Genomic DNA, 86,144 nt, shown 5'->3' on the forward strand with positions numbered 1-86,144 from the left:
GCCCTGGCCATTGATCAGCCACTTCGGGCTGTAGCCGTAGGCCTCTTGCAGCTTCACTGCATGGTGCAGGCCCAGCTTGGGGGAGTCGGGTTCGAGCAGAGACCGTACCACTGCCGGCTCAACGGCTAGAAGCTTTGCGAGGCCTGCGACGTCCAAGTGTTGTTCGGACATTACAGCCTGTAACCGGGCGGCCGGTGTCGTGCCCGCTTCGCTCCCTGGTTGCAAGCGAACAATGCCGCTGGCTTCCGCAGCGGGGAGATTTCGCTCGGCATCGAGTCGCGGACTAAAGGCCTTCAATTCGACGCCGAGGCCACGGGCGAAGCCGATCGCCGCCTCCATCGAAAGCGGTATCTGGCCGGCCAGGTATTGCGTGATCTTTGGTCCGATCTCGTACCTGCGGCCGAATTCGTCGACGCTGAGCCGGCCGCGGTGCTGCACAAACAGTGCGCTCAGGCGGCCCGCGTCCTCCTTCTGCCACGCCATCATGTTGCCGGCTCCAACCGCGGGCGCAGACGCGTCGTGACCTATCGGAAGTCCGCTGAGTTCTGCGATTGCCTCAAGCTGGCTGAAGCTGGCTTCGTGCCGGCCATTTTCCCAGGCCGAGATGTTCCCCTTCGTAAGGCCGAGTTTCTCCGCCAGCTGTTCCTGCGTGAGGCCAGCCTTCTTGCGGGCGAGACGGATCCAAGACTTCATTTCCATCGCGCGATAGTACAGAGAATCTAGACGCGAAAGGTCTATGTTTTCTTTACCTGAATGTCTAGATACTCTATACTTACTCGCAATTTCGGACTGATTTTCCATCATGAGCGATCACCCAGTTAAGCGTGCGGCCGATTTGGTAGGGGGCTATGCGGCCTTGGCCAAGCTTCTCGGCGTCACCAAAGGCGCGGTCCATCAATGGACTGACGAGGGGCGGCAGGTGCCGGCCGAACATTGTCCGGTGATCGAGCGCATCACCAATGGCTCGGTCACCTGCGAAGAGTTGAACGACAAGGTCGACTGGGCGTTTGTGAGGGCGTCGGGCGGTCATTAATAGCTGCGCGGCGTGTCCGCGCTTTATTGAACGGGCCCAGCGCGGCCCCACCGGGGGTATGACCATGCTGCGTCGTGCGCAGTCGCTTTTTGTTGTTCCGCGCCCGGGCCTGCGCCCGCGCCGATCTCGAGGCCGTGCCGCCCGGCATCAGGTAGTAGCACCCGTTTCCCATTTCATTCTGGCCGGCCGCCGTGGCGCCCGGCTTCGTTGTTTCGTTGGGGTCAATCCTATGGAATCGATCGAGCACATTGGAGCATCGCATGCCTAGCTTGGAATCGATGGTCTTGAACCGCGTTGCTCCGCTCACGCAGAAGAAGGTCGCCGAACGCATTGGCGTCGAAGCGACGAATTTCTCGCGCTTCCTGAACAACAGCGGGCACCGCCTGAGCTTCGCCGAGTTCTGCACGCTGTTCGAAGTGCTCGAGCTGGACGTTGTCGCCCCCGGCGACGACAGCATGGTTTGCCTGCCGCGCGACGAATACCAGGCGCTGCGCACGCTGGCGCGGAAGGGATTGGAGGTCGCGTAATGGACGAGGTGATCACCCTCAGCGTTGCCTTGTGGATGTTCCTGTTGGTGGTGGGCTCAGTGTTGTGGGGGTTGCTGAGATGAGTAAAAAGAACGACACCTGGATGCCGCTCTACATCGGCGACTACCTGGCCGACACGTCGCGGCTGACCACCGAGCAGCATGGCGCCTACCTGCTGATCCTGATGGACTACTGGCGCAACGGGCCGCCGCTGGACGACGATGAAGAACTGGCCACGATCGCCAAGCTTTCCGTGTCGCAGTGGCGCAAGCACGCGCCAAAGATCCGGGCGCTGTTCACCCCTGTCGACGGCCGCCTGGTGCAGAAGCGAGCCGAGCAGGAACGCGAGCGGGCCGGCCTGATCAGTAACAAACGCCGTGAGGCAGGGAAGCAAGGCGCTGCCAAGCGCTGGGGCAAAGAAGGTGGCAAACCGGATGACAAAGAGATGGCAAATGCTATGGCAAATGGCATAGCAAATGGGATGGCAGACCCATCGTCACAGCCATGGCAAAACGATAGACCGTCACAGTCACAGTCACATAACACCATACCTACTTCAAGCGGCGTAGGTACTTCACACGGTGTGGGCCCTGTGGATAACCCCGCGCCGCCGCCGCTTTCCGCTGACGCGGTGGGCGAACTGCTGGTGCAGCTCGAAGCCGAGAAGGGCAGGGCGTTGCGGCTGTCCTCGCGCGCGCACGAGGCGTTGCTCCGGATTGCAGATCGTTGCATCGGCGTGCCGGCGTTGCTCCGGGCTCATGCCCTCGCGTGCGCGCGAAGGGACGCCGACAGGGACACGTCGCCGGTGAACCCGGGGTTCCTCGAAATGTTCCTCGACGAGGCCATGGCCGAGCAGAAGGGGGACACGCCTCCCGCGACCGACTGGGATGCCACGGCGGAAGGCGTTCAGGCCAAGGCGGAAGAGCTGGGCGTCCAGCGAGACTCCGACGAGCACGCGATCTGGTTCCGGCTGCGCGTTATCGCCGCGTCGGGCGACCAGCGGCTCATGGAGCGCGAGGTCAGCAAGGCCGAGCGGATGAACCCCGCCGAGTTCGAGCGCGTGTACCGGCTCATGTACGGCGTGGCGCCCGGGCAGGTGGTGGCATGACGACGAATTCGCTCTTCGACGAATCGCGGCCGCTGCGCCGGGTGGTCTTCGCCATCCCCGGCCAGCCGGTGGCCAAGGGCCGGCCCAAGTTCGCGCGGCAGGGCAGCTTCGTCCGGACCTACACGCCCGAGAAGACCGCCACCTACGAGAACCTGGTGAAGCTCTTCGCCACACAGGCCATGGCGGGGCTGCCGCCCATAGAGGGCCCGGTCGAGCTGTGGCTGGACATCAACCTGCAGATCCCGGCCAGCTGGTCCAAGAAGCGCCAGCGCGACGCCGCAGCGGGTCTCGTGGCGGCAACGAAGAAGCCGGACGCCGACAACGTGCTCAAGGCCGTGAAGGACGGCATGAACGGCATCGTCTGGCTCGACGATGCCCAGGCAGTGGAATACCGCATCAGCAAGCGCTACAGCACGTCCCCATGCGTGCAGGTCAGCGTGGAACAGTTGCCGCTACAGGCGGCGTGAAGGAATGAATGTGACCGGGGAAAACACGATGGAAGAACGCCTTTTCGACAGCTCGCACGCGGCGCTGGTGTTCGCGTTCAACTACTCGGGCCAGCAGTACCAGGCATCGACCATGAACAAGGCCATGACGCCTGCCATCGGCTCGGGGAAGGGGTTGGTTGGCGTTGATGGCGCCGCGCAGGCCGGTATGATCCGCAGCGAACTGGGCATGCTGCCCGAGTTGCACCAGGCGGTGCTGACCGCTCGCTGTGCGCCGCGCGACGTCATCTGCGATTGCGGTCGGCCATGCTGCGCCGCGCGAAAACCCAACCCGGAATGGAACGCGGCCATCGTATGGCTGACCGAGCGGGCCATGCAGCAGCTGTCCGGCTCGTTCTCGCACTACCGCGTGCGGCGGTCGATCCTCGAGAGGATCTTCGGCGTCCGTGTCGACCTGCAGCAGATCGCCGAGGACTGCGGCGCGCACCGCAACACGGTCAGCGCGCAGAACGCCAAGCTGAAGCTGTGGATCGAAGGCGAACGGAAGAAGGGCCTGATGGCGGCACCTGGCGTCGAGTCTGTAGCTTGGCTGGCCATCGATGGCAGGCTCATGGCGGCGGGGATGGTCGCCCTCGAAGAGCAGGCCGAAGCGTAGCGGATTTCGGGTTTTTCTTGACATTGTGCATTTCATGCACAAAAATGCCCCTCATTCGATACACCTGCGAATTACGTCCAGAGCCCGCGCATGCGGGCTTTTTGCATTTTCCCGTATCAATGCTCTGCCGATCCGCGTATAGTCCGCCCCGCGGGGTGGAGCAGTTGGCAGCTCGTCGGGCTCATAACCCGAAGGTCGCAGGTTCAAGTCCTGCTCCCGCAACCAGATTCCAAAGCCCGCCGGCTCGCCGCGCGGGCTTTTTTCTTTTGCGCTGCCCCACAGTCGCCTGTTGGTCCGCCGCGCACCCGTTGTCTCCTCCGCCCTCCCAGGTGGCTTGCCCGGTAACCCGTTCCGGGCGTTTTTTATTCCCCGTCCGAGCATTTTTACCGCGTATGAAAAAGGCCGATCAGCTCACAATCCGCTACCGCGCGGCCGGCGAGCTGGTCCGCTATGAGCGCAACGCACGGACGCACAGCGCCGCCCAGGTTGAGCAGATCAAGGCGTCGCTGCGTAGATTCGGCTGGACCAATCCGGCGCTGACCGCCGGCGACGAGCTGCTGGCAGGCCATGGCCGGCTCGAAGCGGCCACGCAGATGTGGGCGAACTGCGAGACCATCGCCAACTGCCCGGTCCCGGGCCAGGTGCCCACGGTCGACCTGTCGCACTTGTCTGTGGACGAGCGCCGAGCGTACATTTTGGCCGACAACAAGCTTGCCGAGAATGCCGGCTGGGATGTCGACCTGTTGGCCGCCGAGCTGGTGGACCTGCGCGACGCCGAGTTCGACCTGACTGTGATCGGCTTCACGCCTGACGAGTTGGGCGACCTGCTAGACCCACCCGGCCCGGCGCCTAGCGCGCAGCGCCGGACGCTGGCCGAGCAGTTCATGGTGCCGCCCTTCAGCACGCTCAACGCGCGCGACGCGGCGTGGCAGGAACGCAAGGCGGCATGGCTGGGTCTGGGTATCCAGTCCGAACTGGGGCGCGACGCGCCGGCCTATGCGTCGGCGTCGGACCACCAGAAGGCTGAGCAGGGCGCCACGCCGCAGCACCGCACCAGCATCTTCGACCCAGTGCTGTGCGAGCTGGCCTATCGGTGGTTCTGCCCGCCGGGCGGCCTGGTGCTTGATCCGTTCGCCGGTGGCAGCGTGCGCGGCGTTGTAGCGGCGCGCCTCGGGCGCCCGTATGTGGGCATGGAGCTGCGCGCTGAGCAGGTCGAGGCCAACCGTGGCCAGCTGCACTTGGTGCAGACCGAAGATCCCGCGCCAGCCTGGCACGTGGGCGACAGCCGGCAGATCGCGCGGCGGCTGCCCGATGTCGAGGCCGACTTCCTGTTCTCGTGCCCGCCGTATGCGGACTTGGAACGGTATTCGGACGATCCAGCGGACCTGTCCACGATGGACTATCCGTCCTTCATGGAGGCCTACCGCGAGGTGATCGTCGGCGCCGTCAGCCTGCTGAAGCGTGACCGATTCGCCTGCTTCGTGGTCGGCGACGTGCGCGAGAAGCGCGGCACCGGCCCGTACCGGAACTTCGTGTCGGACACCATCGACGCGTTCATCGATGCCGGCATGCGGTTGTATAACGAAGCCATCCTGCTGACCGCGCTGGGCAGTGCCCCAATCCGCGCGGGCAAGCAGTTCGCGGCCAGCCGGAAGCTGGGCAAGGTGCACCAGAACGTACTGGTGTTCGTGAAGGGCGACTGGAAGCGTGCCGTGGCGGCGTGCGGTGACGTGGTGCTGGCGGATGATTTGTTCCCCGAACCTGACGAGTGATACCCATGGCGGGACGCAAACCTTTCGAGCCGACCGAGGAAGACCGCAGGCTGGTCAGCTCGCTGGCCGGGTTCGGTGCACCGCACGAGTACATCGCCAGCTGCATCGTGAACCCGCAGACGGGCAAGCCCATGACGCCCAAGACGCTGCGTGTGCATTTCCGCGCCGAGCTGGACACCGCTGTGGACCGGACGAACGCGCTGGTGGCCGAATCGCTGTTCAAGAAGGCGCGAGGCAACGGCAACGGCGCAGTGGCCGCCGCCATCTTCTGGATGAAGGTGCGGGCGGGATGGAAAGAGCCGGCCACAGGCATTGAGCTGACAGGCAAGGACGGCGGGCCGGTCGAGCAACGAACCACCGTCGTCGATGAAAAACAGGTCGCAGCCGCTGTCGCGAAACTCGAAGACGAGTATTGACCCGTCCGTCGAGCGCGCCGTCCTGAAGGCGAAGTGCGAGCGCGATCACCTGTTTTTCAGCCGGTACTTCTTCAAGCACCGGCAGGGCATCAAGTTCCGCGTCAACTGGCATCACGTGCTGATTGCGGACACGGTGCAGCGTGTCGTCGATGGCGAGCTGAAGAACGTCGTCATCAACGTCCCGCCGGGCTCGTCGAAAACCGAGCTAGTGGCGATCAACCTGATCGCCCGGGGCCTGGCGGTGAACCCGCGCGCGCGGTTCCTGCACATCTCGTACTCGGATGACCTGGCGCTGCTGAACAGCGAGACGGCGCGCGAGATTGTCCAGTCGGACGAGTTCCAGGCGCTGTGGCCGCTCTCGATAGCACCGGACGCGAAGTCGAAGAAGCGCTGGAACGTCCTCGCCGACGGCAAGAAGGCCGGTGGTGTGTACGCGGTGTCGCTGGGCGGCCAGATCACGGGCTTCCGCGCCGGGCACATGACCGATGGGTGGCAGGGCGCCATCATCATCGACGACCCGCTGAAGGTCGAGGACGCGTACAGCAAGCCGAATCGCGACAAGGCGAACCGCAAGCTGCTGTCCACGGTGAAGAGCCGGAAGGCCAACCCGGACACGCCGATCATCGTGATCATGCAGCGGCTGGCCGAGGAAGACCCGACGGGTTTCATCAAGGCCGGCAAGGTGCCGGGCGACTGGGAATTCATCGAGATCCCGGCGCTAATCACCGACGAGTACGTCGAACAGTTGCCCGAGCGTGTGCGCGCGCTGGTCGAGCTGGGTGAGAAGGACGAGGACGGTCGGTTCAGCTACTGGCCTTACAAGGAACCGCTCGACGACCTGCTGGCCAGCGAGAAGGCTGACCGGTATGTGTTCAGCGGGCAGTACATGCAGCGCCCCAGCCCGCTGGGCGGCGGCATCATCCGCAGCGCCAACTTCGGTCGGTACACGGTGGCGCCCGAGCTGCACAAGCGCGTCATCTATGCCGACACGGCACAGAAGACCGCCGAGCGGAACGATTACAGCGTCCTGCAGTGCTGGGGGCATGGGAAGAACGGTCGGATCTACCTGCTCGACCAGATCCGGGGGAAGTGGCCGGCGCCTGATCTGCGGCAGAAGGCCATCGACTTCTGGAACAAGCACCTGCCGTATGACTTCCACTTCGGCGCGGCGCTCGTGAAGATGCGTGTCGAGGACAAGGCCAGCGGCACCGGGCTGATCCAGGACATCCAGGCGTCGGGGACCATCCCCGTCGAGGGGATCGAGCGGCACCGCGACAAGCTGGTGCGCGTCATGGACGTGGTCAGCTACATCGATGCCGGTCTGGTGATGATTCCCGAGGCGGCCGAGTGGGTGAGCGATTTCACGCAGGAATGCGACGCCTTCACGCCTGACGACACGCACGCACACGATGACCAGATCGATCCGATGGTGGACGCGATCAATGACATGCTGGCCGGCGGCCGGTCGCTAGACATCTGGACCAAACTCGGACAGCAATGAACCGTAACCAACGCAAAGCGCAGATCCGTGCGCACCGGGCCGAGGTGGCTGCGTCCGCCAGTGCCAAGCGCTGGATGACCGGCGACAGCTTCCAGAACTTCGAGGCCCGCCTGGGCCTGGGCACCAACAACCAGGCGTCGCAGTTCAGCTACGGCTTCGACTTCATCTCGCGCAACCGCGTGCAGCTGGAGGCTATGTACCGGTCGAGCTGGATCGTTGGCCAGGCCGTCGACGTGGTGGCCGACGACATGACGCGCGCCGGCACCGAGATCGATGCGGAACTGGATCCAGCCGACCAGAACAAGCTGAACGCCGCTTTCGAGCGGATGGGCCTTTGGGACCGCCTGAACGACACGATCAAATGGGCGCGGCTCTACGGCGGTGCGCTGGCGGTGATGCTGATCGATGGGCAGGACCCGCGCACGCCATTGCGGCTGGACAGCATCGGCAAAGACCAGTTCAAGGGCCTGTACGTGCTGGACCGCTGGCTGGTGCAGCCGTCGCTCGAGGACCTGGTCACCGAGATGGGTCCGGACATGGGCCAGCCGCGCTACTACGATGTGGTGGCGGACAGCATGGCGCTGAAGCGCCAGCGGATCCACTACAGCCGGGTGCTGCGCATCGACGGCGTGGACCTGCCGTACTGGCAAAAAATCGCCGAGAACCTTTGGGGGCAGTCGGTCATCGAGCGGTTGATTGACCGGCTTGTGGCGTTCGATAGCACCACCATCGGCGCCGCCCAGCTGGTCTACAAAGCCCATCTCCGCACGTACAAGGTCGACAAGCTGCGCGAGATCATCGCCATGGGCGGCCCGGCGATGGAAGCGCTGGTGAAGAACGTCGACTTCATCCGCCGGTACCAGTCGAATGAGGGGCTGACCCTGATCGACGCGGCAGACGAGCTGCAGACGGATACCTACCAGTTCTCTGGGCTGGACAGCGTCCTGATGCAGTTCGGCCAGCAGTTGTCTGGCGCCCTGGGCATCCCGCTGGTGCGCCTGTTCGGCCAGTCGCCGGCCGGGCTGAACAGCACCGGCGAATCGGACCTGCGGACGTACTACGACAACACGAAGCAGCAGCAGGAACGGAAGCTGCGCGCGCCCGTCACGCGGCTGTATGACGTGGTGGTCCGGTCGGAGCTTGGGAAGCCGCCGCCGGAAGGCTTCGCTTACGGCTTCACGTCGCTGTGGCAGCTGTCCGACACCGAGAAGGCGCAGAACGCCAAGACGGTGACCGAGGCCGTGACGCAGGCCTACGACGCGGACCTGGTCGACAAGCCGACGGCCATGAAGGAACTGCGCCAGTCGAGCCACAGTACCGGGGTGTTCACCAGCATCACGGACGATGCGATCGAGGACGCGGAGAACGAGCCGCCCCCGGCGCCGGAAATGGAACTGCCTGATGTTGATGACCCGAACAACGGACCGGAAGCGCCGCCGCAATCCGGTAAGGACAAGCGGACCGGAAAGGGTGTATCGGACGCAGCTCCGACAGGTCGCGCAGCAGGTGGGCGTGTTGGTAAATGGCTTTCCGCCTGGCGATCCCCGCGTCCTGCCGACGATTGAGCAGCTGCTGCAGCGGTACGCCGAGGCGCTGACGCCGTGGGCCGAACGCGCCGCGGCCGAGATGCTGACCGAAGTGAACCTGCGGGACGAAAAGGCCTGGATCCAGTACTCGGCCGAGCTGTCCCGCGCGCTGCGGCAGGAGATCCGGACGGCGCCGACCGGCGCCACCATGCAGGCCCTGATGGGTGAGCAGGTGACGCTGATCAAGTCCATCCCGCTGGATGCGGCCAAGCGTGTGCACAAGCTGACCATCGAGGGCATCGAGGACAGCACCAGGGCGTCGGAGATCTCGAAGGCGATTCAGGCATCGGGCGACGTGGCCAAGAGCCGCGCCGACCTGATCGCCCGGACCGAGGTCGCGCGCACCGCGTCGACGCTGACAGAGGCGCGGGCGCTGCATGTCGGCTCGCCGGGGTACGTCTGGCGGACGTCCGGCGACGGTGACGTGCGCGACTCGCATCGCGAAATGGAAGGCAAGTTCGTCGCCTGGGATGACCCGCCCACGCTGGACGGGATGAAAGGCCACGCCGGCCAGTTCCCGAACTGCCGCTGCTACCCGGAACCTGTGATTCCCTAGGATTGATATGCGCTTCTACACCGTACAGAAGCTGGGCCCGAAGCGCTCGCTGACGCCCGAGGGCTTCCTGCTGTGCGAGGAAGTGCCCGTCGCGCGCACCGGCGAGATGCTGTACGGCCCGGGCGAGGTGCCGGTGGAGCCAGGCCCCGATGGCCTGATCCGTATCAGCCGGACGCCCGAAGAGGTGTTTCGCGATGCGACGCTGGCCAGCTGCGTTGGCAAGCCGGTGACGCTCGATCATCCCGACGACTTCGTCACGCCTGCCAACTTCTCGGCGCTGGGCAAGGGGGCGATGCTGAACCTGCGCCGCGGCACCGGCATTGCAGATGACCTGCTGATCGCCGACCTGCTGGTGACTGACCAAGCCGCAATCGATGCGATCCAGAAAGACAGAATTGAAGAGGTCAGCCTCGGCTATGAGGCGGACTACGAACAGGTATCACCCGGCCGCGGGGTACAGCGGAACATCGTTGTCAACCACGTAGCCCTCGTCGAGCGCGGCCGGTGTGGCCCGCGCTGCGCGATCGGCGATAAGGAACCCGAAGACATGAAGACTTTTGACAGCAAGCCCAAGGGCAAGCGCACCGTATGGGATCGCATCATGACGGCCTTCAAGGCCGGCGACGAAGCGGCCATGGCGGAGGCCCTGGAAGAGGCGAAGGCCAACGACGAGGAGTCCGAGGAAGAGCGCGAGGCGCGAGAGGCCAAGGAGAAGGAAGGCAAGACGGGCGACGCCACGTCCCAGCTGCTGACCAAGATCCTGAAGCGAATGGACGCTCAGGACTCCGCCATCGCCGCCTTGGGCACGCGCAAGGCCAGGGACTCGGACAAGGAAAAGACCGACGACGAGGACGAGGACGACCCGGACAAGAAGAGGACCGGAGACGACGGCGACCTGACCGACCCGAACACCGCTGGCACGCTCAGCCAGGCCGACGTCGTTCTGTACACCGGCGACTCGGCGGCCAGCATCCCCTCGCGCGCCGAGATCTTGGCCCCCGGTATCAAGCTGCCGACCTTCGACGCCAAGATCACCACCAAGGACCGCGCCGCGTCGCTCTGCAAGTGCCAGCGCAAGGCGCTCGACGTCGCGTACCAGACGGATGTCGGCAAGGCCGCTATCGCGCCGTTCCTGGGCGGCCTGACCGCTGACTTCGAGAAGCTGCCCGCCGCGCTGATCAATGCCGCATTCATGGGCGCCAGCGAGCTGATCAAGGCGCAGAACAACGGGCGCACGCACGACGGCGTCGCGAAGACCAAGGATTTCGGCAAGCCCCGCACGGCCGCCGACATCAACGCAGCCAACCGCAAGTACTGGGCCGACCGGTCCGCCAACTAAGGGAGTGCCACATGGGCAACGCAATCCTGTATCGCATGGCCTCGGGCATCCCCGGGGATATCTCGCGCCAGTCGCAGGCGACCGTTGAGTCGCAGATCCTGAACTCGGCGCTGCCGTTCCCCGGCTACGGTCTGTTCGGCAAGATCGCCGCGGGCAAGTTCGTGCCGATCGCTGGCGGTGACGCCGCCACGGCCGCGTATGGCCTGCTGGTCCGTCCGTACCCGACCACCGGCGGCGCCGGGTCGGAGCCGCTCGGCACGGCCACGCCTCCGACCACCGGCGTCGCGGACGTCATGCGCCGGGGCTACATGACCATCAAGAACAACGCCGGCACGCCGGCCATTGGTGGCCAGGTGTATGTGCGGGTTGCCGCAGCTGCCGCTGGCAAGCCGATCGGCGGCATCGAGGCGGCTGCGGACAGCACCAACACCATCGCGGTTGTTGGCGCCACGTTTATGAACGCCGGCGATGCCAACGGCAACGTCGAGATCGCCTACAACATCTAAGGGGTTTCCCAGAATGAGCAAAATCATCCTCCCGCGCATGGCCGCGGCGGCTGCCATCGCCATGGTCAACGCCCCGGCGATCATCCGCGCCCGCACGCGCGACAGCATGCTGACCTTCGACAGCCGCACGATCGACAGCACTGGCGCCTTCCTGATTGGCGAACTGGAACGCCTGGACCAGACGCTGCACGGCCCGCTGGCCTCGGTGACCTGGTCGCGCGATATCGACCTGCGCGAGGACGTGTCCATCGCCGACGAGACGTCGTCGTTCACGAACTCCAGCTTCGCCGCTGCGGGCGGCGCTTCCCCGAACGGCAAGTCGTGGATCGGCAAGGACGCTTCGGCCATCGCAGGCATCGCGCTGGACATCGGCAAGACGGCCAGCCCGCTGACGCTGTGGGGCATGCAGATCGGCTGGACCATCCCTGAGTTGGAATCCGCCCAGAAGCTGGGGCGCCCGGTGGACCAGCAAAAGTTCACCGGCATGCAGCTCAAGCACAACATGGACGTCGACGAGCAGGTGTACATCGGCGATACCGTGCTGGGAGTCACCGGCCTGGTGAATGCGGCGACGGTTACCAACGTGTCGAATGCCGCCACCGGCACCTGGGCGACGGCCACGCCAGATCAGATCGTCGCGGACGTCAATGAGCTTCTGACGAGCGTGTGGGCGGCGTCCGCCTATGCGGTATGCCCGTCCGAGCTGCGCCTGCCACCGGCCAAGTTCGGGCTGCTGGTCAGCCGCAAGGTCAGCGATGCGGGCAACATCAGCATCCTCGAGTACGTGAAGCAGAACACGATCTCGAACTCGATCAACGGCCGGCCGCTGAACATCCAGCCGCTGAAGTGGCTGTTCCAGCGCGGGGTCGCGAACGCGGACCGCATGATGGCGTACACCAAGGAGCAGGACAAGGTTCGGTTCCCGCTGGTGCCGCTTCAGCGCACGCCGCTGGAATATCGCGACATCCGTCAGCTCACCACCTACTTCGGCCGGCTGGGCGTGGTCGAGGTGGTGTACCCCGAGCTGATCGGCTACCGCGACGGCATCTAAGGAGCGCGCCATGCCGAAGATCTACGTTCGCAAGGCCTTCGTGCTCCAGCACGATGGCGGGAAGCACGAGTTCCCCGTGGGCAACCACACCGTGCCACCGGCGGTGGCCGAGCACTGGTTCGTGAAGGCCCATATCGGCGAGGAGCCGGCGGCGGGTGGGGAGGCCGGTGACCTGGCCGAGCAGCGGGCAGCCCTAGATTCCGCAGGGCAGTTCCTGGAAGGGAAGGCCAAGGAATTGAAGGAACGGCAGGACGCTCTGGACATGCGCGCCGGCACGGTCTCCGACCGCGAGAAGGCAGCCGACCAGCGCGAAGCCGACTTGAACGCCCGCGCCGAAGCGCTGGACACCCGCGAGGTGGCTATCGCCGAGCGCGAGAAGGCGGCGGACGCCGCGGCCAAGCAGACCGGCAAGAAGTAAGGGGGTATGATGCCTCGCGAGGGGCATCAGCCAACCACCTATGACACCAGAACAGTTCAGAGCCGACTTTCCGGAGTTTGCCGACGCGACGAAGTACTCGGACGCGTCCATCGACTTTCAGCTGATCATCGCGACGTCACTGGTGAACCCCTGCCGATGGGGCGTGCTGACCGATCAGGGCATTGAGCTTTGCGCGGCGCACTTCCTCGTACTCGCTCGACGGGACGAGGCGACAGCTGAAGTCGGTGGCATCCCGGGCCAGGTCACCGGCCCGCAATCTTCCAAGGCAGTCGACAAGGTCAGCGCCAGCTACGACACCGGCGCAGCGACCATTGACGACGCCGGTATGTGGAACCTGACGACCTACGGTGTCCGGTTTCTCACTCTCGCCAGAATGATGGGCGCAGGCGGCATGCAGTTGTAGCCGCGCCAGCCCATCGGGGATATCCCATGGGCTTCATGAAGGTGGACAGGCTGAAGCAGGTGCTTCAGTCCATCAACGGCTTGGTCGACCAGCAAGTCCTTGTCGGCGTGCCTGACAGCACCGCCGGGCGCAAGGACGATGGCGCACCGCTCAGCAATGCCGAAATCGGATACATCCAGGAGAACGGCGCGCCGGAGATCAATCTTCCGGCGCGTCCACACCTGGTGCCGGGCGTCGCCGCTGCGCAGCCGAAGACGTTGCCTCAGCTGCAGAAGGGCGTTGAAGCGGCGCTGGATGGCGACATTGACGGCGCAAAGGGGCGGTTGAGCATGGCCGGCCTGGCTGCGCAGTCCTCGGTTCGAGCGCTGATCAGCAGCGGCATCGGCCCGGCGCTGAGCGAGGCAACGCTGCGCAACCGCGCGCGGCGAGGCCGGAAGGGGGCGAAGGAAGAACTGGCGTCCCGCGCCGCCGGTCAGCAGCCCAGCACTGAGCTGGCCAAGCCGCTGATCGACACCGCCCAGTACCGCAACTCGATCACCTACGTGCTACGCAAAAGGAAGTGACCCATGGCACTACTCGACGTCGTCGACGTGCTGCTCGATCCGGATTTCATGGACACAGGGCTGGTGTGCAATCGGATGGTGCAGACGGTCGATGGGCACGGCCGCGCGCAGAACACGGCCACGGCGTCGCCGTTTGCCGCGGTGGTCACCAGCGACAAGGGCGACATCCTGCAGCGCGGCTCGGACGGCAGCCTGATCACCGGATCCATCACGCTGCATACCCCGTTCCGGCTGAAGGACGGCAGCCCGGGGCAGGGCGCCGACGAGGTGGTCTGGCAGGGCCGAACCTATACCGTGGTCAGCGTCAACGACTATAGCCATTTCGGGCGCGGCTTCGTGGCCGCCACCTGCGATCTGAAACCGCTCTCGGGGTAATTCATGCCAAATACCAGCGCTACCGGCGGCTACCTTGCGCCGACGGCGCCGGTTCCGCCAGACGACGATGATCTCGACAACCTGTTGCAGGAACTGGTCGCAGGGGTGACCGGCTTGCCCGGGGAGATGGTGCGGCCGCGCTGGCAGCCGACCGTCCCGACGCAGCCAGAGCCGACCGAGAGCTGGTGCGCGATGGGCGTCAGCGTGCAGACGAACGACTCAGGCCCCGCCATCCAGCATGACCCTGCCGGCGACGGCAGCGACACCTACACCAGGCACCAGCAGATCGACCTGATGTGTTCCTTCTACGGGCCGAGCGCCAAGGGGTACGCCCAGCGCCTGGCCGACAGCATGTCCATTCCGCAGAACAGCGAGCAGCTGGCGCTGAACGGGATGAAGTTCGTCCGCGCGAGCGACATCCAGCCAGTGCCGGCCCTCATCAACCAGCAGTGGAACCGGCGCTATGACCTGACGCTGGTGCTGCGCCGCAAGCTCACCCGGACCTATCCGGTCCTCAACCTGTTGTCCGCCGAAGTGCAGAGCACCACCAACTCGGTGCCGCCGGTGGCCGCGACGACCAACATTCACCAGTAGAGGAATGACTATGTCCAACGGACTGCCGGTATCGCGGCTGATCAACGTCTCCATCAACATGTCGCCGCTGGCGGCCCAGGGCGCCAACCTCAACAATGAGGTGATCCTGGGCGCCTCGCCGGTGATCGACACCAACGAACGCATGCGCTCGTACGGAACCATCGACGCCGTGGGCAGCGACTTCGGCAACACCGCGCCGGAATACCTGGCCGCGCTGCTGTACTTCCAACAGACGCCCCAGCCGTCGCAGCTCAACATCGGCCGGTGGGCGAAGACCGCCACGGCGGGCTCGCTGCGAGGCGCGGCGCTGTCCGCCGCCCAGAAGGACATCACCGTGTGGAAAGCCGTCACGGCCGGTTCGTTCAAGCTGACCGTCGACGCCACCGTGAAGACGGTCTCGGCGCTAGACTTCTCGAGCGTGACCAACCTGAACGGTGTGGCCACGATCATCCAGACGGCGCTGGCCGGCGCCGGATTTGTGTGGAACGGCACCCAGTTCGTGGCCACCTCGCCGACCACGGGGACCGCCTCGAAGATCAGCTACGCCACGCCGAGTGGCTCTGGCACCGATATCTCGGCCATGCTGGGCATGACCAGTGGCCTGGCCTCGGTTCCGGTCGACGGTATCGTGGCCGAGGCCCCGGACGCGTGCGTCAACATCTTCCTGGACCGCTTCGCGAACAAGTTCCTCGGTATCCAGTTCGCCGACACGTCGCTGACGAACGACCAGCACGTCGCAGTGGCCGACCTGATCGAGGCGGATCAGCGCCACATCTACGGCGCCACCACGCAGGAGCCACAGGCGCTGGACGGTACCGCGACGACGGACCTGCTGTCCCGGTTCAAGGCCAAGGGTTACAAGTACTCGTTCGCGCAGTACTCGAGCAACAGCCCGTACGCCGCAGCGTCGCTGTTCGGCCGGTTGCTGACGACCAATTTCAACGGCAACAACACGACGATCACCCTGATGTACAAGCAGGAGCCGGGCATCGTGCCGGAGACCCTGTCGAGCAGCCAGGCCAACGTGTTGCAGGACAAGCGGGGCAATGTGTTCGTCGAGTACGACAACGACACGGCCATCGTGCAGTACGGCGTGACGCCGAGCGGCATCTACATCGACTCGGTCTACAACTCGATCTGGTTCCGTAACCGCGTCCAGACCGATGTGTACAACCTGCTGTACCAGAGCCAGACGAAGGTACCGCAGACCGACGCCGGCAATGCGCTGATCGCCACGACGATCGAAGCGGCCTGCGCGGCCGCTGTGAACAACGGCTATCTGGCACCGGGCGTCTGGAACTCCGATGGCTTCGGCGCGCTGAAGCAGGGCGACACGCTGGCTAAGGGCTACTACGTCTACGCGCCGCCGATCGCGTTGCAGTCGCAGGCTGACCGCGAGGCCCGGAAGTCCGTGGCGTTCCAGGTTGCGGCAAAGGAAGCCGGCGCCATCCACACCGTTGACATCCTGGTCAACGTGAACCGCTGATAGGGGAAAGAGACCATGCAAGGCGGCACTTATTCGTTTCTCGATGTCCAGGCGTCCATCACCGGGCCCGGCGGGTCGTTCTCACTCGGCTATGGTGAGGCGACGGCTGAAGAAGGCATCACCGTGGCCATGGCCAACGACAAGAACACCATGACGGTCGGTTCGGACGGCAGCGTGCAGCACAGCCTGCGCGCGGACAGCTCCGGCCAGATCACCCTTCGCTACCTGAAGACGGCGCCGATCAACCGGACGCTGATGGCGCTGTACAACGCCCAGAAGCTCGACAGCCGGCTCTGGGGCAAGAACGTCATCACCGTGACCCAGTCCGTTGCGAGCGACGCAATCGCGGGCATCTTCTGTGCGTTCAAGAAGGTGCCTGATCTGACCTACGCCACTGAGGGCGGCACCGTCGAGTGGGTATTCGACGCTGGCCGAATCGAAGGCATGCTGGGGACCTACTGACCATGCGCCGTGAAATCCAACTCGGCGGCAACGCCTATTCGATCGGGCGTCTGACCGCCAAGCAGCAGTTCCACGTGTCGCGCCGCATTGCGCCGATCATCCCGCCGCTTATCCCGCTGTTCATGAAGCTGGCGAAGACGAGCGGCGGCGCGGCCGGCGCGATGGGCGCGCTGACCAAAGACCTGGACGGCTTCGGCCAGGTGCTGCAGCCGTTTGCCGACGCGCTGGCGGCCATGAACGATGCCGACGCCGACTATGTCATGGACAACTGCCTGACTGCCGTACAGCGGCAGCAACCCACCGGCTGGGCGTTCGTGGTTTCCCCCGGGCAGAAGGAGCTGATGTTCCAAGACATGGACATGGCTGTGATCCTGCCGCTGGTGGTGCAGGTCATCGTGGCCAACCTCGGCCCTTTTATTCAAGGGCTGCTTACCAGCCAAGCGAGCAGCCCGGAATCGGTGGCACAGGCTGGCTGAAGCACCTGCCAGACGGCGAGGACTGGCTGCTGGCACCGGTTGCCGAGGGCTGGTGCAATTATGAGTCCCTGATCGACGGCACCCTGGGGCTTGAAGACATCGCGCTGATGAACGACGCGCTGGCCGTCCGGGCCGACAACCAGGCGGCCGCGCGCCGCATATTGGAACAGCAGAGCAATGGCCCAAAGCACCGTCATCCGTGAATTTCTTGTCGCCCTGGGCTTCAAGGTCGACGAGAAGGGCCTGAGGAGGTTCAGCGACGGCGTCGAGCAGGCCACGAAGGGCGTCAAGCAGCTGGTGACGACCATCTCGGCATCAGCGCTGGCCGTCAGCGTGGGCGTCTCGGCGCTGGCGTCGAAGCTGGAGAACCTGTATTTCGTCTCAAAGCGCACCGGCGCGGCGGCCACCAGCCTGAAGGCGTTTGACTTCGCAGCGCGGAATCTGGGCATCTCGACCGAGACGGCCTTCGGTGCGGTGGAGAGCCTGGCCAAGTTCCTGCGGAACAACCCGGCCGGCGAGGGATACCTGGCGACCCTTGGCGTGCAGACGCGCAACGCCAACGGCGAGCTGCGCGACACGGTTGACATCCTGTCCGACCTCGGCGCGCAACTGGCGAAGCAGCCGACCTGGCTGGCCAGCCAGTATGGAAGCGTGCTCGGCATCGATGAGAACCTGCTGCTGGCTATGCGCGATGGCGATTTCGCCAAGTTCATGCAGCAGTACCGGGAGATGTCCCGGCGCAATGGCCTGGACAAGGCCGCCGAGGACGCGCACGCGTTCATGGTCGCTCTGCGCGGGCTGGGCACGACCTTCGAGAACTTCGCCATCAAGGTGGAGGGCGCGCTGCTGCGCAAGGTCGGTCCGCAGCTCGCACGATTCCAGAAGTGGTTCGAGGAACACTCTGGCGAGATCTCCGCGCGCGTGGCCGAGATCGCCAGCGCGATTCTGGCAGCCGCAGCCGCGCTCGGCCCGCCGCTGTCCTGGCTGGCCGACAAGTTCATCGAGCTGGACAAGGCCACGGACGGCTGGTCGACGAAGATCATGCTGCTGGTTGGCGCTTTCGGCGCTCTGGGCGGCTTCAAGATCGTCAGCGGCATCTGGAAGATGGTCGCGGCGGTGCGCGCGCTGGGTGCGGCCAATGCCGCAGCGGCGGCTGCCGGCGGCGCTTCTGCTGCTGGGGGTGCCGCTGGTGCCGGCGCAGCTGCTGGCGCGGGCGCTGGGTGGCTGGCGCGCTTCCTGCCGTGGGCAGCTCGGATCGGCGGCGCCGCCGCGTTGCTCTTCCACAGTGGCGGCCTGAACCACGGCGAGGATGCGGAGCTGGCGCGCCGGCGTGGCGCCGCAAGGCAGCCAGCGGGCTCGGGGATTGCCGGAGTCGATGCGGTCTCGTTCTTCCAGCGGATGGGGTGGTCTCCTGAACAAGCCGCCGGCATCGTGGCCAACCTGCAGCGTGAGAGCGGCAGCGGCCTGAACCACCAGGCCGTCGGCGACAGCGGGCGCGCCTATGGCGTCGCGCAATGGCACCCGGACCGTCAGGCGAACTTCAAGGCATGGGCCGGCAAGGACATCCGCGATTCGTCCCTGATGGAACAACTGCAGTTCGTGAACCATGAGCTGACGCAGGGCGCGGAGCAGCGCGCCGGTCAACTGCTGCGCGCCGCGCAGAATGCCCAACAGGCAGGCGAGATCGTGTCGCGCTACTACGAGCGGCCGGCGCAAGCCGACCTGGAGGCCGCGCGCCGCGGCTCGGCAGCCGTCGACCTGCAGCAGCAGACCAACATCAACTTGTACGGCGTGTCGGACCCCACTGCCGCCGGCCGGGCTGTCGCCAGCGAGCAACGCCAGGTGAACGACGACATGGTGCGCAACATGCAGGGGGCAATCTCGTGAGTTTCCTCGACATCATCACCCTGGTGCCGAAGACCATTGGCCCGGTGAAGATCGGCTGCACGTTTGAGGAAGCGCACCAGGACGAACTGCAGATCACCGAGCATCCGGTCGAGAAGGGCGCCCAGATCAACGACCATGCGTTCAAGCTACAGCCAGAGGTGACGATCCAATGCGGCTGGTCGAATGCCGACCTGGCCGCGCTGATCGGCACGCTGGAATCGCTCTTCACCGGGGGCGGCCTGCCGTCAGTCGATTACATCAGCTCGGTGTACTCGCAGCTCATCGCTCTGCAGGAAACGCGTCAGCCTTTCGACGTCGTCACGTCGACGCGCATGTACCACGACATGCTGTTCAAGTCGCTGCGCGTGGTCAAGGACCAGAAAACCGGCGAAGCGCTGAGCGTCACTGCGACGCTGAAGCAGATCCGGATCGTTCAGACGCAGGCGACCACGTTGCCAGCGAAGGAGAACCAAGCCTCCCCCCAGGCCACGGCCGAGACCCAGAACACCGGCACCAAGGCGCCCATGCCAGCGACGCCGGCGCCTGGAGGATCGGTTCCACCGACGAGTATGTGATGCCAACTTTCTACGAAATTCCACTGTCGCCAGATCCGCAGCGCTTTACGGTGACGCTGAGCGGCGTGGACTACCGTATGACGGTGCAGTACCGCGACGCAGGGGGCGCAGGATGGGTGTTGGACATTGCTGACGCTACCAAGCAGCCGATCGTGAGCGGCATTCCGCTGGCGACCGGCGTGAACCTGCTGGGCCAGTATGCGCATCTAGGCTTCGTCGGAAGGTTGTGGGTCCAGGGTGCGGACGAGCCAGACGATGTGCCCACGTTCGAAGACTTGGGCATTGGATCGCATGTTTTCTGGGTGACGGACTGATGGGTATCCAGCAATACGGCCGCAAGGTATCGGTGATCATCGGGCGCGATGCAGGCTCCGCCATTGACCTGTCTGATCTGAGGATCGTATTTGACGTGCGTCGTGGCGATACTCAGACGCCGAACTCGGCGAGACTTCGTGTCTACAACGTATCCGAGAACACCAAGCAGCGTATCGAGTATGAGTACACGCGTGTCGTTTTGCAGGCGGGGTACCAAGGCAACTACGGGATCATCTTCGACGGCACCATCAAACAGGTCCGCCGCGGTCGCGATAGCCAGACCGATACCTATCTGGACATCACTGCCGCCGATGGTGATTCGGCTTACAACTTCGCTGTGATCAACATGACGCTGGCGGCAGGATCTACCGTGTCGGATCACGTCGCTGCTGCATGCACGGCGATGAATCCGTACGGCGTCACTCAGGGATACACCCCGCCGCTGCCCACGAACCCGCTCCCGCGCGGCAAGGTGATGTTCGGGATGGTCCGCGATTTCCTCGCTAAGACCGCGAGGACGGCCCAGACGGTGTGGAGCATTCAGGACGGAAAGGTGGTCAATATCCCTGAGACGTCCTACATGCCTGGCGATATTCCCGTCATTACGTCAGAGACTGGCATGGTCGGGCTACCAGAGCAGACGCAGAACGGCATCACGATCAAGATGTTGCTCAATCCAAACGTCAAGATCGGTTCGCTGATCAAGATCGACAACCGCAGCGTTCAGCAGCGGGAGAGAAGCCTGACGGTTGGGCAGCAGCCTGCCGAGGGGTTTATCGCGGAGGGCAACGGGCTGCAGGATGACGGGTACTACTACGTGATGGTGGCCAGCCACAGCGGCGACACGCGCGGCAACGAGTTCTACACCGAAGTCATATGTCTCGCTGCCGACGCTACGGCCGGCGTGCAGAATTTCACGGACAAACAGGTCGTTCCTCCAGAGGACGTAATTAAACCTTGGGGGTGAGTCACATTCCCGGCCATCCGTCGATGATCACTCCATTCCCGTTCGGCTGTAGCTTCACCTTGGAGAAGCCAACCAGGTTCCCCTTGGAGATGTTCCCGTACGGCCCGATGATCACGTAGTCGCCCTTCGTGGCAGAAAGGATGGTGCCCCAACATCCAATTGCGGGCACGCCGGCGTTGTAGAGCTCAGCCTTGCGCATGTGCTTGGCGTTGGCGATGGGCAGGCTGCATGGCGCCGACTCATGCAAGACAAAGATGGACTTCGCTGTCTCGATCGTGTCGCCAACCTTACGCGTTCCCGGCGGCGTGACGTAGGCCGTCTGCGCGAATGCAGCATTGGCAATCAGTGCAAGCAGCAGGGGCAGTTTCTTCATTCCGGACCTCAATGAACAGACTCGAAAGAATCGGGGGCGCCGAGGTAGCGCTTCGTGCGGCGCTCGACGGCTATGGCGCGGGCATCTGGACGGCTCTGCCGGGAATCATACAGTCGTTCCAGAGCGGTCCCGGCCAGCCGCCAACCTGCTCGGTGCAGCCCTCGATAAAGATGAGGGTGCGGCAGCAGGATGGGACGGTGGCCAGCGTCGCGCTGCCGGTACTGGTGGATTGCCCGGTGCAGTTCCCTGCTGGCGGAAATTGTACGCTGACATTTCCGGTCGCTCCAGGAGACGAATGCCTGGTCGTGTTCGCCAGTCGGTGCATAGACGGCTGGTGGCAATCAGGCGGTGTGCAGGAACAGGCAGAACTGCGGATGCATGACCTGTCTGACGGCTTTGTTCTGCTCGGCTTCCGCTCGGTGCCGCGGGCGCTGGCGAACGTAAGCACCACCGCCACGCAGCTCCGCTCAGAGAACGGTGCGACGTACATTGAGATGAATCCGACCCTGCAGAAAGTCAAGATCGTCGCGCCCGGCGGATTCGATGTAGTCGCGCCGCTCTCGACATTCTCGGCGGCTGTGACCATCACCGGGCTGTTGACCTTCGTGGGTGGCATGGTAGGCAGCGCGCTCAGCGGAGCGGCTGCGGTATTCAACGGCGTGCTGAACGTCATCGGCCAGATTACTGCCAACGGAAAGCGGGTAGACGACACCCACACCCACAACGGCGTGCAGCCGGGCAGCGGCAATAGCGGCAACGTCAACTGAGGATTCCCATGCGGTACCGAAAGCTATCCGCCACTGGAGACTACGTCTTCGGTGGGCAGCAGGCCGACTTTTACAAGGACGTGCCCGAGGCGGTGGCGCAGGCAGTGCTCACGCGGCTGCGGTTGCTGCGAGGGGAGTGGTTCCTCGACAAGACGGAAGGCATGCCGTGGTCGACGGAGGTCCTTGGCAAGTACACCAACGGCAGCTACGACGCGGCCATCCGGCAGCGAATTCTGGGCACGCAGGGCGTGCAGCAGATCACGGCGTATGCCAGCTCGGTCGATACCGAGAAGCGGGCGCTGAGCGTTACCGCAACCATCAGCACTATCTATGGCACCACCACCGTTGAGGCGACTCTGTAATGGCAATCACCACGACCGCGCCGACGATCGATGAAAACGGCATCTCGGCGCCGACTTATGCGGAAGTCCTCGAATACCTGCAGGACCAGTACCGTGCGATATACGGGCCTGACGTCTACCTTGAGGCGGACAGCCAGGACGGGCAGTTGCTTGCCGTCTTCGCGTCGTCCATCAACGATGCCAACGCCACGTCTGTCGCCATCTACCGCTCGTTCAGCCCCGCTACGGCGTATGGTGACGCTCTTTCCAGCAACGTCAAGATCAACGGGATTGCACGCAAGGTTGCATCTTTCTCGACGGCTGATCTACTGATCGTCGGGCAGGCCGGAGTGACCATCACGAACGGCATCGCGAAAGACACGAACAACAATCAGTGGACGCTACCTACGAGCGTGGTCATCCCCCCCGGCGGTGACATCACCGTCACCGCGACTTGCACTTCGCTCGGCGCTGTCACGGCGGCGGCCGGCGAGATCAACCAGATCGGCACGCCCACGCGCGGATGGCAGACGGTGACCAACCCTGCTGCGGCGGCAGTCGGGGCGCCGGTCGAATCGGATGCCGCGTTGCGGCTGCGCCAGACTGTGTCCACCGCGCTGCCATCTCTGACGGTGCTAGACGGCATCATCGGCGCAGTGTCCGACGTGTCTGGGGTGACGCGCCTGCGTGCATACGAGAACGACACCGGTACGACCGATGCGAATGGGCTGCCGCCGCACTCTATCTCGTTGGTAGTGGAGGGCGGGGACGCCGACGCAATCGCCGCTGCTATCGCGCAAAAGAAGACGCCCGGCGCAGGAACATATGGAACGACCGCAATCGTCGTGCAGGACGTGTACGGGCGCCCGATTTCGATCCGCTTCTTTAGGCCTTCGACCGCCGCCTTGACTGTCGCAATCTCGCTGAAATCGTTGGCCGGCTACACGACAGCCACGGGCAATGCGATCAAGCAAGCGGTGTCCGACTACATCAACGGTGTGGAGATCGGTGGTGGCGTCTCTGGCAGCGTGGAGTGGGCGGACGCGATCACGGCGGCCAACAGCGTGGGCGGTGGCACGACGTTCAAGCTGACCGGCCTAACCCTGACCGGTCCCGGTGGCGCAGGCGTGCCTGACGTGGCGCTGCTGTTCAACCAGGTGGCGTCGTGCACGCCGGCCGATGTCGTGCTGACGGTGACCTGATATGGCGGACATCACCAAGTACACCGACCGGATCACCAGCGAGCACAACCAGCAGCCGAACTTTATGGCGGTGATTGAGGCGCTGGCCCAGCCGATGGTGGACCTGCAGAACTTGTTGGGCAGCATGCCGGGGAAGTTCGATCTGGACACTGCCGTCGATGCGCAACTAGACGACGTTGGGCATTGGGTCGGAATCTCGCGCAACGTGCCGGTTCCGCTGAGCGGCGTCTATTTCTCGTTCGACACGGACGGGCTCGGGTTCGATCAGGGAAGCTGGAAGGGGCCGTTCGATCCGGATACCGGGCTGACGCGCCTTGACGACGAGACCTACAGGCTGGTGATCCGTGCCAAGATCGGCGCAAACCACTGGGACGGAACGCTGGGGTCATCGAAAGCCATTTTGGACTCCATCTTCGGAGGCGGCACGTTCGTTTTCATCCAGGACAACCAGGACATGTCCATGACGATCGGCATTGCCGGTGTCATCCCCTCGGCTGTCTTCCTCGCGCTGCTGGCCAACGGCCTGATCCCGCTAAAGCCCGAAGGCGTGCGGATCAATATCGTCATCGTGACATCGGCAGACAGCGCGCCGATCTTCGGCTTCGACATGAGCAACGACCTTGTCTCCGGCTTCGACTCCGGCGCTTGGGGTACCCCTCTGTAAAAAGGCAAACATGGCAAACGACTTTCTAGTTTTCGGCGGTGGTGCTGGCGCCAACGTGCTTTCTCAGGCCGATTGGGCGGCGTTGACCGCTCGCACCTCTGGCTTCTCTTCAGGCGTCGCGCAATCGGCGCAGCTCAACAAGGCGTGGCGCCAATCGAGCATCATGGCGGCGGTGCTGGCGCAGTTCATTTCGGACCGGACGGGGCTGGACGTGCTCGACGATGGCACGACGGCGACCATTCTGGCGAACCTCAAGGCTTCCGCCGCAGCTGTGAATGGCGATGCCACCAAGACGTTCAGCGTAGCGGCGGCCACCGCTGCTGCGCACGCCACTCGCTACGACCAGGTATTCGGAGTGGGTCAGACGCTACAGAACGTCACTGCTTCGAGAGCACTCGGGACCGTGTACACGAACAGCACCGGAAAGCCGATTTTGATCTATGTGCAGGCCACGGTTGGAAGTGGTCAAGCGGCAGGGCTGTACATGAATGGAGCCATCATCGGAAACTACAGCAATACGACGGGTACCGCCCAGGCGTTTCTGACTACAGCCATTATCCCGGCCGGCTACACCTATGAGGTCAGAAACCTGAACACCGTGACGCTCACGTCGTGGTACGAATTGCGCACGTAACCAAGGAACGATATGCAATATTTCCGTGACACTGCCACCGGCGCGGTCTTTGCGTTCGAAGATGACGTGACGGCAGAACGTATTGAGGGGATTTGGGTTTTCGTGGATGCTGCCGGCGACAGGCTCGCTGCCGATTATCCAACTACGCTGGAGCCAACCGATGACCCAACGCCGCCGACCCACATCCCAACACCAGAGCAGAACGTATTCACCCGCGACACCTTGCTTGCACTGGCCGCGCTTCGCATCGCTCCACTTGAGGATGCTGTGGATCTAGAGATCGAGACTCCGGACGACGTCACGCGCCTAAAGGCGTGGAAGTCGTACCGCGTTGCGCTGGCGCGTCTCGATCTCACCGCATCGCCGGTTCAGTGGCCTGAGCAGCCCCTTACGTAAGCCGGGGCTACTGGGCTAGCAATTGGGCCATGAACGCCGCCGCCCGCTTGCCCATGATGGAGTAAACGTAGCTGTTGGGGTGAACGCAGTCCAGTTTGATGTAGTCACTCCAGTTTGGCAGCGCCTGCAAGTAGTCATACTGGGCGATCACTGGCACATTCTGGGTCGCTGCAACATCCCGAAGGATCAATAGGTACTCTGGCAGTCGGGTGCGCAGCGGATCGCAGGTCGGGCTCGGCTCGCTGAACACCGGGATTTTTCCTGCTTGGCGGGCATACTGTACGAACTTGGAGAGGTATTCCCGGTATTCGTCCGGCGATTCCCCGACGCTTGACAGAACATCATTCAGACCGAAGTTCATAATGACGTAACGGGCTCCGGACGATGCCAGTTGTTGTTGCCATGGAAGCTTCACGCCGTCCGTGCCTTCCACAAGCGTCTTGACGGTGGACGACCCCACTCCCATATTGACTACAGTGACGTTCAGTCCGTAGTCCGATTTCATGGTGGTCTCCATGACTATCGGGATAGTATTATCGGAGCGACGATTGATCTCAGGATCGAAGCCCCACATGGTGGAATCCCCATAGGCTTCGATCATGACCAGCGGCTTTGATGGCGCCGTCGGCTGAACATCTTCGGTATCGTCGCCGCCTCCGCCGCATCCGCTCACCATGACGGCGCTCATAATGGCGAATGCGGCTAGAGTTTTCCGTCCGGAAGTTCGATAAGGGCCCCCAAAGATCGCATGCGGTCCAGGACACGATTGATGTCCTCCGTGGCGAGTTCCAGTCGGGCCATGGCAAAGAACAACGTCTGAGCACTCATTTCGCGGTCCCCGCCCATGTATTTGCGCCATTGTCGCCCATCGGAAACTCCGAAGAGGTTCGCCATCTGAGCGCTCGACAGAGCGAGTTCCGCTTTTAGCTTGGCCAAGGATTCGGGTGATGGTGGAGAGTAGAGCATCGGCAATCATGGAGGTTCGTTCCTTTAGGAGTCGGGCCGCGAGGTTCGCTTCCCTAAAAATGAATATAGGGCCATTGGCCCTATGTGTCAACATTGGTTGCGGCGTGGAGGTAGAATGCGGCCGAACTGATAACGATGCAAAGTCACGTGTCTTCATATTTCGACGTAAGGCTAGAGAGCCTTCGTGGCGTCGCAGCCGCTGCGGTACTGTTTGCTCACGCCAGCGCAGTATTCAAGATTGACGGAAGCGCGGCGTTTTGGGCGATTCCTTTTTTCGATCAAACACCGGCGCAACAGGCTCTTAGCATATTCTCTGCCCTGTTCAATCCTGGTGCGGCGGTTGTGCTGTTTTTTGTACTGAGCGGATATGTCCTGACTTTGTCCCTGAGTCGAGAGCGAGTAAGCCTGGGCGTGGCAGCGAGCTATCTGGTGCGCCGAGCACTCCGGCTGCTACCTCCGATGTGGATGTCGATCGTTGCGATGTTCGTGTTGCTACGGCTAGTTGCGGTGCCTGACGGCGATTTCTCCGCTTGGTATCAGGCGGTCTTTCCTCGTGATTTGGCGTTCAAGGACGTGGTGTCCAACGCGTTGCTGCTTGATTTCCGGGCTAACGCTGTGACGTGGACTATGTTTGTTGAGGTAGTAGGCTCGCTCTTCGTGCTGGCCGCATCGGTGTTGCGCATCGGGAGGGTGGCTGACTGGATCGGAGTGGGGGCATTAGTGGGGGTAACGCTACTGGCTTATCCGAGTTTGGCGCTGTCCTATTTGTTGGCGTTTCATCTCGGAGGCTCCCTGGCGCGACTTGATCTGCGAATTGGATCAAAGCTGTTGTGCCTAGTGGCGATCGCAGTGTTCGCGGTCGAGCGCCTTTTCTACTCGTCACAACCGACTTCCGCTGTTCTCCTAGCGTTCGCATCTGCGGCGTTGATCGTTGGAGTGCGGAATGGCGCCTTCGAGGGACTACTTACCACCCCGCTCCTGCGGTTCGTAGGGAGAATTTCATACAGCCTTTACCTGCTGCATCTCCCCGTGCTGTTCATGGCTAGTATCGTCGCGGTCCATATTGGTGTGTCAGGTATCCCGGCATTCCTCGTGGTTCTCGCGTTATCTGTACCCGTTGCACTTGGAGTCGCATGGCTCGGATATGTGAGCGTCGAACGATGGTCAATCGACGCGGGGCGCCGGCTCTCGGGCGCGATAAACCCACGGCCCAGGGCCATACTCGATTGAACAAACAAGCCGCCTTCGGGCGGTTTTTTTATGCCCGCCTTGCGCGCGCTTTCTCATTTCCGGCGAAGACCTGGCCCCTGTCCCGAAACGCTAGAGCCCACCACCGACACGACACCCGCGCCGAATGCCCACGCTTGCCGAACTGCAAGCACAGCGTGATGTGCTCCTTGCCTTGGCGACGTTGCCCATCGACCCGTTGCAGGATGCAGTAGATCTGGAGGTCGCAACCGATGAGGAAGTCAACGCGCTGAAGACGTGGAAACCCATCGCGTGGCATTGAACCGGATTGATCTCAGTGCCTTGCCGGTAAGGTAGCCGGATCAGCCCCTGGGCACGTGATGTCTGCTGTATGCCTGCTGTATCTTCCCGGAGACACCCAGGCGTCTGCTGTAGCACTTTGTGATTCAAGCTGGTAATTTCTACGCGCTTCGTACCCAACTATTACAAGGCGGTGCTTGGAAATGAGAAAATATCCGCTTTCGAGCACGGGGAATACCCGAATGATCACAAACTTGCAACTGGTGAGAGCGCTTGCTGCACTCGCAGTGGTGTTCTACCACACCGGCTACGTCGTGCCGGGCCACACCCACACGGAACTTCAGGGCGTCGCCATCTTCTTTGCGTTGAGCGGCTTTCTGATGGCTTACCTTTCACAGACCGCCCCTTCGGCACGAGATTTTTTTGACCGACGCGTCGTGCGTATCGTGCCGCTTTACTGGGTGGTTACAGTATTTTCCGTTCTCTGGTTCAATTATGGGCTCGGTAACCCGGTTTATCAGTGGCCGTTGCTGTGGCAATGGGCAATTCATGACCAGCGCCAACTGTTTGTTTGGCTGACGTCGCCCCATGGATTAAACGATTTTGATTTGTGGGCGCGGCTGTTTAAGAGTCTATTTTTCGTGCCGTATAAAAATGATGCGGGCGATTTCCAGCCGTTATTGGGTGTTGGATGGACGTTGAATTTGGAGATGTTCTTCTACTTCGTCTTCTCCATTGCATTGATGTTCGGTAGGAAAAGTGCCCCGATAGTTGCTGCCACTTTGATTCTGGCGGTCAAGGTCATCGACGATAAAATGGGCGGTACGAATCCGATTATTCATTTTTACGCGCATGACTACACGTGGAATTTCGTGTATGGGATCGCTTCTTTCTATGTGTGGCGCTTGCTTCCATCGGTCATCGGAAGGTTGAGGTTAGGCGTGCTGCTGGGGGCGTTGGTCTTCACTGCATTCTTCGTGTGGGTCAATTTCGCCACCCATGAAACTCGTCTGCTCGTCAATGAGTTCATCCCCGTGCGATGGGCATTCATTTTCATGCCTGTGGTGGTAGTTTTCAGCGCGCTCATACTTCATTCTGCGGGGGCGCGTGTGTCTTCTCGTCTCGCAATTCTCTTGGGGGATGCTTCTTATGCGATCTATTTGTCCCACACTATCGTCATCGGAACGCTTTACCCCGTTGGCCAGCGCTGGGCATGGATGAATGCCAGCAAGAGCGTTATCGGAGTTACTGTAGCGATGATGCTTAGTACCATTCTTGGTGTGCTGGTGTACCTCTATGTCGAAAAACCACTGCTGAATTGGATCAGAGAGCGAAGACGCCGTCGGAAAGAAGAAGCTGATGCTTCTGTCGTGTCCGCGTGATTTTCTGTCCTTACCTATAACCGCCCTTCGGGCGGTTTTTTTGGGCCCGCCTTGAGCGGGCTTTTTCATTTCCGGGGAATTGTATGTCCGAACCAATCAGCGGCGGGGCCGCAGGCGTAGCAGGCTGGAAACTCATTGGCGGTCTGGCCGGTGCGGGGGCGATTGGCGCCGGGCTGGCCGCCATCGTCGTCATGTGCATCACGACGCCGCGCAGCCCGCGTGAGTGGGCGGTGGGGCTGATCAGCACTGTCATGGGCTCGATCGGTGGCGGAGCTGCGGTGATTCAGCACTTTGAACTGCAGGCCTGGGCGCAGACACCGATCGGGTTGGTGGCCATGCTCGGCTTGGTTTTCTCCTGCGGCCTGCCGGGTTGGGCCATCGTCCGCTGGCTGTTCAACTACATCGTCAGGCGGCAGAGCGCCGGCATCGACGACATCGCGGCAGACGTGCGCAAGGGGCTGGGACAATGATCACGCCAGCAATCCTCCGAGCCATCATGCCGGCGGCCGGGCTCCGCGCCGACGTGTTTGCGCTGCCGCTCGTAGACGCAGCCCAGCGCTTCGACATTTCCACGCCGGCTCGTCTTGCCGGTTGGCTCGCCCAACTCGCGCACGAGTCCGGCCAGTTGCTCTACACCCGAGAGATCTGGGGCCCGACGGCGGCGCAGCGGCGCTACGAAGGGCGCGCCGATCTCGGAAATACCGAGCCGGGAGACGGTAAGCGGTTCATGGGTCGCGGGCTGATTCAGATCACTGGGCGGAAGAATTATCTGCTGTGCGGGCTGGGGCTGAACCTCGACCTGGTGGCCATGCCGGCTCTGCTCGAGCTGCCAGACGCCGCAGCAGCCTCCGCTGGTTGGTACTGGAAGGCGAGGAACCTGAACCGCTTTGCCGATGCCGGCGACTTCGTTGGCCTGACGCGGGCCATCAACGGCGGCACGAACGGGCTCGCCGATCGACAGCAGTTCTGGGCGCGCGCCAAGGTGGCGCTGGGAGTGACAGCATGATCGCGATCCCCACGAGCGTGCCATGGCGCGCGGCCGGCGCCGTGCTGCTGGCCACCGGTATCTTCGCCGCCGGCTGGGCCGCCAACGGCTGGCGTAAGGACGCCGAGATCGACAGGATGAAGACCGCTAGCGCTCAGGCGGACCTGGCCAGCGCTAACGCCACGCTGGGAGACCTGCGCCAGGCCGGCGCCACCATCCGAGCCAAGGCCGACGAGTTTGCCGGCATCCAAACCACCCTCGGCGCCAAGCTCGACGCCATCCGGAAGGACCTCAAGAATGCTCCGAAGCTGCCTGCTGATTGCCGCCCTGACGCTGGCCGGGTGCGCCTCATGTCCGACGCCGTCGACGCGGCCAAGCAAGCCGCCGCCGCTCGATAGTGCGCTGGCCGCGCCGTGCACGATTCCGGATGCGCCGGCCGTCGCCGACTATGACGCCTGGCAGGAATGGGTGATGCGGGATCTGCTCGGCGCGCTGGGCGAATGCGCGGCCAAACACCGAAAGACGGTGGAGGCGTGGCCCAGCTAGCGAAGCAGCTTCTGCCACCACGACCCATATTGAGGGTCATATGGCGCCTTCCAGCCGCTATGAACATTTTCGATAGCGTCTTCCTGGCAAACGCCCTTTGCGATGAGGCGGTGTACCTCGGCATCTGCGGCGTCGCTCTGGAAGATGCGGGTGGTGATCGGCTCGACCTCGGGACAGGGCGGCGGTCCCTCGACGATAGTCTCCTCTGGGATGAGGTCACAGAACCAGGTCCTGCCGTCGCACTGCCGGCTAGGATCTGCCCTGGACCAGTAGGAAAGGAGGCCCAGGACGAGAAATCCCGCGAGGATCAATGCTGCCCGGGTGCTCACGAACCGCCAGAAGAATAAAGTAGCTCCCAACATCGCTATGACGCCCATCCAAATGCACCTCCTTTTCACATGCGGGTGAAAAAACGGTGGAAACACTCAAGAGTGGCATGAATGAGCGGTTATGCAATCATTCAAACGGGTGAATGAATTTGCTGACGGGCCGTAAGCGTTTGAACCCGCTCCGGTGGCGTCTCGCCGAGCCGCTCACCTTGAATCAGTCAGTGCAGGCGTCTCCGCGCGCAAGGTCACCTCGACGAGCACCATGCCGTCGATGTCAACTTCATACAGCGTGCGACCGCACATCGGGCACGGTGCCTTCGTTGGTACCGTCTCGCCTCGAAGTCCAAGGTGAAACTCTGAGATCTCCACGGTCGTCCCGCAGATGCACTCGACCTCTTCGATTACGTTCATGGGGTTCCCCTTGCAGCGTTGCGCTGCGTAGAGGATAGCCATTGCACGACATGCGCGAATCGCCCGAAAGGGCCAGAAGATATTGGACCGTCAGATGCTGAACTGAGGACATCCCCGTTTTCCGGCCGGGCTACTTCATGACCTGGCCAGCCTTGCGCGGGCCCACGCGCCGCACTTGCTGATCGGGAGCCCTCAGGATCGAGCCGCCACGCGGGCGGCGCCGGCCGGCAGAGTATCGGGCCAGGCCGCCGCCGAATCGTGCGGCATGGGCCTTAGCCCTTAACGTCGCGCGGGTCATGGCCGAAGGAATTCCGCTCGCGAATCTGACCGTCCCGGCCATGGATCAGCAGCTCGACCTTGTCGCGCTGGGCGCGCTCGGTGCCGGCCTTGATTGCTTCTTCCTGAGTTTCGTAGGTGGTGCGCTTGCCGCCGCCGGCCGCCTCGACTGCCCAGCCATCGCCTGCCGGCACCACGTGAATGTCCGCTGCCATGATCGTCTCCTGAGTTGGTCAGGACAGTCTGGCGCCGACGCGGACAGAGCGGGTATCCGGCGCGGTCCTACAGAAAGCTGGATCCGACGGGCGAACAGGGCACAATTACGGTCAGCCCACAATAGGGAGACCGCCATGCCCGACATGTCGCGGGACGAGAAGGATATTGCTCAGTCGGATCGGCGCCTTGCGGAAGGTCGAGTACTCATTCGGCGGCAAATAGGCATTGTTCGAGACCTGCGGGTGGCGTCGCAGCCGGACGATGCGGCGCTAAGGCTGCTGCGGGCACTTCGGGATGCTGTGGCGGCGGGGCGGGCGCACCGCTCACGCCTTCGCCAGGAAGCGACAGATTGACCAGCCTCGATCCTCGTCCGCACACTTTTTTCGCGCTCACCGAACAAAATTTATATCGGCGGATACTAACGCGCACTTTTTTGCTGCTAGTCGTCAAGGTGCGGCGAGGTTGCAAAGAGCATCCGCGCACCGTTCGCGATCTCAGAGACGGTAAGTTCCGCCACTGGCCCGCCCCAGGGGTCAACGTCGTAGAAGGCTTCAAAATCAAGGGGAAACATGTCGCACAACGGTAGCGGATAGCGGAACGCCGGCACAGCATGAAGTTCCCCGGAAGCGTCTACCCGAAAAACTTCGATGAGGCGCTCTCGCCCCGTGTTGTCGACGCCTTTGACCACGCAGTAGCGTTGGCCTTGCCAGACCAAGGAAATGCCTGTGTATGGGGTTGTCACACCAGGTATGCGTGTGAACTTCAGGCACCTCTCCACTGATTCGGCAATTAGGAACGGTGCCTCCCGCCAATTCCCGGGGTCGTTCGTAGCTGCGTCCATTTGTCTACCCCCCATCGATGGAAGCATTCTAATGCCGCCGGCACACACGTGACACACGTCAAGCCGGGTCGTCAGGCCTCACCGGCTCGGCTCGATAGGCGGACCAGAAATAGTGAGAATGCCGGTGGTGGCGAACGCGCTTCTTTTCGATGAAGAGTCGGACCGTGCCGGCGGCGCCGGCGTCAATCACCACCTCGTGGTGGGGCGGCGCGTCCGCTGTGGCGATCGGCAGCGTCGCTAGGCCAGAAGCGATGTAGTCGCCTGGGATACGCCCCAGAATACCGTGTGCTTGATTAGGCGGTTCTGAAGGCGCCGCTGCCCGGAGATGGCACTTGGCCGCAAGCTTGCTGTTGCCCATGATTGGTGTGGAAATACTGTATGAATATACAGTATCGCATCCCCTTCGCCTTGGGTCAAAATAGGCGGCTTAGGCCTCTCCGTTACACCGTTTGGGCTGTAAATCACATTTACAACGCATTCGTTGTAATCGCCGCCGACTGGCGTAAGAGGCACGCTTCGCTTTTCGTGGCACTGGACGTGGCACCGGAATTTTCCACAAGCAAAAAACCGCTTAGATAAAGCCGCAAACCAGCCTTTTTATGGTTCCTGTCGGCGGGACCATCATCAAGTCGGCAGTCGTTCTCAGAAGTTCACCTCAGCACTACGTCCAGAGCCCGCGCAAGCGGGCTTTTTGCATTCTTCTGTATCAATGCGCCGCCAATCCGCGTATAGTCCGGCCCGCGGGGTGGAGCAGTTGGCAGCTCGTCGGGCTCATAACCCGAAGGTCGCAGGTTCAAGTCCTGCTCCCGCAACCAGATTAGAAAGCCCGCCGGCTTGCCGCGCGGGCTTTTTGTTTTGGTCGGCGCATTCCCGCCCACCCAGACCCTTCCGAGGGTCAGCGCACCGTTCGATGTCATGGCGGCGCGGCAACCGGCTATGATGTCGCCTGCGCGCCTCTCGCGCGTCGTAGAAATCCTAAAAGAACCGGTTCGCCTTCTTTCGCAAATGCCCCCTGTCAGGTCGTATCACCGCTGGCTGCCGGCGCTGGCCATGTTCGGCGCCATTCACGCCCTGGCTGCCACGCCGGACCCGGCGCTGGCCGATACGTCTGGTTGCACCGCGCTGATCGACATCGTCCAGGAAAGCCTGCGGGGGGAGATCGACGTGGCCTGTCCGGCGTCCGACAAAGTGGTGTGCGAGGCCAAGAATGGCCAGATCCGGGCGTTGCTGGAGATCATCGACCAGCGCCGCAAGCGCAATGCCGACGAATGCGAGACGCTGGCGCAGGTCAACCGCCTGCTCCGCGCGCTGCCGCCGAAGTCCTGACCCCGGCGCGATTCAGTGACTCATCTTCGAGAACAGCTGGATCACCGCCACCCCTGCAATGATCAAGCCGATGCCGACCCAGGCCGCCAGGTCCGGCACCTGCCGGTACAGCACTGACGCGATCAGTGTCACCAGCACGATCCCCGCCCCGCACCAGATGGCATAGGCCACGCCCACCGGCACGGTCTTCATGACCTGCATCAGCAGCCAGAACGCGGCCACGTAGCCGGTGACCACCAGCACGCTGGGCCAGAGGCGCGTGAAGCTCTCGGCCGCCTTGAGGCTGCTGGTGGCGATGACCTCGGCCACGATGGCCAGCGCGAGCAATAGATATCCGTTCGACATGGCAGATGATTGACGTCAAGGGCAGGGCAAGGGCCGGCCGCAAAGCGGCGCCGGAGGCGCTATAGCGCGGTATTATGCGCCGCGCCGCCAGGCAGAATGTGCTGTGCCCTCCCTCGCGGTGGTTGTGCAAATGCACATTGCACGCTTGAATGGACGTATGCGTATGACGCAAGGGTCGCCCGGGCAGTGCAAAAGAGGCGGTCCAGACAGTCGCGGTGTTAACCCGACCATGCCGGCAACCATAACAAGGCCGGTGGCGGGTGTTGGCTGACGGGTAAAGGGGAGCAGTATGAAGCAGGATATTGACACCGCAACGGCATGGCCGAAGCCGCATTTCGCCGACATCGAAGGCGCGCCGGACGCCTTGCCACCGCATGACGCCACCGAAGGCGTCTGGCAGAACACCATCGCTGCCGCGGACCATGCGCTGGAAGAAGCGAACCGCATCCAGCGGGGCGTCCAGCAACATCTCAAGCTGATGCAGGAAGTGCGTGCACTCCGCGACGAACTCCACAAGGCCCATGCCGAGGTGGATCGCTACCGTGGCATGCACGCGCGCGTGGTGGTGGGCATGCGCCAGCTGGAAGACGACAACAACGCGGAGATCGCCCGGCTGCGTGCCGACAACGAGATCCTGCAAGTCCGCCACCGGGTCTACAAGCTGCTGGCCGAGCACTACGCGACGGCTGCGCTGCGCCTTGCGCCTCCCCGGTTTGCCGAACACCGCGACCGCGTGCTGGAACACGTGCTGTTCCAGCGCCGCAAGGGCGTGCCGGTGACGCAGATGGCTGCCGCGGACGTCGCCTTCCTGCTGATGTAAGCTGGCTCAGGCCGCCCGCTGGCGCGGGCGCAGCACGGCCAGCGCCAGCATGCCGCCCACCACGCCCCAGAAGGCGGAACCCACGCCGGCCAGCGTCATGCCCGATGCCGTGATCATGAACGTCAGCAGCGCTGACTCGCGCTCCGCCGGCGCCTGCATGGCCACGGTCAGGCCATTGGCGATGGAACCCAGCAGCGCGAAGGCCGCGACGGCCACCACCAGCGCCTTCGGGAAGGCCGCGAACAGCGCCGCGATGCTGGCCGCCATGATCCCCGCCACCAGATAGCCGATGCCGCAGACTACGGCGGCCATGTAGCGGCGGCGCGGGTCGGCGTCGGCCTCGGGGCCGGTGCAGATGGCCGCCGTGATCGCCGCCAGGTTGATCCCATGCGAGCCGAACGGCGCCAGGATGGCCGATGCCACCCCCGTCACCGTGATCAGCGGGCTGGCCGACACGTGGTAGCCATCCGCACGCAACACGGCCAGCCCCGGAATGTTCTGCGAGGCCAGCGCCACGATGAACAGCGGTACGCCGATGCTGATAAAGGCCGACAACGAGAACGCCGGCGTGGTCCACACCGGCAGCGTCACCGCAAATCGGATTTGTTCGAAATGGAGCTGCCCGAGCACCCCCGCCAGCGCCACGCCCACCAGCAGCACGCCCGGCACCGCGTAGCGCGGCCACAGGCGGCGTCCCACTAGATAAGTACCGAACATGGTCAGCAGCAACACCGTCTGGTGTTCCGCCTGCACGAAGACATCCACGCTGATCCGGAACAGGATGCCCGCCAGCAGGGCCGAGGCGATGCTCGCCGGCAGCGCGCGCATCAGCTTGTCGAACCAGCCGGTCAGCCCGGCGGCCGTCATCAGCAGCGCGGCGAGCAGGAAGGCGCCGATGGCCTCGGGGTAGGGCACGCCGGGCAGGCTGGCAATCAGCAGCGCCGCGCCGGGCGTGGACCAGGCCACCACGATCGGCACCCGGGTCATCAGCGACAGTCCCAGCGTAGTCACCCCCATGCCGATGGACAGCGCCCAGATCCACGAGGCGATCTGGGCATCGCTCAGATGCGCCGCCTGCCCGGCCTGGATCATCAGCACCAGCGAGCTGGTGTAGCCGGTGAGCATGGCGATCAGCCCGGCCACCGTCGTGGAAAGGGAGAGGTCGGACAGCTTGAGGGGGGCGGCGGCAGTCATGGTCGATGCGAAGGGGCGGACGGCCGACATCTTCGCATGGATGGGGGCGGCGGGGGCGCCAACGCGGCCCCCACGCGGCTCCCCGCCCGGGCTGGCAGGGAGGCCCTTAGTCGGCCACCTTGTCGCTCGGGAACTTGAACGAATCGCGCAGCAGGTAGCTCATCGGAATGTCCAGCGTGATGCCGTTGGGCGGGATCGGGCTAAGGAACCACTTCCGATACAGCTTCTGGGTGTCCTGGTCGTAGATCGACGTCACCATGGCCTTGTCCACCAGCTTCTTGAACTCGGCATCGTGCTTGGACAGCATGATCGCGTACGGCTCGATGGTCAGCAGGTCGCCCGTTACCGCCAGCGCGGTCGGGTTCTTGGCGTTGGCGCGCAGGCCGAACAGCAGCACGTCGTCCATCACGAAGGCGTCGGCGCGGCCCGCCTCGACCATGCCGAAGGCTTCGGCGTGATCCTTGGCCTCCACCACCTTCCAGCCCATGGCGCCCGCCTCATCCATCTTGCGGAGCATGGCCAGCGGCGTGGTGCCGGTGGTGGACACCACGGTCTTGCCGCGCAGGTCGCCCCACTTGCGGATGCCCGAATCGGCCTTCACCAGCATGCGGCTGCCGGCGATGTAGTGCGGGATGGTGAAGGCGACGAGGTCGCGGCGCTCGCGGTTGTTGGTGGTGGATCCGCATTCGAGGTCAGCCTTGCCGTCCACGATGGCCGGGATGCGCGAGGCCGGCGTCACCGGCACCCATTCCACGCGCAGCTGCGGCAGCTTGAGCTGGGTGCGCAGCGCCTCCGCCACCTTCAGGCAGAGATCCACGGCGTAGCCCATGGGTTTGCCGTCCGCCACGAACGAGAAGGGCACCGAGCTTTCGCGGTGGGCGATGCGGATGGCCCCGGTCTGCTGGATGCGCAACACCACCGAGTTGGGTGACGCCGCCCACGCCGGCAGGGCCGGCAAGGCAAGCAGCGTGGCGAGGAAACATACAACAAGCGCCGTGCTCCTGAAGGAGGCACGGCGCGGCAGGCCCGTATTGGTCATGAATGACACCCGTCCGAAAATTGTCTGGAAAGAAAACCCGGAAAACCCCGTTGGCCGGATGGGTCCGGCTCTGTACTGCCTTGTTGTTACCGCCTTGTTGTGCTTCTTTTCGGATTAATCCGATTGCGCTGAGTGTGTCGGATTGTTCCACGGCAGGCGCCCGACGCACAACCGCCGCGCTAGTAGTCGTGCTCGGGCTGCAACGCTTGGCCTCGCGCGCGGTTGACGGGGGCTTTCCCTTAAGGAGTTGTCCGACTTATTGCCCGGCCCCCGAATCGATATTCTTCAAACGTGCCTTGCGAGCAGGGCACCGAGGAGAGACTCTTGGGCCCGTTTGCTAACGGGCCCTTCTTTTTGGGACGCTTCTTTTTGGGCCGTGCGGCCCCGGCCCCTGGGGTCGACTACAATTCGGGCCTGTTTCCAGTCTCCCCACCATGGCCCTGTTCTCCATTTCCGATGCCCAACTTGCCTTCGGGCACGTGGCACTGCTCGACCACACCGATTTCTCGCTGGAAGCCGGCGAACGCGTTGGCCTGATCGGCCGCAATGGCACGGGCAAGTCGTCGCTGCTGCGGATCGTGGCCGGCATGTCCGCCCCGGACGACGGCCTGATTGCCCGCCAGAGCGGCGTCACCACTGCATATGTTGCGCAGGAGCCACAATTCGCGCCCGGGCTGACCGTGTTCGATGCAGTGAGCCTGGGCATGGGCGCCGCCCACGACCTGCTGGCCCGCTACGAGGCGGCGCTGGCCAAGCTCGACACCCATCACGACGAGGCCACGCTGGCCGAGTTGCATCGCGTGCAGGCCGAACTGGACGCCGCCGACGCTTGGACGCTGCGCACCCGCGTGGAAACCACGCTGGCCCGCCTCGACCTGGACCCGCACGTGCGCGTGGATTCGCTGTCCGGCGGCCTGCAGAAGCGCGTGGCGCTGGCGCAGGGGCTGGTGGCCGAGCCGGACATCCTGCTGCTCGACGAACCGACCAACCACCTCGACGTCACCGCCATCCGCTGGCTCGAAGACCTGTTGATCGGCTTCCGGGGCAGCGTGCTGCTGATTACCCACGATCGCGCCTTCCTGGACCGCGTGGCCACCCGCATCGTCGAACTGGACCGGGGCCGGCTGGTGTCCTTCCCGGGCAACTTCGCGGCCTATCAGGCCCGCAAGGCCGAACTGCTGGCCGCCGAGGCGGTGGAGCAGGCCAAGTTCGACAAGCTGCTGGCGCAGGAGGAAGTGTGGATCCGCAAAGGCGTGGAAGCGCGCCGCACGCGCAGCGTGGCGCGTATCCAGCGGCTGGTGACCATGCGTACCGAGCGCGCGGCGCGGCGCGAGGTGCAGGGCAATGTGAGGCTGGAAGTGTCGCAGGCGGACCGCTCCGGCAAGATCGTGGCCGAACTGACCAATGTGTCGAAGTCCTACGGCGACAAGCCGGTGGTCCGTGACTTCACCGGCACCATCATGCGTGGCGACAAGGTCGGCGTGATCGGCCCGAACGGCGTGGGCAAGACCACGCTGCTGCGCCTGATCCTGGGCGAACTGGCGCCGGACAGCGGCACGGTGCGCAACGGCAGCAACCTTCAGGTGGCGTATTTCGACCAGATGCGCACGGCGCTGGACCTGGAGAAGTCGCTGGCGGACACCATCAGTCCGGGCAGCGACTGGGTGGAGGTCAACGGCCAGCGCAAGCACGTGATGAGCTACCTGGGCGATTTCCTGTTCGCGCCGGAGCGCGCGCGGTCGCCGGTCAAGTCGCTCTCGGGCGGCGAGCGCAACCGGCTGCTGCTGGCGCGCCTGTTCGCCCGGCCGGCCAATGTGCTGGTGCTGGACGAGCCGACCAACGATCTCGACATCGACACCCTCGAACTGCTGGAGGAACTGCTCCAGGACTACAGCGGCACGGTGTTCCTGGTCTCCCACGACCGGGCCTTCCTGGACAACGTGGTCACCTCGACCATCGCCGCCGAGGGCGAGGGGCAGTGGCGCGAGTCGGTCGGCGGGTATTCGGACTGGGAAGCGCAGTCGGCCCGGGCCGGGGCCATCCAGGCCGCCAAGCCGGCCGAGGCGAAGCCCGCCGAGGCGCTGAAGACGCAGAACACGCGCGAGGCGCGCGGCGCCAATCGCACGGTCAAGCTCTCCTATAAGGAACAGCGCGAGCTGGATGGCCTGCCCGAGCGCATCAACGCGCTGGAAGCGGAGCAGAAGACGCTGGCCGGCCAGCTGGCGGACGGCGCGCTCTACGCGAACGACCCCGCCCGCGCGGCCCAGTTGGCCAGCCGGCACGACGAGATCGAGATGGAACTGCTGGAGGCGCTCGAGCGCTGGGAAGTGCTCGAGGCAAAGACCAAGGGCGAGGCGCAGTAAGCTAGCCGCTTACCCGCACCACGCCAGCACCATATTGGTGAGGTCGACCATGAACGCCGGCCGCAGGTAGGCCAGGAAGCCAAGCGTCAGCACACCGGCCAGCGCCAGCAGGCCCACCGTCTTTAACAGCTTGGCCTTGAGCCAGGGATGGTGGCGTGCGGCGTCCATGGCTCAGACCGCTATCGGCTGCGGGCGCGTCAGCGCCTGCTCGCGGATCGGCAGGTTGACCAGCGCCGCCACCACCCCCAGCCCGATGGCGATGAACCACACGAGGTCGTAGCTGCCGGTCCGGTCGAACAGGAACCCGCCCAGCCACGCGCCCAGGAAGCTGCCGATCTGGTGCGAGAAGAACACCACCCCGCTCAGCATCGACAGGTACTTCACCCCGAACACCTGGGCGATGATGCCGTTGGTCAACGGCACGGTGGACAGCCACAGCAGCCCCATCAGCGCCGCGAACACCCACGTGCTGGCCGCCGTCAGCGGCAGCAGCAGATAGCCGGCAATCACGAACGAGCGCGCCAGGTAGATGAACGAGAGCAGGTAGCGCTTGGGCATGCGCTGGCCCATCGCCCCGGCGGTGTAGGTGCCGAACACGTTGAACAGGCCGATCAGCGCCAGTGCCACCGTGGCGATCTTGGGATCGGTGAAGCCACGATCCTTCAGGTACGGCGTCAGATGCACGCCGATGAACACCACCTGGAAGCCGCACACGAAATAGCCGAGCGTCAGCAACTGGAAGTTGCGATTGCCGAAGGCCTCGCGCGTGGCCTCGCCAATGGTCTGGTGATGCCCGCCCGTGGTCGCCGCCACCTTCGGCTCGCGCAGCGCGAACACCAGCGGGAGCATGAAACAGGCCATCACGGCCATGGTAAACAGCGCGTTTTGCCAGCCGACGAAGGAAATCAGCGACTGTTCGATCGGAATCATCAGGAACTGGCCGAACGAGCCGGCCGCCGCCGCGATGCCCATCGCCCAGATGCGCTTCTCGGCGCTGGCCACCCGGCCGATCACGCCGTAGACCACGCTGTAGGTGGTGCCCGCCTGGGCAATGCCGATCATCACCCCCGCCCCGGAGGCGAACGCCGTGCCGCTGGTGGCCATCGCCATCACGACCAGGCCGGCCACGTAGAGCGCCACGCCGACCAGCATGATGCGGATGGGGCCGAATTTGTCGGCCAGCGCGCCGGCAATCGGCTGGGTGACGCCCCACATCAGGTTCTGCAGGGCCAGGGCGAAGGCGAAGGTCTCGCGGTTCCAGCCGTGGGCCTGGGTAATCGGCAGGTTGAACAGGCCGAAGCCGTGCCGGATACCCATCGATAGCGTGACGAGCAAGCCACCGCACACGAGCACGGTGGTCAGGGAGAGTTTGCGGTCGGTCATGTCGGGCTCGGGACTTTGGCAGTCCTTTTCTCTGGTTATCGGGGGGCGCCGGGGGATTCCCTCTGCAGCCGGGCGAGTTTACCCCGGGTGGCGTATTTATGCCGAAGCCGCCGGTTCCGCGCGCCAGCGTACCGAGCCCGCCCCGGTCATCCATTACAATGCTGCGCAATCCGGCCGCGACGGCCGGGAGATCCACTTCTCCGTAGCGACTCCATGGCGAGCAAAACCAGTCAGTACAGCGAATCTTCCATCCGGGTCCTGAAGGGCCTGGAGCCGGTCAAGCAACGGCCCGGCATGTACACCCGTACCGACAATCCCCTGCATATCGTGCAGGAGGTGATCGACAACGCGTCGGACGAGGCGCTGGGCGGCCACGGCTCCGAGATCCTGGTCACGCTGCACCGTGACGGCAGCGTCAGCGTGGAAGACGACGGCCGCGGCATTCCGGTGGGTATTCACCCGGAAGAGCAGGTGCCGGTGGTGGAGATCGTGTTCACCCGCCTGCACGCGGGCGGCAAGTTCGACAAGGGCAAGGGTGGCGCCTACGCCTTCTCGGGCGGCCTGCACGGCGTGGGCGTGTCCGTGACCAATGCGCTGTCCACCCGTCTTGATGTGACGGTCTGGCGCGACGGCACGCTCTCCACGCTGACCTTCTCGGGCGGCGACGTCACCACGCCGCTCGCCGGCCGCAAGCTCGAACGCGGCGAGAAGAAGAACGGCACGCGCGTGCAGGTCTGGCCGGATGCCAGCTATTTCGACTCCGCCACCATTCCGCAGGCCGAACTCCAGCGGCTGCTGCGCAGCAAGGCGGTGCTGCTGCCGGGCGTGAAGGTCACGCTCGAAATCGAGAAGACCGGCGAAAAGCAGGTCTGGCAGTACGACCAGGGCCTGAAGGGCTACCTCGTCGAGGCGCTGGCGCAGGGCAGCGGGTCCGAACTCGTGATCCCGATGTTCGAGGGCGAGCACTTTGCCGACCCGGACGGCAATCCGGGCGAGGAAGGCTTTGCCGAGGGCGAGGGCGCCTCCTGGGTGGTGGCCTGGACCGAGGACGGCGCGCCGGTGCGCGAGTCCTACGTCAACCTGATCCCGACGCCGGCCGGCGGCACGCATGAGTCCGGCCTGCGCGAGGGCTTGTTCCTGGCGGTCAAGAGCTTTATCGAGATGCACTCACTCCAGCCCAAGGGCGTGAAGCTGATGAGCGAGGACGTGTTCGCGCGCGCCTCGTTCGTGCTCTCGGCCAAGGTGCTCGATCCGCAGTTCCAGGGCCAGATCAAGGAACGCCTGAACAGCCGCGACGCCGTGCGCCTGGTCTCCACCTTCAGCCGCCCCGCGCTGGAGCTGTGGCTGAACCATCATGTGGACTACGGCAAGAAGCTGGCCGAACTGGTGATCCGCCAGGCCCAGGCGCGCACCCGCGCCGCGCAGAAGGTGGAAAAGAAGAAGGGCTCCGGCGTGGCCGTGCTGCCCGGCAAGCTGACCGATTGCGAATCGACCGATGTGTCGCGCAACGAGATTTTCCTGGTCGAGGGCGACTCGGCCGGCGGTTCGGCCAAGATGGGCCGCGACAAGGAGTTCCAGGCCATCCTGCCGCTGCGCGGCAAGGTGCTGAACACCTGGGAGACCGAGCGCGACCGCCTGTTCGCCAATAATGAAGTGCACGACATCGCCGTGGCGATTGGTGTGGATCCGCACGGTCCGGACGACGAGCCGGACCTGTCCAACCTGCGCTATGGCAAGATCTGTATCCTGTCCGATGCCGACGTGGACGGCGCGCACATCCAGGTGCTGCTGCTCACGCTGTTCTTCCGTCACTTCCCGAAGCTGATCGACAACGGCAACGTCTGCGTGGCCCGCCCGCCGCTGTTCCGAGTGGATGCTCCGGCACGCGGCAAGAAGCCGGCCCAGAAGCTCTACGCGCTGGACGAAGGCGAGCTGGAAGCCATCCAGGACAAGCTGATGAAGGATGGCGTCAAGGAAGGCGCCTGGCAGATCTCGCGCTTCAAGGGCTTGGGCGAGATGAGCGCCGAGCAGCTGTGGGAAACCACGATGAATCCGGACACGCGCCGGCTGCTGCCGGTGGCGCTTGGCGAATTCGACCTGCCCCAGACCGTGAGCATGATGAACATGCTGATGGGCAAGGGCGAGGCGTCGCAGCGGCGCACGTGGCTCGAGGAAAAGGGCAACGAGGTGGAGGCGGATATCTGACCGCTCCGGCAACGGGTGCAGCGGTCGGCAACGGAGAAGCACCATGCGGACCATCGGCAATCTGCGGACCATCGGCAATCGCCGCGCCCTGGCGCGGCTGGCAAGGCGGGTCACGGCGCTCGGGCTGGCGCTGGCGGGCCTGTGCGCGACCGGTGCCGCCCACGCCGAGCTGTATGGCTATATCGACGAAGACGGCGTGGCCCACTTCGCCGATGAAAAGATCGACGATCGCTACAAGCTGTTCCTCAAGGACGGCGGCAAGCTGGACACGCTGGCCATGCCGCGCGTGGCCGGGGTGCGCATGGTGGGGCGGCCCGGCAAGGGCGATGCCGACGCCGGCAAGCTGTTCCGCTATGTGCTGAACCACCCCAACATCGCGCTGGTCGATCCGATCATCCGCCAGATTGCCACGGCCCAGAACGTGGACCCGGCGCTGGTCAAGGCGGTGATGGCGGTCGAGAGCGGCTTCAACCCGAGCGCGGTGTCGCCCAAGGGCGCCATCGGCCTGATGCAGGTGATTCCGGACACCGGCGTGCGTTTCGGCATCGCCGCCGACAAGCGCCGCTCGGTGGAGCAGAAGCTCACCGACCCGCGCCTGAACATCTCGGCCGGCGTGCGCTACCTGAGCTGGCTGCAGGGCCAGTTTCCCAACAATCTCGAACTGGTGCTGGCCGCCTACAACGCCGGCGAGGGCGCCGTGGCGCGCTACAACAACCAGGTCCCGCCTTTCCCCGAAACCCGCCAGTACGTGAGCACGGTCATGGAGTTCTACCGGATCTACCAGCCGTCCGGGGTGGCCGTGGTGCGCACCGGCAGCCATGCCGGACGCGTGAAAATGGTGATCGGCGGCCGGCGCAACATGCCGGAATGACCCCCTTGTGACACCCGCTGTCACATCGATCGGGCCTCACTTTCCTGCGGGGCGCCCGAGTTTCGTTAGAATCCCACGCTGACAAGCCGACCCACAGGGTTTGCGAGGCGCCGCCCGGCGCCCGCGTGCCGCATTCTTGCCGACCATGGATCAACCAGACATTTCGTTTCAATCCGAAGAGCCAGCCGATTCGCTGACCCTGGCGCGCTACGCGGAGCGGGCCTACCTCGACTACGCGGTGAGCGTGGTCAAGGGCCGCGCGCTGCCCGAGGTGGCCGATGGCCAGAAGCCCGTGCAGCGCCGCATCCTCTATGCGATGGCGGCCATGGGCCTGCGTGCCGACGCCAAGCCGGTCAAGTCCGCGCGCGTGGTGGGCGAGGTGCTCGGTAAATTCCACCCCCACGGCGACCAGTCGGCCTACGACGCGCTCGTGCGCCTGGCGCAGGACTTCTCGCTGCGCTACCCGCTGATCGACGGCCAGGGCAACTTCGGCTCCCGCGACGGCGACGGCGCGGCGGCCATGCGCTACACCGAAGCGCGCCTGACGCCGATCTCGCGGCTGCTGCTGGATGAGATCGACCTCGGCACGGTGGATTTCCTGCCCAACTACGACGGCTCGGAGGAAGAGCCGAGGCTGCTGCCGGCGCGCCTGCCGTTCGTGCTGCTGAACGGCGCCTCGGGCATCGCGGTGGGCATGGCGACGGAAATCCCGCCGCACAACCTGCGCGAAGTGGCCGGGGCGACGGTGGCGATGATCCGCAACCCGGCCATCTCGCTGGCCGAGCTGCTGGCGCTGATGCCCGGCCCCGACTATCCGGGCGGCGGGCAGATCATCTCGCCGGCGGCCGATATCGCCCAGATCTACGAGGGCGGCCGGGGCAGCCTGAAGGTGCGCGCGCGCTGGAAGATCGAGGAAATGGCGCGCGGCCAGTGGCAGATGGTGGTGCACGAGCTGCCGCCAGCCACCTCGGCGCAGAAGGTGCTCGAGGAAATCGAGGAAATCACCAACCCGAAGATCCGCACCGGCAAGAAGGCGCTGACGCCGGAGCAGGTGCAGCTGAAGACCTCGCTGCTGGCCGTGCTGGACGCGGTGCGCGACGAATCCGGCAAGGATGCGCCGGTGCGGCTGGTGTTCGAGCCCAAGAGCAAGAACGTGGACCAGCAGGAGTTCATCCAGACCCTGCTGGCGCATACCAGCCTGGAGTCCGGCGCGCCGATCAACCTGGTGATGATCGGCACCGATGGCCGGCCGCGCCAGAAGGGGCTGCAGGAGATCCTGCGGGAGTGGATCGGGTTCCGCTTCGAGACGGTGACGCGGCGCACGCGCTTCCAGCTCAACAAGGTCGAGGACCGCATCCACATCCTGGAAGGGCGGATGCTGGTGCTGCTGAAGATCGACGAGGTCATCCGCATCATCCGCGAGAGCGACGAGCCCAAGCCGGCGCTGATCGAGGCGTTCCAGCTATCGGACCGCCAGGCCGAGGACATCCTCGAAATCCGCCTGCGCCAGCTGGCGCGGCTGGAGGCCATCCGCATCGAGCAGGAACTGGCCAAGCTGCGCGACGAGCAGGCCGAACTGGACGTGCTGCTGAAGTCCGAGACGATGATGCGCCGGCGCATCATCAAGGAAATCGAGCAGGACGCCAAGCAGTACAGCCCCGAGGACAAGGACCCGCGCCGCACGCTGATCCAGGAAGAGCGCCGCGCCGCCGCCGAGGTGCGCGTGGTGGACGAGCCGGTGACGGTCATCGTCTCGGGCAAGGGCTGGGTGCGCACGCGCCAGGGCCACGGCCATGAGACGCAGCAGTTCACCTTCAAGGCGGGCGACAGCCTGTACGACACCTTCGAGTGCCGCACCGTGGACACGCTGCTGGCCTTCGGCAGCAACGGCCGGGTCTATTCGGTGGCGGTGGCCGGGCTGCCCGGCGGCCGGGGCGATGGCGTGCCGGTGACGACGCTGATCGACCTCGCGCCGGGCTCGCAGATCGCCCACACCTTCGCGGGTGGCGCCGAGCAGCGCGTGCTGGTAGCCACGGCCGGCGGTAACGGCTTCGTGACCAAGGTCGGCGACATGATCAGCCGGCAGAAGGGCGGCAAGTCCTTCATCACGCTGGATGAGGGGGACACGCTGCTGCCGCCGACGCCGATTGCCGACGAAGCCACGCACGTGGCCTGCTTCTCGGGCAATGGCCGGCTGCTGCTGGTGGGGCTGGACGAGGTGAAGGTGCTGTCGGCCGGCGGCCGGGGCGTGATCCTGATGGAACTGGAGCCCAAGGAGCCGCTGACGCACGCCGTGACGGTGGGCGCGCCGGGGCTGCTGATCTCCGGCACCGGCGTCCGGGGCGGCAAGATGCCGCCGCAGAAGCTGGCTGGCAAGACGCTGCTGCCGTACGTCGGCAAGCGCGCCCGCAAGGGCAAGGCGGTCGAGCCACGTCTCAAGGAAGTGAAGATCGAGCCGGTGAAGGTGGACGGCGGGAGCTAAGGCAGCCGCCGGGTTGCTCCGCGCTCCCAGGGGGGAGGGGAGCAACCCACATCACCGTCCCTGACCCCCTCTTGCGCATCCGTGATGACCGCGTGCCACGCGGGCCGTCGCGATTGCCGTAGTATGTCGGCAGCCCGCGCCACCCCCTGCGTGGGCATTTATCGCCGCCTATCATGTCTGCCGCCCCGCTGCCCGACGTCTCCGAGCCTGCCCTGGCTCCGCCCCCCAACGCCCGCACCCTGTTCTTCGAATTTGCCCGCATGGGGCTTTCCGGCTTCGGCGGGGTGCTCCCGTTCGTGCGGCGCGCCGTCGTGGAGCGCAACCGCTGGCTCAACGACCGGGATTTTGTCGAGATCCTCAGCCTCGGGCAGGTGTTGCCCGGCCCCAACGTTATCAACCTGGCCCTGATGCTGGGCCTGCGCTTCGCCGGCCTGCGTGGCGCCGTGGCGGCCTTCTGCGGGCTGGTGCTGGTGCCGATGGTGGTGGTGCTGTGCGCCATGGCGCTGTACCTGCGCTACCAGGACGTCACCGCCGTGCGCCAGATGCTGGCCGGCATGACGGCGGTCTCGGCCGGGCTCGTGCTGTCCACCGGGGTCAAGCTGGCGGAAAGCCAGCCGCGCACGGTGCGCGCGGTGGTGGTCGGCGTGGCGGCGTTTGTCGCCATCGGCCTGCTGCGCTGGCCGCTGCTGCCGGTGATGGCGGTGCTGGTGCCGGTGGCGCTGGTGCTCGAACATCGCGCCGAAAAGCGCCGGGGGCAGGCATGAGTTCCCCGGAGATCCTGCGCAGCCTGCTCGGGCATTTCGGCATGCTGTCGCTGCTGGCCGTGGGCGGCGGCGGCACCGTCATCCCGGACATGCACCGCTACCTCGTGGAAGCCAACGGCTGGATGACCGATGGCCAGTTCGCGGCGCTCTACGCCATCTCGCAGGCGTCGCCGGGGCCGAACATCCTGTTCGTGGCGCTGTTCGGCTGGCAGGTAGCGGGGGCGGGCGGCACGTTCGCGGCGATGGTCGGCATGTGCGGGCCGTCGAGCCTGATCGCGCTCGGCTTCGAATACTTCGCCGGCCGTTCGCCGCACGCGCGCTGGCCGGGGCTGATCAAGCGCGGCCTGTCCGCGCTGACCATCGGCCTGCTGATGTCCACGGGCTGGGTGCTGGCCAGCAGCGTGGACCACAACTGGACCGCCGTGGCGGTGACGCTGCTGACCATCGCCCTCATGCTGAAGACGCGGGTTCATCCGCTGATGCTGGTGGCGCTGGGCGCCGGCGCGGGGCTGCTCGGGTTGGTCTGACCCCGGCCTGACCCGGTCCGATCAGTCCACGCCGACGAAGCCGCCGGTCTGGTGCGCCCATAGCCGGGCATAGAGCCCGCCGCGCGCGAGCAGTTCGGCGTGGGTGCCGGTCTCGACGATATGGCCGCCGTCGAGCACCACCAGCCGGTCCATCCGCGCGATGGTCGAGAGCCGGTGGGCGATGGCGATCACGGTCTTGCCCTCCATCAACGCCTCCAGGCTCTCCTGGATGGCCGCCTCCACTTCGGAGTCGAGCGCCGAGGTGGCCTCGTCGAGAATCAGGATTGGCGCATCCTTCAACAGCACCCGGGCGATGGCGATGCGCTGCCGCTGCCCGCCGGACAGCTTCACGCCACGCTCGCCCACCAGCGCGTCGAGCCCCCGCTGGCCGTTCCCATCGATCAGATCGCCGATGAAGTCGTCCGCCCGGGCACGCCGCAGCGCCTCGCCCAGGTCGGCATCGCTACTGTCCGGCTTGCCGTAGAGCAGGTTCTCGCGGATCGAGCGGTGCAGCAGCGACGTATCCTGCGTGACCATGCCGATCTGCGCGCGCAGGCTCTCCTGCGTCACCCCGGCCACGTCGTGGCCATCGACCAGAATCCGGCCAGTTTCGACGTCGTAGAGCCGCAGCAGCAGGTTGACCAGCGTCGACTTGCCGGCCCCGGACGGCCCCACGAGCCCGATCTTCTCGCCCGGCTGCACGGTCAGGTTGACATGCTCGATCACCCCGGCGCCCTTGCCGTAGTGGAAGCCCACGTCCTCGAACTGCACCTCGCCCCGGGCGATGCGCAGCGGCTGCGCGTCCGGCCGGTCCACCACGTTGCGCGGCACGGCAATCGTCTTCATGCCGTCCTGCACCTGCCCGACGTTCTCGAAGATGCCATTGACCACCCACATGATCCAGCCGGACATATTGTTGATGCGGATGACCAGCCCGGTCGTCAGTGCGATGGCGCCCGTGGAGATCAGCCCCTGGTTCCACAGCCACAGCGCCAGCCCGGTCGTGCCGGCGATCAGCGCGCCGTTCATCGCCGTGATGGTCACGTCCATGGCGCTGACCATCCGCCCTGCCATGCGCATCTTGTCGGTGTGACTGGCCATGGCGTCGCGCGCGTAGCTTTCCTCGTGGCGCGTGTGGGCGAACAGCTTCAGCGTGGTGATGTTGGTGTAGCCGTCCACGATGCGGCCCATCAGCCGCGAGCGCGCCTCGGTGGCCACCACGGAACGCTGCTTCACGCGCGGCGTGAAGTACGCCAGGGCGGCGATGTAGCCGGCAATCCACAGGATCAGCGGGATCATCAGCCGCCAGTCCGCCTCGGCGAACAGGATCAGCGCGCTGATGGCGTAGATGATCACGTGCCAGAGCGCATCGAGCGCATGCACGGCCGAGTCGCGCAGCGAGAACCCGGTCTGCATGATGCGCTGGGCAATCCGCCCCGCGAAGTCGTTCTGGAAGAACGACAGGCTCTGCTGGAGCAGGTAGCGATGGTTCTGCCAGCGGATCAGGTTGGCCAGGTTGGGGTTGATGACCTGATGCAGCAGCACATCGTGCAGGCCGAAGAACAGCGGGCGCAGCAGCAGCGCCACGGCGGCCATCCACAGCAATTCATTCTGATGGCGCGCGAAGAACTGCCCGTCCGGTGTTCCTTTGGCGAGGTCCATGATCCGGCCGAGGAAGCTGAACAGCGACACCTCGATCAGCGCGGCGATCAGGCCCACCACCAGCAGCGCGAACAACACCCCGCGCACCTCGCGCAGGAAGTACGCGTAGAACCGCCAGATGCTGGCCGGCGGCTGCGTATCCGGCATGTTCCGGAATGGATCGATCAATCTTTCCAGGCGGCGAATCGGCATACGGCGGTCCCTCATCTCGTCTGTTGGAGTGAACCGGTGATGATACGCCCAACAAAAAGCCCCGCCATGAGGCGGGGCTTGTCTGCATGCCTGGTCGAGCAGGCAATGTCAGGGAATCGCCATCAGTGAATCACCATGTGCGTGAACGGCGGCACGTACGCCTGCAGGGTCACGAACAGGCCGACGAGGATGGCCAGCACGACCGAGTGGAAGAACACGTAGCGCAGGATCTCGCCCTCGTGGCCGTACCACTTGGTGGCGGTGGAGGCCACCACGATCGACTGGGCGTCGATCATCTTGCCCATCACACCGCCCGAGCTGTTGGCGGCCGCCATCAGCACCGGCGACAGGCCCAGCTGCTCCGCCGTGGTCTTCTGCAGGCCGCCGAACAGGACGTTGGACGCCGTGTCGGAACCGGTCAGTGCCACGCCCAGCCAGCCCAGCATCGTGCCGAACAGCGGGTAGAACACGCCGGTCTGCGCAAAGGCCAGGCCCAGCGTGGCGTCGAGACCCGAGTAGCGGGTCAGGTAGCCGATGCCGAACATGGCGCAGATGGTCAGCAGCGAGTAGCGCACCAGCTTGATCGTCTCCCAGTACTCCTTGAGCAGGCGCGGCACCGAGTAGCCCATCAGCAGGCCGCCGACCAGCGCCGACACCAGGATGCCGGTGCCGGCCATCGACAGCACGTTGAAGTTGAACACCGCCCCTTCGACGATTTCCTTCGGCACCACCGGCGGACCCTTGATGATGGCCTTGTCGAGGCCCGGGATCGGGAATTTGTACTGCCAGATGCCGTCCACGAGCTTCTTGAACTCGGGAATGCCCCAGACGAACACGAACACGGTCAGGATGACCCATGGCATCCACGCCTTGACCACCGAAATGCCGACCGACGCCGCGTTGGCGCGGGCTTCGGCTTCCAGGGCTTCGGGGTGATCGACCTTCGAGTCGTCGTGGCGGCCCAGGATGCGCGTGGAGGTCCAGATCTCCTTCGGATGCCAGATCTTCAGGAAGGCGGTCAGGGCCCCCATCGAGATCAGCGCGGAGATCACGTCCACCAGCCACGGGCCGTGGTAGTTCGAGACCAGGAACTGCGGCACGGCGAAGCTGACGCCCGCCACCAGGATGGCCGGCCAGATGGCCAGCATGCCGCGGAAGCCCGCGAACGCCCAGATCAGCCAGAACGGCACCAGCACCGAGAAGAACGGCAGTTGGCGGCCAATCATCGCGGAGAGCACGGTCTGTTCGATGCCGGTCACCGACGAGAGGCCGATGATTGGCGCGCCGAGTGCGCCAAACGCCACCGGAGCGGTATTGGCGATCAGCGCCAGGCCAGAAGCGGCTAGCGGCGAGAAGCCCAGGCCGATCAGGATGGCGCCGGTCACGGCCACCGGCGTGCCGAAGCCGGCTGCGCCCTCGAAGAACGCGCCGAAGCTGAAGGCCACCAGCAGAAGTTGGAGGCGGCGATCTTCGGTCACGCCCGAGATCGAGTTCTGCAACACCCTGAATGACCCGTTAAGTGTGGTCAGCCGGTGCAGGAAGATGATGTTGAGGACGATCCACCCGATCGGAAACAGCCCGGAGACGATGCCCAGCCCGGCCGCCTTGCCGGCCATGGCCGCGGGCATGCCGAACACGAACGACGCCACCGCGATGCCGACCGCCAGCGCCAGTCCGGCAGCGATGTGGGCCTGCATGTGAAAGAACGCCAGCGCTGCGAGCAGCACGGCCACAGGGACCCCCGCGGCAATGGTAGACAGCGCCATATTGCCGAGCGGGTCATAGATTTGACTCCACACGATTGAATCCTCCTCTGGGTTTGGAAGGCAGCCGTGCCTCTGTCGGGCCTGGACTGCCGCTACTGCATAGCAACTGGGCGTGCGGCGGCAAGCGCATCGCTGCGCACAGAAAGGCGATTGTAAGGACGCGAGTTCCCCGCAATCGCTTAAATCCGGTCACCGGGTCGATGAATCGGATTCAGGGATCAGGGTTTGTTCGGGGGGAGCAGAGCGCACCTCACAACTCTCGGGCGAGGGTACTCCTAAAACGGACGTTCGAATTTGGCGTGGCCGTCGAGTGCGGCCAGGAAAAGGGACGCCTGCGCCGCTAGTCAGATCGGACAAAAACCGATCGACCAAAGGCGCAGGACGATTCAGCGCAGCGGCAGGACGAGGATGCCGGTGGCCGCCGGCCGGGCGCGCATGTCGTCCAGCCAGCGTTCGAGGTTGGGCCGTGCAGTGTGGGGCACGGGCGTGCCCATCCAGCGGTGTGCCGCGCAGGCCAGCGCGATGTCGGCCATGGTGAAGCGGTCGCCGCCGATGAACTCGCGGCTGGCGAGCGCCTTGTCCAGCATCGCGGCCAGCGGCTCGGTCCGTTCGCACGACTTGGCGATGACCGCCTCGTCGCGCTTCTCGACCGGCACGCGCACCATCTGCAGGAAGGCCGAGACCATGGCCGGGCTGAACGCCGTGGTCTGCCAGTCCATCCAGCGGTCGGCGGAGGCGCGCTCCTTGACGTCGGACGGCCACAGCGTGCCTTCGCCATAGCGCGCGCACAGGTAGCGCACGATGGCGTTCGATTCCCACAGCACGAAGGGCTCGCCGGCCACGTCCGTATCGCGGAAATCCTCGATCACCGGAATCAGGCGATTCGGATTCAGGCGAATGTAGGCCTCGGTGTCCAGCTCGCCCTGGTGATTGCCGATGTCGATGCGCTCGTGGTCCAGGTGCAGCTCGCGCGCGCACCAGACCACTTTCTGCACATTGATCGACGACAGGCGGCCCCAGATGCGCAACAGGCCTTGCGGCTCCTCCACGTCCATGGCGATCGGCTCTCCTTCAGGGTTCCGGGGCTAGCCTCAGGCAGCGCGCGGCTGCGGCGCTGCCTTGGCGATGGCTTCGCGGAACAGTTCGCCGAGGATCGTCACGCCTTGCTCGATCCGCTCCGGCGGCACCGTCACGAAGGCCAGGCGCAGCGTGTTCATGCGCGGATTGCCCGCATAGAACGGCGCGCCCGGCACGTAGGCCACGTTACGGCGCACGGCTTCCTCGAGGATCTTCATGCTGTCCAGGCCCTCGGGCAGTTCCACCCAGATAAACATGCCGCCTTCGGGCTGGTTCCACGTCACGCCGGCGGGCATGTGGCGCTTGAGTGCGTCAAGCATCACTTCGCATTGCTTGCCGTAGAGCGCGCGGATGGTCGGGATATGGCGTTCGAGCAGGCCGTCGCGCACGGACTCGTAGGCCATGCGCTGGGTGAAGCTCGGCGTGTGCAGATCAGATGCCTGCTTGGCCTGGCACAGCTTGAAGTGCAGTTCGGGCGGGGCGATCACGAAGCCCAGGCGCAGGCCGGGGGCCAGCACCTTCGAGAACGAGCCCATGTAGATCACGCCGTCCGGGTTCATCGAGAGCAGTGTCGGCAGGATGTCGCCGGTGTAGCTCAGTTCGCCGTAGGGGTCGTCTTCCACCAGCAGCAGGTTCAGTTCCTGCGCGCGCTTGACCAGCGCCTGGCGGCGCTCCAGGGGCAGGCGGCGGCCGGTGGGGTTCTGGAAATTCGGCAGGGCGTAGAGGAAGCGGGCGCCGGCGGTCAGCTCCGGCGTCAGCGCCTCGGGCACCAGTCCGCGCTCGTCGGTCGGCACCGAGACGAACTCGGGTTCGAACAGCGAGAACGCCTGCAGGGCGCCGAGGTAGCTCGGCGTTTCCACCAGCACGGGGCTGCCCGGGTCGATCATCACCTTGGCGATCAGGTCCAGCGCCTGCTGGCTGCCGGTGGTGATCAGCACGCGCTCCACCTCCACGTTGTAGCGCTTGGCCACGAATTCGCGCAGCGGCAGATAACCCTCGGTGGCGGCATATTGCAGCGCGCCCTGGGGGTTATCGGCGAATACGCGGGCCACCGCCGCTTCCATGGCCGCTACCGGGAACGACGCCGGGGACGGCAGGCCGCCGGCGAAGGAAATGACTTCCGGACGCTCGGTGACCTTCAGGATTTCGCGGATGGCCGAGCTGGTCAGTTGCTGTGCTCGGCGGGAGATGGCCCATTTCATGATCTGTCTCTGGTGGGGTGAATCTTGGACTGCGTGGTGGAAAAAATACGAATTATGCGATTTCGACAATCATTTCGATCTCGACGCAGGCGCCCATCGGCACCTGGGCCACGCCGAACGCGCTGCGCGCATGGCGGCCCTTGTCGCCGAAGACCTCGACCAGGAACTCGGATGCGCCGTTGGTCACCAGGTGCTGCTCGGTGAATTCCAGCGTGGAGTTGACCAGGCTCATCACCTTGACGATGCGCTGGACCCGGTTCAGGTCGCCGATATGGGCGTGGAGCGTGGCCAGCAGGTCGACGGCGATGGCGCGCGCGGCGGCCTTGCCGGTCTCGGTGTCGACGTCCTTGCCGAGCTTGCCGGCCCAGACCTTGCCGTCCTTGCGGGCGATGTGGCCCGAGAGAAAGACGGTGTTGCCGCTGGTCGCGGCCATGACATAGGCGGCGGCGGGGGCGCTGACGGGGGGCAGTTCCACGCCGAGGCGGGCGAGGGTGTCATATACGGACATGCATGGCTCCTGTTAGTGAAGTCGTCCTGGAAATATGGGGGGCGCCCCTTCGGCCGCGGTGGCGGCCGGTGGCGTGGCGGGTGCCGTGTTGCGCACGGCGGCGCGGCGGCCAAGGGCCACCACGGCAATCACCGCCACGGCAAAGGCGAGGGTGGGGGCGTCGAGGGGCTCGGCCAGGATCACGGCGCCGCCCGCCAGCGTGAGGAACGGCTGGAGCAATTGTATCTGGCCTACGCGGGCGACGCCGCCTTTTGCGAGTCCGGCGTACCAGAACAGGAAGCCGATGAACATCGAAAAGACCGAGACATAGGCCATGCCGAGCCACGCCCGGGAGGATGCCGCGCCGATCTCGGGCGCGTGCGCCATGGCCAGCCACGCCACCACGGGCACCAGTACCGGCAGGGACACGACCAGCGCCCAGCTGATGGTTTCCAGCCCGCCCAGCTCCCGTGACAGCTTGCCGCCCTCGGCATAGCCCAGCGCGCCAAGTACCACGGCGGCGAACAAATACCAGTCTGCATGTTGCAGGCCGCCGGCCCCCTGCCACAGGGCGAAGGCGATCACCAGCGCGCTGCCGGCCACGGCCGAGAGCCAGAAGGCCGGGGAAGGGCGCTCGCTGCCGAACCACGCCGCGAACACGGCGGTGGCCAGCGGCAGCAGGCCAATCACGATGGCGCCATGGCCGGCCGGCACCTCGCGCATGGCGAGTGACGAAAACAGCGGAAAGCCGACCACCACGCCCAGCGCCGTCACGGCCAGCCGTGCCCACTGGCGCCCGCGCGGCCGCCGTGCCGGGGCCAGCGCGCCGCGCAGGGCGAGCAGGCCCAGCGCCAGGCAGGCCGCCAGCACCGCGCGGGCCAGCGCCACGAAGATGGGGTCCAGCTCGGCCACGGCCATGCGCGTGAACGGCAGCGTCTGGCTGAAGATCGCCACGCCGATGAAGCCGAGCCACATGCCGCCGGAAGCGGGCGGATGGGAGGGAGAAGCAGAAGCAGAAGGATTTGCCATGATGGGGAGGCCCGGGAAGGTCAGTGTGGCTGCGCGGCGAGGGCGATCCAGACCGCCGTCACGCCGAGCGCCAGCCCCATCGTGCCGTTGAACCAGCGCACGCGGTTGCCCTGCGCCAGCCAGTGCCGCAGCGAGGCGCCGAGCAGCCCATAGGCGCCGTTGCTGAAGAAGCCGAACACCCCGAACACGGTGCTGACCAGCGCGATGCGCTGCGCGGGCGAGGGCGCGCCGGCCATGTACGAGGCCGCCACGGCCAGCGCCAGCATCCACGCCTTGATATTGGCGTACTGGAACGCGGCCGACTGCCAGACGTTCATCGGCTTGAGCACGGTCTTCTCGGCCAGCGAGGCGCTCCGGGCAATCTTCCACGCCAGCCAGAGCAGGTAGGCCACGCCGACGACATGGATGGCGCGCGCCAGCATCGGGCTGGCCAGTATCAAGGCGCCCACGCCGGTGGCGCACAGCGCGACGATGCTCGCGAAGCCGAACGCCACCCCGATGCAATGCGGCAGCGTGGCGCGCAGCCCGAAGTTGGCCCCGGTCACGGCGGCGATGGTGGTGTTGGGGCCGGGCGTGAACGCGCCCACGGCCAGCAGCGTGATCAATGCGAGGAACTGGGCCATCGACAGGCCCGTCAGCCAGTTGGCATCCATGACGGCGACCTCAGGCCAGCGCGGCGAAGTTGACCACCACGCGGCGGTTGGTGCGGCTCTTCTTCTCGATCTTGGTCACGGTGACCGCGCCGATCTCGCCCGTATTGGCCACGTGGGTGCCGCCGCAGGGTTGGCGGTCCACACCGGGGATCTCGATGATGCGGATGGTGGACGTGCCGGCCGGCGGCGCGGCGCCCACGGTGCGCACCAGATCGGGCTGCGCGGCGAGCTGTTCGGGCGTGATGCGGTCGATCCGCACATCGGTCTTCGCGCCGATCAGCGCGTTGAGCTGCTCGGTCAGTTCGGCCTTGTCCAGCGTGGATTCGGGGAGGTCGAAGTCGATGCGCGCGGAATCGGGCGAGATGCTGCAGCCAGTCACCGGCACCGGGATCAGCGATCCCAGCAGGTGCAGGCAGGTGTGCAGCCGCATCAGCTTGTGGCGGCGCGCCCAGTCGATGCGCACTTCGCCCTGGTCACCGGGCTGCACCGCCGGGGCGTCCGGCGCCGGCACGTGGAGGATGCGGGTGCGGTCCTCGGCGTAGATCGTGTCGATCAGCGCCACCACGCGGCCATCGGCCAGCACCAGCGTGCCGGTGTCCCCGGCCTGCCCGCCGCTGCGCGCGTAGCAGACGGTCTGGTCCAGCTCGATGCCGGCCTCGCTCACGGCCACGACCGTGGCGTTGCAGTGGTCGAGATAGGCGTCGTCGTCGAAACGCTTGGTGGTGGTGGCGGACATCGTCGGGGGCTCCTTCGGGGGTATTTATATAGTCAGCACAGGGTCTTGGTGCCTGCTGGGGTGTCGATTTCGGCCACCAGTTGTGGCGGCCCATCGGTCTGTTCGATCTCGATCAGGTCTGCCGCGCCGATCCACGCCAGCCCCTGCCGCAGCAGTTCCGCCTGTGGATGGCTGCCGCGCAGCCGACGCAGCGCCAGGTCCTGGCGCGGGAGGCTGATGGCGGGGTGGTTGGGCACGTCCCACTGGATCAGCGTGGGGAACAGGCCATCGCCCGCATGCGTCGCCTCACCCGGCCAGGCCGGCAGGCTGCCGTCGTCGGGCACGGTCAGGCGCCAGTGCAGCGCGCCGCGCGTCATCGGAATGGCCGGGGCGATGCGGTCCGGGTACTGCGCCTGCCAGCGCGACAGGTCGATCGGCCGTTCCACGCGGGCGGCCCAGTGGGCCAGGAACGGGCCGTCGGCCAGCCGCTCGCGGATGGCTTCGCTGTCCAGCCCGAACCAGCGCGGCCGATCCGGCGCCGGGGCGGCCGGGTCGATCGCGATCACTTCGAGGTACATCCCGCCGAACAGCCCCATGACGCGGTTGTGCGTGCCCATGCGCGGGTGCGCGCCGCCGCCTTGCGGGGCAACGCCGAGCAGGTCGGCAACATGGTTCGCGCCGGATTCCAGATCCGGGGCCGCGATCACGAGGTGGTCTATGGCGAGCGTCATTGTCGGTTGATGGTAGACAAGGTTATCGGTACAGTACCGATACAGTTCAGCAGATCGTATTCAGTACAGTTGCGGGAGCACCACATGGAAGGCAGCGAAGCGGACGAAAGGCGGCACCCCGGGCCAGACCGCAAGGATAGCGGAGGCCGCTCGGGTGCGTCGGGCGGCACACGGCCCTTGAGGCTGGTGATGCCGACGGCCGGCCACGAGCAGTTGCCGGACCCGATTCCTTCGGCCCAGATGACGCTGGTCGAGCAATTGACTGAATGGGCACGGCTGCGCATCGACGAACGGGTGTTCCGGGCCGGCATGCGCATGCCGTCGATCCGGCAACTGGCCACCGAGAAGGGGATTTCGCGCTTCACCGTGGTGGAAGCCTATGAGCGGCTGGTGGCGCTGGGCTACCTGGAGTCGCGGCGCGGCTCGGGGTTCTATGTGCGGGAGCGCGTGGCACATCCGTCCACGGCCGCCACGCCGCCTTCGGACGCCATCCGCAATATCGACGTGACCTGGCTGCTGCGCAGCATGTTCCATTCGGCGGAGAGCCACAAGGCGCCGGGTTGGGGCTTCCTGCCGAACGAGTGGCTGGACGGCGAGCTGATGTCCGGCGCGCTGCGCAGCCTGGGGCGGCAACCGGGCAACCATTTTTTGTCGAGCGGCACGCCGCAGGGCTTCCTGCCGTTGCGGCAGCAGTTGCGCACGCGGCTGGAGGAGCTGGAGATCGGCGTCACGCCGGACCAGATCGTGATGACCTCCGGCATCACGCAGGCGTTCGACCTGATCGCACGGCAATACCTGCACCCCGGCGATACCGTGCTGGTCGGCGATCCGGCCTGGTTCGTGATGTTCGCGCGCTTCGCCGCGCAGGGCGCCCACGTGATCGGCGTGCCGTACACGGCCGATGGCCCGGACCTGGACGCGCTCGAGCGCGTGGTGCAGGCCCATCGGCCCAAGCTGTTCGTGGTCAATTCCGTGCTGCACAACCCCACGGGCACCTCGCTCTCCGCCGCCCGGGCGTTCCGGCTGCTGCAACTGGCCGAGCAGTACAACTTCCTGGTGGTGGAGGACGATATCTATTGCGATCTCTGCCCGCCCGGCCACGCCGCCACCCGGTTGGCCAGCCTCGACCAGCTCCGGCGCGTGATCTATCTCGGCAGCTTCTCCAAGACGCTGGCCGCCAACCTGCGCGTGGGGTTCATCGCCGCCAGCCCGGAGCTGGCCGTGACGCTGACCGACAGCAAGCTGCTGACCGGCATGGCCACGCCCGAGATCAACGAGCGCGTGGTCTACAAGGTGCTGACCGAGGGCCACTACCGCAAGCACGTGGAGCGCGTGCGCGGCCGGCTGGACCGGGCGCGCGACGAGACCCGCCACCAACTCGAACGGCTGGGTTTGCGGATGTTCCCGGGCCAGCACGCCGGCATGTACCTGTGGGCCGATACGGGCGTGGACACCAATGTCATCGCTACGGCGGGGCACGAGGAGGGCTACCTGTTCGCCCCGGGCAGCCTGTTCTCGCCCAGCCAGATGCCATCCACCTGGACGCGCTTCAACGTGGCCAGCAGCGCCGATCCCGGCATGCTGCGTTTCCTGGCCGCGCAGATCGAGCGATTATCCGGCCAGCCGGCCTCCGGCACCCATACCGCCCATGCCCCCGCCACCCCGGGGGCTTGAAAAACCGTCCGCCCATCCCGATTTGAAGGGCCATCGACCCCGCCGCGCACCGCGCGCCCGGGGCAACCCCGGATGTGCCCGCTTTGTTTTCAAGCTTTCAAGAGGAGAACCATGACCGCACCGCACGAAACGATGAGCTTCCAGGCGGAAGTGAAGCAGCTGCTGCACCTGATGATCCACTCGCTGTACAGCAACAAGGAGATCTTCCTGCGCGAGCTGGTGTCGAATGCTTCGGACGCCACTGACAAGCTGCGCTTCGAGGCGATCGCCAACCCGTCGCTGCTCGAGAACGATGCCGACCTGGCCATCCGCATCGAAGCCGACGCCGCCAGCCGCACGCTGAAGATCACCGACAACGGTATCGGCATGAGCCGCGACGAGGCGATCCGCAACCTCGGCACGATCGCGCGCTCGGGCACCAAGGAATTCTTCCAGCAACTGTCCGGCGACCAGCAGAAGGACGCCGCGCTGATCGGCCAGTTCGGCGTGGGCTTCTACTCGGCCTTCATCGTCGCGGACAAGGTCACGGTGGAGACGCGCCGCGCCGGCGTGCCGGCCGAGGAAGCCGTGCGCTGGGAAAGCACCGGCGACGGCGAGTTCACGGTGGACGCCATCTCGCGCGCCGAGCGCGGCACCACCATCACGCTGCACCTGCGCGAGGGCGAGGACGACTTCCTGTCGTCGTACCGCCTGCGCCACATCATCCAGAAGTATTCGGACCATATCTCGCTGCCGATCCGCATGCCCAAGGAAGAGTGGGATGCCGAAGCCAGCGCCCACAAGACCACCGGCGAGTGGGAGAGCGTGAACCAGGCCAGCGCGCTGTGGACGCGCGCCAAGTCCGACATCACCGACGAGCAGTACCAGGCGTTCTACCAGCACATCGCCCATGACCAGGAAGCCCCGCTGACCTGGACCCACAACCGCGTGGAAGGCCGCAGCGAGTACACGCAGCTGCTGTTCATCCCGGCGCGCGCCCCGTTCGACCTGTGGGACCGCAATCACAAGGCCGGCCTGAAGCTGTACGTGAAGCGCGTGTTCATCATGGACGACGCGGACCAACTGCTGCCGGCGTACTTGCGCTGGGTCAAGGGCGTGGTGGATTCGGCCGACCTGCCGCTGAACGTCTCGCGCGAGCTGCTGCAGGAGAGCCGCGATGTGCGCGCGATCCGCGAGGGCAGCACCAAGCGTGTGCTGTCGATGCTCGAATCGCTGGCGGACAGCGAGGACGAAGCCGATCGCGCCAAGTACAAGACCTTCTGGGAGCAGTTCGGCCAGGTGCTCAAGGAAGGCATGGGCGAGGACCAGGCCAACGCCGAGCGCATCGCCAAGCTGCTGCGCTTCGCGTCCACCCACAGCGACACGGCCGAGCAGTCGGTCTCGCTGGGCGACTACGTGAGCCGCATGAAGGAAGGGCAGGACAAGGTCTTCTACGTCACCGCCGACACCTGGGTGGCCGCCAAGTCGAGCCCGCATCTGGAAGTCTTCCGCAAGAAGGGCATCGAAGTGCTGCTGCTGACCGAGCGCGTGGACGAGTGGATGCTGTCCTACCTGCACGAGTTCGACGGCAAGGAACTGGTGTCCGTGGCGCGTGGCGACCTGGACCTCGGCGCGCTGGCCGACGAGACCGAGAAGGCCGAGCAGGAAAAGGCCGAAACCGACTGGAAGGACGTGGTCGACCGTGCCAAGGGCGTGCTGGAAGGCAAAGCCAAGGACGTGCGCGTGACGCTGCGCCTGACTGAATCGGCTTCGTGCCTGGTGTCGGACGATGGCGACATGAGCGGCTACCTGCAGCGCCTGCTCAAGCAGGCCGGCCAGAAGGCGCCCGACGCCCAGCCGATCCTGGAGCTGAACCCCGAGCACGCGCTGGTGAAGAAGCTGCGCGACGTGGCCGGCGACGAAGCCTTCGCCGACCGCGTCAGCGTGCTGTTCGACCAGGCCCTTCTGGCCGAGGGCGGCATGCTGGAAGATCCGGCCACCTACGTGCAACGCGTGAACCGCCTGCTGGCCTGAGGCCGGTTTGCGGCCCCGCTCCCGCCTGCGGGGGAGGGGCCGCCAGCGAAGACCCTCCCAAGATGACCACCAAACGCTGTTTCCCGCCGGTCGTCGATGCCCACACCCGCGTCCTCGTGCTCGGCAGCCTGCCGGGCGAGGTCTCGCTCGCCCAGAACCAGTACTACGCGCACAAGCAGAACCTCGACAGCAATATCCGCGACCATGCCGGGAACGACCTGCTCGGGCTGATCGGCACGCTGCCGAGCCTGCGGGCGATTGCCTTCAACGGCGGTACGGCGGCGAAGATCGGGGAAAAGGCGCTGGGGGCGCTGGGGGCGCATGGCGACCGCCATGCCATCCTGCGGCTGCCGTCGAGCAGCCCGGCCTATACGCTGGCCTATGCGGAAAAGCGGGTCGCGTGGCAGGCCTTGCGCGCCTGGCTGGACTGAATCGCCCAGCCAGGCGTGGGGCGTCTTCTTTCGATGACGAAGGGGCGACGCCGTTCAGGCCGTCGTGTTGACGATGTTCCCGGTGCTGGAGGCGCCGGCCTGCTGAATGGCTTCGGCCAGCTTGGCGACGGCCTGCTGGAGCGACGCCGAGGTCGACGTGACACCGGCCTGCAGCGCGGCCACGGTGCTGGCCTTGGTGCTGTCGTCCGCGCCACTGTTCTGCGCGGCCTGGAGCTGCTGCATCTGGGCTGCCAGCTGCTTCTGCAGCGCCTCGATCTGCTGCTTCAGCGCCTTGATGACCGCCGAGTCGCTGTCTTCGCTGCTGGCCGCGCTGGCGTCTGCGGCACCTGCGCCGCCCAGGCGTCCGGCGCCGCCCGGGCCCTTGATGTCGCCGCTGGCGCTGGCCGAGGAAGCCGAGGAGGCCGACGCGCTGCCGTCCGTGCTGGCGGCGGCGGCTTGCGCCGCGTCGTCAGCCGGCGCGGTGAAGCGGCGGGTGTTGGTTACGTTGGCGTCACTGGCGGTGACGATCTGAGGGGTAACGCTGCTGATTGTTGTCATATGCGTGGTTCCGATCGGGAGAGAGCCCACCCCTTCTTCGGCGCAAATCCGCAAAACTTTAGGCGTACCGAACAAGTCTCACCGTCAGTCACTTCTGTCACAATCGCGGCCATGGCTCGCCCCGCGCGGCGGGCCGGCCTCCCATTTCGATAAATTCCTATGTCCAGTCTCGGCCTTGGCGGTATTGGCGGTATCGGCCTGCATGTCATCGTTGCCATCTTCTTCGCGGTGCATGCGGTGCGCACGCACCAGAATATGTACTGGCTCCTGCTGCTGTTCCTGTTCCCGGGGCTCGGCAGCGTGGTCTATTTCTTCGCGGTCTACCTGCCCAGCCTGCGCCAGACGCGCGGGGCGCGGGCGGCGGGACGGGCGATCCGGCAGATCGTGGATCCGAACCGTGCCGTGCGGGAGGCCCGCGACGCCTTCGACCGGGCACCCACCGTGGACCACCGCATGCGCCTGGGCGCCGCGCTGCTCGATGCCGGCCAGCCGGCCGAGGCGCTGACGCACTACCAGACGGCCGCCAACGGCCCGTTCGCCTCTGACCCGGCCTTGCTGGAAGGGCTGGCGCGCGCCCAGGTGGCCACCGGCCAGCCCGGGCCGGCGCAGGCCACGCTGGAGACGCTGTTCTCGCACCACCCGCAGGCGCGCGAGCAGGCCACGCCCTCGCTGCTGTACGCGCAGACGCTGGCCGCTACCGGCGCGCCCGGCACCCGGGCTGCGTTCGAGCAGGCCCTGACCAGCGCCAGCGATGCCGCGCCGCGCTGCCTGTTTGCCGACTGGCTGACGGCCCAGCCCGATGCCGCCGACCGCGAGCGCGCGAAAGCGCTCTATGCCGATATCGTCCATGACGCGCGCCACTGGCCGCGCCATGCCCGCGAACACAATCGCGAATGGCTCCAGCGCGCCCAGACCGCGCTGGGCCAATGATTCGCCCCCATGATCCGCGCCCTTGGCGCCTTTTTCTCCGCTATGACGCTTCTGAAACGCAAATCGATCGAGGCCGTGGCCTCGCGCCGTCCCGCCCGCGGACACCGTGACGCATCGCGCGGCAACCTGAACGCCCGGCAGGATTCCCGGCAGGACCCCCGTCACGAAGCCCGCATGAAGCCGCGCTTCGCGCCGGTGACGTTCTCCGAGATGGACGGCGTGCGCTACCTGCATTTCGGCACGGAATGGGTCCAGGGCGCGATGCGCCTGCGCAAGCCGGACGCCATCGAGCTCGAATACGCGCAGCAGATGATGGCCTGGCTGCTGTTCCAGTCGCCCTCGGTCGATGACTTCCACGTGGTGCAGTTGGGCCTCGGGGCTGCCGCGTTGACCAAGTTCTGCCATCGGCAGTTCGCCCGCGCCAAGGTGACGGCGGTGGAGCTGAATCCGGCCGTGATCGTGGCCGGCCGCAGCATGTTCGGCCTGCGCGAAGATGACGCGCGCCTGACCGTGCGCGAGCAGGACGCCTGGGACTTCGTGATGGACAGCGCCAGCACGGCGGCCATCGATACGCTCCAGGTGGACCTCTACGACGCCACCGCGCGCGGCCCGGTGCTGGACACCACGGCGTTCTACCGCGCCTGCCGCCGCGTGCTGAAGACCCCCGGCGTGATGACGATCAACCTGTTCGGCGACCACGAGAGCTTTCCGAAGAACATCGTGCGGATTTGCGATGCCTTCGACAACCGCGTGCTGGTGTTCCCGGAAGTGCATGACGGCAACATCATCGCCATGGCGTTCAACGGGCCGGCCATCGACGTCTCCTGGGAGACGCTGGAAGCGCGCGCGGACGTGGTGGAAGCCGCGACCCAGCTGCCCGCCCGGGACTGGGTCAAGAAGCTGCGCGCGGCCAATGCCAATCAGGAAGACCGGCTGGTGATCTGATCGCTTTCTGAGGGAAAACGGTCATTCCTTGTGGAAGAACTGCGCCAGCGACCATTCGTCGGTGCGGGCCTCGTAGCGCAGGCCCTTGCGCATCGCCCACATCGCCAGCTGGCTGTGCGAGGGGATGATGGCGTGATCCGCCAGCGCGACCTTCGCCGCGGCGCGCGCGGCTTCCTCGCGCGCCTTGTCGCTGCTGACCGTGGTCAGTGACGTTTCGATCAGCTTGTCGAGCTGCGGATTGCTGTACTTGCCCCAGTTCCACGTGCCATAGCCGGTCTTCGGGTTGGGCGTGCCGGTGATCGAGCGCAGCGCCACATCGGCCGCCGCCGAGCCCCATCCCAGCATCTGGAACGAGAACTCGCCCTGGCGCGCGCGCGTGAAGTAGGCTGCCACGGGCAGGGTCTCCACCTTGGTCTGGATGCCGATGCGCGTCAGCATGCCGGCCGTGGCCTGCGCCACCTGGCCGTCGTTGAGGTAGCGGTTGTTGGTGGCGTGCAGCGTCAGCGCGAAGCCATCGGGGTAGCCTGCCTGGGCCAGCAGCTTCTTGGCGCCCTCGACATCGTAGGCGTCCGGCTTGGTGCCCGGATGGCCGAAGATCTGCGGCGAGACGATCGACGAGGCCGGCACCGCCAGCCCCTCCATGATGCGGCTGACGATGGCGTCCCGGTTCAGCGCCTTGCTGACCGCTTCCCGCACGCGGGCGTCCTTGAACGGGTTCTTGGCCAGCGGCTTGCCGGCCTTGTCGGTCACGAACGGCGAGTTGTCGCGCGACTGGTCCATCTGCCAGAAGATGGTGCGCCACGACACCGTCTGCTCGATCTTGAACTTCGGATTCTGCTTGAGCTTCGCCACGTCGGCCGAGGGCACGCTCTCGATCACGTCCACGTCGCCGGCCAGCAGCGCCGCGCTGCGTGCGCCGTTGTCGGTGAGGATGCGGAACACCGCGCGGTCCCAGTCCACCTTCGGCCCCCAGTAGTCGGGGTTCTTCGCCATCACGATTTCCTGCCCGCGCGCGAAGCGCACGAACTTGAACGGCCCGGTGCCGATCATCGCCTTGCCCGAGTCGAAATCGGCCTGGGTCAGCGTGGCCGCGACCCTCTTCGGCATGATCGGCACGCTGTTCAGGTCGTTGGCGAGGTTGGCGTAATTCGGCACGTTCATGGTCAGGCGCACGGTGAGCGCGTCGGGCGTGTCGATGCGGGCGATCGGCTTGGTATAGCTGGTGAACGAGCCGGGGCTGTTGGTCAGCTTCTCGGGCCGCTCCAGGGACGCCTTGACGTCCTCGCTCGTGAACGGCGTGCCGTCATGCCACTTCACGTCCGGGCGCAGCTTGATCTCCCACGTGATGGCGTTCACCGGCTTCCAGGACAGCGCCAGCCCGGGGATGTAGCGGGCGTTCTTATCCATGAACACCAGCGATTCGAAGATATGCAGCGCGATGGCGTTGTTCGGGCCCGCGTTGTTCCAGTGCGGGTCCATCGAGGTCACATCGGCAGCCAGGCCGATGCGCAGGTCCTCGGCGTGCGCGGCGCCCACGGTCACCCCGGCGGACATCGCAACGGAGAGCAGGGTGCCCAGCAAGGCATGGCGGATCTTGGCGGAACGATGGCTCGCTTTCATCGACAGGCTCCTCGGGTGGTGCGGGATGTGGGATGGGATGCCATGCATTGTGCCGTCAAACGTACACGCCTGCGTGGGTTGGGGGACTTCCCGGGCGATGGCACGGGTATGGGGTGTTTTCGGCACTTCCGGTTGGCGGCACCTTCCACCGCTTCGCGCCGATAAAAAAACCCGCTTGCGCGGGTTCTTTTATGAGTCGGCGGCCAGCTTAGTGGAACAGCGGCTGCTGGGTCGGCGCGTCCTCGGGCAGTTCGGCGTGGACGATCTCGCCCGAACGGTCCGCATAGAGCGGCGTACCGCAGTCTTCGCAGTACTCGGGGTCGAACAGCGCGGCGTGGCGGAAGATCTCCTCCACGCCGGCGTTGCGCAGTTCCTCGCAGATCTGCTCGAGCGGGTTGCCCTTTTCCTCGGCATCGACTTCGCCGGCCTCGCGGCCATAGACGGGCCAGACGATGCCGTAGATCACGTCCTTCTCGCCGCGCATGGTGAAGCCGACGCGGTATTCCTCGACCACTTCCTCGCCGAACGAGGCCACCACGGCAGCCAGTTGGCCGGCGGGCACGTCCAGCGTGCCGCACAGGTAGTTCACGGCGGCGCGCACGGTCAGCGGGCGGATGCTCTTGTCAGATTCGCGGCACGACAGGAAGAACGCATCGGGCAGCAGCAGTTCGAATTCGCAGCCCGGCAGCAGCACGGCCACGGACGGCTGCACCTGCTGGCGCCATTGCTCCAGGCAGGTGGAACGCTCGGCGTGGTGCTCCTTGGCATCTTCCTGCCAGCGGAACAGGGCGCCTTCGTGCGGCGCCACCACCACGGCCAGCAGGTAGCGCGGATCGGCCAGGATCGGGGCGGTCTCCGGCAGGTCGCGCAGATCCACCTTGGGCACCGTGCCGGCCAGCGCCGCCGAGGCGAGCTTGTGGGTCAGGGCGAAGGTGTCGCTATGGGTGCGCGGGAGCTGGTCGATGCTATATAGATACGGCGACAGCGCCACCTGGGTCTGCGTGGCCAGCACGTGGGCCTGCAGGTGCACGGCCAGCGTCTGGGCCAGCTCGGGCTTGAGCGCGCCGGACGGAATCGCGTAGCGGGTATGGGCGAGGATCGGCGCGGCGATCAGCAGGGCGTCATGCTGCACGCCGTCGATCTCGACCGTGGCGGACTCGGCCAGCGTCTCGGCCTGCTCGGCCAGCACGTCGGAGGCATCCGCGTTGTGCTTGAACAGGTGTTCGAGCGCGGCGTCGAGGGCGGTCTGGCTGCCGTTCTTCAGGAGGCGGCCCAGGCGCTGCGACAGCCGCCGCTCCCAATACCCGTCCTCCATGCGGCTGCCCGAGGCGTCGAGCGCAAGCGCGTCGGCCACCAGTCGCTCGGCATCGGGCGAGAGTCGGGGGGAAGACTTGGGGCGAAAACCTGCCATATGTGAAGACCGTCCGTTTTACGTAAAACGGTATTCTACTCGCTGCGTTGACAAACACCGCGCCTGGCGGCGTTCCGTCTTATTTCTGTGCGGGCGCTGCCGGGGCCTCGGCGGGGGCCGGGGCGTGGGTCTCGGCGCCGTGCTGTTCGCCGCCCATGGAGACGTCGCCGCCACCCTTCGTCAGCAGATACAGGGCGGCGCCGGCGACGACGATGAAAGCGATGAGGATCTTGACCATGGTGTCTCCAGTCGGTGCGGGGGCGTGCCGTGGCCGCGCCCGCTTATAGGGATGAACGCCGAATTGCGTAGGGACCAGTCTGGCAGTGCAGCCTTGCGTGGAACTTACGTGCCGGATCGGGGATAACCCGCAAGCTGGCCCGGCCGCGCGGCGCCCAGCAATGAAAAACGGCGCACCGTGGGGTGCGCCGTTGTCACTTCCTGGCCGGGACCGCTTATGCGGCCAGCAGCTGGCGCAGCACGAACGGCAGGATGCCGCCGTGGTTGTAGTAGTCCACCTCGATCGGGGTGTCGATGCGCAGCAGCACCGGCACGCGCTGCGTGTCGCCGTTGGCGCGATGGATCACCAGCACCACATCCTGCTGCGGCTTCAGGTCGCCCTCGATGCCTTCCACGTCGAAGGTCTCGTTGCCGATGATGCCGAGCGACTGCGCGCTGTCGCTGCCCTTGAACTGCAGGGGCAGCACGCCCATGCCGACCAGGTTCGAACGGTGGATCCGCTCGAAGCTGCGCGCCACCACGGCCTTCACGCCGAGCAGCTGCGTGCCCTTGGCCGCCCAGTCGCGCGAGGAACCCGTGCCGTACTCTTCGCCGCCGATTACCACCGTGGGCGTGCCCTCGGCGATGTACTTCATGGCGGCGTCGTAGATCGACATCTGTTCGCCGGTGGGCTGGTGCAGCGTCAGGCCGCCTTCCACGCGCGAGCCGTCGGCCTTGGGCGGAATCATCAGGTTCTTGATCCGCACGTTGGCGAACGTGCCGCGCATCATCACTTCATGGTTGCCGCGGCGCGAGCCGTAGCTGTTGAAGTCCGCCTTCAGCACGCCGTGCGCGAGCAGGTACTTGCCCGCCGGCGAGGTGTCCTTGATCGAGCCGGCCGGGGAGATGTGGTCGGTCGTCACGGAGTCGCCGAACACGCCCAGCGCCCGCGCGCCGCGCACGCTGGCCGAGGCAGCCTTCGGCTCGAGCTGGAAGTCCTGGAAGAACGGCGGCTCGGCGATGTAGGTGGAAGTCGGCCAGTCATAGACCTGCCCCGTGGTGCCCTTGATGTTGGCCCACAGCTTGCTCGGCTTCTTGACCTGCTCGTAGTTCGTCTTGAACACCTCGGCGTCCAGCGCGAACTTCAGCAGCGCCTGGATTTCCTCCGACGTCGGCCAGATATCGCCCAGCCAGACATCCTTGCCGTTCTTGCCCTTGCCCACCGGCTCGGTCATCAGGTCGCGCGTGACGTTGCCGGCGATGGCGTAGGCCACCACCAGCGGCGGCGAGGCGAGGAAGTTGGCGCGGATGTTCGGGTGGATGCGGGCCTCGAAGTTGCGGTTGCCCGACAGCACGGCGGCCGCGACGATGTCGTTCTGGACGATGGCCTCGTTCAGCGCCGGGGTCAGGTCGCCCGCATTGCCGATGCAGGTGGTGCAGCCGTAGGCCGTCACGCCGAAGCCAAGCTTCTCCAGGTAGGGCAGCAGGCCGGTGGCGGTCAGGTACTCGGTCACCACGCGGCTGCCCGGGGCCAGCGACGTCTTGATGTGCGGCGCCACGTTCAGGCCCGCTTCCACCGCCTTCTTGGCCAGCAGGCCGGCGGCCAGCAGCACGCTCGGGTTGGAGGTGTTCGTGCACGAGGTGATGGCGGCGATCAGCACGTCGCCGCTCTTCACCTTCACGCCGTCGGTGTTGGTGTACTCGCGGTCCAGGTCATCGGCATTCTTGTTGAAGCCGTTCTCGGCCACCGGCTTGGAGAACAGCGAGGCGAAGGTGCTCTTGACGTTGCCGATCTCGATGCGGTCCTGCGGGCGCTTGGGGCCGGCCAGCGACGGCGCCACCGAGCCCAGGTCGAGCGTCAGCGTGGTGCTGTAGTCGATGTCGCCGGCCATCGGCACGCCGAACATCTCCTGGGCGCGGAAGTAGCCCTCGAACGCGGCGATTTCCTCGGCGGTGCGGCCGGTGCCCTTGAAATAGTCGATGGTCTTCTCGTCCACCGGGAAAAAGCCCATCGTGGCGCCGTACTCGGGCGCCATGTTGCCGATGGTGGCGCGGTCCGGGGTGGTCAGGCTGGCGGTGCCTTCGCCGAAGAACTCGACGAACTTGCCGACGACCTTCTCGCGGCGCAGCATTTCGGTGATGGTCAGCACCAGGTCGGTGGCGGTCACGCCCTCGCGCAGGCGGCCCTTCAGTTCCACGCCGACCACGTCAGGCGTCAGGAAGTAGACCGGCTGACCGAGCATGCCGGCTTCGGCCTCGATGCCGCCCACGCCCCAGCCCACCACACCGATGCCGTTGATCATCGTGGTATGCGAGTCGGTGCCAACGAGCGTGTCCGGATAGTAGACACCGTCCTTCTTGTGCACGCCGCGCGCCAGGTATTCGAGGTTCACCTGGTGGACGATGCCGAAGCCCGGTTGCACCACGCCGAAGGTGTCGAAGGCCTGCATGCCCCACTTCATGAACTGGTAGCGCTCGTTGTTGCGCTTGAATTCCAGCTGCATGTTCAGGTCGAGCGCCTTTTTCTCGCGGAAATGGTCGATCTGCACCGAGTGGTCGACCACCAGATCCACCGGCACCAGCGGCTCGATCTTCTTGGGGTTCTTGCCCATCTTCTCGGCCACGTTGCGCATTGCGGCCAGGTCGGCCAGCAGCGGCACGCCCGTGAAGTCCTGCAGCACCACGCGGGCTACCACGAACGGGATCTCGTCCACGCGGTCGGCCTTGGGCTTCCAGTTGGCCAGTTGTCGAACGTGTTCCTCGGTGACCTTCTTGCCGTCGCAGTTGCGCAGCACCGATTCCAGCACCAGCCGGATCGAAATCGGCAGCCGTTCGATCTTCACGCCCAGTGCCTTGCCCAGCTGCGGCAGCGAGTAGTACTGGCCGCGGCCGCCGGTGGCGAGCTTGAATTCCTTGAGAGTTTTATTGAGATTGTGGGGCATTGCCTGACTCCAATCGAGGGATGACGCGGGACGCGATTTTCTAAACTTTCTTCTTCTTCAGACCCCGGTGCACGAGAGGGTTCCGCCGCCTTGACGCGGCGCGGCCGGAGATTCCCCGGACGCGCACCGTGACAACAAACTCAACTGCCGCGCGGCGAGGGGCCGCGCGAAGTACTGCAATGATCGCAAATTTACGACTTTACTGCTTCGGAGCCTGGGCGGCGGGGGCGGGCTGGGCTTCGGCGGCCGGGGCCGGAGCCATCAGCAGCGGCGTGGCCACCGGTGCGCGCAGGGCGCCGGCCTGGGTCGGGGCCGAGCCACCGGCCTGCATGTCGGCGTTCTGGCATTCGTCGGCCAGGCGCTGGCCCAGGTTCTTGTTGAACAGCATGGCCTTGCCCGGGATCACGACGAGGTCGAGGCCCGATTGCTGGTCGAAGTAGCGGTCGGCGCCGGTCACGGTGGACTGGCGCGGCAGGCGGTAGTCACGGCCTTGCCAGTGCACGGTCAGCACTTCGTCGCGCAGCATGTTGCCATTGATATAGATGACGTTGCCCAGCTCGCACTGCCACTTCTCGCCGGACGGCGTGGCGGGGGCGGCGGCAGCAGTCGTGGCCTTCTTGCTGGACTTGGCGGGCGCTTTCTTGGTCGCAGCCGGCTTCTTGGCGGGTTCCTGAGCCATGGCGGTGGAGGCGACGGTCAGCGAGAGGGCGCCGAGCAAGGAGGCAAGCACGATCTTTTTCATGGGTATTCCTTCCGGATTTTGAATGATTACTTGGGGGCTCTGATATTGGGCGGGGCCGGGTGCCCGTGCGGACGCCCGGCAACTTTCCGCCGCTATTCTCTACGATTTGCCTGACAGGGCGAAGTCCGTCATCTATTGGTTACACAATCGGAAATGTCTGGTTTGCCATGGGGCACTTCAGGCCGGAAAAGGGCAGTATCCGCGCGCGGAGGCGTCACCCGGGTCATTCAGTCGAAGAACAGCTCGGCCGCCGCTGCCGGCAGGTGGGTGCCCGTCGCGTGGGCACGCTGCAACAGCGCCCAGTAGTACCGGTAGCTGGCGCGGTCGTGCAACTGGCCGTCATGGCGGATTGGCGCCCAGTTGTTCTCATGCGCGGCCAGCAGAATCTCGCTGGCCGCGCCGATCTCGGTGTCGGTGGGGCGGAAAGCGGCCACGATCGGGGCAATCTGGCCCGGATGGATGCTCCACTTGCGCAGGTAGCCGAACTCGGCGCGGGCGCGGCTGGCGTCTTCGCCGGCGCGCTGCGGATGCTGAACGTCCGTGCTGACGTTGTGCGACGGCACTTTGCCGTGGCGATGGCAGGCCGCCGAGATCTCCAGCATCGCGCGGCGGATCAGCGGGTATTCGAACTGGCCCGGCGAGCGCATCGCATCGCCCGGAATGGCGCCGTGGTGCGCGGAGACGAAGTCCATCAGCCCGAAGCTGAGGCACTCCACCTGGACCAGCGCGGCGATATCGAAGACCTGTTCGAGTGCTGCATGTGTCTCAATCAGCACATGAATCGGGATATGCCGGGCGATGCCGGCACTGCGCGCCACGTGATTGACGTGGTCGGTCACCCGGGCCACTTCCACCACATCGGTCACCTTCGGCACCACGACGTAGGCCAGCCGCGCGCCGGCGGCGGCGACCAGGATGTCGATGTCCTCGCGCCAGTGCGGGTGGGCCGGGTCGTGGATGCGCACGCCCACGCGATTGTGGACGTTCGCGGGGCTGTTGATCAGCTGGGCGCACAGCGTGGCGTGCTCGCGCTCCAGGCCGACGGCGGCGCCGTCCTCGCAATCGAACGTGATGTCGAACACGGGCCCAAGCTCTTGCTGCAGGGCCAGCGACTTGCGCATGAGCTTTTCGCTGCCGGCATAGTGGTCACACACCGGCAACTGGACCGGGATGGCTTCGCCCTGGAACAAGACCTCGGAAGGATGCACGTTGAATACTTATGGAGTGGGGGGTAATTGACGAGACAAAGCCCGCGCCCATGAAAAAACCGGGGTCCGCGCCGATTGTTGCATCGATGCGGGACCCCGGTTCGTCATGCGCGGGAAGCTCCGGAAGATCAGCCCAGCAGATGCTGCACGCCGGCCTTTTCTTCTTCCAGTTCCTTCAGGGTGATGTTGATCTTTTCCTGGCTGTAGGCGTCGATCTCCAGACCCTTCACGATTTCATACTTGCCGTTGGCGGTGGTCACCGGGTAGCCGAACATGGTGTCGGCCGGGATGCCGTATTCGCCGTTCGACGGGATGCCCATCGTGACGACCTTGCCGTTCGAGCCCAGTACCCAGTCGTGCACGTGGTCGATGGCGGCGTTGGCGGCCGAGGCAGCCGACGACAGGCCACGGGCCTCGATGATGGCGGCGCCGCGCTTGCCAACGGTCGGCAGGAACACGTCGTTGTTCCAGACCGGGTCGTTGATCATGTCCTTGACGCTCTTGCCGTCCACGGTGGCGTAGCGGTAGTCGGCGTACATGGTCGGGCTGTGGTTGCCCCACACGAACATCTTCTCGATCGACGCCACCGGCTTGCCGGTCTTGGCGGCGATCTGCGACAGCGCGCGATTGTGGTCCAGGCGCAGCATCGCGGTGAAGTTCTCGCGCGGCAGGCTCGGGGCCGACTTCATGGCGATGTAGGCGTTGGTGTTGGCCGGGTTGCCCACCACCAGCACCTTGACGTTGCGGCTCGCCACTTCGTCGAGCGCCTTGCCCTGCACCGTGAAGATCTGGGCGTTGGCTTCGAGCAGGTCCTTGCGTTCCATGCCCTTGCTACGGGGACGGGCGCCAACCAGCAGGGCCACGTCGGCGTCCTTGAAGGCAACCTTGGGGTCATCGGTGATGACCACGCCGGCCAGCAGCGGGAACGCGCAGTCTTCCAGTTCCATCACCACGCCCTTGACGGCGGCCTGGGCTTGCGGGAGGTCGAGCAGTTGGAGGATAACCGGCTGGTCTTTGCCGAGCATGTCGCCATTGGCGATGCGGAACAGCAGGGAATAGCCGATCTGGCCAGCGGCGCCGGTCACTGCGACGCGCATTGGGGCTTTAGCCATGAGTAAATCTCCAAACGAAATGAGGGGTAACCGGTCAGTGGCGCCTGCCGCATGGGGCGGGCGCGTCGCGTGTCGCCACGGGGCAGGCTGGCGTCCGCCGCGTCGGGGGCGACAAGGCGTAAGTCTACTACTGCTATGTGGTGCGCCGCATCCCGAACGGTGCCGCAATGCCCGAATCCGGGTCTTGCGGGGGATGGCGGCCGGGGGCGGCGGCGCGGACTGCGCGAGTGTAGGACGGGCCTCCGTGACTGTCAATTTATATGTCTTATATAAGACATAAGACATTTCATAGCGTGCTGGACGCGATTCTCGATTTTGTGGTGAAATCCGGGCTATGTCATCCCTGCCCACGTCCCTGTCCGCCGCAGCCGGCAACGGCGCGCCGGAATCTGGCGCCCCCCAGAGCGGTGCCGGGACGCAGCCGCCCGCCGCCAATGCGCCGGCCGGCCCGGTCAATCCCTCGCCCACGTTCAGTCCCCTCTATCAGCAGATCAAGGCCCTGATCACCCAGAGCCTGCAGTCCGGCGAATGGAAACCGGGCGAAATGATCCCGAGCGAGATGGACCTGGCCGCGCGCTACAAGGTCAGCCAGGGCACGGTGCGCAAGGCCATCGACGAACTGGCTGCCGAGAACCTGGTGGCCCGCCGGCAGGGCAAGGGCACTTTCGTGACCACGCACTATGAGGACGTGGTCAAGTTCCGTTTCCTGCGGCTGGTACCCGACGAGGGCGAGCCGCACTATGGCGCGAGCCGGGTGCTGGAATGCAAGCGCCTGCGCGCGCCGGCCGAGATCGCACGGCTGCTGGATATCCGTACCGGCGACAGCGTCGTGCAGATCCGCCGCGTGCTGACATTTTCGAATGAAGCCACGGTGCTGGACGAGATCTGGCTGCTGGGTACCAATTTCAAAGGACTGACGGCCGAGAAGCTCAACGAGTGGAAGGGCCCGATGTACGCGCTGTTCGAGGCCGAGTTCGGCACGCGCATGATCCGCGCCACGGAAAAGATTCGGGCGGTTTCTGCCGATAATACGGCGGCCGAGTTGCTGTCCGTGGCCGCGGGTACGCCGCTGCTGTCGGTGGAGCGGGTATCGTTCACCTATGGCGATCGTCCGGTGGAAGTCCGCCGCGGCCTCTATGTGACCACCCGGCACTATTACCAGAATGACTTGAGTTAATGCATGGTGGCGATGCTCGCCAGGGTCGGAGCGCGATTATTGCGGCGCCTGCAGATGACCTGTGCTGACCGTTGCGGCCATTGAATGGAATCATCGGGAATGCGCCGGGGAGAAGTCCGATCCGGCGTGGTGCGCGAAGTATTGCGTGCGATTGTCGGGCACGCCGGGTTGGTGCGCGATAGCTGAAAATTATTGGTGCGGCGCGCAACAAAGGCGCTAAAATCATCTGGATTTGCTCCAGTGCATTCATTTGCATCCAGCGCAACCCACGCGCAGGATCCAAACCGGTGCGCACCGGAAGGCGGGTGTGTCCCGTGCCTTCAAGGTACCCGGAGTCGCGTCACTGCGCAATCGTGTAGCGATCCGGTGAAACCCGGAGCAATGGCAGTTTTCGTTCTTTTGCAGTTTTTTTTCTACCGCAAATGGGGTCTCGCATGGCTGAAGCCGTCAAACAAGCCAGGCCGGAGTTCCGGAACATCGGTATTGCGCAAATCGCGCGTTATCGGTTGCCCTGGGCCGGCAAGGTATCCATCCTGCATCGCGTCAGCGGTGCATTGATGTTCCTCCTCCTTCCGTTCGTTCTGTACCTGTTTGAGCAGAGCGTCACGTCCGAGCTGAGCTTCGCCAAGTTCTCGGCACTGCTGTCCAACGGCTTCGTCAAACTGGTCATCCTGGCGCTGATCTGGGGTTACCTGCATCACTTCTGCGCTGGCATCCGCTTCCTGCTGCTCGACGTGCACGTCGGCGTGGCAAAGCCCACGTCTGCAAAGTCGGCCGTCGCGGTGCTCGTCGTCAGCCTGCTGCTCACCCTGATTTTCGGGCTGAAGCTATTCGGCCTGTTCTGAGGAGAATCAAGGTGGCAAACAATAATATCGGTCCCAAGCGTCTTGTCGTCGGTGCGCACTACGGTCTGAAGGACTGGCTGGCGCAACGCGTGACCGCCGTGATCATGGTGCTGTTCACCGTGATCCTGGCGGGTGTGTACCTGGCTTTCGGCAATCCGTCGTACGAAGGCTGGGCAGGTCTCTTCTCCAACCAGTGGATGAAGATCCTGACGTTCCTCACCATCCTCTCGCTGCTGTATCACGCCTGGTTTGGCGTGCGCGACATCTGGATGGACTATGTGAAGCCGATGGCCGTGCGCCTCGTGCTGCAAGTTCTTACGATTCTGTGGCTCGTCGGTTGCGCGGGCTACGCTGCTCAGATTCTCTGGAGGGTGTAATAAATGGTCGCAGTCAAGACTGGATTGCCGCGTCGTCGGTTTGACGTGGTCATCGTCGGGGCGGGCGGCGCCGGGATGCGCGCATCCCTCCAGCTCGCGGAAGCCGGCCTGAACGTGGCCGTGCTGTCGAAGGTTTTCCCCACCCGCTCGCACACCGTGGCGGCGCAGGGTGGCATCGGTGCCTCGCTCGGCAACATGAGCGAGGACAACTGGCACTATCACTTCTACGACACCATCAAGGGCTCGGACTGGCTGGGCGACCAGGACGCCATCGAGTTCATGTGCCGGGAAGCGCCGAAGGTCGTGTACGAGCTCGAGCACTTCGGCATGCCGTTCGACCGTAATGCCGATGGCACGATCTACCAGCGTCCGTTCGGCGGCCACACGGCCAACTACGGCGAGAAGCCCGTGCAGCGTGCCTGCGCCGCGGCTGACCGTACCGGCCACGCGCTGCTGCACACGCTGTACCAGCGTAATGTGCGCGCAAAGACACATTTCTTCGTCGAATGGATGGCGCTGGACCTGATCCGCGACGAAGACGGTGATGTGCTGGGCGTGACCGCGCTGGAAATGGAGACCGGCGAGGTCTACATCCTCGAAGCCAAGACCACCCTGTTCGCCACCGGCGGCGCGGGCCGGATCTACGCGGCTTCCACCAACGCCTTCATCAACACGGGCGATGGCCTGGGCATGGCGGCACGTGCCGGCGTACCCCTGGAAGACATGGAGTTCTGGCAGTTCCACCCGACCGGCGTGGCCGGCGCGGGCGTGCTGATCACGGAAGGCGTGCGTGGCGAGGGCGGCATCCTGCGTAACAAGGATGGCGAGCGCTTCATGGAGCGCTATGCCCCGACGCTGAAGGATCTGGCGCCGCGTGACTTCGTGTCGCGCTCGATGGACCAGGAAATCAAGGAAGGCCGTGGCTGCGGCCCGAACGGCGACTACGTGCTGCTCGACCTGACCCACGTCGGTGCCGAGACCATCATGAAGCGCCTGCCGTCGATCCGAGAAATCGGCATGAAGTTCGCCAACGTCGACGCGATCAAGGAACCGATCCCCGTCGTGCCGACCATCCACTACCAGATGGGCGGTATCCCGACGAACTTCCACGGTCAGGTCGTGGTGCCGAAGAACGGCAACCCGAACGAGATCGTGAACGGCTTCTACGCGATCGGCGAATGCTCCTGCGTGTCGGTGCACGGCGCCAACCGCCTGGGCACGAACTCGCTGCTGGATCTGGTGGTGTTCGGCCGTGCGGCCGGCAACCACATCATCGCCAACGCGAACAAGCAGAAGGAACACAAGCCGCTGCCGGCTGACGCCGCGGACCGCGCCATGTCGCGCCTGGCCAAGCTGCAGGGCACGACCTCGGGCGAATACACCCAGGACGTGGCCAACGACATCCGCCGCAACATGCAGTCGCATGCCGGCGTGTTCCGTACGCAGAAGCTGATGGACGAAGGCGTCGAGCGCATCCTGGAAGTGGCGGAGCGTGCCAACAACATCCACCTGAAGGACAAGTCCAGGGTCTTCAACACCGCGCTGGTGGAAGCCCTGGAAGTGTCGAACCTGGTGGAAGTGGCCAAGGCGACGATGATCTCGGCCGCGGCCCGCAAGGAATCGCGTGGCGCCCACGCCCACAGCGACTTCCCGAACCGCGACGACAACAACTGGCTCAAGCACACGCTGTTCTACAGCGAAGGCAACCGCCTCGACTACAAGCCGGTGAAGATGGAGCCGCTGACAGTGGAATCGGTTCCGCCGAAGGCCCGTACCTTCTGAGCCCCGCATCGTAGAGACAACAGGACCCACAGAAATGAAGCGTATTTTCGAAGTCTACCGCTACGATCCGGACAAGGACGACGCGCCCCGCATGCAGACCTACGAGGTAGAACTCGACGGTCACGAGCGCATGCTGCTCGATGCGCTGGTCAAGCTGAAGAAGCTCGACGAGACCATCTCGTTCCGCCGTTCGTGCCGTGAAGGCGTGTGCGGTTCGGACGCGATGAACATCAACGGCAAGAACGGCCTGGCCTGCCTGACGAACATGCGCGAGCTGCCGGACCGCATCGTGCTGCGTCCGCTGCCCGGCCTGCCGGTGGTGCGCGACCTGATCGTCGACATGACGAACTTCTTCAAGCAGTACAACTCGATCAAGCCGTTCCTGATCAACGACGAGCCGCCGCCCGAGAAGGAGCGTCTGCAGTCGCCGCAGGAACGTGACGAGCTGGACGGCCTGTACGAGTGCATCTTGTGCGCGAGCTGCTCCACGTCCTGCCCGTCGTTCTGGTGGAACCCGGACAAGTTCGTCGGCCCGGCCGGCCTGCTGCAAGCCTACCGCTTCATCGCGGATAGCCGCGATCAGGCCACCGGCGAGCGTCTGGACAACCTGAACGACCCGTACCGCCTGTTCCGCTGCCACAGCATCATGAACTGCGTCGACGTGTGCCCGAAGGGTCTCAACCCGACGAAGGCCATCGGCAAGATCAAGGAACTGATGGTTCGCCGCGCGGTATAAACCAGCGGTATAAACTGCCTCCTGCCACCACGCGGGAGGCTGCAGTATCGCAGTCTGCAGTTGAAGTAAGCGGCGCGTCAGCCTGTTGAGGTATATCAGGTGACGCGCCGATCGCAAGAAGGCTGACCATGAGTCTTTCCACCACTTTCTCCCATCAGGCCGATCCGCATAAGCGCGCCCGGTTGCGCTGGCGTGCCCGCCGCGGCCTCCTGGAGAACGACATCATCGTCGAACGTTTCTTCAACCGTTACGAGGAGAGCCTGTCCGATGAGGACGTGGCATCGCTGGGCGAGCTGTTCGAGCTCAGCGACAACGAGTTGATGGACCTGCTGCTTGTCCGCAAGGAGCTGGACGGTGAGCTCGACACGCCCCCGATGCACCGGGTCCTGGACCTGCTGCGTTCGGTCTGAGTTTGGTCAACACTATTATTCACAGCATTTGAAGGAACCGACATGACGCCGTCCGATGTGAAAGCCACGCTATCGTTTTCCGATGGTTCCCCCAGCGTTGAGCTGCCGATCTACAAGGGTACCGTTGGCCCCGACGTGATCGACATTCGCAAGCTGTACGGACAGACCGGCAAGTTCACCTATGACCCGGGGTTCATGTCGACTGCGTCGTGCAACTCCAAGATCACCTACATCGACGGTGACAAGGGCGAACTGCTGTACCGCGGCTATCCGATCGAGCAGCTGGCAGGCAAGTGCGATCACCTGGAAACCTGCTACCTGCTGCTGAAGGGCGAACTGCCCAACGCCAAGCAGAAGGAAGAGTTCGTCAACAGCGTGATGAACCACACGATGGTTCACGAGCAGCTGCAATTCTTCCTGCGCGGCTTCCGCCGCGATGCCCACCCGATGGCCGTGCTGACGGGTCTCGTGGGCGCGATGAGCGCGTTCTACCACGACGCGATGGACATCGATGATCCGCACCAGCGCGAGATCTCGGCCATCCGCCTGATCGCCAAGATGCCGACCCTCGTGGCCATGGCATACAAGTACAACATCGGCCAGCCGTACATCTACCCGCAGAACGACCTGTCCTACTCGGGCAACTTCCTGCGCATGATGTTTGGCACGCCGTGCGCCCCGTACACCGTGAACCCGGTGCTCGAGCGCGCGCTGGACCGCATCTTCATCCTGCACGCAGACCACGAGCAGAACGCCTCGACCTCGACGGTGCGCCTGGCTGGCTCGTCGGGCACGAACCCGTTCGCCGCCATCGCCGCTGGCGTGGCCTGCCTGTGGGGTCCGGCCCACGGCGGCGCCAACGAAGCTGCGCTGAAGATGCTGGAAGAGATTGGCAGCGTGGACAACATCAACGAGTTCATCAAGCAGGTCAAGGACAAGAACTCGGGCGTGCGCCTGATGGGCTTTGGCCACCGCGTGTACAAGAACTACGATCCGCGCGCCAAGCTGATGCGCGAAACCTGCCATGAAGTGCTGAACGAACTGGGCCTGCACAACGACCCGCTGTTCAAGCTCGCCATGGAACTGGAAAAGATCGCGCTGGAAGACGAGTACTTCGTGAGCCGCAAGCTGTACCCGAACGTGGACTTCTACTCGGGTATCGTGCAGCGCGCGCTGGGCATCCCGACCTCGCTGTTCACCTGCATCTTCGCCCTGGCACGTACGCCGGGCTGGATCTCGCAGTGGGAAGAGATGATCACGGACCCCGAGTACAAGATCGGCCGTCCGCGCCAGCTCTTCAACGGCAACGCCGCCCGCGAAGTGCCGGACATGGCCAAGCGCTGATCCCGCCGCGCGAGCGCAGGGTGGCCTAGTCGCCTTGCACTGCAGCAAACACAAACGCCCCGGCTTGCCGGGGCGTTTGTTTTTCCGGCGGCGTGGCGTTGTGCGGCGCCGCGCCAGGGTCATCTGCGCAGCTATGCACAACAGTTGTGAAAGGCCATTTTTGCGACGATTCCTGCCATGCGAAGGTTGCAACTGTCTACATTTGTTGTCTGATTTTCGGCAAAGTCGGGAACTATCGCCCCAACGGGTTGCAACTTCCCTCTATAATGCGGGCTGCTTTTGCCACCGGCAGCCGGGCCACCCTTCCGGCACGTCGCGAGGCAAGGCGGGGCAGGCGAAGCGCTTGCGCAATAGAGAACGCATCAACGTTGTCTTTCCGAACTTTTGGCGCCACGGGCTTCCGGGCGCTGACACATGCCGGGCCCCGCATCGCTTCACGTCTTCATCGCAGGCCCGTCTTCCGCTTCGGGTCGTCCCTCCGCCACCTCTGGCGGCTCTCCCCGCGGGTGTTGTTCGATTGCGCTGGTCATGCCGCCTCTGCCCGGAATGACCTAAACATAATCGAGGAGCTCCTGATGACGTTGTCCCGTCTCACGTCCACTGCCATGGCCGCCGTGATTGCCACCGCCGGCCTCACTGCCGCCAGCCTGGCCCACGCCGAAACCGTCAAGATCGCCATCGCCGGCCCCATGAGCGGCTCGGTCGCCCAGTACGGCGACATGGTCAAGGCCGGTGCCCTGACCGCCATCGAACAGATCAATGCCGCGGGCGGTGCCGGTGGCAACAAGCTCGAAGTGGTGCTGATGGACGACGCCTGCGAGCCGAAGCAGGCCGTGGCGGTTGCCAACAAGGTCGTGAGCCAGAACATCCGCTTCGTGATTGGCCACGTGTGCTCCGGCTCGACGATCCCGGCATCGGATATTTACGAGAACGAAGGCATCGTGATGGTCACGCCGTCGGCCACCGCGCCGCAGCTGACCGAGAACAAGAAGCGCAAGTTCATCTTCCGCACCATCGGCCGTGACGACCAGCAGGGTCCTGCCGCTGCCCAGTACATCATCGGCAAGGTCAAGCCGAAGAAGGTGGCTGTGCTGCACGACAAGCAGTCGTACGGCCAGGGCATCGCCTCGTCGGTGAAGAAGGACCTGGAAGCGGCCAAGATTCCCGTGGCCGTGTTCGAAGGCATCAACGCCGGCGATTCGGACTACTCCGCTGTCATCACGAAGCTGAAGTCGCAGGGCGTGGACTTCGTCTACTTCGGCGGCTATCACCCGGAAATGGGCCTGCTGCTGCGCCAAGCGCGCGAGCAGGGCGTGAAGGCCACGTTCATGGGCCCCGAAGGCGTGGGCAACAAGGACGTGACGGCCATCGCCGGCCCGTCGTCGGAAGGCATGCTGGTCACGCTGCCGGCCGACTTCTCGGCCGACCCGGCCAACGCCGCGCTGGTGAAGGCCTTCGCCGACAAGAAGCGCGACGCCAACGGCCCGTTCCAGATGCCCGCCTACGCCGCCGTGAAGATCATCGGCGACGCCATCGCCGGCGCCAAGAGCACGGACCCGGCCAAGGTGGCCGCGTACATGCACAAGAACGCGTTCACCACGCCGATCGGCAAGGTCGAGTACGACGAGAAGGGCGATCTGAAGTCGTTCAAGTTCGTCGTCTACACGTGGCACAAGGACGCCACGAAGACCGCCGCCAACTAAGTCCGGCGCCAGTCTGGCGAAACGCCTCGCTCCCGCATAGGGAGCGGGGCGTTTTGGTATCGGTTCGATGTCGGATAGTCGTCACATCATGATGGCCCGCGCGCCGCATCGGGCTCCCCGATCCACAAGGTCCCCCGCATGAACGAATTCCTTCCACAGTTCACCCAGCAGCTGGTCAACGGCCTGACACTGGGTGCGATCTATGCGCTGATCGCCATTGGCTACACCATGGTCTACGGCATCATCGGCATGATCAACTTTGCCCACGGCGAGATCTACATGATCGGCGCCTACGTGGGCCTCGTGACCCTGACCGCCATCGGCGCGCAGGCCGGCTACCCGCTGCCGCTGGTGCTGGGTGCTGCGCTGATCGTGTCCGTGGCCGTCACCGGCTGTTATGGCTTTGCCGTGGAGCGCGTGGCGTATCGCCCCTTGCGCGGCGGGCCGCGCCTTGTGCCGTTGATCTCGGCCATCGGCATGTCGATTTTTCTTCAGAACTACGTCCAGATCGGGCAAGGTGCACGCGACGTGTCCGTGCCGGTGCTGATCTCGGGTGCCATCGAATTCCAGATGGGCAGTGACTTCGTCGTGACCGTGCCGTATTCGCGCCTGCTGATCGTGGGCGTGACGCTGGTGCTGATGGTGGCGCTGACGCTGTTCATCGGCCACTCGCGCATGGGTCGCGCCTGCCGCGCCTGTGCGGAGGACATGCGCATGGCCAACCTGCTCGGCATCGACACGAACCGCGTGATCTCGTTCACCTTCGTGCTCGGCGCGATGCTGGCCGCCGTGGGCGGCGTGCTGATCGGGCTGACCATCGGCAAGCTCAATCCCTTCATCGGTTTCATTGCCGGCATCAAGGCCTTTACGGCCGCCGTGCTGGGCGGCATCGGCAGCATTCCGGGCGCGATGCTCGGCGGCGTGCTGCTGGGTCTGGCCGAAACCTTCGCCTCCGGCTACATGCCGGCCGAGTACAAGGATGTGGTGGCCTTCGGCCTGCTGGTCCTCGTGCTGCTGTTCCGTCCGACCGGCCTGCTTGGCAAGCCGGATGTGGAAAAGGTCTGAGGAGGGCGCCCCATGACACAAGCGATGTATCAAAAATCCGTCTCGCATTCCGTCGCGCAGACGATAAAAAACGCGGTGACGGCGGCCGTGATGACGGCCATCCTCACCATTCCCGTGCTGGGCCTGCAACTGAAGCTGGACGGCTACAAGGTGGTGCTGGAGCCACACTGGCGGCCGGTCTGGATCGCCGTGGCGGCCGTTTTCGTCTTTCAGCTGCTCAAGCCGCTGCTCACGCGGGCCCGTAGCGCCGTGAAGCTGCCCGCCGCGCCGGCGATGGGCGCGCAGCAGCAGCGCGTGGTGATCTGGGTGCTGCTGGCGGTGGGGCTGGTCTGGCCGTTCTTTGGCTCGCGCGGCGCGGTGGACGTGGCCACGCTTGCCCTGATCTACGTGATCCTGGGCCTGGGCCTGAACATCGTGGTGGGCTTCGCTGGCCTGCTCGACCTGGGCTACGTGGGCTTCTACGCGGTGGGCGGCTATACGTATGCGCTGCTCAACCAGTATTTCGGGTTCACGTTCTGGGAGTGCCTGCCGATTGCTGCGGGCATGTCGGCGCTGTTCGGCTTCGTGCTCGGCTTCCCCGTGCTGCGGCTGCGCGGCGACTACCTGGCCATCGTCACGCTCGGCTTCGGTGAAATCATCCGCCTGCTCTTGAACAATCTGACCAGCCTGACTGGCGGCCCGGACGGCGTCTCGGGCATTCCGAAGCCGACCGTGTTCGGCATCGAGATGGCGCGTAGCGCGAGCGTGGAAGGCACGCGCACGTTCCACGAAATGATCGGGCTCGACTACACCGGACAGCACATGGTGATCTTCCTGTACCTGCTGGCGCTGCTGCTGGTCGGTTTCACCCTGTTCGTGACGAGCCGCCTGATCCGCATGCCGATGGGCCGCGCCTGGGAGGCGCTGCGCGACGACGAGATCGCCTGCCGCTCGCTGGGCCTGAATCCCACGCGCATCAAGCTGTCGGCATTCACGCTGGGCGCCTCGTTCGCGGGGCTGGCCGGCGCGTTCTTCGCGGCGCGCCAGGGGCTGGTCAATCCGGAATCGTTCACGTTTATCGAATCGGCGTTGATCCTGGCCGTGGTGGTGCTGGGCGGCATGGGCTCGCAGCTGGGCGTGATCCTGGCAGCCATCCTGCTGACCGTGCTGCCCGAGGTGGCGCGCGATTTTGCCGAATACCGCATGCTGATTTTCGGCCTGGTGATGGTGCTGATGATGATGTGGCGTCCGCAGGGCTTGCTGCCCGCGAGCCGTCCCCACGTGGAGTTGCCGCAATGAGCGCGGAAATGCTGAAAGTATCCGGCCTGCAGATGCGCTTTGGCGGGCTGCTGGCCGTGGACGGCATCGATTTCGATGTGCGTCGCGACGAGGTCTTCGCCATCATCGGCCCGAACGGCGCCGGCAAGACCACGGTGTTCAACTGCGTGGGCGGCTTCTACAAGCCCACCGGCGGCGAAGTCACGCTGGACGGCCAGGCCATCGCCGGCCTGCCGAGCCACCAGGTGGCGCGGCGCGGGCTGGTGCGCACGTTTCAGAATATTCGCCTGTTCAAGTCGCTGACCGTGGTGGAGAACCTGCTCGTGGCGCAGCACCTGCAGGTCAAGGCCGGCCTGCTGCGCGGGCTGTTCGCCACGCCGGCCTACCGCCGCGCCGAGCGCGAGGCGCTGGAGCGCGCCGCCGTCTGGCTCGAACGCATGGGCCTGACCTCGGTGGCCAATCGCGAGGCGGGCACGCTGTCCTATGGACACCAGCGCCGGCTCGAGATCGCGCGCTGCATGATCACCAAGCCGCGCCTGCTGATGTTGGACGAACCGGCGGCGGGCCTGAATCCGCAGGAAAAGATCGAACTGCAACAATTGATCGACAAATTGCGCCACGAATTCAACATTTCGGTGCTGCTGATCGAGCATGACATGAGCCTCGTCATGGGCGTGTCCGACCGCATCCTCGTGATGGAGCACGGCAAGCCGATCGTCATCGGCAAGCCGGACGAAGTGCGCAACGACCCGCGCGTGATCAAGGCCTACCTGGGAGAGGACTGATGCTGAAGCTGGAACAGGTCCATACCCACTATGGCGCCGTGGAAGCGCTGAGCGGCGTATCGATCGAAGTGAACAAGGGCGAAATCGTCACGCTGATCGGTAGCAACGGCGCAGGCAAGACCACGCTGATGATGACCGTGTGCGGCTCGCCGCGCGCCTCGAGCGGCCGCGTGTCGTTCGAGGGGCAGGACATCACGCAGCGCAATACCCACGAGATCATGCGCATGGGCATGGCGATCTCGCCGGAGGGGCGGCGAGTGTTCCCGAGCCTGACCGTGCTGGAAAACCTGAAGATGGGCGCGTTCTTCGCCAGCCGGCACGACATCGAGGCCGGCATCGAGCACGTTTTCAAGCTTTTTCCGAGGCTGAACCAGCGCTCGGGCCAGCGTGCGGGCACGATGTCCGGCGGCGAACAGCAAATGCTGGCCATCGGCCGCGCCCTGATGAGCCGCCCCCGTCTGCTGCTGCTGGACGAGCCAACGCTGGGCCTCGCCCCGCTGATCATCGCCCAGATCTTCGACATCATCCGCACCATCCGTGATGAAGGCGTCACAGTGTTCTTGGTCGAGCAGAACGCCAACAAGGCCCTGCAGGTCGCCGACCGGGGCTACGTGCTGGAGACCGGGAAGGTGGTGCTGGCAGATACCGGGGAGAATTTGCTGGCGAATGACCGGATACGGGCGGCGTATTTGGGTGGGTGAGGGGGAGGGTAGGTGGCGGAGCCTTGGGTAAAAAAGCACCGCCACTCGCCTGCGATGGCTAACCGCAGGACCTTAACTACGCTTTGGATTCCGTGGCGTCTTGTTCCTAGCACTCTCCTTCGGAACTAAGGCCGTAGCCGCAAGCCAACGGATCGCCCCATTTATTGTGCTTGTAAAGTAAATATACAGAGTCGCCTCTATTCCAATACAAGGTGGCGGTTCCACTTGAGCGCAGTCGGAATTCGCCAAAACTGTTATCGCTGAATTTCACTACGCCCGTCGCGTAGCAGGGCGAATAGCGTTCCGTGGTAATAACGTAGCCTTCCACGGGATAGGCTTTCGAGAAGTATCGTTTTACCTGTGCCACCGTTGGTTGGAATATCTTGCAGCGCTCGGTCATGTCCACGTCGTCCGGCTCGGCATTTTGCCCGGTCTCGGTGATGATGACTTTCTTGACGGTTCTGGCGTCACT

94 protein-coding genes and 2 tRNA genes (1 of these 96 only partly in view) are annotated in these 86,144 nt (G+C 65.0%); 65 read left to right on the forward strand and 31 right to left on the reverse strand.

From position 1 onward, the window contains the following. Window positions 1-804 carry the 5' portion of a helix-turn-helix domain-containing protein gene (locus AB4Z27_RS05890; protein ID WP_441644057.1) on the reverse strand. Its footprint begins 489 nt before the window's first position, so only the first 804 of its 1,293 coding nucleotides appear in the window; it begins with the start codon at window positions 802-804; the stop codon falls past the left edge of the window. Between AB4Z27_RS05890 and AB4Z27_RS05895 the strand changes: the two genes are divergently transcribed. From AB4Z27_RS05895 to AB4Z27_RS06025, 27 genes are all read left to right on the forward strand, one after another. After that, complete coding sequence (locus tag AB4Z27_RS05895) at window positions 803-1,033, forward strand: helix-turn-helix domain-containing protein (RefSeq protein ID WP_410748611.1); 231 nt, start codon at window positions 803-805, stop codon at window positions 1,031-1,033. The genes AB4Z27_RS05890 and AB4Z27_RS05895 overlap by 2 nt on opposite strands. 260 nt (window positions 1,034-1,293) lie before the next feature. After that, on the forward strand, window positions 1,294-1,560 hold the full coding sequence (locus tag AB4Z27_RS05900) for a CII family transcriptional regulator (protein ID WP_313817872.1): 267 nt from the start codon (window positions 1,294-1,296) through the stop codon (window positions 1,558-1,560). A gap of 103 nt (window positions 1,561-1,663) precedes the next feature. Next, window positions 1,664-2,668: a YdaU family protein gene (locus AB4Z27_RS05905; RefSeq protein WP_441644058.1), complete on the forward strand. Its 1,005-nt coding sequence runs from the start codon at window positions 1,664-1,666 to the stop codon at window positions 2,666-2,668. Beyond that, a complete protein-coding gene (locus AB4Z27_RS05910; protein WP_441644059.1) occupies window positions 2,665-3,135 on the forward strand; it encodes a RusA family crossover junction endodeoxyribonuclease in 471 nt (156 codons plus the stop codon). The genes AB4Z27_RS05905 and AB4Z27_RS05910 overlap by 4 nt, the downstream gene beginning before the upstream one ends. A 28-nt stretch (window positions 3,136-3,163) precedes the next feature. Then, complete coding sequence (locus AB4Z27_RS05915; RefSeq protein WP_441644060.1) at window positions 3,164-3,769, forward strand: DNA-binding protein; 606 nt, start codon at window positions 3,164-3,166, stop codon at window positions 3,767-3,769. Between the two features lie 149 nt (window positions 3,770-3,918). Further along, window positions 3,919-3,994, forward strand: a tRNA-Met gene (locus tag AB4Z27_RS05920). A 167-nt stretch (window positions 3,995-4,161) separates the two neighbouring features. Next, a complete protein-coding gene (locus AB4Z27_RS05925; protein WP_441644061.1) occupies window positions 4,162-5,541 on the forward strand; it encodes a DNA methyltransferase in 1,380 nt (459 codons plus the stop codon). 5 nt (window positions 5,542-5,546) lie between these two features. After that, window positions 5,547-5,957, forward strand: coding sequence for a hypothetical protein (locus AB4Z27_RS05930; RefSeq protein WP_410748604.1), 411 nt, complete (start codon window positions 5,547-5,549; stop codon window positions 5,955-5,957). After that, entirely contained in the window at window positions 5,908-7,458 is a 1,551-nt protein-coding gene (gene terL, locus AB4Z27_RS05935; protein ID WP_441644062.1) for a phage terminase large subunit, read from the forward strand. The genes AB4Z27_RS05930 and terL overlap by 50 nt, the downstream gene beginning before the upstream one ends. Then, complete coding sequence (locus tag AB4Z27_RS05940) at window positions 7,455-9,023, forward strand: DUF1073 domain-containing protein (RefSeq protein WP_441644063.1); 1,569 nt, start codon at window positions 7,455-7,457, stop codon at window positions 9,021-9,023. Before terL ends, AB4Z27_RS05940 begins: the two co-directional genes overlap by 4 nt. Continuing rightward, window positions 8,974-9,600, forward strand: coding sequence for a phage head morphogenesis protein (locus AB4Z27_RS05945; protein ID WP_441644101.1), 627 nt, complete (start codon window positions 8,974-8,976; stop codon window positions 9,598-9,600). The genes AB4Z27_RS05940 and AB4Z27_RS05945 overlap by 50 nt, the downstream gene beginning before the upstream one ends. A gap of 7 nt (window positions 9,601-9,607) precedes the next feature. After that, window positions 9,608-10,939 carry a DUF2213 domain-containing protein gene (locus AB4Z27_RS05950; protein ID WP_441644064.1) on the forward strand — a complete coding sequence of 444 codons (1,332 nt, stop codon included), beginning with the start codon at window positions 9,608-9,610 and terminating at the stop codon, window positions 10,937-10,939. Window positions 10,940-10,950: 11 nt separating this feature from the next. Then, window positions 10,951-11,445: a structural cement protein Gp24 gene (locus AB4Z27_RS05955; RefSeq protein WP_441644065.1), complete on the forward strand. Its 495-nt coding sequence runs from the start codon at window positions 10,951-10,953 to the stop codon at window positions 11,443-11,445. Window positions 11,446-11,458: 13 nt separating this feature from the next. Beyond that, a complete protein-coding gene (locus AB4Z27_RS05960; RefSeq protein ID WP_410748599.1) occupies window positions 11,459-12,496 on the forward strand; it encodes a DUF2184 domain-containing protein in 1,038 nt (345 codons plus the stop codon). A 10-nt stretch (window positions 12,497-12,506) separates the two neighbouring features. Then, entirely contained in the window at window positions 12,507-12,914 is a 408-nt protein-coding gene (locus tag AB4Z27_RS05965; protein ID WP_441644066.1) for an STY1053 family phage-associated protein, read from the forward strand. A gap of 40 nt (window positions 12,915-12,954) precedes the next feature. After that, window positions 12,955-13,338: a DUF4054 domain-containing protein gene (locus AB4Z27_RS05970; protein WP_410748597.1), complete on the forward strand. Its 384-nt coding sequence runs from the start codon at window positions 12,955-12,957 to the stop codon at window positions 13,336-13,338. Between the two features lie 26 nt (window positions 13,339-13,364). Continuing rightward, complete coding sequence (locus AB4Z27_RS05975) at window positions 13,365-13,901, forward strand: hypothetical protein (RefSeq protein WP_441644067.1); 537 nt, start codon at window positions 13,365-13,367, stop codon at window positions 13,899-13,901. Between the two features lie 3 nt (window positions 13,902-13,904). Continuing rightward, a complete protein-coding gene (locus AB4Z27_RS05980) occupies window positions 13,905-14,276 on the forward strand; it encodes a hypothetical protein (RefSeq protein ID WP_441644068.1) in 372 nt (123 codons plus the stop codon). 3 nt (window positions 14,277-14,279) lie between these two features. Continuing rightward, entirely contained in the window at window positions 14,280-14,870 is a 591-nt protein-coding gene (locus AB4Z27_RS05985) for a phage neck terminator protein (RefSeq protein WP_441644069.1), read from the forward strand. Window positions 14,871-14,880: 10 nt separating this feature from the next. Continuing rightward, window positions 14,881-16,356 carry a DUF3383 domain-containing protein gene (locus tag AB4Z27_RS05990; protein WP_313817905.1) on the forward strand — a complete coding sequence of 492 codons (1,476 nt, stop codon included), beginning with the start codon at window positions 14,881-14,883 and terminating at the stop codon, window positions 16,354-16,356. Window positions 16,357-16,371: 15 nt separating this feature from the next. After that, a complete protein-coding gene (locus AB4Z27_RS05995) occupies window positions 16,372-16,818 on the forward strand; it encodes a phage protein (protein ID WP_441644070.1) in 447 nt (148 codons plus the stop codon). Between the two features lie 2 nt (window positions 16,819-16,820). Continuing rightward, a complete protein-coding gene (locus AB4Z27_RS06000) occupies window positions 16,821-17,294 on the forward strand; it encodes a phage tail assembly chaperone (RefSeq protein ID WP_441644071.1) in 474 nt (157 codons plus the stop codon). 29 nt (window positions 17,295-17,323) lie between these two features. After that, window positions 17,324-17,497, forward strand: a complete 174-nt coding sequence (locus tag AB4Z27_RS06005; protein WP_441644102.1) for a DUF6889 family protein — start codon at window positions 17,324-17,326, stop codon at window positions 17,495-17,497. Continuing rightward, window positions 17,472-19,181, forward strand: a complete 1,710-nt coding sequence (locus AB4Z27_RS06010; protein ID WP_441644072.1) for a phage tail tip lysozyme — start codon at window positions 17,472-17,474, stop codon at window positions 19,179-19,181. Before AB4Z27_RS06005 ends, AB4Z27_RS06010 begins: the two co-directional genes overlap by 26 nt. Continuing rightward, the gene (locus tag AB4Z27_RS06015; protein WP_441644073.1) at window positions 19,178-19,756 is read left to right on the forward strand and encodes a phage baseplate protein; all 579 of its coding nucleotides are present in this window, start codon (window positions 19,178-19,180) and stop codon (window positions 19,754-19,756) included. Before AB4Z27_RS06010 ends, AB4Z27_RS06015 begins: the two co-directional genes overlap by 4 nt. Next, a complete protein-coding gene (locus AB4Z27_RS06020) occupies window positions 19,756-20,070 on the forward strand; it encodes a phage baseplate plug family protein (protein WP_441644074.1) in 315 nt (104 codons plus the stop codon). The genes AB4Z27_RS06015 and AB4Z27_RS06020 overlap by 1 nt, the downstream gene beginning before the upstream one ends. Then, window positions 20,070-21,038 carry a phage protein gene (locus tag AB4Z27_RS06025; protein ID WP_441644075.1) on the forward strand — a complete coding sequence of 323 codons (969 nt, stop codon included), beginning with the start codon at window positions 20,070-20,072 and terminating at the stop codon, window positions 21,036-21,038. The genes AB4Z27_RS06020 and AB4Z27_RS06025 overlap by 1 nt, the downstream gene beginning before the upstream one ends. Window position 21,039: 1 nt before the next feature. Here the strand turns inward: AB4Z27_RS06025 and AB4Z27_RS06030 are convergent, their stop codons facing one another. Then, on the reverse strand, window positions 21,040-21,411 hold the full coding sequence (locus AB4Z27_RS06030; protein ID WP_441644076.1) for a hypothetical protein: 372 nt from the start codon (window positions 21,409-21,411) through the stop codon (window positions 21,040-21,042). 11 nt (window positions 21,412-21,422) lie between these two features. Between AB4Z27_RS06030 and AB4Z27_RS06035 the strand changes: the two genes are divergently transcribed. Genes AB4Z27_RS06035 through AB4Z27_RS06060 form a run of 6 tightly spaced genes read left to right on the forward strand, consistent with a single transcriptional unit; the run spans window position 21,423 to window position 25,415 of the window. Further along, window positions 21,423-22,178, forward strand: a complete 756-nt coding sequence (locus AB4Z27_RS06035) for a Gp138 family membrane-puncturing spike protein (protein ID WP_441644077.1) — start codon at window positions 21,423-21,425, stop codon at window positions 22,176-22,178. Window positions 22,179-22,186: 8 nt separating this feature from the next. After that, on the forward strand, window positions 22,187-22,540 hold the full coding sequence (locus AB4Z27_RS06040) for a hypothetical protein (protein ID WP_441644078.1): 354 nt from the start codon (window positions 22,187-22,189) through the stop codon (window positions 22,538-22,540). Beyond that, window positions 22,540-23,721, forward strand: coding sequence for a baseplate J/gp47 family protein (locus AB4Z27_RS06045; protein WP_441644079.1), 1,182 nt, complete (start codon window positions 22,540-22,542; stop codon window positions 23,719-23,721). The genes AB4Z27_RS06040 and AB4Z27_RS06045 overlap by 1 nt, the downstream gene beginning before the upstream one ends. Before the next feature lies 1 nt (window position 23,722). Then, window positions 23,723-24,385: a DUF2612 domain-containing protein gene (locus AB4Z27_RS06050; RefSeq protein ID WP_441644080.1), complete on the forward strand. Its 663-nt coding sequence runs from the start codon at window positions 23,723-23,725 to the stop codon at window positions 24,383-24,385. A 10-nt stretch (window positions 24,386-24,395) separates the two neighbouring features. Continuing rightward, window positions 24,396-25,019: a hypothetical protein gene (locus tag AB4Z27_RS06055; RefSeq protein ID WP_441644081.1), complete on the forward strand. Its 624-nt coding sequence runs from the start codon at window positions 24,396-24,398 to the stop codon at window positions 25,017-25,019. Window positions 25,020-25,031: 12 nt separating this feature from the next. Further along, the gene (locus AB4Z27_RS06060) at window positions 25,032-25,415 is read left to right on the forward strand and encodes a tail fiber assembly protein (RefSeq protein ID WP_441644082.1); all 384 of its coding nucleotides are present in this window, start codon (window positions 25,032-25,034) and stop codon (window positions 25,413-25,415) included. 7 nt (window positions 25,416-25,422) lie between these two features. On the opposite strand, the gene AB4Z27_RS06065 is transcribed toward AB4Z27_RS06060, so the two are convergent. Both AB4Z27_RS06065 and AB4Z27_RS06070 read right to left on the reverse strand, forming a co-directional pair. Beyond that, entirely contained in the window at window positions 25,423-26,103 is a 681-nt protein-coding gene (locus AB4Z27_RS06065) for an SGNH/GDSL hydrolase family protein (protein WP_441644083.1), read from the reverse strand. A 14-nt stretch (window positions 26,104-26,117) separates the two neighbouring features. Then, window positions 26,118-26,381 (reverse strand): XRE family transcriptional regulator, encoded by a 264-nt coding sequence (locus tag AB4Z27_RS06070; RefSeq protein ID WP_441644084.1) that lies wholly within the window; start codon window positions 26,379-26,381, stop codon window positions 26,118-26,120. 147 nt (window positions 26,382-26,528) lie between these two features. Here AB4Z27_RS06070 and AB4Z27_RS06075 point away from each other — a divergent pair, with 147 nt between their 5' ends. The 6 genes from AB4Z27_RS06075 to AB4Z27_RS06100 all read left to right on the forward strand — a co-directional run bounded on the left by AB4Z27_RS06075 (window position 26,529) and on the right by AB4Z27_RS06100 (window position 30,634). Then, window positions 26,529-27,611, forward strand: coding sequence for an acyltransferase family protein (locus AB4Z27_RS06075; RefSeq protein WP_441644085.1), 1,083 nt, complete (start codon window positions 26,529-26,531; stop codon window positions 27,609-27,611). Window positions 27,612-27,735: 124 nt separating this feature from the next. Next, the gene (locus AB4Z27_RS06080) at window positions 27,736-27,891 is read left to right on the forward strand and encodes a tail fiber assembly protein (RefSeq protein ID WP_441644086.1); all 156 of its coding nucleotides are present in this window, start codon (window positions 27,736-27,738) and stop codon (window positions 27,889-27,891) included. A gap of 220 nt (window positions 27,892-28,111) precedes the next feature. Continuing rightward, complete coding sequence (locus AB4Z27_RS06085; RefSeq protein ID WP_441644087.1) at window positions 28,112-29,251, forward strand: acyltransferase family protein; 1,140 nt, start codon at window positions 28,112-28,114, stop codon at window positions 29,249-29,251. Window positions 29,252-29,334: 83 nt separating this feature from the next. After that, window positions 29,335-29,721: a hypothetical protein gene (locus AB4Z27_RS06090; protein WP_441644088.1), complete on the forward strand. Its 387-nt coding sequence runs from the start codon at window positions 29,335-29,337 to the stop codon at window positions 29,719-29,721. Continuing rightward, on the forward strand, window positions 29,718-30,257 hold the full coding sequence (locus tag AB4Z27_RS06095; protein ID WP_441644089.1) for a glycoside hydrolase family 19 protein: 540 nt from the start codon (window positions 29,718-29,720) through the stop codon (window positions 30,255-30,257). The genes AB4Z27_RS06090 and AB4Z27_RS06095 overlap by 4 nt, the downstream gene beginning before the upstream one ends. Continuing rightward, entirely contained in the window at window positions 30,254-30,634 is a 381-nt protein-coding gene (locus tag AB4Z27_RS06100) for a hypothetical protein (protein ID WP_441644090.1), read from the forward strand. The genes AB4Z27_RS06095 and AB4Z27_RS06100 overlap by 4 nt, the downstream gene beginning before the upstream one ends. Window positions 30,635-31,315: 681 nt before the next feature. Here AB4Z27_RS06100 and AB4Z27_RS06105 read toward each other — a convergent pair. The 4 genes from AB4Z27_RS06105 to AB4Z27_RS06120 all read right to left on the reverse strand — a co-directional run bounded on the left by AB4Z27_RS06105 (window position 31,316) and on the right by AB4Z27_RS06120 (window position 33,213). Continuing rightward, window positions 31,316-31,522, reverse strand: a complete 207-nt coding sequence (locus AB4Z27_RS06105; RefSeq protein ID WP_441644091.1) for a hypothetical protein — start codon at window positions 31,520-31,522, stop codon at window positions 31,316-31,318. A gap of 272 nt (window positions 31,523-31,794) precedes the next feature. Beyond that, window positions 31,795-32,013 (reverse strand): DUF2188 domain-containing protein, encoded by a 219-nt coding sequence (locus tag AB4Z27_RS06110; RefSeq protein ID WP_409558911.1) that lies wholly within the window; start codon window positions 32,011-32,013, stop codon window positions 31,795-31,797. Window positions 32,014-32,453: 440 nt separating this feature from the next. Then, on the reverse strand, window positions 32,454-32,756 hold the full coding sequence (locus AB4Z27_RS06115) for a hypothetical protein (RefSeq protein WP_441644092.1): 303 nt from the start codon (window positions 32,754-32,756) through the stop codon (window positions 32,454-32,456). A 157-nt stretch (window positions 32,757-32,913) separates the two neighbouring features. Further along, entirely contained in the window at window positions 32,914-33,213 is a 300-nt protein-coding gene (locus AB4Z27_RS06120) for a hypothetical protein (protein ID WP_441644093.1), read from the reverse strand. Between the two features lie 381 nt (window positions 33,214-33,594). On the opposite strand from AB4Z27_RS06120, the gene AB4Z27_RS06125 reads away from it, so the two are divergent. Both AB4Z27_RS06125 and AB4Z27_RS06130 read left to right on the forward strand, forming a co-directional pair. Then, a tRNA-Met gene (locus AB4Z27_RS06125) sits at window positions 33,595-33,670 on the forward strand. 190 nt (window positions 33,671-33,860) lie between these two features. Next, the gene (locus AB4Z27_RS06130) at window positions 33,861-34,181 is read left to right on the forward strand and encodes a hypothetical protein (protein WP_092290271.1); all 321 of its coding nucleotides are present in this window, start codon (window positions 33,861-33,863) and stop codon (window positions 34,179-34,181) included. A 12-nt stretch (window positions 34,182-34,193) separates the two neighbouring features. Here the strand turns inward: AB4Z27_RS06130 and AB4Z27_RS06135 are convergent, their stop codons facing one another. Beyond that, entirely contained in the window at window positions 34,194-34,526 is a 333-nt protein-coding gene (locus tag AB4Z27_RS06135; protein ID WP_441644094.1) for a DMT family transporter, read from the reverse strand. A gap of 289 nt (window positions 34,527-34,815) precedes the next feature. Between AB4Z27_RS06135 and AB4Z27_RS06140 the strand changes: the two genes are divergently transcribed. Further along, the gene (locus AB4Z27_RS06140; RefSeq protein ID WP_441644095.1) at window positions 34,816-35,346 is read left to right on the forward strand and encodes a hypothetical protein; all 531 of its coding nucleotides are present in this window, start codon (window positions 34,816-34,818) and stop codon (window positions 35,344-35,346) included. Between the two features lie 6 nt (window positions 35,347-35,352). On the opposite strand, the gene AB4Z27_RS06145 is transcribed toward AB4Z27_RS06140, so the two are convergent. Both AB4Z27_RS06145 and AB4Z27_RS06150 read right to left on the reverse strand, forming a co-directional pair. After that, window positions 35,353-36,540 carry a benzoate/H(+) symporter BenE family transporter gene (locus tag AB4Z27_RS06145; protein WP_441644096.1) on the reverse strand — a complete coding sequence of 396 codons (1,188 nt, stop codon included), beginning with the start codon at window positions 36,538-36,540 and terminating at the stop codon, window positions 35,353-35,355. A gap of 106 nt (window positions 36,541-36,646) precedes the next feature. Further along, complete coding sequence (locus AB4Z27_RS06150; RefSeq protein WP_092290261.1) at window positions 36,647-37,579, reverse strand: amino acid ABC transporter substrate-binding protein; 933 nt, start codon at window positions 37,577-37,579, stop codon at window positions 36,647-36,649. 434 nt (window positions 37,580-38,013) lie between these two features. On the opposite strand from AB4Z27_RS06150, the gene AB4Z27_RS06155 reads away from it, so the two are divergent. Beyond that, window positions 38,014-39,942 carry an ATP-binding cassette domain-containing protein gene (locus AB4Z27_RS06155; RefSeq protein WP_092290259.1) on the forward strand — a complete coding sequence of 643 codons (1,929 nt, stop codon included), beginning with the start codon at window positions 38,014-38,016 and terminating at the stop codon, window positions 39,940-39,942. Window positions 39,943-39,951: 9 nt separating this feature from the next. Here the strand turns inward: AB4Z27_RS06155 and AB4Z27_RS06160 are convergent, their stop codons facing one another. Together AB4Z27_RS06160 and AB4Z27_RS06165 are read right to left on the reverse strand one after the other, a co-directional pair. After that, window positions 39,952-40,110 carry a hypothetical protein gene (locus AB4Z27_RS06160; RefSeq protein WP_441590557.1) on the reverse strand — a complete coding sequence of 53 codons (159 nt, stop codon included), beginning with the start codon at window positions 40,108-40,110 and terminating at the stop codon, window positions 39,952-39,954. 3 nt (window positions 40,111-40,113) lie between these two features. Continuing rightward, entirely contained in the window at window positions 40,114-41,325 is a 1,212-nt protein-coding gene (locus tag AB4Z27_RS06165; protein WP_092290257.1) for an MFS transporter, read from the reverse strand. Window positions 41,326-41,538: 213 nt separating this feature from the next. Here AB4Z27_RS06165 and AB4Z27_RS06170 point away from each other — a divergent pair, with 213 nt between their 5' ends. From AB4Z27_RS06170 to AB4Z27_RS06190, 5 genes are all read left to right on the forward strand, one after another. After that, entirely contained in the window at window positions 41,539-43,530 is a 1,992-nt protein-coding gene (locus AB4Z27_RS06170; RefSeq protein WP_092290255.1) for a DNA topoisomerase IV subunit B, read from the forward strand. Between the two features lie 43 nt (window positions 43,531-43,573). Beyond that, window positions 43,574-44,401 carry a lytic transglycosylase domain-containing protein gene (locus AB4Z27_RS06175; protein WP_441644097.1) on the forward strand — a complete coding sequence of 276 codons (828 nt, stop codon included), beginning with the start codon at window positions 43,574-43,576 and terminating at the stop codon, window positions 44,399-44,401. Window positions 44,402-44,546: 145 nt separating this feature from the next. Further along, a complete protein-coding gene (gene parC, locus AB4Z27_RS06180; protein ID WP_441590555.1) occupies window positions 44,547-46,883 on the forward strand; it encodes a DNA topoisomerase IV subunit A in 2,337 nt (778 codons plus the stop codon). 173 nt (window positions 46,884-47,056) lie between these two features. Further along, window positions 47,057-47,647 (forward strand): chromate transporter, encoded by a 591-nt coding sequence (locus tag AB4Z27_RS06185; protein WP_092290221.1) that lies wholly within the window; start codon window positions 47,057-47,059, stop codon window positions 47,645-47,647. Next, window positions 47,644-48,174: a chromate transporter gene (locus AB4Z27_RS06190; protein WP_092290219.1), complete on the forward strand. Its 531-nt coding sequence runs from the start codon at window positions 47,644-47,646 to the stop codon at window positions 48,172-48,174. The genes AB4Z27_RS06185 and AB4Z27_RS06190 overlap by 4 nt, the downstream gene beginning before the upstream one ends. 21 nt (window positions 48,175-48,195) lie before the next feature. On the opposite strand, the gene AB4Z27_RS06195 is transcribed toward AB4Z27_RS06190, so the two are convergent. The 9 genes from AB4Z27_RS06195 to AB4Z27_RS06235 all read right to left on the reverse strand — a co-directional run bounded on the left by AB4Z27_RS06195 (window position 48,196) and on the right by AB4Z27_RS06235 (window position 57,688). Then, on the reverse strand, window positions 48,196-50,028 hold the full coding sequence (locus AB4Z27_RS06195) for an ABC transporter ATP-binding protein (RefSeq protein ID WP_092290217.1): 1,833 nt from the start codon (window positions 50,026-50,028) through the stop codon (window positions 48,196-48,198). 122 nt (window positions 50,029-50,150) lie between these two features. After that, the gene (locus AB4Z27_RS06200; protein WP_092290213.1) at window positions 50,151-51,827 is read right to left on the reverse strand and encodes an L-lactate permease; all 1,677 of its coding nucleotides are present in this window, start codon (window positions 51,825-51,827) and stop codon (window positions 50,151-50,153) included. 353 nt (window positions 51,828-52,180) lie between these two features. Further along, window positions 52,181-52,825: a glutathione S-transferase family protein gene (locus AB4Z27_RS06205; protein WP_092290859.1), complete on the reverse strand. Its 645-nt coding sequence runs from the start codon at window positions 52,823-52,825 to the stop codon at window positions 52,181-52,183. A 60-nt stretch (window positions 52,826-52,885) separates the two neighbouring features. Further along, window positions 52,886-54,073 carry an aminotransferase-like domain-containing protein gene (locus tag AB4Z27_RS06210; RefSeq protein WP_092290211.1) on the reverse strand — a complete coding sequence of 396 codons (1,188 nt, stop codon included), beginning with the start codon at window positions 54,071-54,073 and terminating at the stop codon, window positions 52,886-52,888. A gap of 52 nt (window positions 54,074-54,125) precedes the next feature. Continuing rightward, a complete protein-coding gene (locus AB4Z27_RS06215) occupies window positions 54,126-54,581 on the reverse strand; it encodes a RidA family protein (protein WP_092290209.1) in 456 nt (151 codons plus the stop codon). A gap of 12 nt (window positions 54,582-54,593) precedes the next feature. Beyond that, window positions 54,594-55,589, reverse strand: a complete 996-nt coding sequence (locus AB4Z27_RS06220; RefSeq protein WP_441590552.1) for a DMT family transporter — start codon at window positions 55,587-55,589, stop codon at window positions 54,594-54,596. 20 nt (window positions 55,590-55,609) lie between these two features. Then, a complete protein-coding gene (locus tag AB4Z27_RS06225; RefSeq protein WP_441590551.1) occupies window positions 55,610-56,242 on the reverse strand; it encodes a LysE family translocator in 633 nt (210 codons plus the stop codon). Between the two features lie 10 nt (window positions 56,243-56,252). Continuing rightward, the gene (locus tag AB4Z27_RS06230) at window positions 56,253-56,978 is read right to left on the reverse strand and encodes an alanyl-tRNA editing protein (RefSeq protein WP_441590550.1); all 726 of its coding nucleotides are present in this window, start codon (window positions 56,976-56,978) and stop codon (window positions 56,253-56,255) included. A 32-nt stretch (window positions 56,979-57,010) separates the two neighbouring features. Beyond that, the gene (locus AB4Z27_RS06235) at window positions 57,011-57,688 is read right to left on the reverse strand and encodes a VOC family protein (RefSeq protein WP_092290196.1); all 678 of its coding nucleotides are present in this window, start codon (window positions 57,686-57,688) and stop codon (window positions 57,011-57,013) included. An 84-nt stretch (window positions 57,689-57,772) separates the two neighbouring features. Here AB4Z27_RS06235 and AB4Z27_RS06240 point away from each other — a divergent pair, with 84 nt between their 5' ends. From AB4Z27_RS06240 to AB4Z27_RS06250, 3 genes are all read left to right on the forward strand, one after another. Beyond that, a complete protein-coding gene (locus AB4Z27_RS06240; protein WP_092290195.1) occupies window positions 57,773-59,362 on the forward strand; it encodes an aminotransferase-like domain-containing protein in 1,590 nt (529 codons plus the stop codon). Window positions 59,363-59,473: 111 nt separating this feature from the next. Continuing rightward, a complete protein-coding gene (gene htpG, locus AB4Z27_RS06245) occupies window positions 59,474-61,375 on the forward strand; it encodes a molecular chaperone HtpG (protein ID WP_441644098.1) in 1,902 nt (633 codons plus the stop codon). 62 nt (window positions 61,376-61,437) lie between these two features. After that, window positions 61,438-61,806 carry a DNA-deoxyinosine glycosylase gene (locus AB4Z27_RS06250; RefSeq protein ID WP_441644099.1) on the forward strand — a complete coding sequence of 123 codons (369 nt, stop codon included), beginning with the start codon at window positions 61,438-61,440 and terminating at the stop codon, window positions 61,804-61,806. Window positions 61,807-61,860: 54 nt separating this feature from the next. Here AB4Z27_RS06250 and AB4Z27_RS06255 read toward each other — a convergent pair whose 3' ends face one another. Further along, window positions 61,861-62,364: a hypothetical protein gene (locus AB4Z27_RS06255; RefSeq protein ID WP_092290192.1), complete on the reverse strand. Its 504-nt coding sequence runs from the start codon at window positions 62,362-62,364 to the stop codon at window positions 61,861-61,863. Between the two features lie 159 nt (window positions 62,365-62,523). Here AB4Z27_RS06255 and AB4Z27_RS06260 point away from each other — a divergent pair, with 159 nt between their 5' ends. Together AB4Z27_RS06260 and AB4Z27_RS06265 are read left to right on the forward strand one after the other, a co-directional pair. Further along, window positions 62,524-63,294, forward strand: a complete 771-nt coding sequence (locus AB4Z27_RS06260; RefSeq protein ID WP_092290191.1) for a tetratricopeptide repeat protein — start codon at window positions 62,524-62,526, stop codon at window positions 63,292-63,294. A gap of 42 nt (window positions 63,295-63,336) precedes the next feature. Continuing rightward, on the forward strand, window positions 63,337-64,239 hold the full coding sequence (locus AB4Z27_RS06265) for a spermidine synthase (protein ID WP_092290857.1): 903 nt from the start codon (window positions 63,337-63,339) through the stop codon (window positions 64,237-64,239). 21 nt (window positions 64,240-64,260) lie between these two features. On the opposite strand, the gene AB4Z27_RS06270 is transcribed toward AB4Z27_RS06265, so the two are convergent. From AB4Z27_RS06270 to AB4Z27_RS06300, 7 genes are all read right to left on the reverse strand, one after another. Next, window positions 64,261-65,793: an ABC transporter substrate-binding protein gene (locus AB4Z27_RS06270; protein ID WP_441644103.1), complete on the reverse strand. Its 1,533-nt coding sequence runs from the start codon at window positions 65,791-65,793 to the stop codon at window positions 64,261-64,263. Between the two features lie 274 nt (window positions 65,794-66,067). Next, the gene (locus AB4Z27_RS06275) at window positions 66,068-67,270 is read right to left on the reverse strand and encodes a DUF2863 family protein (protein WP_092290187.1); all 1,203 of its coding nucleotides are present in this window, start codon (window positions 67,268-67,270) and stop codon (window positions 66,068-66,070) included. Between the two features lie 79 nt (window positions 67,271-67,349). Beyond that, the gene (locus AB4Z27_RS06280; RefSeq protein WP_177219833.1) at window positions 67,350-67,508 is read right to left on the reverse strand and encodes a hypothetical protein; all 159 of its coding nucleotides are present in this window, start codon (window positions 67,506-67,508) and stop codon (window positions 67,350-67,352) included. Window positions 67,509-67,722: 214 nt separating this feature from the next. Continuing rightward, complete coding sequence (gene acnA, locus AB4Z27_RS06285) at window positions 67,723-70,428, reverse strand: aconitate hydratase AcnA (RefSeq protein ID WP_092290185.1); 2,706 nt, start codon at window positions 70,426-70,428, stop codon at window positions 67,723-67,725. A gap of 199 nt (window positions 70,429-70,627) precedes the next feature. Further along, a complete protein-coding gene (locus AB4Z27_RS06290) occupies window positions 70,628-71,170 on the reverse strand; it encodes a hypothetical protein (protein WP_092290183.1) in 543 nt (180 codons plus the stop codon). 227 nt (window positions 71,171-71,397) lie between these two features. Continuing rightward, complete coding sequence (locus tag AB4Z27_RS06295) at window positions 71,398-72,378, reverse strand: HpcH/HpaI aldolase/citrate lyase family protein (protein ID WP_092290181.1); 981 nt, start codon at window positions 72,376-72,378, stop codon at window positions 71,398-71,400. Window positions 72,379-72,506: 128 nt separating this feature from the next. Then, entirely contained in the window at window positions 72,507-73,490 is a 984-nt protein-coding gene (locus AB4Z27_RS06300) for a malate dehydrogenase (protein ID WP_092290179.1), read from the reverse strand. A gap of 334 nt (window positions 73,491-73,824) precedes the next feature. Here AB4Z27_RS06300 and AB4Z27_RS06305 point away from each other — a divergent pair, with 334 nt between their 5' ends. The 12 genes from AB4Z27_RS06305 (at window position 73,825) to AB4Z27_RS06360 (ending at window position 85,672) form a co-directional block, all read left to right on the forward strand. Then, on the forward strand, window positions 73,825-74,667 hold the full coding sequence (locus tag AB4Z27_RS06305) for a GntR family transcriptional regulator (RefSeq protein ID WP_092290175.1): 843 nt from the start codon (window positions 73,825-73,827) through the stop codon (window positions 74,665-74,667). 434 nt (window positions 74,668-75,101) lie between these two features. Further along, window positions 75,102-75,512, forward strand: coding sequence for a succinate dehydrogenase, cytochrome b556 subunit (gene sdhC / locus AB4Z27_RS06310; protein WP_092290173.1), 411 nt, complete (start codon window positions 75,102-75,104; stop codon window positions 75,510-75,512). An 11-nt stretch (window positions 75,513-75,523) separates the two neighbouring features. Next, the gene (gene sdhD / locus AB4Z27_RS06315; RefSeq protein WP_092290168.1) at window positions 75,524-75,889 is read left to right on the forward strand and encodes a succinate dehydrogenase, hydrophobic membrane anchor protein; all 366 of its coding nucleotides are present in this window, start codon (window positions 75,524-75,526) and stop codon (window positions 75,887-75,889) included. A gap of 3 nt (window positions 75,890-75,892) precedes the next feature. After that, window positions 75,893-77,671: a succinate dehydrogenase flavoprotein subunit gene (sdhA, locus tag AB4Z27_RS06320; RefSeq protein ID WP_092290166.1), complete on the forward strand. Its 1,779-nt coding sequence runs from the start codon at window positions 75,893-75,895 to the stop codon at window positions 77,669-77,671. A 34-nt stretch (window positions 77,672-77,705) separates the two neighbouring features. Continuing rightward, a complete protein-coding gene (locus AB4Z27_RS06325; protein ID WP_092290164.1) occupies window positions 77,706-78,407 on the forward strand; it encodes a succinate dehydrogenase iron-sulfur subunit in 702 nt (233 codons plus the stop codon). A 128-nt stretch (window positions 78,408-78,535) separates the two neighbouring features. Continuing rightward, window positions 78,536-78,817 carry an FAD assembly factor SdhE gene (locus tag AB4Z27_RS06330; protein WP_092290162.1) on the forward strand — a complete coding sequence of 94 codons (282 nt, stop codon included), beginning with the start codon at window positions 78,536-78,538 and terminating at the stop codon, window positions 78,815-78,817. A 42-nt stretch (window positions 78,818-78,859) separates the two neighbouring features. Next, on the forward strand, window positions 78,860-80,161 hold the full coding sequence (gene gltA, locus AB4Z27_RS06335; protein WP_092290160.1) for a citrate synthase: 1,302 nt from the start codon (window positions 78,860-78,862) through the stop codon (window positions 80,159-80,161). Window positions 80,162-80,736: 575 nt separating this feature from the next. Continuing rightward, window positions 80,737-81,864 carry a branched-chain amino acid ABC transporter substrate-binding protein gene (locus tag AB4Z27_RS06340; protein WP_092290159.1) on the forward strand — a complete coding sequence of 376 codons (1,128 nt, stop codon included), beginning with the start codon at window positions 80,737-80,739 and terminating at the stop codon, window positions 81,862-81,864. 138 nt (window positions 81,865-82,002) lie between these two features. After that, window positions 82,003-82,929 carry a high-affinity branched-chain amino acid ABC transporter permease LivH gene (gene livH, locus AB4Z27_RS06345; protein ID WP_092290158.1) on the forward strand — a complete coding sequence of 309 codons (927 nt, stop codon included), beginning with the start codon at window positions 82,003-82,005 and terminating at the stop codon, window positions 82,927-82,929. A gap of 12 nt (window positions 82,930-82,941) precedes the next feature. Further along, entirely contained in the window at window positions 82,942-84,207 is a 1,266-nt protein-coding gene (locus AB4Z27_RS06350; protein WP_092290157.1) for a high-affinity branched-chain amino acid ABC transporter permease LivM, read from the forward strand. Further along, complete coding sequence (gene livG / locus AB4Z27_RS06355; RefSeq protein WP_092290156.1) at window positions 84,204-84,971, forward strand: high-affinity branched-chain amino acid ABC transporter ATP-binding protein LivG; 768 nt, start codon at window positions 84,204-84,206, stop codon at window positions 84,969-84,971. Before AB4Z27_RS06350 ends, livG begins: the two co-directional genes overlap by 4 nt. Further along, window positions 84,971-85,672, forward strand: a complete 702-nt coding sequence (locus AB4Z27_RS06360; protein ID WP_092290155.1) for an ABC transporter ATP-binding protein — start codon at window positions 84,971-84,973, stop codon at window positions 85,670-85,672. The genes livG and AB4Z27_RS06360 overlap by 1 nt, the downstream gene beginning before the upstream one ends. A 106-nt stretch (window positions 85,673-85,778) precedes the next feature. Here AB4Z27_RS06360 and AB4Z27_RS06365 read toward each other — a convergent pair. Further along, window positions 85,779-86,144: hypothetical protein (locus AB4Z27_RS06365; RefSeq protein WP_441644100.1), on the reverse strand; the 366-nt coding region annotated here is incomplete at its 5' end.

It is taken from the genome of Cupriavidus sp. KB_39, assembly GCF_052114485.1.
Classification (GTDB): domain Bacteria; phylum Pseudomonadota; class Gammaproteobacteria; order Burkholderiales; family Burkholderiaceae; genus Cupriavidus.

What these genes read in the sequence shown, in the direction of transcription:
- AB4Z27_RS06065 (WP_441644083.1), bottom strand. Translation starts at nt 26,103, where the DNA reads ATGAGCGCCGTCATGGTGAGCGGATGCGGCGGAGGCGGCGACGATACC.
- AB4Z27_RS05960 (WP_410748599.1), top strand. Translation starts at nt 11,459, where the DNA reads ATGAGCAAAATCATCCTCCCGCGCATGGCCGCGGCGGCTGCCATCGCC.
- AB4Z27_RS06330 (WP_092290162.1), top strand. Translation starts at nt 78,536, where the DNA reads ATGAGTCTTTCCACCACTTTCTCCCATCAGGCCGATCCGCATAAGCGC.
- AB4Z27_RS05995 (WP_441644070.1), top strand. Translation starts at nt 16,372, where the DNA reads ATGCAAGGCGGCACTTATTCGTTTCTCGATGTCCAGGCGTCCATCACC.
- AB4Z27_RS06090 (WP_441644088.1), top strand. Translation starts at nt 29,335, where the DNA reads ATGTCCGAACCAATCAGCGGCGGGGCCGCAGGCGTAGCAGGCTGGAAA.
- AB4Z27_RS05985 (WP_441644069.1), top strand. Translation starts at nt 14,280, where the DNA reads ATGCCAAATACCAGCGCTACCGGCGGCTACCTTGCGCCGACGGCGCCG.
- AB4Z27_RS06215 (WP_092290209.1), bottom strand. Translation starts at nt 54,581, where the DNA reads ATGTCCGTATATGACACCCTCGCCCGCCTCGGCGTGGAACTGCCCCCC.
- AB4Z27_RS06080 (WP_441644086.1), top strand. Translation starts at nt 27,736, where the DNA reads ATGCCCACGCTTGCCGAACTGCAAGCACAGCGTGATGTGCTCCTTGCC.
- AB4Z27_RS06045 (WP_441644079.1), top strand. Translation starts at nt 22,540, where the DNA reads ATGGCAATCACCACGACCGCGCCGACGATCGATGAAAACGGCATCTCG.
- AB4Z27_RS06235 (WP_092290196.1), bottom strand. Translation starts at nt 57,688, where the DNA reads ATGACGCTCGCCATAGACCACCTCGTGATCGCGGCCCCGGATCTGGAA.
- AB4Z27_RS06070 (WP_441644084.1), bottom strand. Translation starts at nt 26,381, where the DNA reads ATGCTCTACTCTCCACCATCACCCGAATCCTTGGCCAAGCTAAAAGCG.
- AB4Z27_RS06360 (WP_092290155.1), top strand. Translation starts at nt 84,971, where the DNA reads ATGCTGAAGCTGGAACAGGTCCATACCCACTATGGCGCCGTGGAAGCG.
- AB4Z27_RS06000 (WP_441644071.1), top strand. Translation starts at nt 16,821, where the DNA reads ATGCGCCGTGAAATCCAACTCGGCGGCAACGCCTATTCGATCGGGCGT.
- sdhA (WP_092290166.1), top strand. Translation starts at nt 75,893, where the DNA reads ATGGTCGCAGTCAAGACTGGATTGCCGCGTCGTCGGTTTGACGTGGTC.
- AB4Z27_RS06240 (WP_092290195.1), top strand. Translation starts at nt 57,773, where the DNA reads ATGGAAGGCAGCGAAGCGGACGAAAGGCGGCACCCCGGGCCAGACCGC.
- AB4Z27_RS06185 (WP_092290221.1), top strand. Translation starts at nt 47,057, where the DNA reads ATGTCTGCCGCCCCGCTGCCCGACGTCTCCGAGCCTGCCCTGGCTCCG.
- AB4Z27_RS06300 (WP_092290179.1), bottom strand. Translation starts at nt 73,490, where the DNA reads ATGGCTAAAGCCCCAATGCGCGTCGCAGTGACCGGCGCCGCTGGCCAG.
- AB4Z27_RS06060 (WP_441644082.1), top strand. Translation starts at nt 25,032, where the DNA reads ATGCAATATTTCCGTGACACTGCCACCGGCGCGGTCTTTGCGTTCGAA.
- AB4Z27_RS06325 (WP_092290164.1), top strand. Translation starts at nt 77,706, where the DNA reads ATGAAGCGTATTTTCGAAGTCTACCGCTACGATCCGGACAAGGACGAC.
- AB4Z27_RS06280 (WP_177219833.1), bottom strand. Translation starts at nt 67,508, where the DNA reads ATGGTCAAGATCCTCATCGCTTTCATCGTCGTCGCCGGCGCCGCCCTG.
- AB4Z27_RS06155 (WP_092290259.1), top strand. Translation starts at nt 38,014, where the DNA reads ATGGCCCTGTTCTCCATTTCCGATGCCCAACTTGCCTTCGGGCACGTG.
- AB4Z27_RS06340 (WP_092290159.1), top strand. Translation starts at nt 80,737, where the DNA reads ATGACGTTGTCCCGTCTCACGTCCACTGCCATGGCCGCCGTGATTGCC.
- AB4Z27_RS06230 (WP_441590550.1), bottom strand. Translation starts at nt 56,978, where the DNA reads ATGTCCGCCACCACCACCAAGCGTTTCGACGACGACGCCTATCTCGAC.
- AB4Z27_RS05900 (WP_313817872.1), top strand. Translation starts at nt 1,294, where the DNA reads ATGCCTAGCTTGGAATCGATGGTCTTGAACCGCGTTGCTCCGCTCACG.
- AB4Z27_RS06035 (WP_441644077.1), top strand. Translation starts at nt 21,423, where the DNA reads ATGAACAGACTCGAAAGAATCGGGGGCGCCGAGGTAGCGCTTCGTGCG.
- AB4Z27_RS06095 (WP_441644089.1), top strand. Translation starts at nt 29,718, where the DNA reads ATGATCACGCCAGCAATCCTCCGAGCCATCATGCCGGCGGCCGGGCTC.
- AB4Z27_RS06025 (WP_441644075.1), top strand. Translation starts at nt 20,070, where the DNA reads ATGGGTATCCAGCAATACGGCCGCAAGGTATCGGTGATCATCGGGCGC.
- AB4Z27_RS06145 (WP_441644096.1), bottom strand. Translation starts at nt 36,540, where the DNA reads ATGACTGCCGCCGCCCCCCTCAAGCTGTCCGACCTCTCCCTTTCCACG.
- AB4Z27_RS06130 (WP_092290271.1), top strand. Translation starts at nt 33,861, where the DNA reads ATGCCCCCTGTCAGGTCGTATCACCGCTGGCTGCCGGCGCTGGCCATG.
- AB4Z27_RS05895 (WP_410748611.1), top strand. Translation starts at nt 803, where the DNA reads ATGAGCGATCACCCAGTTAAGCGTGCGGCCGATTTGGTAGGGGGCTAT.
- AB4Z27_RS05990 (WP_313817905.1), top strand. Translation starts at nt 14,881, where the DNA reads ATGTCCAACGGACTGCCGGTATCGCGGCTGATCAACGTCTCCATCAAC.
- AB4Z27_RS05965 (WP_441644066.1), top strand. Translation starts at nt 12,507, where the DNA reads ATGCCGAAGATCTACGTTCGCAAGGCCTTCGTGCTCCAGCACGATGGC.
- AB4Z27_RS06350 (WP_092290157.1), top strand. Translation starts at nt 82,942, where the DNA reads ATGACACAAGCGATGTATCAAAAATCCGTCTCGCATTCCGTCGCGCAG.
- AB4Z27_RS06160 (WP_441590557.1), bottom strand. Translation starts at nt 40,110, where the DNA reads ATGGACGCCGCACGCCACCATCCCTGGCTCAAGGCCAAGCTGTTAAAG.
- livG (WP_092290156.1), top strand. Translation starts at nt 84,204, where the DNA reads ATGAGCGCGGAAATGCTGAAAGTATCCGGCCTGCAGATGCGCTTTGGC.
- AB4Z27_RS06305 (WP_092290175.1), top strand. Translation starts at nt 73,825, where the DNA reads ATGTCATCCCTGCCCACGTCCCTGTCCGCCGCAGCCGGCAACGGCGCG.
- AB4Z27_RS06275 (WP_092290187.1), bottom strand. Translation starts at nt 67,270, where the DNA reads ATGGCAGGTTTTCGCCCCAAGTCTTCCCCCCGACTCTCGCCCGATGCC.
- AB4Z27_RS06255 (WP_092290192.1), bottom strand. Translation starts at nt 62,364, where the DNA reads ATGACAACAATCAGCAGCGTTACCCCTCAGATCGTCACCGCCAGTGAC.
- htpG (WP_441644098.1), top strand. Translation starts at nt 59,474, where the DNA reads ATGACCGCACCGCACGAAACGATGAGCTTCCAGGCGGAAGTGAAGCAG.
- AB4Z27_RS06225 (WP_441590551.1), bottom strand. Translation starts at nt 56,242, where the DNA reads ATGGATGCCAACTGGCTGACGGGCCTGTCGATGGCCCAGTTCCTCGCA.
- AB4Z27_RS06050 (WP_441644080.1), top strand. Translation starts at nt 23,723, where the DNA reads ATGGCGGACATCACCAAGTACACCGACCGGATCACCAGCGAGCACAAC.
- AB4Z27_RS05955 (WP_441644065.1), top strand. Translation starts at nt 10,951, where the DNA reads ATGGGCAACGCAATCCTGTATCGCATGGCCTCGGGCATCCCCGGGGAT.
- AB4Z27_RS05970 (WP_410748597.1), top strand. Translation starts at nt 12,955, where the DNA reads ATGACACCAGAACAGTTCAGAGCCGACTTTCCGGAGTTTGCCGACGCG.
- AB4Z27_RS06055 (WP_441644081.1), top strand. Translation starts at nt 24,396, where the DNA reads ATGGCAAACGACTTTCTAGTTTTCGGCGGTGGTGCTGGCGCCAACGTG.
- AB4Z27_RS06120 (WP_441644093.1), bottom strand. Translation starts at nt 33,213, where the DNA reads ATGGGCAACAGCAAGCTTGCGGCCAAGTGCCATCTCCGGGCAGCGGCG.
- AB4Z27_RS05950 (WP_441644064.1), top strand. Translation starts at nt 9,608, where the DNA reads ATGCGCTTCTACACCGTACAGAAGCTGGGCCCGAAGCGCTCGCTGACG.
- AB4Z27_RS06195 (WP_092290217.1), bottom strand. Translation starts at nt 50,028, where the DNA reads ATGCCGATTCGCCGCCTGGAAAGATTGATCGATCCATTCCGGAACATG.
- AB4Z27_RS06210 (WP_092290211.1), bottom strand. Translation starts at nt 54,073, where the DNA reads ATGAAATGGGCCATCTCCCGCCGAGCACAGCAACTGACCAGCTCGGCC.
- AB4Z27_RS05930 (WP_410748604.1), top strand. Translation starts at nt 5,547, where the DNA reads ATGGCGGGACGCAAACCTTTCGAGCCGACCGAGGAAGACCGCAGGCTG.
- AB4Z27_RS06165 (WP_092290257.1), bottom strand. Translation starts at nt 41,325, where the DNA reads ATGACCGACCGCAAACTCTCCCTGACCACCGTGCTCGTGTGCGGTGGC.
- parC (WP_441590555.1), top strand. Translation starts at nt 44,547, where the DNA reads ATGGATCAACCAGACATTTCGTTTCAATCCGAAGAGCCAGCCGATTCG.
- AB4Z27_RS06105 (WP_441644091.1), bottom strand. Translation starts at nt 31,522, where the DNA reads ATGAACGTAATCGAAGAGGTCGAGTGCATCTGCGGGACGACCGTGGAG.
- AB4Z27_RS06260 (WP_092290191.1), top strand. Translation starts at nt 62,524, where the DNA reads ATGTCCAGTCTCGGCCTTGGCGGTATTGGCGGTATCGGCCTGCATGTC.
- AB4Z27_RS06135 (WP_441644094.1), bottom strand. Translation starts at nt 34,526, where the DNA reads ATGTCGAACGGATATCTATTGCTCGCGCTGGCCATCGTGGCCGAGGTC.
- AB4Z27_RS06110 (WP_409558911.1), bottom strand. Translation starts at nt 32,013, where the DNA reads ATGGCAGCGGACATTCACGTGGTGCCGGCAGGCGATGGCTGGGCAGTC.
- AB4Z27_RS06085 (WP_441644087.1), top strand. Translation starts at nt 28,112, where the DNA reads ATGATCACAAACTTGCAACTGGTGAGAGCGCTTGCTGCACTCGCAGTG.
- AB4Z27_RS05925 (WP_441644061.1), top strand. Translation starts at nt 4,162, where the DNA reads ATGAAAAAGGCCGATCAGCTCACAATCCGCTACCGCGCGGCCGGCGAG.
- AB4Z27_RS06030 (WP_441644076.1), bottom strand. Translation starts at nt 21,411, where the DNA reads ATGAAGAAACTGCCCCTGCTGCTTGCACTGATTGCCAATGCTGCATTC.
- terL (WP_441644062.1), top strand. Translation starts at nt 5,908, where the DNA reads ATGAAAAACAGGTCGCAGCCGCTGTCGCGAAACTCGAAGACGAGTATT.
- AB4Z27_RS06190 (WP_092290219.1), top strand. Translation starts at nt 47,644, where the DNA reads ATGAGTTCCCCGGAGATCCTGCGCAGCCTGCTCGGGCATTTCGGCATG.
- sdhC (WP_092290173.1), top strand. Translation starts at nt 75,102, where the DNA reads ATGGCTGAAGCCGTCAAACAAGCCAGGCCGGAGTTCCGGAACATCGGT.
- AB4Z27_RS06140 (WP_441644095.1), top strand. Translation starts at nt 34,816, where the DNA reads ATGAAGCAGGATATTGACACCGCAACGGCATGGCCGAAGCCGCATTTC.
- AB4Z27_RS05905 (WP_441644058.1), top strand. Translation starts at nt 1,664, where the DNA reads ATGCCGCTCTACATCGGCGACTACCTGGCCGACACGTCGCGGCTGACC.
- AB4Z27_RS06265 (WP_092290857.1), top strand. Translation starts at nt 63,337, where the DNA reads ATGACGCTTCTGAAACGCAAATCGATCGAGGCCGTGGCCTCGCGCCGT.
- acnA (WP_092290185.1), bottom strand. Translation starts at nt 70,428, where the DNA reads ATGCCCCACAATCTCAATAAAACTCTCAAGGAATTCAAGCTCGCCACC.
- AB4Z27_RS05980 (WP_441644068.1), top strand. Translation starts at nt 13,905, where the DNA reads ATGGCACTACTCGACGTCGTCGACGTGCTGCTCGATCCGGATTTCATG.
- AB4Z27_RS06290 (WP_092290183.1), bottom strand. Translation starts at nt 71,170, where the DNA reads ATGAAAAAGATCGTGCTTGCCTCCTTGCTCGGCGCCCTCTCGCTGACC.
- AB4Z27_RS05975 (WP_441644067.1), top strand. Translation starts at nt 13,365, where the DNA reads ATGGGCTTCATGAAGGTGGACAGGCTGAAGCAGGTGCTTCAGTCCATC.
- AB4Z27_RS06220 (WP_441590552.1), bottom strand. Translation starts at nt 55,589, where the DNA reads ATGGCAAATCCTTCTGCTTCTGCTTCTCCCTCCCATCCGCCCGCTTCC.
- AB4Z27_RS06250 (WP_441644099.1), top strand. Translation starts at nt 61,438, where the DNA reads ATGACCACCAAACGCTGTTTCCCGCCGGTCGTCGATGCCCACACCCGC.
- livH (WP_092290158.1), top strand. Translation starts at nt 82,003, where the DNA reads ATGAACGAATTCCTTCCACAGTTCACCCAGCAGCTGGTCAACGGCCTG.
- AB4Z27_RS06150 (WP_092290261.1), bottom strand. Translation starts at nt 37,579, where the DNA reads ATGACCAATACGGGCCTGCCGCGCCGTGCCTCCTTCAGGAGCACGGCG.
- AB4Z27_RS06170 (WP_092290255.1), top strand. Translation starts at nt 41,539, where the DNA reads ATGGCGAGCAAAACCAGTCAGTACAGCGAATCTTCCATCCGGGTCCTG.
- AB4Z27_RS05940 (WP_441644063.1), top strand. Translation starts at nt 7,455, where the DNA reads ATGAACCGTAACCAACGCAAAGCGCAGATCCGTGCGCACCGGGCCGAG.
- AB4Z27_RS06270 (WP_441644103.1), bottom strand. Translation starts at nt 65,793, where the DNA reads ATGTCCGCCGGGGTGACCGTGGGCGCCGCGCACGCCGAGGACCTGCGC.
- AB4Z27_RS05915 (WP_441644060.1), top strand. Translation starts at nt 3,164, where the DNA reads ATGGAAGAACGCCTTTTCGACAGCTCGCACGCGGCGCTGGTGTTCGCG.
- AB4Z27_RS06175 (WP_441644097.1), top strand. Translation starts at nt 43,574, where the DNA reads ATGCGGACCATCGGCAATCTGCGGACCATCGGCAATCGCCGCGCCCTG.
- gltA (WP_092290160.1), top strand. Translation starts at nt 78,860, where the DNA reads ATGACGCCGTCCGATGTGAAAGCCACGCTATCGTTTTCCGATGGTTCC.
- AB4Z27_RS06100 (WP_441644090.1), top strand. Translation starts at nt 30,254, where the DNA reads ATGATCGCGATCCCCACGAGCGTGCCATGGCGCGCGGCCGGCGCCGTG.
- AB4Z27_RS06020 (WP_441644074.1), top strand. Translation starts at nt 19,756, where the DNA reads ATGCCAACTTTCTACGAAATTCCACTGTCGCCAGATCCGCAGCGCTTT.
- AB4Z27_RS06010 (WP_441644072.1), top strand. Translation starts at nt 17,472, where the DNA reads ATGGCCCAAAGCACCGTCATCCGTGAATTTCTTGTCGCCCTGGGCTTC.
- AB4Z27_RS05910 (WP_441644059.1), top strand. Translation starts at nt 2,665, where the DNA reads ATGACGACGAATTCGCTCTTCGACGAATCGCGGCCGCTGCGCCGGGTG.
- AB4Z27_RS06040 (WP_441644078.1), top strand. Translation starts at nt 22,187, where the DNA reads ATGCGGTACCGAAAGCTATCCGCCACTGGAGACTACGTCTTCGGTGGG.